Origin of the sequence: Lacrimispora sphenoides JCM 1415 (assembly GCF_900105615.1) — a bacterium.
GTDB classification, from domain to species: Bacteria; Bacillota; Clostridia; order Lachnospirales; family Lachnospiraceae; genus Lacrimispora; species Lacrimispora sphenoides.
On record NZ_LT630003.1, the window covers coordinates 2,652,658 to 2,768,000 of the forward strand.

General features: G+C 42.8%; 112 protein-coding genes and 3 tRNA genes (2 of these 115 only partly in view). 33 read left to right on the forward strand and 82 right to left on the reverse strand.

All coding sequences use genetic code 11. The features are described from left to right. The 6 genes from BMX69_RS12010 to BMX69_RS12035 all read right to left on the reverse strand — a co-directional run. On the reverse strand, window positions 1-1,181 hold the 5' portion of the coding sequence (locus BMX69_RS12010) for an SLC13 family permease (RefSeq protein WP_054791621.1). 100 nt of this gene lie to the left of the window's left edge; the window shows 1,181 of its 1,281 coding nt (coding positions 1-1,181); the start codon lies at window positions 1,179-1,181; its stop codon lies off the left edge, out of view. Window positions 1,182-1,292: 111 nt separating this feature from the next. Beyond that, complete coding sequence (locus BMX69_RS12015; RefSeq protein WP_100043838.1) at window positions 1,293-2,381, reverse strand: PdxA family dehydrogenase; 1,089 nt, start codon at window positions 2,379-2,381, stop codon at window positions 1,293-1,295. Between the two features lie 7 nt (window positions 2,382-2,388). Continuing rightward, window positions 2,389-3,297: a 4-hydroxy-tetrahydrodipicolinate synthase gene (gene dapA, locus BMX69_RS12020; protein ID WP_100042465.1), complete on the reverse strand. Its 909-nt coding sequence runs from the start codon at window positions 3,295-3,297 to the stop codon at window positions 2,389-2,391. 32 nt (window positions 3,298-3,329) lie between these two features. Beyond that, complete coding sequence (locus BMX69_RS12025) at window positions 3,330-4,493, reverse strand: iron-containing alcohol dehydrogenase (protein ID WP_054791622.1); 1,164 nt, start codon at window positions 4,491-4,493, stop codon at window positions 3,330-3,332. A 55-nt stretch (window positions 4,494-4,548) separates the two neighbouring features. Then, window positions 4,549-5,712: a sialidase family protein gene (locus tag BMX69_RS12030; RefSeq protein WP_054791623.1), complete on the reverse strand. Its 1,164-nt coding sequence runs from the start codon at window positions 5,710-5,712 to the stop codon at window positions 4,549-4,551. A gap of 31 nt (window positions 5,713-5,743) precedes the next feature. Beyond that, window positions 5,744-6,985 carry a four-carbon acid sugar kinase family protein gene (locus tag BMX69_RS12035; RefSeq protein WP_054791624.1) on the reverse strand — a complete coding sequence of 414 codons (1,242 nt, stop codon included), beginning with the start codon at window positions 6,983-6,985 and terminating at the stop codon, window positions 5,744-5,746. Window positions 6,986-7,207: 222 nt separating this feature from the next. Here BMX69_RS12035 and BMX69_RS12040 point away from each other — a divergent pair, with 222 nt between their 5' ends. Beyond that, window positions 7,208-9,016, forward strand: a complete 1,809-nt coding sequence (locus tag BMX69_RS12040) for a sigma-54-dependent transcriptional regulator (RefSeq protein WP_242941243.1) — start codon at window positions 7,208-7,210, stop codon at window positions 9,014-9,016. 132 nt (window positions 9,017-9,148) lie between these two features. Here the strand turns inward: BMX69_RS12040 and BMX69_RS12045 are convergent, their stop codons facing one another. The 15 genes from BMX69_RS12045 to BMX69_RS12115 form a co-directional block, all read right to left on the reverse strand. Then, complete coding sequence (locus BMX69_RS12045; protein WP_174715219.1) at window positions 9,149-9,508, reverse strand: DUF2200 domain-containing protein; 360 nt, start codon at window positions 9,506-9,508, stop codon at window positions 9,149-9,151. A 3-nt stretch (window positions 9,509-9,511) separates the two neighbouring features. Beyond that, the gene (locus BMX69_RS12050) at window positions 9,512-9,937 is read right to left on the reverse strand and encodes a VOC family protein (protein WP_054791625.1); all 426 of its coding nucleotides are present in this window, start codon (window positions 9,935-9,937) and stop codon (window positions 9,512-9,514) included. Window positions 9,938-10,058: 121 nt separating this feature from the next. Next, on the reverse strand, window positions 10,059-11,192 hold the full coding sequence (locus BMX69_RS12055; protein WP_054791626.1) for a radical SAM/SPASM domain-containing protein: 1,134 nt from the start codon (window positions 11,190-11,192) through the stop codon (window positions 10,059-10,061). Continuing rightward, window positions 11,167-11,511 carry a GNAT family N-acetyltransferase gene (locus tag BMX69_RS12060; RefSeq protein ID WP_054791627.1) on the reverse strand — a complete coding sequence of 115 codons (345 nt, stop codon included), beginning with the start codon at window positions 11,509-11,511 and terminating at the stop codon, window positions 11,167-11,169. The genes BMX69_RS12055 and BMX69_RS12060 overlap by 26 nt, the downstream gene beginning before the upstream one ends. Window positions 11,512-11,518: 7 nt before the next feature. Continuing rightward, window positions 11,519-12,085, reverse strand: coding sequence for a TetR/AcrR family transcriptional regulator (locus tag BMX69_RS12065; RefSeq protein WP_242941244.1), 567 nt, complete (start codon window positions 12,083-12,085; stop codon window positions 11,519-11,521). 393 nt (window positions 12,086-12,478) lie between these two features. After that, the gene (gene phoU, locus BMX69_RS12070; protein ID WP_100042468.1) at window positions 12,479-13,132 is read right to left on the reverse strand and encodes a phosphate signaling complex protein PhoU; all 654 of its coding nucleotides are present in this window, start codon (window positions 13,130-13,132) and stop codon (window positions 12,479-12,481) included. A gap of 44 nt (window positions 13,133-13,176) precedes the next feature. Further along, window positions 13,177-13,938: a phosphate ABC transporter ATP-binding protein gene (locus BMX69_RS12075; RefSeq protein WP_054791629.1), complete on the reverse strand. Its 762-nt coding sequence runs from the start codon at window positions 13,936-13,938 to the stop codon at window positions 13,177-13,179. Between the two features lie 10 nt (window positions 13,939-13,948). After that, window positions 13,949-14,785 (reverse strand): phosphate ABC transporter permease PstA, encoded by an 837-nt coding sequence (gene pstA / locus BMX69_RS12080; RefSeq protein ID WP_025233986.1) that lies wholly within the window; start codon window positions 14,783-14,785, stop codon window positions 13,949-13,951. A 7-nt stretch (window positions 14,786-14,792) separates the two neighbouring features. Then, the gene (gene pstC / locus BMX69_RS12085) at window positions 14,793-15,638 is read right to left on the reverse strand and encodes a phosphate ABC transporter permease subunit PstC (RefSeq protein WP_054791631.1); all 846 of its coding nucleotides are present in this window, start codon (window positions 15,636-15,638) and stop codon (window positions 14,793-14,795) included. Beyond that, window positions 15,635-16,483, reverse strand: a complete 849-nt coding sequence (locus tag BMX69_RS12090; RefSeq protein WP_054791652.1) for a phosphate ABC transporter substrate-binding protein — start codon at window positions 16,481-16,483, stop codon at window positions 15,635-15,637. The genes pstC and BMX69_RS12090 overlap by 4 nt, the downstream gene beginning before the upstream one ends. Before the next feature lie 113 nt (window positions 16,484-16,596). Further along, complete coding sequence (pstB, locus tag BMX69_RS12095) at window positions 16,597-17,394, reverse strand: phosphate ABC transporter ATP-binding protein PstB (RefSeq protein ID WP_242941245.1); 798 nt, start codon at window positions 17,392-17,394, stop codon at window positions 16,597-16,599. Window positions 17,395-18,010: 616 nt separating this feature from the next. After that, a complete protein-coding gene (locus BMX69_RS12100; protein WP_054791632.1) occupies window positions 18,011-18,436 on the reverse strand; it encodes a VOC family protein in 426 nt (141 codons plus the stop codon). A 108-nt stretch (window positions 18,437-18,544) separates the two neighbouring features. After that, window positions 18,545-20,299, reverse strand: coding sequence for an ATP-binding cassette domain-containing protein (locus tag BMX69_RS12105; RefSeq protein WP_100042469.1), 1,755 nt, complete (start codon window positions 20,297-20,299; stop codon window positions 18,545-18,547). Between the two features lie 447 nt (window positions 20,300-20,746). Next, complete coding sequence (locus BMX69_RS12110; RefSeq protein WP_054791653.1) at window positions 20,747-21,523, reverse strand: SDR family NAD(P)-dependent oxidoreductase; 777 nt, start codon at window positions 21,521-21,523, stop codon at window positions 20,747-20,749. A gap of 62 nt (window positions 21,524-21,585) precedes the next feature. Further along, on the reverse strand, window positions 21,586-24,399 hold the full coding sequence (locus tag BMX69_RS12115) for an oxidoreductase (RefSeq protein ID WP_100042470.1): 2,814 nt from the start codon (window positions 24,397-24,399) through the stop codon (window positions 21,586-21,588). Window positions 24,400-24,503: 104 nt separating this feature from the next. Here BMX69_RS12115 and BMX69_RS12120 point away from each other — a divergent pair, with 104 nt between their 5' ends. Then, a complete protein-coding gene (locus tag BMX69_RS12120) occupies window positions 24,504-26,159 on the forward strand; it encodes a PucR family transcriptional regulator (protein WP_242941246.1) in 1,656 nt (551 codons plus the stop codon). Window positions 26,160-26,585: 426 nt separating this feature from the next. On the opposite strand, the gene BMX69_RS12125 is transcribed toward BMX69_RS12120, so the two are convergent. The 17 genes from BMX69_RS12125 to rlmD all read right to left on the reverse strand — a co-directional run bounded on the left by BMX69_RS12125 (window position 26,586) and on the right by rlmD (window position 45,123). Further along, window positions 26,586-27,698, reverse strand: a complete 1,113-nt coding sequence (locus BMX69_RS12125; protein WP_100042472.1) for an aldo/keto reductase — start codon at window positions 27,696-27,698, stop codon at window positions 26,586-26,588. A 137-nt stretch (window positions 27,699-27,835) separates the two neighbouring features. Then, on the reverse strand, window positions 27,836-28,432 hold the full coding sequence (locus BMX69_RS12130) for a hypothetical protein (RefSeq protein WP_100042473.1): 597 nt from the start codon (window positions 28,430-28,432) through the stop codon (window positions 27,836-27,838). Between the two features lie 171 nt (window positions 28,433-28,603). Then, a complete protein-coding gene (gene yaaA, locus BMX69_RS12135; protein ID WP_100042474.1) occupies window positions 28,604-29,344 on the reverse strand; it encodes a peroxide stress protein YaaA in 741 nt (246 codons plus the stop codon). Window positions 29,345-29,347: 3 nt separating this feature from the next. Next, on the reverse strand, window positions 29,348-29,800 hold the full coding sequence (locus BMX69_RS12140; protein WP_054791635.1) for a peroxiredoxin: 453 nt from the start codon (window positions 29,798-29,800) through the stop codon (window positions 29,348-29,350). A gap of 98 nt (window positions 29,801-29,898) precedes the next feature. After that, window positions 29,899-30,309: a peptide deformylase gene (locus BMX69_RS12145; RefSeq protein WP_054791636.1), complete on the reverse strand. Its 411-nt coding sequence runs from the start codon at window positions 30,307-30,309 to the stop codon at window positions 29,899-29,901. 261 nt (window positions 30,310-30,570) lie between these two features. Continuing rightward, the gene (locus BMX69_RS24570) at window positions 30,571-30,957 is read right to left on the reverse strand and encodes a DUF4357 domain-containing protein (protein WP_197678648.1); all 387 of its coding nucleotides are present in this window, start codon (window positions 30,955-30,957) and stop codon (window positions 30,571-30,573) included. Continuing rightward, on the reverse strand, window positions 30,948-31,409 hold the full coding sequence (locus tag BMX69_RS24575; protein ID WP_197678649.1) for a GIY-YIG nuclease family protein: 462 nt from the start codon (window positions 31,407-31,409) through the stop codon (window positions 30,948-30,950). The genes BMX69_RS24570 and BMX69_RS24575 overlap by 10 nt, the downstream gene beginning before the upstream one ends. Window positions 31,410-31,767: 358 nt before the next feature. After that, entirely contained in the window at window positions 31,768-33,729 is a 1,962-nt protein-coding gene (locus tag BMX69_RS12155) for an ATP-dependent DNA helicase (RefSeq protein WP_100042475.1), read from the reverse strand. 117 nt (window positions 33,730-33,846) lie between these two features. Further along, window positions 33,847-34,008, reverse strand: a complete 162-nt coding sequence (locus BMX69_RS24120; RefSeq protein WP_157724411.1) for a hypothetical protein — start codon at window positions 34,006-34,008, stop codon at window positions 33,847-33,849. Window positions 34,009-34,192: 184 nt separating this feature from the next. After that, on the reverse strand, window positions 34,193-34,603 hold the full coding sequence (locus tag BMX69_RS12160; protein WP_054791654.1) for a VOC family protein: 411 nt from the start codon (window positions 34,601-34,603) through the stop codon (window positions 34,193-34,195). 304 nt (window positions 34,604-34,907) lie between these two features. Further along, the gene (locus BMX69_RS24445) at window positions 34,908-35,138 is read right to left on the reverse strand and encodes a hypothetical protein (protein ID WP_054791638.1); all 231 of its coding nucleotides are present in this window, start codon (window positions 35,136-35,138) and stop codon (window positions 34,908-34,910) included. Further along, window positions 35,120-37,192, reverse strand: coding sequence for a ribosomal protection-like ABC-F family protein (gene abc-f / locus BMX69_RS12170; protein ID WP_100042476.1), 2,073 nt, complete (start codon window positions 37,190-37,192; stop codon window positions 35,120-35,122). Before abc-f ends, BMX69_RS24445 begins: the two co-directional genes overlap by 19 nt. A 519-nt stretch (window positions 37,193-37,711) precedes the next feature. Further along, window positions 37,712-38,572: an alpha/beta hydrolase gene (locus BMX69_RS12175; protein WP_100042477.1), complete on the reverse strand. Its 861-nt coding sequence runs from the start codon at window positions 38,570-38,572 to the stop codon at window positions 37,712-37,714. 263 nt (window positions 38,573-38,835) lie between these two features. After that, window positions 38,836-39,090 (reverse strand): hypothetical protein, encoded by a 255-nt coding sequence (locus BMX69_RS24450; RefSeq protein ID WP_115639892.1) that lies wholly within the window; start codon window positions 39,088-39,090, stop codon window positions 38,836-38,838. Window positions 39,091-39,269: 179 nt separating this feature from the next. Then, window positions 39,270-39,467 carry a VOC family protein gene (locus BMX69_RS12180; RefSeq protein WP_242941248.1) on the reverse strand — a complete coding sequence of 66 codons (198 nt, stop codon included), beginning with the start codon at window positions 39,465-39,467 and terminating at the stop codon, window positions 39,270-39,272. 572 nt (window positions 39,468-40,039) lie between these two features. Then, window positions 40,040-43,033 (reverse strand): DEAD/DEAH box helicase, encoded by a 2,994-nt coding sequence (locus tag BMX69_RS12185; protein ID WP_100042478.1) that lies wholly within the window; start codon window positions 43,031-43,033, stop codon window positions 40,040-40,042. A gap of 473 nt (window positions 43,034-43,506) precedes the next feature. Continuing rightward, a complete protein-coding gene (gene rlmD, locus BMX69_RS12190; protein ID WP_408610342.1) occupies window positions 43,507-45,123 on the reverse strand; it encodes a 23S rRNA (uracil(1939)-C(5))-methyltransferase RlmD in 1,617 nt (538 codons plus the stop codon). An 829-nt stretch (window positions 45,124-45,952) separates the two neighbouring features. Between rlmD and BMX69_RS12200 the strand changes: the two genes are divergently transcribed. Continuing rightward, complete coding sequence (locus tag BMX69_RS12200) at window positions 45,953-46,534, forward strand: prolyl-tRNA synthetase associated domain-containing protein (RefSeq protein WP_054791641.1); 582 nt, start codon at window positions 45,953-45,955, stop codon at window positions 46,532-46,534. Between the two features lie 112 nt (window positions 46,535-46,646). Here BMX69_RS12200 and BMX69_RS12205 read toward each other — a convergent pair whose 3' ends face one another. After that, entirely contained in the window at window positions 46,647-47,531 is an 885-nt protein-coding gene (locus BMX69_RS12205; protein ID WP_100042479.1) for a GGDEF domain-containing protein, read from the reverse strand. A gap of 174 nt (window positions 47,532-47,705) precedes the next feature. Between BMX69_RS12205 and BMX69_RS12210 the strand changes: the two genes are divergently transcribed. Further along, on the forward strand, window positions 47,706-48,044 hold the full coding sequence (locus tag BMX69_RS12210) for a helix-turn-helix domain-containing protein (protein ID WP_025234006.1): 339 nt from the start codon (window positions 47,706-47,708) through the stop codon (window positions 48,042-48,044). Between the two features lie 26 nt (window positions 48,045-48,070). Here BMX69_RS12210 and BMX69_RS12215 read toward each other — a convergent pair whose 3' ends face one another. Genes BMX69_RS12215 through BMX69_RS12225 form a run of 3 tightly spaced genes read right to left on the reverse strand, consistent with a single transcriptional unit; the run spans window position 48,071 to window position 52,082 of the window. Then, entirely contained in the window at window positions 48,071-49,858 is a 1,788-nt protein-coding gene (locus tag BMX69_RS12215) for an aminopeptidase P family protein (protein ID WP_100042480.1), read from the reverse strand. Next, window positions 49,855-51,288, reverse strand: coding sequence for a dihydrolipoyl dehydrogenase (lpdA, locus tag BMX69_RS12220; protein ID WP_100042481.1), 1,434 nt, complete (start codon window positions 51,286-51,288; stop codon window positions 49,855-49,857). The genes BMX69_RS12215 and lpdA overlap by 4 nt, the downstream gene beginning before the upstream one ends. Before the next feature lie 2 nt (window positions 51,289-51,290). Then, a complete protein-coding gene (locus BMX69_RS12225) occupies window positions 51,291-52,082 on the reverse strand; it encodes a Cof-type HAD-IIB family hydrolase (protein ID WP_174715221.1) in 792 nt (263 codons plus the stop codon). 129 nt (window positions 52,083-52,211) lie between these two features. On the opposite strand from BMX69_RS12225, the gene BMX69_RS12230 reads away from it, so the two are divergent. From BMX69_RS12230 to BMX69_RS12240, 3 genes are all read left to right on the forward strand, one after another. Continuing rightward, a tRNA-Pro gene (locus tag BMX69_RS12230) sits at window positions 52,212-52,285 on the forward strand. 143 nt (window positions 52,286-52,428) lie between these two features. Beyond that, window positions 52,429-53,067 carry a CatA-like O-acetyltransferase gene (locus BMX69_RS12235; RefSeq protein WP_100042482.1) on the forward strand — a complete coding sequence of 213 codons (639 nt, stop codon included), beginning with the start codon at window positions 52,429-52,431 and terminating at the stop codon, window positions 53,065-53,067. A 65-nt stretch (window positions 53,068-53,132) separates the two neighbouring features. Continuing rightward, window positions 53,133-53,205: transfer RNA gene (locus BMX69_RS12240), tRNA-Val, on the forward strand. A gap of 241 nt (window positions 53,206-53,446) precedes the next feature. Here BMX69_RS12240 and BMX69_RS12245 read toward each other — a convergent pair. Beyond that, complete coding sequence (locus tag BMX69_RS12245) at window positions 53,447-53,899, reverse strand: GNAT family N-acetyltransferase (RefSeq protein WP_054791644.1); 453 nt, start codon at window positions 53,897-53,899, stop codon at window positions 53,447-53,449. Between the two features lie 393 nt (window positions 53,900-54,292). Here BMX69_RS12245 and BMX69_RS12250 point away from each other — a divergent pair, with 393 nt between their 5' ends. The 6 genes from BMX69_RS12250 (at window position 54,293) to BMX69_RS12275 (ending at window position 58,576) form a co-directional block, all read left to right on the forward strand. Then, complete coding sequence (locus BMX69_RS12250; protein ID WP_100042483.1) at window positions 54,293-55,213, forward strand: AraC family transcriptional regulator; 921 nt, start codon at window positions 54,293-54,295, stop codon at window positions 55,211-55,213. A 16-nt stretch (window positions 55,214-55,229) separates the two neighbouring features. Beyond that, entirely contained in the window at window positions 55,230-55,670 is a 441-nt protein-coding gene (locus BMX69_RS12255; protein ID WP_100042484.1) for a DUF3788 domain-containing protein, read from the forward strand. Window positions 55,671-55,758: 88 nt separating this feature from the next. Beyond that, window positions 55,759-56,277: a methyltransferase family protein gene (locus BMX69_RS12260; RefSeq protein WP_100042485.1), complete on the forward strand. Its 519-nt coding sequence runs from the start codon at window positions 55,759-55,761 to the stop codon at window positions 56,275-56,277. 106 nt (window positions 56,278-56,383) lie between these two features. Beyond that, window positions 56,384-57,160, forward strand: coding sequence for a non-homologous end joining protein Ku (gene ku / locus BMX69_RS12265; RefSeq protein ID WP_100042486.1), 777 nt, complete (start codon window positions 56,384-56,386; stop codon window positions 57,158-57,160). Beyond that, the gene (locus tag BMX69_RS12270) at window positions 57,160-58,083 is read left to right on the forward strand and encodes an ATP-dependent DNA ligase (protein ID WP_100042487.1); all 924 of its coding nucleotides are present in this window, start codon (window positions 57,160-57,162) and stop codon (window positions 58,081-58,083) included. The genes ku and BMX69_RS12270 overlap by 1 nt, the downstream gene beginning before the upstream one ends. A gap of 220 nt (window positions 58,084-58,303) precedes the next feature. Next, on the forward strand, window positions 58,304-58,576 hold the full coding sequence (locus BMX69_RS12275) for a GNAT family N-acetyltransferase (RefSeq protein ID WP_100042488.1): 273 nt from the start codon (window positions 58,304-58,306) through the stop codon (window positions 58,574-58,576). A 794-nt stretch (window positions 58,577-59,370) separates the two neighbouring features. Here the strand turns inward: BMX69_RS12275 and BMX69_RS24460 are convergent. Beyond that, the gene (locus BMX69_RS24460; RefSeq protein ID WP_166433193.1) at window positions 59,371-59,523 is read right to left on the reverse strand and encodes a hypothetical protein; all 153 of its coding nucleotides are present in this window, start codon (window positions 59,521-59,523) and stop codon (window positions 59,371-59,373) included. Between the two features lie 111 nt (window positions 59,524-59,634). On the opposite strand from BMX69_RS24460, the gene BMX69_RS24465 reads away from it, so the two are divergent. Beyond that, a complete protein-coding gene (locus BMX69_RS24465; RefSeq protein ID WP_038279905.1) occupies window positions 59,635-59,781 on the forward strand; it encodes a hypothetical protein in 147 nt (48 codons plus the stop codon). A 129-nt stretch (window positions 59,782-59,910) separates the two neighbouring features. Here the strand turns inward: BMX69_RS24465 and BMX69_RS12285 are convergent, their stop codons facing one another. From BMX69_RS12285 to BMX69_RS12335, 11 genes are all read right to left on the reverse strand, one after another. Then, window positions 59,911-60,309 carry a hypothetical protein gene (locus tag BMX69_RS12285; protein ID WP_054791646.1) on the reverse strand — a complete coding sequence of 133 codons (399 nt, stop codon included), beginning with the start codon at window positions 60,307-60,309 and terminating at the stop codon, window positions 59,911-59,913. Between the two features lie 99 nt (window positions 60,310-60,408). Continuing rightward, on the reverse strand, window positions 60,409-61,293 hold the full coding sequence (locus BMX69_RS12290; RefSeq protein ID WP_054791647.1) for an ROK family protein: 885 nt from the start codon (window positions 61,291-61,293) through the stop codon (window positions 60,409-60,411). Between the two features lie 16 nt (window positions 61,294-61,309). Continuing rightward, window positions 61,310-62,242, reverse strand: coding sequence for a type I phosphomannose isomerase catalytic subunit (locus BMX69_RS12295; RefSeq protein ID WP_100042489.1), 933 nt, complete (start codon window positions 62,240-62,242; stop codon window positions 61,310-61,312). Window positions 62,243-62,458: 216 nt separating this feature from the next. After that, the gene (locus BMX69_RS12300; protein ID WP_100042490.1) at window positions 62,459-63,253 is read right to left on the reverse strand and encodes a DUF7402 domain-containing protein; all 795 of its coding nucleotides are present in this window, start codon (window positions 63,251-63,253) and stop codon (window positions 62,459-62,461) included. A gap of 2 nt (window positions 63,254-63,255) precedes the next feature. Further along, window positions 63,256-63,957 (reverse strand): GntR family transcriptional regulator, encoded by a 702-nt coding sequence (locus BMX69_RS12305; RefSeq protein WP_025234212.1) that lies wholly within the window; start codon window positions 63,955-63,957, stop codon window positions 63,256-63,258. A gap of 140 nt (window positions 63,958-64,097) precedes the next feature. Continuing rightward, window positions 64,098-64,901 carry a gluconate 5-dehydrogenase gene (locus tag BMX69_RS12310; RefSeq protein WP_029701973.1) on the reverse strand — a complete coding sequence of 268 codons (804 nt, stop codon included), beginning with the start codon at window positions 64,899-64,901 and terminating at the stop codon, window positions 64,098-64,100. A gap of 332 nt (window positions 64,902-65,233) precedes the next feature. After that, window positions 65,234-67,306 (reverse strand): ribonucleoside triphosphate reductase, encoded by a 2,073-nt coding sequence (locus BMX69_RS12315; protein ID WP_100042491.1) that lies wholly within the window; start codon window positions 67,304-67,306, stop codon window positions 65,234-65,236. A gap of 22 nt (window positions 67,307-67,328) precedes the next feature. After that, window positions 67,329-69,263, reverse strand: a complete 1,935-nt coding sequence (locus BMX69_RS12320; RefSeq protein WP_100042492.1) for a cell division protein FtsA — start codon at window positions 69,261-69,263, stop codon at window positions 67,329-67,331. Window positions 69,264-69,418: 155 nt separating this feature from the next. After that, window positions 69,419-70,027: a manganese catalase family protein gene (locus BMX69_RS12325; protein ID WP_054791649.1), complete on the reverse strand. Its 609-nt coding sequence runs from the start codon at window positions 70,025-70,027 to the stop codon at window positions 69,419-69,421. Next, complete coding sequence (locus BMX69_RS12330; RefSeq protein WP_054791650.1) at window positions 70,027-70,293, reverse strand: spore coat protein CotJB; 267 nt, start codon at window positions 70,291-70,293, stop codon at window positions 70,027-70,029. Before BMX69_RS12330 ends, BMX69_RS12325 begins: the two co-directional genes overlap by 1 nt. Next, window positions 70,293-70,595, reverse strand: coding sequence for a spore coat associated protein CotJA (locus BMX69_RS12335; RefSeq protein WP_242941249.1), 303 nt, complete (start codon window positions 70,593-70,595; stop codon window positions 70,293-70,295). Before BMX69_RS12335 ends, BMX69_RS12330 begins: the two co-directional genes overlap by 1 nt. Here BMX69_RS12335 and BMX69_RS24470 point away from each other — a divergent pair. Beyond that, window positions 70,594-71,415, forward strand: coding sequence for a hypothetical protein (locus tag BMX69_RS24470; RefSeq protein ID WP_166433155.1), 822 nt, complete (start codon window positions 70,594-70,596; stop codon window positions 71,413-71,415). The genes BMX69_RS12335 and BMX69_RS24470 overlap by 2 nt on opposite strands. Window positions 71,416-71,462: 47 nt before the next feature. Here BMX69_RS24470 and BMX69_RS12340 read toward each other — a convergent pair whose 3' ends face one another. Further along, window positions 71,463-72,797: an FAD-dependent oxidoreductase gene (locus BMX69_RS12340; RefSeq protein ID WP_100042493.1), complete on the reverse strand. Its 1,335-nt coding sequence runs from the start codon at window positions 72,795-72,797 to the stop codon at window positions 71,463-71,465. Between the two features lie 174 nt (window positions 72,798-72,971). Between BMX69_RS12340 and BMX69_RS12345 the strand changes: the two genes are divergently transcribed. Further along, window positions 72,972-74,354 carry a GGDEF domain-containing phosphodiesterase gene (locus tag BMX69_RS12345; RefSeq protein WP_100042494.1) on the forward strand — a complete coding sequence of 461 codons (1,383 nt, stop codon included), beginning with the start codon at window positions 72,972-72,974 and terminating at the stop codon, window positions 74,352-74,354. 72 nt (window positions 74,355-74,426) lie between these two features. Next, window positions 74,427-75,341, forward strand: coding sequence for an AraC family transcriptional regulator (locus BMX69_RS12350; protein ID WP_100042495.1), 915 nt, complete (start codon window positions 74,427-74,429; stop codon window positions 75,339-75,341). Here the strand turns inward: BMX69_RS12350 and BMX69_RS12355 are convergent. From BMX69_RS12355 to BMX69_RS24130, 9 genes are all read right to left on the reverse strand, one after another. Further along, entirely contained in the window at window positions 75,331-76,173 is an 843-nt protein-coding gene (locus tag BMX69_RS12355; RefSeq protein ID WP_054790850.1) for a carbohydrate ABC transporter permease, read from the reverse strand. The two genes, BMX69_RS12350 and BMX69_RS12355, sit on opposite strands and share 11 nt — an antisense overlap. Continuing rightward, window positions 76,166-77,149 carry a carbohydrate ABC transporter permease gene (locus tag BMX69_RS12360; RefSeq protein ID WP_025234241.1) on the reverse strand — a complete coding sequence of 328 codons (984 nt, stop codon included), beginning with the start codon at window positions 77,147-77,149 and terminating at the stop codon, window positions 76,166-76,168. Before BMX69_RS12360 ends, BMX69_RS12355 begins: the two co-directional genes overlap by 8 nt. Before the next feature lie 72 nt (window positions 77,150-77,221). Continuing rightward, window positions 77,222-78,649, reverse strand: coding sequence for an ABC transporter substrate-binding protein (locus tag BMX69_RS12365; protein ID WP_100042496.1), 1,428 nt, complete (start codon window positions 78,647-78,649; stop codon window positions 77,222-77,224). Window positions 78,650-79,031: 382 nt separating this feature from the next. Beyond that, window positions 79,032-79,478 (reverse strand): CBS domain-containing protein, encoded by a 447-nt coding sequence (locus BMX69_RS12370; RefSeq protein WP_025234243.1) that lies wholly within the window; start codon window positions 79,476-79,478, stop codon window positions 79,032-79,034. A gap of 204 nt (window positions 79,479-79,682) precedes the next feature. Continuing rightward, a complete protein-coding gene (locus tag BMX69_RS12375) occupies window positions 79,683-80,438 on the reverse strand; it encodes a M23 family metallopeptidase (RefSeq protein ID WP_025234244.1) in 756 nt (251 codons plus the stop codon). 271 nt (window positions 80,439-80,709) lie between these two features. Beyond that, window positions 80,710-81,630: a SpoIID/LytB domain-containing protein gene (locus tag BMX69_RS12380; RefSeq protein WP_100042497.1), complete on the reverse strand. Its 921-nt coding sequence runs from the start codon at window positions 81,628-81,630 to the stop codon at window positions 80,710-80,712. Between the two features lie 91 nt (window positions 81,631-81,721). After that, window positions 81,722-84,184 carry a glycogen/starch/alpha-glucan phosphorylase gene (locus BMX69_RS12385; RefSeq protein ID WP_054790851.1) on the reverse strand — a complete coding sequence of 821 codons (2,463 nt, stop codon included), beginning with the start codon at window positions 84,182-84,184 and terminating at the stop codon, window positions 81,722-81,724. Window positions 84,185-84,205: 21 nt separating this feature from the next. Next, on the reverse strand, window positions 84,206-87,319 hold the full coding sequence (gene ileS / locus BMX69_RS12390) for an isoleucine--tRNA ligase (protein WP_100042498.1): 3,114 nt from the start codon (window positions 87,317-87,319) through the stop codon (window positions 84,206-84,208). Window positions 87,320-87,386: 67 nt separating this feature from the next. After that, entirely contained in the window at window positions 87,387-87,560 is a 174-nt protein-coding gene (locus tag BMX69_RS24130; protein WP_157724412.1) for a hypothetical protein, read from the reverse strand. Between the two features lie 868 nt (window positions 87,561-88,428). Between BMX69_RS24130 and BMX69_RS12395 the strand changes: the two genes are divergently transcribed. Further along, window positions 88,429-89,889, forward strand: a complete 1,461-nt coding sequence (locus BMX69_RS12395) for a nicotinate phosphoribosyltransferase (RefSeq protein WP_100042499.1) — start codon at window positions 88,429-88,431, stop codon at window positions 89,887-89,889. A 207-nt stretch (window positions 89,890-90,096) separates the two neighbouring features. Here BMX69_RS12395 and BMX69_RS12400 read toward each other — a convergent pair whose 3' ends face one another. Both BMX69_RS12400 and BMX69_RS12405 read right to left on the reverse strand, forming a co-directional pair. Continuing rightward, the gene (locus BMX69_RS12400; RefSeq protein WP_054790852.1) at window positions 90,097-90,279 is read right to left on the reverse strand and encodes a DUF6472 family protein; all 183 of its coding nucleotides are present in this window, start codon (window positions 90,277-90,279) and stop codon (window positions 90,097-90,099) included. Between the two features lies 1 nt (window position 90,280). Then, entirely contained in the window at window positions 90,281-91,351 is a 1,071-nt protein-coding gene (locus tag BMX69_RS12405; RefSeq protein WP_100042500.1) for an acyltransferase, read from the reverse strand. Between the two features lie 150 nt (window positions 91,352-91,501). Between BMX69_RS12405 and BMX69_RS12410 the strand changes: the two genes are divergently transcribed. Beyond that, window positions 91,502-91,573, forward strand: a tRNA-Glu gene (locus BMX69_RS12410). Between the two features lie 64 nt (window positions 91,574-91,637). Here the strand turns inward: BMX69_RS12410 and BMX69_RS12415 are convergent. From BMX69_RS12415 to BMX69_RS12425, 3 genes are all read right to left on the reverse strand, one after another. Further along, window positions 91,638-92,225: a DUF3793 family protein gene (locus BMX69_RS12415; RefSeq protein WP_242941250.1), complete on the reverse strand. Its 588-nt coding sequence runs from the start codon at window positions 92,223-92,225 to the stop codon at window positions 91,638-91,640. Window positions 92,226-92,629: 404 nt separating this feature from the next. Further along, the gene (locus BMX69_RS12420) at window positions 92,630-93,082 is read right to left on the reverse strand and encodes an FMN-binding protein (protein WP_100042501.1); all 453 of its coding nucleotides are present in this window, start codon (window positions 93,080-93,082) and stop codon (window positions 92,630-92,632) included. Beyond that, the gene (locus BMX69_RS12425) at window positions 93,079-95,061 is read right to left on the reverse strand and encodes a methyl-accepting chemotaxis protein (RefSeq protein ID WP_100042502.1); all 1,983 of its coding nucleotides are present in this window, start codon (window positions 95,059-95,061) and stop codon (window positions 93,079-93,081) included. Before BMX69_RS12425 ends, BMX69_RS12420 begins: the two co-directional genes overlap by 4 nt. 304 nt (window positions 95,062-95,365) lie before the next feature. Between BMX69_RS12425 and BMX69_RS12430 the strand changes: the two genes are divergently transcribed. The 14 genes from BMX69_RS12430 to BMX69_RS12495 all read left to right on the forward strand — a co-directional run bounded on the left by BMX69_RS12430 (window position 95,366) and on the right by BMX69_RS12495 (window position 105,738). Then, window positions 95,366-95,650: a hypothetical protein gene (locus tag BMX69_RS12430; protein ID WP_100042503.1), complete on the forward strand. Its 285-nt coding sequence runs from the start codon at window positions 95,366-95,368 to the stop codon at window positions 95,648-95,650. Window positions 95,651-95,813: 163 nt separating this feature from the next. Then, window positions 95,814-96,107, forward strand: a complete 294-nt coding sequence (locus BMX69_RS12435) for a peptidase associated/transthyretin-like domain-containing protein (RefSeq protein ID WP_100042504.1) — start codon at window positions 95,814-95,816, stop codon at window positions 96,105-96,107. Window positions 96,108-96,142: 35 nt separating this feature from the next. After that, complete coding sequence (locus tag BMX69_RS12440) at window positions 96,143-97,873, forward strand: motility associated factor glycosyltransferase family protein (RefSeq protein WP_100042505.1); 1,731 nt, start codon at window positions 96,143-96,145, stop codon at window positions 97,871-97,873. A gap of 20 nt (window positions 97,874-97,893) precedes the next feature. Then, window positions 97,894-98,142: a hypothetical protein gene (locus BMX69_RS12445; protein ID WP_025234258.1), complete on the forward strand. Its 249-nt coding sequence runs from the start codon at window positions 97,894-97,896 to the stop codon at window positions 98,140-98,142. After that, on the forward strand, window positions 98,099-98,401 hold the full coding sequence (locus BMX69_RS12450; RefSeq protein WP_054790858.1) for a carboxypeptidase-like regulatory domain-containing protein: 303 nt from the start codon (window positions 98,099-98,101) through the stop codon (window positions 98,399-98,401). Before BMX69_RS12445 ends, BMX69_RS12450 begins: the two co-directional genes overlap by 44 nt. Window positions 98,402-98,421: 20 nt before the next feature. Beyond that, a complete protein-coding gene (locus tag BMX69_RS12455; protein ID WP_100042506.1) occupies window positions 98,422-98,721 on the forward strand; it encodes a hypothetical protein in 300 nt (99 codons plus the stop codon). Window positions 98,722-98,734: 13 nt separating this feature from the next. After that, the gene (locus BMX69_RS12460) at window positions 98,735-98,998 is read left to right on the forward strand and encodes a hypothetical protein (protein WP_054790859.1); all 264 of its coding nucleotides are present in this window, start codon (window positions 98,735-98,737) and stop codon (window positions 98,996-98,998) included. Between the two features lie 10 nt (window positions 98,999-99,008). Next, window positions 99,009-99,989, forward strand: a complete 981-nt coding sequence (locus tag BMX69_RS12465) for an NAD-dependent 4,6-dehydratase LegB (protein WP_054790860.1) — start codon at window positions 99,009-99,011, stop codon at window positions 99,987-99,989. A 27-nt stretch (window positions 99,990-100,016) separates the two neighbouring features. After that, window positions 100,017-101,165 (forward strand): LegC family aminotransferase, encoded by a 1,149-nt coding sequence (locus BMX69_RS12470; protein ID WP_100042507.1) that lies wholly within the window; start codon window positions 100,017-100,019, stop codon window positions 101,163-101,165. Window positions 101,166-101,186: 21 nt separating this feature from the next. After that, a complete protein-coding gene (locus BMX69_RS12475; protein WP_100042508.1) occupies window positions 101,187-102,233 on the forward strand; it encodes a nucleotidyltransferase family protein in 1,047 nt (348 codons plus the stop codon). Further along, on the forward strand, window positions 102,230-102,877 hold the full coding sequence (locus tag BMX69_RS12480; protein ID WP_100042509.1) for an acetyltransferase: 648 nt from the start codon (window positions 102,230-102,232) through the stop codon (window positions 102,875-102,877). The genes BMX69_RS12475 and BMX69_RS12480 overlap by 4 nt, the downstream gene beginning before the upstream one ends. Continuing rightward, window positions 102,870-103,865: an N-acetylneuraminate synthase gene (gene neuB / locus BMX69_RS12485; RefSeq protein WP_100042510.1), complete on the forward strand. Its 996-nt coding sequence runs from the start codon at window positions 102,870-102,872 to the stop codon at window positions 103,863-103,865. The genes BMX69_RS12480 and neuB overlap by 8 nt, the downstream gene beginning before the upstream one ends. Next, entirely contained in the window at window positions 103,862-105,025 is a 1,164-nt protein-coding gene (gene neuC, locus BMX69_RS12490) for a UDP-N-acetylglucosamine 2-epimerase (protein WP_100042511.1), read from the forward strand. Before neuB ends, neuC begins: the two co-directional genes overlap by 4 nt. Then, entirely contained in the window at window positions 105,025-105,738 is a 714-nt protein-coding gene (locus tag BMX69_RS12495; protein WP_100042512.1) for an acylneuraminate cytidylyltransferase family protein, read from the forward strand. Before neuC ends, BMX69_RS12495 begins: the two co-directional genes overlap by 1 nt. An 11-nt stretch (window positions 105,739-105,749) precedes the next feature. On the opposite strand, the gene BMX69_RS12500 is transcribed toward BMX69_RS12495, so the two are convergent. From BMX69_RS12500 to BMX69_RS12555, 12 genes are all read right to left on the reverse strand, one after another. Next, window positions 105,750-106,892, reverse strand: a complete 1,143-nt coding sequence (locus BMX69_RS12500) for a M20/M25/M40 family metallo-hydrolase (RefSeq protein WP_242941251.1) — start codon at window positions 106,890-106,892, stop codon at window positions 105,750-105,752. Window positions 106,893-106,926: 34 nt separating this feature from the next. After that, window positions 106,927-107,943: a glutathione S-transferase C-terminal domain-containing protein gene (locus BMX69_RS12505; RefSeq protein ID WP_054790863.1), complete on the reverse strand. Its 1,017-nt coding sequence runs from the start codon at window positions 107,941-107,943 to the stop codon at window positions 106,927-106,929. Window positions 107,944-107,955: 12 nt separating this feature from the next. Then, window positions 107,956-108,396 (reverse strand): GNAT family N-acetyltransferase, encoded by a 441-nt coding sequence (locus BMX69_RS12510; RefSeq protein ID WP_100042513.1) that lies wholly within the window; start codon window positions 108,394-108,396, stop codon window positions 107,956-107,958. A gap of 45 nt (window positions 108,397-108,441) precedes the next feature. Then, window positions 108,442-109,407: a glutathione S-transferase family protein gene (locus tag BMX69_RS12515; RefSeq protein WP_100042514.1), complete on the reverse strand. Its 966-nt coding sequence runs from the start codon at window positions 109,405-109,407 to the stop codon at window positions 108,442-108,444. 31 nt (window positions 109,408-109,438) lie between these two features. Beyond that, window positions 109,439-109,927 carry a GNAT family N-acetyltransferase gene (locus BMX69_RS12520; protein ID WP_100042515.1) on the reverse strand — a complete coding sequence of 163 codons (489 nt, stop codon included), beginning with the start codon at window positions 109,925-109,927 and terminating at the stop codon, window positions 109,439-109,441. Then, a complete protein-coding gene (locus BMX69_RS12525; protein ID WP_100042516.1) occupies window positions 109,920-110,942 on the reverse strand; it encodes a glutathione S-transferase C-terminal domain-containing protein in 1,023 nt (340 codons plus the stop codon). The genes BMX69_RS12520 and BMX69_RS12525 overlap by 8 nt, the downstream gene beginning before the upstream one ends. Before the next feature lie 53 nt (window positions 110,943-110,995). Continuing rightward, a complete protein-coding gene (locus tag BMX69_RS12530) occupies window positions 110,996-111,760 on the reverse strand; it encodes an amino acid ABC transporter ATP-binding protein (protein ID WP_100042517.1) in 765 nt (254 codons plus the stop codon). Between the two features lie 2 nt (window positions 111,761-111,762). Further along, window positions 111,763-112,563 (reverse strand): amino acid ABC transporter permease, encoded by an 801-nt coding sequence (locus tag BMX69_RS12535; protein WP_100042518.1) that lies wholly within the window; start codon window positions 112,561-112,563, stop codon window positions 111,763-111,765. 18 nt (window positions 112,564-112,581) lie between these two features. Next, the gene (locus BMX69_RS12540; RefSeq protein WP_054790866.1) at window positions 112,582-113,511 is read right to left on the reverse strand and encodes a transporter substrate-binding domain-containing protein; all 930 of its coding nucleotides are present in this window, start codon (window positions 113,509-113,511) and stop codon (window positions 112,582-112,584) included. 75 nt (window positions 113,512-113,586) lie between these two features. Next, window positions 113,587-114,411 (reverse strand): MetQ/NlpA family ABC transporter substrate-binding protein, encoded by an 825-nt coding sequence (locus BMX69_RS12545; RefSeq protein WP_054790867.1) that lies wholly within the window; start codon window positions 114,409-114,411, stop codon window positions 113,587-113,589. 15 nt (window positions 114,412-114,426) lie between these two features. Next, entirely contained in the window at window positions 114,427-115,095 is a 669-nt protein-coding gene (locus BMX69_RS12550; RefSeq protein ID WP_100042519.1) for a methionine ABC transporter permease, read from the reverse strand. After that, window positions 115,088-115,343, reverse strand: partial view of a methionine ABC transporter ATP-binding protein gene (locus BMX69_RS12555; RefSeq protein WP_054790868.1) — the 3' end only. It continues 794 nt past the right edge of the window; the window shows 256 of its 1,050 coding nt (coding positions 795-1,050); its start codon lies beyond the right edge, outside the window; its stop codon occupies window positions 115,088-115,090. The genes BMX69_RS12550 and BMX69_RS12555 overlap by 8 nt, the downstream gene beginning before the upstream one ends.

Genomic DNA, 115,343 nt, shown 5'->3' on the forward strand with positions numbered 1-115,343 from the left:
CCAATTCCCATTACCATAGCTGGCATACCGTCAATTGGTAAGAAATGGCCATTCCAGCCCGAAACTACAATTGCAGCAGCTGCTGCTGTTGGATTTAGGCCCAAGCTCATGCAGGTAGCAATAGCCATCGGTGCAAATACATACACAGTACCTATAGTGGATCCTGTAAGGGTTGCAAGTACACTTGTTAACATACAGAAAACAAAGATCAGGATGAAAGGATTGATATTAGTGCCAAGCATATTAGCTACAGTTTCGCCAACTAAAGCAGTTAAGCCTGTACTGCCTAGAGCATCAGCAACGCCGATGACGCCGGCAGACATCAAAATAATCGGAGCACCAATGTTGTTACGAATTTCATCGAAATTCAGAACACCGATAGCTAAAACCAGACATGCAGATAAACCTGGTACCATATATCCTGCATCGCCAACTTTACTTTGAAGAATCATACCAACAACAGCTGCAATAAAGGCTGCATATGTTGTATTTTCTTTCCATTTTGGTAAATCGTAAACTGTTTCATTAGACTTATCAGCGTCAAGTTCTGTATCTTCAACATTTTTGTTAGGTAGAACTTTATAACCAATTAAAGCCCATACTACATAAGCTAATGAAAGTATTAAATTTACAATAGAGAATTTTGCTAAGGAAACGCTGGTAATACCTGAACCAGCAGCTCCTAAAACAGCAATAACAATCCCATATTGTAATGTGACATTTACAGGAATTAGCGGATGGTTAGCTGCGAAACCAGCGGCAGCAATAACTTTACCACGTGGTAACTTGTCAGTATACTGTATCGTAGATAATATACCTAAAGTAAGAACATAGAATGCAGTTGAGCCCGTGCCAAAGATACTGCTAGCCAACATAACGATAATAAATAACAGTATATATGCCTTAAATCCACCTTTGTTAGCCATATTCAAAATTGTTTTTCTGAAAGTGCCAATAAGGCTGGTTTTTTGAAGAGCGGCTACGATTGCCATGAAAGAGGCAAGCATAATAATGGTAGCGTTAGAAAAACCGCCGAAAGCAGTCTTGATATCGGTTATTCCAAAAAGAACCATTAGCAGACATGCGAGAATTGGAGGTGCGCCGAACGGAAGTTTTTCTGTCATGATTAAAATAATCATGAATGCAGTGATAGCAATGGCAATAATCATTGGGATAGTCATTTGATTGAACTCCTCTCTGTTATACAGGATTATTTTTTGCATTTGGGACATTATATCAATTCAATCGTTCTGTTTGGTAAAATGCGTGTACAGTGTATATACCATACAATATCAGGCTTCTTTCCTTGCATGAACCATAAGGATGGCATAATCTATGGCATTGACCAGGCTCAGCTCGCTGGAACGTCCGCTGCCTGCAAGGTCGATGCCGGTACCATGGTCCACGCTGGCTCGAATGATAGGCAGACCCAGGGTTACATTCACACCTTCGACAGCCTCCCAGTGCTTTTCCTCACGGTTATAAACAAAGCCTTTCACCTTTAAAGGGATATGACCTTGATCGTGGTACATGGCCACAACGATGTCATACCATCCGCCCAGTGCCTTAGAGAACACGGTATCGGGAGGAGTAGGCTTCTTTTCAGGGATCATGATGCCCTCAGCCATGGCAGCCTCGATGGCAGGCTGTATTTCTTTGACTTCCTCCCAACCAAACATGCCGTTCTCACCACAATGAGGATTCAGCCCTGCAACGCCAATTTTAGGTTCTTTAATTCCCAGTGCTTTACAGCCTTCGTTGGCAATGCGGATGCAATCCAGGACACGATCTTTCTTGACACGGTCACAAGCTTCTCGTAAAGACACATGAGTGGAAACATGGACGACCCGCAGATCGCCGTGAGCCAGCATCATGGTGTACTTAGGGGTGTCCGTGTAATCAGCATAAATCTCGGTATGGCCTGAGTAGTGGTGGCCAGCCATGTTTATGGCTTCCTTGCTCAGAGCATTGGTAACCGTAGCATCGATCTGGCCATCCAGAGCCAGCTGAATAACTTTTACAACGTACTGGAAAGCTGCCTCGCCGCCCAGAGCACAGGCTCCCACGCCAAAAGGCTCAGGTACATCCAGTCTGGAGGTATCCGGAATTTCGTCTTCAGGAATCAGCTTCAAATCCATTAAGTCGATGGTACCATAGGTATACTTGCCTTCGGCGGGTGCGGATACCACATTCAGCTCCAGATGAATGCCGTGAACTTTCCCGGCCACCTTCAGAGCGTAACGCATGGAAGTCTCGTCGCCTACTACTAAGGGTTTACAACGCTGGTAGATATCTTCATCTGCCAGTGCACGAACAGTTATTTCCGGACCATTTCCAAAGGGGTCCCCCATAGAAATGCCTATCACAGGTTTAAATTTCATACTCATATTAACACATCCCTTTGTCGGCGTTTTCCTTCAAAACTTGTTTTAGTGCGGTGGCGCCTTCGTCGCATAAGTAGTTGAATGGACGGCGGCAGTCGCCTACAGGATAACCAAGCAGAGAAACAGCCTTTTTAACAACCGTGTTCGGATTGCCATATTTGAATACGGCACGGAAGGAGGCGATGGAGTCTTGGGCAGCTTTTGCCTCTTCAAGCTTACCAGCCTTGAACAGTTCATAAATAGATGCCAGAACATGAGGGTATACGTTTGCACATCCTGCGATGCCGCCTGCACCTCCTGCCTCCAGGCAAGGCAGAATCAGTGAATCGTTTCCGGACAAAACACGGAAGTCTTTATCTAAGTCCTTTGTAAGGTTGATGTAGGCAAGTAAGTTATCCCAGTCACCGCTGGAATCTTTGGCGCCCATGATGATGTCCACATCTTTAGCCAGTTTTGCAACGGTTTCAGGAAGTAATTTGTTGCCTGTGCGTGCAGGGATGTTGTACAGCACGATTGGAATGTCTACATGCTTGGCAATTTCCACGTAATGGTCGTAAAGCTCTTTTTGTGAAGCAAGCGCAAAGCTGGGGGTGATAATGGATAACACGTCGGCACCAAGCTCCTGCGCTTTCCTGCTGATACGAATGGTGTCAGACGTAGAAATGCAGCCGGTACCTGCGTATACCGGAACGCGATGCTTTACTTGATCGATTGTAGCTTCCAGAACCTCAATTTTTTCATTTTCACTTAGGATGTACCCTTCGCCGTTGGTTCCAAACGGGAACAGGCCATGGACGCCGCCCTCCAACATGCGTTCAATCTGGTTTCCCAGCTCCTTCCGATTGATCGATTCATCGGGATTCATCGGGGTCAGAATCGGCGGGATAATGCCTTTTAAATCAACATTCTTCATAATAACTCTCTCCTTTTTTATTTGCATAATAATTATAGGATTTCTAAGTACAGATTTCTTGCATCTTCTGCAGTTACAAGACGCATATTATTTACCAGCAAGCGCTGCACTTGCATACCAGCCTCTACTAAACCATCCAGATCCTCGGGTGGAACGCCGAATTCCTTTAAGCTGGTTGGAATTTCTAAATGACGTACGATCCGCTCAAGCTGCCCAATCAGCCATTCTGCCTTTTCAGCCGCTGTCTGGCAGATTGTTTCGGTGTCATGGCAGCAGCGTTCATAGGCCTGAGCAAAACGTTCCTGACAGACAGGTGCATTGAAACGCATAACCGGAGCAAGTAAGATTGCATTGGAAACGCCGTGGGCAATGTGATACTTTCCGCCCAATGGATAACTTAGGGCATGTACCGCTGTGGTACCGGAAGCTGTGATTGCAATACCGGCATAGAATGCAGCAATCTGCATCTTGTTCTTCGCTTCCATTGCCTCGGGATCATCACAGGCAGGGATAATATTGTTCAAAATCAGATCAAGCGCTTCCATGGCAAAGGTGTCTGAGAATGGATTAGCCTTTTTGCTGGTGTAGCACTCAATGGCGTGAGCTAAGGCATCCACGCCGGTAGCGGCAGCGATCGGTTTAGGTAAATTTTTAATCATGCGGGCATCTAAAATCACATAATTGGCAATCATATTTTCATTTACTATGCCAACTTTCAGCTCTTTTTCCGGAACTGCGACAATGGCATTTGGAGTTACCTCCGCACCGGTGCCGGCAGTGGTGGGAACCAGAATTGTTGGGACACACCTTTTTGCACGCCCCGGCTCATCCAGTAGTTCCTTTACACCGTATTCATCGGTTACAAGCACGCTGGCCAGCTTGGCAGCATCCAAAACACTGCCGCCGCCGCAGGCTATAATCATATCTGCGCCGCTTGCCTTGAATTGATCAACAATATTCTGCACGGCTATATAGGACGGCTCTGACGGAATCTCGTCCAGTACATAGTAATCTGCTCCCGCAGCCTTTACTGCTGCTTCCGGCAAATCAAACAGTCCGGAGGCATGTATTCCCTTGTCAGTAAACATGGCTACACGTTCAACTTGATGAATCTTTAGGATTGCGGTAATATTGTCTATTGAGTTTTCGCCGCCGTAAACGGCATGGGGCAATTTTACATTGTATACAGTCTGCATCTGACATCACTCCTTCTGGTAACCATTTAGTAAAAGACTTCCTTGTGGCTGTTGCTTATTTTGTGCCCTCGCCGGAGGTAGGGTTGTACACGCCGACGAACTCACGCTTTGCGCCGATGACATCTTCTTCGGTGAAGCTAACGTATTTGATGCACTTACGGGTGTACGCTGCGTATGTCAGATGCAAACTGCCATCGGTGCTCTGCATCAGGTAAGGGTACTCGTACTGCTTGTTGTTTGTTTTATTCTCCTCACCGATGTATCCCTCGCCGCGTTCCATCAAGCGGATTAATGGGAAAGTAAGACCGCCGTCTTCAGACAGTGCCACAGCAACAGGGCAACGCAGCCCCGGCCATGCAGCTTTGCCTGGAACGGGTGCTGGAGTGGCGGTGGGGTTATATGCCACAGCAACACGGCCGCTTTTGGTACGGATAGCACTAATAGAGGAATTATTGTTAGGCAGAGGTGTCGGTTTCGGCTCTGACCAGGTTTCGCCCCAGTCCAGAGATTCGCTGCGGTAGACATTGTCAGCCTCACGGCTTCGCATGAAAGCTGCAAGGTGCCCATCATCAAGCTCCACAACGGTGGGATGAACACGGCCACGGCTGCCCGGCATCTCTACCATACGCCAGGATTTGCCCTGGTCATCAGAAATCTGAAATACGCTGGGGTCACCGGACAGACCTTCCTCAGAGTCGGTGCATAGCCAGTTGCCAAATATCCAGCGGCCATTTTTCAGGATCTGAATCGGCTGGCGGCAGAAGCTGCCCTCTCTTTGGAAGACGGTTTCATAGCCGCCCCAGGTCAGGCCGCCATCAAAGCTCTTCTGGCATCTGATTTGAGAGGTGAACTGCATGTTGTCTTTGCCCTCAATGCGGTCCAGCTGCGCGGTGTACATACACCAAACAGCACCGTCAGGGCCATTGAATAAAGATGGATTCTGCTCGCTGCGCTTTGGGTCACCGGAAACGGAGACCGGCGACCTCCATCGTTCGGCCCCCTTGGGAAGGCGGGCACATACAATATGTACGTCGGCTTCTCCTTCATAAGTTCCAGCAAACCAGCAGCACAGCATGTCGCCGTTTGGCAGTTCCAGCATGGCAGGAGAATGGCATGTGGCAAAAGGGCCGGGAGGAACCATGGATTCCACAGTACCCATTTCTTCGTTGCGGTAGATACGACCGTCTAAAGTCAAACCGGCGAGAGTAGGATAGTTCATAATTTATACCTCCAGTTCATATTTTGATCTTTTAGGAAATCTTTTCTGCTAATTTAATAAGCAGATCCTGATCTCCAAAACCACCTGATTTTGAAATAATGTGATATGTTTTATCATTGTAAATAAATTCTGTTAAAACAACCCCGGTTGCCATTTCGCAAATTGGCGTCAGCTCCGAAATGCCTACCGCCTGCATTAACGCCATCAGCGTATCGCCGCCGGTACACAAAAGAGTAGCGTTCAGACCGTCGTCAAGCATTCGCTTAATCAAAGCTGCCAGATTATCCGAAATTTGCACCCGAAGCTGTTCCATTGTCATGTTATGTTCCCGTGCGTAGATATCGGTATCCTCACACCCTTCCGGGTCATTCACATCAATAATAAAGCATTTTTTAGCATATGCCTGTGCCAGCCATTGACGAACACAACCGACCGCTGCCTTACTATCCGCCCAGCGATCTTCCAGTTTTTGAACAGGGTTCAAATTTACATGCGGAAAGCCGTGTTCCTGTGCCGCCTTCATTTGGCTGATCGTTACTGGATTGACACTGCCACAAGCTATAAACAGGGTATCTTCAAGCTTTGGTATCTTCGGGGCAGGCCCCTTCAAATTCAGCATATCTGCAAGCACTGCTGCAAACCCAGCACATCCTGCACAGAATCGCAGACGATCCAGTCCCAGTTTCCTGCCGATGTGTTTTAAATCTGCATCTGTTTCAGCATCAAATACCTGGATGCCGGGATTTGAAATATTATGCTCTTCCTTTCGCGGGTGTATCAACACCGGCATATTTGTTTGCTGTCCTAGGATATCCGCCACCGCTGAGTCCAAAATCGGTTCAAAAGGATCCTGGCCAAATACGCTCTGGTCCACAGGTACACCGTCGACATAGTGAATCCCCTCCCGGGTGACTCTTCCCAGTTTGGGAAAAGCAGGGAGAAACGGAATGGTGTCGATACCTGTTGCGTCCATCAGTGCCATCAATTCACTGCCAATATTTCCCCGCAGTGCGGAGTCTGTCTTTTTATAAATGTAAGCAATTCCGGCTTTCAATGCTCTATGCACTATGCTGTACACAATCTCATAGGCTTCCTGGGGCTTCACATGCCGGGTTTCTGCAACCATAACTAAAACTTCTACTGTTTTTTCAATTGATCGGAAATCATAGTTTAAATCTGTGACCACAACTGTTGCTGCACCCCTGGCTGCAAACTGCACCCCGGTGTCAAGTGCGCCCGTGAAGTCATCTGCAATGATTAAAAGCTTTACCATACATTCAACTCCTGTTGTTTCATTTTGAAACAGTTTAGAAGGGCCAATTCCTTATTTTGTACATTACAGAAATTGTTAATCCCTTTTTCTTTAAATTTATATTCATTTTATATAAAATCCACTGCTTTCGTCAAGTTATTTTCATCTATAAATCGTTTACTTTTGAAACATTCGAAAAATTTGTTGCTTAATTTTTGTGCATTTGGTATAATACGTTCAAATATGAAACGAATTATTGAGGTGCCTATGAAGAATGATATTCGTGTTTTGGGCATTGCGCCCTATGAGGGAATGAAAATTCAGATGCTCAATCTGGCGAAAGAATATCCCCAGATTGATCTGACAGTCTATGTGGGGGATATGGAGCAGGGTCTTATCATCGCCCGGAATAACTTTCATGGAGATTACGATGTGGTAATATCACGTGGTGCTACGGCGCAGATGCTGCGGCAGCAGCTGACCATTCCGGTAATCGAAATTGAAATTTCTATGTACGATATTCTCTGTGCCATCAAACTGGCGGGCGGGCTGAATAAAAAGACTACCATGATTTCCTTCGCCGATATTCGAAACCATGTACTGCCCTTATGCGAATTGCTGGAATGTGACATTGATATCCATACAGTAGATTCTATTGAGGCGGTGGAGCCGACCCTGCGCAGTCTTCAGGATAAACAGTGCGAGACCATACTCTGCGATGTGATTGTTAACACCGCTGCCCAGCGGCTCGGTATCAATTCCTTCCTGATCACCTCCGGGATAGACAGTATCCGAAATGCCTTTAACCAGGCATTGCTGCTATGTGAAAGCCAACAATACCTGCAGGATGAAAATTTGTTTTTTCGAGAGCTTATTCGCGGACAGATCGGGCATACGATTGTCTTTGACAGTCAGGGAAATTTGTTTCTGTCTACACTGGAAGATATAAAACCTGAATTATTGGAATTGCTGCGTCAGGAACTATCCCAATCCGGACAGGAAGAGGATCAGCGAATCAGCCGTTCACTGAAAGGCATGCGCTACTCCATTCGTGTTCGGCAAATTGCCAGCGGCTCTTTGCGATACACCGCTTTTTTCTTCGATGAAAGAAAATTGCCGGTATCCTCAAACCAGATGGGTATCAGTTTCTCCGGTCGAGCCGAGGCAGAGGCAGCTTACTACAACAGCATTTTCAGCTTTGCGGGAAATCTCCAAGGTTCTCAGCAGGAAATTGATCAAATAAGCCAAAGCACTGCCCCTGTCATCTTCACAGGCGAGGATGGAACAGGTAAGGAATCCATCGTCAGCATGCTTTACATCAGGGGCCCGCTGCACAACAACCCCTTGGTGTCCATCAACTGCAGCCTGCTGAACGACCGTAGCTGGGCATTTCTTATGGAGCATCACAACTCTCCGTTGGCAGACGAAGGCAGCACCCTATACTTTGCAAATGTGGATGTATTATCTTTGGAACGGCAGTACCAGCTTATCGCTGTGCTAAAGGAAATGGATGTGTGCCAGCGAAACAGGGTAATGATTTCCTGTGTTTGCCAGAGCGGCGAATATATATCTAAAGTAGGTGCTCTTTTCCGAGAAAAGCTTTCCTGTCTTTCCTTGTATCTGCCGCCGTTGCGTCAGCTCTCCCATCAGATTCCCACTCTGATGAATCTATGCCTGAGCCATATGAACGTCAATATGCCCCGGCAGATATTAGGTGCTGATCCGGAAGCGCTGTCTCTACTGCAAAGTTACAACTGGCCCCATAATTACACCCAGTTCCGCCGGGTAATTGGGGAACTTGCGATTACGGGCACCAGCCAAATCATCACCGCTGAAAATGTCCGTCAGGTACTGCGCAAGGAGCGGCACGTTGGTGCTTTCTCCTCCTTAAAAGAAAATGCCGCCACTCCTCTGGATTTAAACCGTACGCTTTCAGAGATCAGCCAGGACATCGCTATCCGGGTGGTCAGCGAAACCGAGGGCAACCACACTGCTGCAGCCAAACGCTTGGGTATCAGCCGTACAACCCTATGGCGTCTGTTGCAAAAATAATACGCAAACGAAGCTAGTAAAACAATTGTTTACTAGCTTCAAACTGTAAATAAAGGAGCCAGGGCTCAAGCCCTGGCTCTATTTTTTCCTTCTTTTTGAATAATTCCAGTACAGAAAACAAACAATCTTATTTTATGATTGCATGCTTCTCAACACCTTCTCTATCGGCTTACCTTTAGCCAGTTCATCCACCAACTTGTCTAACCAGCGTACCTTCTGCATAAGCGAATCTTCGATTTCCTCGACGCGAACCCCGCAGATTACACCGGTAATTTTGGAAGCGTTCGGATTGATTTGAGGGGCTTCGGCAAAGAAGGTCTCAAAATCAACATCTTTATCGATTTGAGATTGTAATCCGAGTTCATCGTAGCCTGTCAGCCATTGGATGACGGTATCGACTTCCGCCTTCGTCCGTCCTTTACGCTCAGCTTTTTGAATATACATAGGGTAAACTAAAGAAATTTTCATTTTGTACACACGTTCGTTATTCACTTTTCATCCCTCCATTTGCTTCGGCGCTTCTTCCGCGACGACATTCCAGTTCACGCCGAACTTGTCCGTTACTGCAGCGTGGAACACACTGTAGAAGGTCTCGGTGGGTGGAAGTACCACCTCGCCACCCACGCAAAGCGCGTCAAAGATACTCGCCGCTTCCTTGCCCGTAGGAACCGTTGCGGTTAGTTTGATGTTATTGCCGTTCCTGGGCGGCATAGCTTCATCAGCAAACCAGAAGTTCGTACCGCAGATGGCCATCTCTGCGTGCATAACCCAAGTACGCAGCAGCTCAGGCGGCGTCTTTGACCCCTCCGGCATATAGTCACCGTAAGGCAGGATTTTGGGCTCGTCGCAAGGAAAGACGGTACGGTAAAAATTCAGTGCGTCTTTGCAGTTACCGTTGAATGTGAGGTAAGGTGTAATCATGGTTTCTTCTCCTTTTTTGCTTTTAGGGTTAATCAGGTAGTAATTGCCCTGCACCTGCTTGTTAAATTTAGTATAACATAATATTTATTTAATACGCATCCATGGATTAACATCTATAGCCTTATCTGTCTTGCATAAATGCCAATCCCGGTTCCCCCTCCAACTTGCCAGATTTTTTCACAAACTGAGACACTATTTCTTTTTGATCAAATAAGACACATCCGCCTGTATGTGCAGCAGTAAGGAGGCCTTCCTCCCGCAGGCTGGTAAATAGCGGCGATTTCAATGCTTCACCTAACGATGTATTCCAAAGGTTAACGTCCGAATATGGCGAAAAGGGGCATGGCTCGGCATTACCAGACGCACTGATGTGGAAGAAGCCGCGGCCGGCTGCTAAACAGCCTCCTGATTCCGATTCATCGCCGGGAAAGGAAATGATGATCATACCTTTTTGGCGGGATCGCGCTTCATTGATGCGCGCTGCCAGTTTCCTACGGTCCTCATCATCAAGCGCAAGGTCAGGCCGCTCCACCGGGACATATTCCACATAGAAGACCACTTTACATCCCATTTCTTTAAGGTTGTCAATATAAGCACTATCGGTTACCGCCTCCAGATTATCGGAGGTCACCGTGACGGAAGCTCCGAAAATCAGTCCGAGACGTCTCAGACGGCACATGGTTTCCGTAGTCTGTTTATATACGCCTTGACCGCGCCTTAAATCAGTCGCTCTTTCATCTCCCTCAATACTGACAACAGGAACAAGGTTCCGATGAGAAGACACTAATTCCAAGGCAGCATCATCTAACAAGGTCCCATTTGTGAATACCGGAAACAGCAAATTCTTTCGCTTAGCCGCCGCTTTTAACACATCTTGCCGAAGGAACGGTTCGCCGCCCGCCAGTATAATGACCGAAACACCCAACGTCTCCGCTTCATCAAAAATACGTTCCCACATGGTGACCGGCAGTTCCCGAGATACATTACAGGTGTGATTAGCCTGCGCATAACAACCGGAGCAATGCAGATTGCAATTATCCGTAATACTGGCTATCAGAAATGGCGGGATATGCTCTCCGGCTTGCCCAAACTCAAGTCTGCGCCGGGCGGCTTGTTGGGCGGCAGCGGCATACTGTAAGAAAAATGCGCTTTGCCTCGGGTTCTTTAGCGTGACTCTCAGGGCATCTTTGATAAGCCGTTCCATTCCATTGTTCAAATACTGTTCCAAATTAAGATTCATTATTTTCTCCCCCATTCAGCGTAACCTTTTCATACCGAAAGCCTGTTATGCCGCTTTTTTTATCTTTCCGTTCACCAACCTTGACATATCCCAAAGACTCATAAAACTTATGCAAGCCATAGCTGTCGGCAAGGGTTTCAAGTTTCCATCTCTTAACCTTGGGGTACAATTTTTCAATTGATAGCATAATTTGTTTCCCGTAGCCTTTATGCTGCTCGTTGGGATCAAGGAATATTGCGCCTATTTCGCCTTTCCTTCCTAACACCGCAACAAATGTCCCTCCAATTATCCTATTATCCGCAAGAATAGTTTTACCGAATATAAGAGGCGGCATAAAACTTTTACGCTAAGTTGTCTACCAATACGTCAATGAAATAGTTACGCTGTTCAGAATTGGTTAGGTCAATACCGCTGTACATATGAAATGAAGCCGCGTTGATGGCAGAAGCCTGTATCGGTTGTATGAGTTGCAGGGCGATAATCCGTAATTGCATATCGTCTTTCTGTTCCCCGAATATCTCTTTAAGTAAAGGGATGATGTATAACGGCGCTTGCATACTCCCTTCGGTCATCTCCCGAAGCATCATAAATCGAATCATTTTTTTATCGTTTCCAGCTACATCACATAGCTTTTTCAACATAATCCTCAGCCTAAGGTCCGGCTCCATTGGGGAATAATCATCGCTTTCTGTAATTTCAGAAATGACCCGCACCATAACGTCGCCTATTGCGATGCTGATCAAGTTGTCTTTGCTCTTAAAATGATAATTTACCAAACCTGTAGCAACACCAGCTTTTTCCGCAATTTGCCGAACAGTAATCTTCCCGATATCATCGGCTTCGTCCATCAGGGACTTCGTTGTTTCGATTAATTTCTGCCGCAAATCTTGTTCGTTAGAACTCATCATAATCCTCCCTTCTTCATCATGTTAAATATATACTACATAATTACTGAACATGTTCAGGATAGCGTGAATTCCTCTCAAAGTCAAGTGTCTTAAAAAAATTGTTTTCGCTCCCACCATGCTGATAACTGGTTAATGATCTTTTAAAAAAATACTGAGACAGATCCCTCTTGTTTCTTTTTCATTCAAAGGGAACTGCCTCAGTGACATCGGTTCTTTGCAATATGAAGTTTCGGTATAAACTGAGTTTGGAGGATCTCATTTACTACTTCATCTGACTATTTCATATATAATGCCTTCTCTCCTGCTTTAACTCAGCCCACCACCATAGGCTGCATGCATAATAATACTCCGGACTTTAATATTAAAAAAAGGAAATAAATTAGAGGCATGCCTCTAATTTATCTCCTTTAACTCACCGGTAATCATGTATATCGTTCTTTCACAAATATTAGTAGAATGGTCGGCGATTCTTTCAAGATACCGTCCTAAGAATAGAAGTTTAGTCCCTTGTTTTGTAAGTTCCCTTTTTTCTGCGATGATGTTAAGGAAATCATTTATAACGGTTTCATAGAGCCTGTCAACATCTTCGTCCCTCTCAGCTGCCTTTTGTGCAAGGGCAATATCCTCATTTACAAAGGCATCAAGGCTCATCTTTAACATTTTCTGAGCTATATCTGCCATCCTTGGAATATCTTTTAGGGAATTCAAAATGGGTTCTTCGCCAATCTCAAGTAATACCTCTGCAATGTTTACTGCATTATCTCCCATTCTCTCAAGATCTGTTATGATTTTCAGAACCGATGCAATTGTCCTTAAATCCTTGGCGAGAGGCTGCTGAAGGGCAAGAAGCATCATACAATCCTTTTCAATTTCAAGTTCTAACTGATCTATTTCGTCATCTTTCTTCAAAACATTCCTTGCAAGATTAAGATCTTGTGTCTTCATAGCAGTCACTGACGTGTCAATAATATTCTCAACCAGAGCTCCCATTTTTAATACCTTTTGTTTAACTTCAAGTATCTTCTGAGTAAAACGTTCTCTAACCAATTTGCTCATCTCCTTTTACAAAAAATTATAAAATATACGGAATCTTAACCAAATCTACCGGTGAGATAATCGTTCGTTCGATTATCCTTGGGGAATGAAAAGACCTCTTGGGTATAACCTTGTTCTATTAGATCTCCCATTAACATGAATGCAACCCGGTCAGCGATACGCCCAGCCTGCTGAACGGTATGTGGTGCAATGATAATGGTATATTGCTCTTTAAGCTGTATTAAGGATTCCTCAATTTTGGCCGTTGATATCGGGTCAAGTGCTGAACATGGTCTGTCCAGCAAAATAACTTCCGGCTCAAGAGCCAAAACTCTGGCAATACACAAGCGCTGCTGCTGACCACCGGATAACCTGGCTGCAGGAGTATCCAGCCTATCTTTGACATCATCCCAGAGGGCAGACATACGCAGAGCTTTTTCCACTTCCTCTGCCACATCCGCCTTGGATTTCATTCCACCCATACGGGGGCCCAATGCGACATTGTCAAAGATGGACATAGGCAGAGGCGTTGGTACATCAAAGACCATCCCCACCCTGCGGCGCAGTTCTGTCACATTAACATCCGGATCAAAGATGTTTTTCCCTTCTAAAAGTATCTCACCCTCATGACGGGCTCCCACCGTCAAGTCACTTAGACGGTTTAATGTGCGAAGCAATGTTGTTATTCCACTATTGGCTGGACCAAAAACAGCCATAATCCGATTTTTAGGTATCTCCAGGTTAAGTTCTTTAATAACCTGCTTTTGTTGATAATAGAAGTTTAATCCTTTTATTTCTATTTTTGATTTCTGTGTCATTTTTCACCTCTTAACGGCCTTTAGCTATGAATCTATTGACCAGCATATTGAAACCAACATTAAGCAGAAGAATAAGAATAATCAAGAGCGCTGCTGTTCCATAAGCGTTATCCATGGATATTCCCTCCCTCGCCAGTATATAAAAATGTACTGCCATCGTTCGAGTTGGGGAGAAGATTGATGTAGGCATGCGCAATGCAGAGCCTGCTGTTAAAATAACAGCAGCTGTCTCAGCTACACATCGCCCTATACTCAAAATTACTCCATTAACTATTCCGGGGAGTGCTGATGGGAGTACCGTCCTGGTTATTGCCTGCCACTTTGTAAGTCCCAAAGAGAAGCCTACCTCCCGGTATAGCTGCGGCACAGTACGAATCGCCTCTTCTGATGTACGTATGATAGTAGGCAGAATCATGATAGCCATGGTTAATCCGCCGGACAAAATTGACCATCCCATTTTTAAGTAAATAACAAAGAAGATAAAACCAAAAAGTCCATAAACAATGGAGGGTATCCCTGCCAGAGACTCGGCACTGAAACGGATAATGCGGGTGACTCTGCTCTCACGTGTGTACTCCGTAAGGTAGATAGCTGTTCCAATTCCAAATGGTGTTGCGACAATTACGGCTACTGCAGTCACAATCAAAGTACCGACAATGGAAGAAGAAATACCCCCTGAACGGCCCATATCCCGCGGAATATCTGTTAAAAACTGCCAGCTGAGCATAGGTATGCCCTTGATTAGTATATGGATAATTATAGAAAAAAGAATTGCAATAACAAGAAGAGCAGCTGTCCAAATCAAAAATTTTGCTATCTTTTCGGAAGCTTTCGCGTTAATTCTCATAATGACCTCACCTCTTTCGTGTGATGTATTGGGCAGAAGCATTTAAAATCATGATAATGACAAACAATACAATACCTGTGGCGAAAAGCGCCTGCTGGTGTTCGCCTGATGCATATCCCATCTCAATACCGATATTCGTGGTCAGTGTCCTGACAGGGTCAAGAACTGATTCAGGAAGTGCAACAGCATTACCCAGAACCATAATCACCGCCATAGTCTCACCAATTGCCCTGCCTAAACCTAAAATTACGGCGGCAACGATACCCGACTTGGCCGCAGGTAACAGCAAGGAACGTATCGTTTGCCATTGTGTCAATCCTAATGCAAGTGCTCCATCCTTATAATGGCGCGGCAGCGCAAGGAGAGATACTTCGGTGATACTGATGATCGTTGGCAGGATCATAATACCCAAAATGATGGAACCGGCCAATATGCTTAAGCCCGGCCCTCCCAGATAGTTACGTATCATTGGTACAACGAACAATACTCCCCAGAACCCATATACCACGGAAGGTATGGCAGCCAGCAACTGGATGGCGGGTCTGAATATGTTTCTAAGTTTTGCAGGAGCAAACTCAGCCAGAAAAATGCTGCAGCAAATGGCGATGGGAACTCCCAGGATTGCTGCTCCTAAAGTGACCGATACAGATCCCACTATCATCGGGAAAATGCCATAGGCACCTTGGCTTGGAGCCCATTTCATCCCAAAAACAAAGTTTATTATACCAACCTTGGCAATAATAGGGATACCTTTTATAAATATAAACACAGTGATTAACGCAAGCACTGATAAAGTCGAAAGAGCAATTAGAAGAAACACACGCTCAGATAATTTTTCTTTAAAATTCTTCATTTTCCTGCCCCCTCTTCTGATGGAATAAGTCCCTCATTGGTCAGTAATTTTTGCCCTTCTGAAGAAAGGGTAAAATCTATGAATTCCCTATTTAACCCAGTCGGCTCGCCGTCAGTAACAAATAAAAACTGCCTGGATAGTCTATAGCTGCCATTCATTATATTTTCTCGTGTCGCTTCGATGCCATCTAAATGTAAAGCTTTCACTTCATCTGTAACCAAACCCAAAGAGATAAATCCTATCGCATTGGGGTCATCCGCAACCAATTGCCGTACCGCCCCATTGGAGTCCTGTACGATAGCTTTCGGGGTTATCTCTTCTTCCCCCATCAACAGCTCCGCAAAGGCACTTCTTGTACCTGAACCTTCTTCACGCGCTATGATATTGATCTTTGACTTTGTGCCTCCCAATTGGCTCCAGTCGGTAATTGTAGCAGCGTAAATATCGCGAATCTGATCTGATGTAAGGTCTTGTATCGGATTCCTTGGGTTAACTATTAATACCAATCCATCCTTGGCAATTTCTACATTCCACAGATTTTTCTCCTCATCGGTCAATGCTCGGGAGGACATTCCAATATCAGCACTGTGTGTCTTGGTTGCCGTAATGCCGGCCGAAGATCCTCCACCCTGGATATCAATCACAGCATCTGGATTTAAAGCCATGTACTCTTCTGCCAGAATCTCAGCATAGGGTTGTACGGAAGTTGAGCCTGCAACAATCGTAGCTGAGCCAGGTGCCTGGCTGCATGCAGTCAGCACACCCATAGAAAGGGTCAATATCACTACGCTGACAGAACCTTTTATTCGTCTTAATAATTTGCACGTTACAATCTTTTTCCTCATGTCTCTCACAAAAATCAAACATCAAAATCATCAGCTATGATAAAACTCCAATGCTTGATTTCCTCCATTTCTCAGAATATATTAAAGAACTGCAAGTTCACATTTTAAAATTTTTATCCGAACCGACCTGTAATATAGTCCTCGGTGCGTTTATCCTTTGGATTTGCAAAAATTTCTGCTGTTGGAGCATATTCGACCAATGTCCCCGCTCTATCATGATCCATCATCATAAAAGCAGTCATATGAGATACCCTTGCCGCTTGTTCCATACTATGAGTTACAATAATGATCGTATATTTTTGCGCCAGTTCCTCCATTAACCCCTCAACTTGCATTGTAGATTCCGGATCAAGAGCACTGCAGGATTCATCCATTAATAAAACCTCAGGCTCCACAGCCAATGCACGGGCAATACACAGACGCTGCTGCTGGCCCGGAGAAAGATCAAACGCGGATTCTTTCAGCTTGTCCTTAACTTCGTCCCATAAAGCTACCTGGTTCAAGTTCCTTTCCACAATCTCATCAAGACGGGCTCTTTGCTTTATTCCATGGTGCCTTGGACCAAAAGCCATATTATCATACACAGACATAGGAAAGGGATTAGGTTTTTGAAAAACCATTCCAACTCTTTTTTTCAGTGCAACAACATCCATACTTTTATCATAGATAGAAACACCATCAAGCATAATTTTTCCCTCTACCCTAACTCCTGGTATCGGGTCATTCATACGATTAAAAAGACGCAGAAGAGAAGATTTACCGCATCCCGACGGCCCAATTATGGCTGTAATAGCACATTCCGTAATATCCATTGTGACATTCCTCAGCGCTTGGAAGTTGCCATAAAATAGGTTTACCGCATCTGTTTTTATCTTGGCTTTTTGCCCAGATTTTAACATTTGATCATCCATTCGTCACCCTCGCTAATCGACTCCTTATTAAAACTTTTATAAGAAGCGCTTATCCTTTATAATATTTTAAACTTCTATCTTCCTATTCACAACAAATATTAATTATACAATAATTAATGATAATTAAAGCATTATCTATGTTAATTATAGGTAAAATTTGTGTAAAATTTTCATCCCCAAAAAGAGACCAACAGGTATGGTAATATAAAATCCTGCCTGCGGGGCACATAAGATACCGATATTCTTCAAGTATTTTCCGAAGCATTTTTGTAAATAATTCTTCGAACATAATAGCATTTTTTCCTTTATAACTATCTTGTCCATATTTCGGAATATATTTTCATATTCATACTGTTCAAATTCCCAAATTTTTGTTTTTATACTATTTTTAGGCTAGTTTACAAGGAACTGCACGCGTACCGTTAAACGGGCTGATGACAGCAAAAGGCGGTATGCACCAGATAAAGTGCATACCGCTGTTTTGTTGTGGAGGAATCCAATGGAGGGAGAGTCAAGGACCGAGTAGCCGCTCGTATTATCCTTGACACTCCCTCCATCTCCTGCACCCTTCGCCTTAAACCAATAGGGTACAGGTATTTTTATTGAGTTGTGATTTTTATAACAACGCAAAATGGGGACTTTCTATAACTGATTTCATCTGACATAAGCAAAAAGGGTGTCCGGCAGGGTCAAGCATGACTCTCCAATCATCGGAAAATTGCTCATCTGCGATTGTCGCTCCACAATGAATTGCATATTCAACTGCCTTTTCCAAATCATTAACAGCGAAGTCTAAATGCGCCATTTGCTGTTGTGCTTCAGGCTTATCCGGCCAAACAGGCGGTTTATACTCAGGATTCCTTTGAAACGTTATACCAGGATACATCCCCTGCTCCGTTCCCGGAGCTCCTACACATGCCCAATCTTCATTATAAAATGGTATTTCCCACTTGAGCAGCGCCGCATAAAACTTTGCTAATTCATAAGGGTCTATGCAATCCACCGTAAATGAGTACATTTTGATTTTCAGTTCATTATCCATAGCGCGAATACCTCCAAATAAAGAATTGTTATTTATGGAAAAAAAGTACAACCATCTCCATATGTGCTGGGACAACAGTTCTATACTGCATAATGGAACTTATTGAAATTATGCCATTGACATTTTCATTTTTTTAATAATCTCTTCTAATGACTCCATCAGAACCTTTGCCATTTCAAATTCGTTCGTCCGAAGCAGCTGCTGAATTCTGGTTTCTGTCTCTTTTTTCTTTTGCTCCAGCAGCAGATAGTCTTTGTCAAAATGATTGGCATAAATCATCTGCCGGAATTTGCGGATGCTCATTCTGCGCACCGTGTTGTTTTCTACCAAAAGCACATAGTCCATACAATTGGCCACCGTATAATAATCATGGGATATCATAAGAATTGCACCTTTGTACTCAGAAATCGCCTGTTCTAATGCAATCTGCGCATAAACATCCAAATGCCCCGTCGGTTCATCTAACAGCAGGAAGTTGGCTTTTTCTAATGAGAGCACCGCTAATTGAAACAAATCCTTTTCTCCACCAGACAATTCACTCACTTTCTGACCAAGCGTCTCTCCTTCAAAACCATATTTTTTTAAATAGTTCTCTATATCACTTTTTCTATCAAATCCTTTTTCTTCGAAGATTTCAAGCAACGTTATCGTATCGTCATATAATGAGCCAGTAATCTGGGAAAACATGCTGACCTTTGCACTTTCACTAATCCTGATCGTGTCTTTCTTATTTTCAAAGACTTCGCATAGCATTGTTGTTTTTCCTGTTCCATTACTCCCCACAATTGCTACATGCTCTGCAGGCTTCATTTCAAAATTTACATGCTCTAAAAGCTGCTCATCAAACGCAACGCTGTAATCCGTTAATTCCAGAATATTTTCATCTGCCACTTCGTTTTCCAGATCAAAATATAGTTCCGGCTGTTTGATATCCACGAAAGGAGTCTTTGTTTTTCTTGCTTTCAGCCGGTCCACCAAGGTCTGTCTTGCATGTACGGCTCTTCCAAGGGATGGGTTGTCCATTTCCGACGCTCTCGCTCTGGATTTCTGTAAAATTCTACTTTGACGGTCAATCTCAGCCTGGTCTGCAGCTGCTGCTTCTTCTAAATCAATCTTCGTAGCGAGAAGTTCATAATTATATTCTGTATAGGTTCCATCAAATTCCTGAACATCCATATTTTCCATGTGAAGTATCTTGTTAAAGCAATGGTTTAACAAATACCGGTTATGTGTGATAATAAGAAGCGTTCCTTTGTGGGCATTGATCAGATTTCTTAATGCATTCAGATGATTAAAATCCAAAAATACATCCGGTTCATCCATAATAAGAAGCCTTGGACTCAGCATCATCTCTCTGATTACCTGAACCAGCTTAAATTCTCCGCCACTCAGACTACTGATTTTCTGTTCTTCTAACTTTTGCAGATCAGCTAGTTTTAATTGTTTCTTAATATTGATTTCGTGTGACTCTCCATCAATCGCATTCCATTCATCTAACTCTTTTTGATATTCCTCGAAAATACTTTCCAGGTCTACAGCAGTTTCCATTTCCTTACAAAGGTCAAATATTTTCTGCTCATGCTTTACAAATTCATCGCTGATATACTGAAACACGGTCATATCTTCTTTTGGATCTAATTGCGAAAATTGACTGACATATCCGATTCTGCCTGTATTGTCGATTTCTATTTTCCCATCGTACAGATACTCTTCGGAGTGCATTATTAAATCGAGTAACGTACTTTTTCCTGTACCATTGGTACCAATCAATGCGCAATGTACATTATCTTCTATTGTAAATGAAACTTTTTTATATAAATCCTTTTGCGGATATGAGTAGGACAAGTTTTGAACCTTAATCATGATTACCTCCTATGGTATTTATTTCTGATATAGTTTGACACAAACTTCACAATGTGATGCAACCGTTCTTTTATACTTCGTGTCAAAATCCCACTTTACCCCGCCTACTTTTAATTAAACAAGATTATTAAGTTGTTGCATTGTCATTTTTATCACTTTATTATATCGGCGTTTTGGTGTAACGTCAAGATATGCTGAGATAACCACTATTCAGGCATCTCAAAGTTATAGCTGGTAATTATTATTTTCCTAGTGATATAATAACAGCAAAAACAAAGCATCCCAAAATATGAGTGAACCTTCAAACTGATGAAAAATATATAAAATGCCAAATTAAAAACACGTTCGGTTTTGTCTGTATCCAAAACTATGAACGTGTTTTTAAGATGAGGCCGTCGGAAAATAATTTGCCATATTTTGTACTACTGCCAATTAAAATACTTAATTCTATACAAGGGCTACGCCGCCATCTACGATTATGAACTGGCCCTGAACATAACTGGAACTATCGCTGGAAAGATAGAGAACTGTACCATTTAATTCCCCTTTTCTTCCTGGACGTCCTGCCGGGTTCAATGTATTATATTGGTTCAGAAAATTCTCTGACTTAAATAAAGTATCACTCGTCATTTCACTTTCAAAAAGAGCCGGTCCAATGGCATTCACTGTGATACCATATTTAGCATAGGAAGCTGCCATACCTCTTGTTAAGCCTACCACTGCTGCTTTGGAGGAATTATAGGAATGTCTGATAAATACATCAAACTTATCTGCAACAACTGCATTTACGGATGCAATATTAATAATCTTACCATAACCTCTTTCCTTCATCTGCGGAAGTACATATTTGCTTGCTAAAAAGATTCCCTTCACATTCGTATCAAAGGATTTATCCCAATCCTCCACTGACATGCTGTCTACACCGCCATGAACAGCAACTCCTGCATTATTTAACAAAATATCAATGTGACCGAAGGAATCAAGCACTGTTTGCATTGCTGTTTTTACACTTTCCTCATTTGTAACATCACATCCAACTGCTACTACCTTTCTGCCTATTTTCTCAATTTCTGCTTTTACTTCGTTTAACTTTTCAATACGTCTTGCCAGTAATGCAACATCTGCTCCTGCTTTTGCATAGGCTAGTGCGGCATCTGCACCAAGCCCTGAACTAGCTCCTGTTACTACAGCTACTTTTTCAGTTAAATCAAAAAAATTTTCCATATTTATATACATCCTTTCACTTTTATCAATTGAGATCACAAATAATATTCCCAAAAATCGAATTAAATACGGCCTGTTTCCATAAATGCCGTACGGTCATAGCGTCCGGTTAACAAATATGGAATTACATCATTGGCTTCTAGTTTTTCTACTAAATTAAGTTTATGTACTAACAAACTGTTCTTTGAATAAGCACCGCCTATTATGGTGTTAACAGGAAGTTCTGCCCATGGGTCATCAATACTTGATTTTAAATTGAGCGAAACCAATCCCGGCTCCCATGATTGATAATTATATTCGCATTGATTCATAAGCAATGCTCCGTTCAGGAAATGAGAAACACCGTTTTCATCTGGCATCCGGTCAAAATGGAAATAGAACCCGCCTCCAAATGTCTGCTTACCTGCTGCCGGGAATTGATAGAGAGCCGCGGTCAGAGGATTATTATATTCACCTAATTTCATGGTTGCTTCTACAAGCTGTGTTCCTCTTCTCGTTACTCCTGCTGTTACCGTGTCACCATTTCTTCTAATGACAAATTCTCCTCCCAGTTTCTTTGGAATACTTCCATTATCACGGCCGCATTGTACTGCCATTTCAGCTCCTGATCCGCCAAGTACCAGACCCATCGTATATAAACCAAGTGTCTTACCGTAGGTTGCATAAACCCCCAAAATAGCTTCATAGTAGTCATCTGCAAATGTTGGATTATTCACACGGCAGATGGACAAGGTAACTACCGGCATAGAAAACGGTTTCAACGGCGGCGGAAGTATCCGCGCAATTGCTGCCGGGTCAGTAAGATAACTGATGTAGAGTCCCTCCTGATTATCCATTAGAGATATCTTGCCGAAGTTTGGTATTTCATCTTTGGAAACCCGGAAGCTTGGAGCTTTTTGTTTTTCCATAAATAATTCACTTCCTGCCTCATAACCTGTACGTACTGCAGGTGCGATAGTTCCATCTTTTATGGCACTTCCTATTACCTTCACCTCTGCACCCTTTGCTTCTAATTCAGAAACCAAAGATTGATCCGGTCTGAATCCAAGAGAAAGTACGACTGCATCGGCAGATACAATCACTTCTTCATGATCTTCCAATCTCTCCAGTATAATCCTGTTACATTTTATCTCTTTTAAGGAATGTCCCAGCAAATAATCTGCACCTGATTTAGTAAGTCGTCCACAGACATCAGCTACATTGGTATGGTTCGCATTTGGAGCAGGCTTATCAAGCATATCAATAATGGTAACCTGATTTCCCTCTTCACAAAGATATTCTGCCGTCTCAAGTCCTGTAAGCCCTGCACCGATCACAGCTACTTTTTTCCCTTTTAATGCTGAATTTCCTGACAGCACCGATTCCACCGTAAATACATTGTCACCCATTATTCCGGGGATTTTTCCTGGAATAATGGAGGCAGAGCCTGTGGCAAGAATGACTGCATCTGGCTTATATTCCATAATCATATCTGCGGTTGCTTCCGTATTTAATTTTACTTCTACTCCAAGCCGTTTCAATTCACCGCTATAGTAATCGGCAATCCACTGCATACGTTCCTTTAACGGCGGCTTTTTGGCCAGATTAACGGTTCCTCCAAGTTCACTTTGACGGTCAAGCAAAGTCACTTTGACTCCACGAAGGGCAAGGGTTTGTGCTGCACACATTCCAGCCGGTCCGCCGCCAACAACAATTGCAGTATGTCCTTTTGTATCGTGAACAAGATTCCCATATTTCCGCTCTCTTGCATATCTTGGGTTTAATGCACATTCCGGCGGTAAACCGGCAGCGTTATATTCATTCAGGCTTTCAAAGCAGCGCAGACAGGAGACACATTTGCGTAACTCACTTTCTCTTCCTTCCTGTACTTTTTTTCCCCACTCTTCATCAGCATTCCAGGTACGTCCCATGGAAATAAAATCTACTACCCCTTCTTCCAGGAATTTTTCCGCTACTGCAGGTTCTCTAAATACCGATACACCGATCACAGGAATTTTCACATGACTTTTTACTGCCAAAAGCATGTCGTGTCTCCAACCCTGTGGGAAAGAAATAGGTTCTATGCAGGTCATGCCTGTTTCATATAATCCACAGCTGGTATCAATAAAATCAATACCTGCCTGCTCTAAGGCCATGGCAATCTTTATACCATCTTGAATATGGATATACTCTTCTGTTACACCTGTCTTATCCAGAAATTCTTCTACACTTAACCGGACACCGATCGGGAAATCCGGGCCACATTCTTTCCGTATTCCATTGATAATTTCAATTATCATTCTTAGACGATTTTCAAAGCTTCCGCCGTATTCGTCTTCCCTTTTATTTGTATAAGGAGACAAAAACTGATGCAACAGATATCCATGTGCTGCGTGTAATTCCACGCCGTCACAACCTGCTTTTTGAACTCTGACAGCACCTTCGATAAACTGCAAAATCAATTGTTGTATTTCCTCTATGGTAAGTGCACGTGTCTCCTGTTTTACTAATTTACAAGGAATCGGAGACGGTGCAACTACCGGCTGTCCGCCAATAAGTGCAGACACCGTTTCACGTCCAGGATGATGCAACTGTATCAATATCTTGCTGCCATGCTTATGTACTGCTTCCGCAAGTTCGGCCAGTGGTCCGATATGCCTGTCTTTTGTGACTGACAGCTGTCTCATAAGCCCTGCTCCATGCGTATCATTGATACGGGTAATCTCCGGTATGATGATTCCTGCACCGCCAACCGCTCTTGCTTCGTAAAAAGCAATCATATCTTCAGAAGGCGTTCCATCAAGGTTGGCAAGTCCGCACCCCATTGGAGACATGACCAAACGATTCTTAATCGTTACCTTTCCAATTCTTTCCTCTTCAAATAATTTGTTATACATTTTTCCCCTCCTATTATGTTCCTATATAAGATTATCTGCATGAAACGACAACCTTCATAATGCCATAAGAATACGTTAAAATCAGCAATTTAACAATGTGTACCATGAATGATAAAAATTTGACAATTTGTTCATCGTGCACTATAGTAAAAATATCTTTTAAACAGATCATTTCTAAAATGGGGGAAACTATGAAATTTGCAAAGTTTATAGAAAAAATCTCAGAAGAATATTCAATTGATATCCTATCACAAGGAGAAGATTTAGAAATACAGGATGTTGCTTTGATTGACAACAAGCATGATAATACGATTAGGAATACTCTTTACTTTGGTTATGATAAACAATTAAAACATGCAGTATCTATTCCATCTCAATGCATAATTGCACGCACGGATTCTGCAGCGATTCCCCTTCCCACTGTGAGTAGTAATATCGCTTTGGTAGCAGAAGACTCTTTATTTACCATATTCAACGATGCAAAAGCTTTGATTGAAGCGTCTCAAAAAGGAATTTTTGAGGAACTTACTGCTATCGCTGATAAAACCCATAACATTGAAGCCGTTATTGATGCTGCCTCTGTAAGGCTTGGGAATTCTTTGCTGTTCTGTGATACGAACTTTAAAATCATTGCCTATTCTACATCTATCCCTGTCCTCGATCCTCTTTGGATAGAAAATACAAAGAAGGGATACTGCTGTTATGAATTTATCAATGAAGTAAAAGAATTAAAATCCATACGCAACGCTTCCCAGACTACAGCCGCCATAGAAGTCACCTGCAACAAATCCCCTTTCCGTAAGTTGAGCAGTAAAGTTTTTCATAATCAAACCCAGATTGGATTTTTATTGATGATTGAAGGAGAGAACAACTTTCTTCCTTCCCATTTTGAAATGTTAAGTACAATAAGCCATGTTATCAGCTACACCATTTCATACTATAAATCGGACTTATTTGAAAAAAACAGCATTTATCATGAAGTATTATATGATATGCTGATCGGAACGCCATCAAAGGATATCATGCCAAGACTGACAGAACTTCAATTTCCTGCCAAAATGCTGGTTCTATTCATTCATCCTGCAAAATATCCTGGGCAACCGTACTTAAAAAATTTTATATGCAAGAATCTGAAAATACAGATTCCCGGTACCCATATTACTTATCATAATAACGGGATTGTTGCGGTTATTCCGTTAAAAGAAGATACTGAAATAGATTTAGAGTCACTGGAAATGTTAAAATATTTTTCTAAAAAGGAACACATACGAATGGGAATCAGTAACTCTTTTTCCTGCATTGAAAACTTTGTAAGCCACTATGAACAAGCACATGCAGCATTAGAATTGGGCCATAAATTAAACCCGGAAGAATTGGTATACCTCTATCAAGATTATCAGATTTATGATTTGTTTTCGGAAGTGAAGAATCCAGATAAATTAGGGCGGTACTGTCATCCTGCTCTGGCAGTACTCAATCAGTATGACCATGAAAATGGTTCGCAGCTATATAAGACCTTATATGTCTACATAGAAAAGGGGAATAACATTAAATTAACTTCGGAAAGTCTATATATCCACCGAAATTCCCTTGTCTACCGTTTAAATCGTATCACGGAAATATGCCGGGTTGATCTTACAGACATTAATACGCTTTTCCTGCTTCGGCTTTCTTTTCTTATAGATCGGTATAATGAGCGAAATAATAGCTTCGCAGTTTATCAAAATAATATAATGCCAAACAATTTAAAATACTCGTGAGGGAATGATATCTCTTATCTTCCAAATTAAAATCGCAATAAGAAAGCAAGGTTCCGATTATTATCTTTGCCTTGCTCCCTTAGTGAACTAAATTTTATTTTATCTTTTGAGATACTAGTGTCTTGTACCTATCCGATTACTAATTTCGCTTCTTATCCGGTTCCAGTGCCCCCGTTGGACGTCTTCCGATATTCTCATATTTTTTCCGTAAAATAACCAGCAAACAGATATCCTTCTCTCCTTGGAGTTATTATGTCAGTAGTCTGTTGCTAAGCGGCAGAGCTACGTTAGGCGCCTAATGATGTAATTGCTCAATCAGCCGGTGAGGATGGACCCTCACCAGCTGACTCTCTATCATGCCATCTACATCATGACTCTTGCTTTGGCTACCGCCCTCATACAAAAACCATGAAGGGTTATTAAATGTCAAAAAATATCCTTCTTTGCCAATTTATAATCTGCGATTGCTAACTTACGTCTTACGTCAATGCTGTAAGGACATTCCGGCGTACATTTGCCGCAATCGGTGCAGCTGTCAGCCTTAACCTCCAGTTTGGAATAAAGGTTCATAGCCATATCTCGATTGCCAAACCAAAAACGTAGCCGTTCCTTTAAAGCATAATCGGAAGCATTGGTTACGATACCATCCGCCATTTGCCGGTCAAAATAGCCCTCATACAGGAAGATATCAGTAAGGGGAATGCTCTCTGGACAAATCATACATTTCCCACATTGTCTGCATACATAGGTACCAAGCTCAGGAGAGTTAGTATATATATCCTCCATCTCTTCTTCTGACATTGATTTGAATTCATTCGCATAACGTAAATCCGCCTCTAGTAATTCTCTATTATTGATACCTGCAACGACAATGGATACCGGCTGACTGAAGGCATAACGGAACGCCTGCGGAGCAGAACGCCACAATAGACCGTCTGCTACCGGTTTCATTAAGATAATGGCAGTATTGTTCTTGAGTGCTAATGGTAGCAATACCTCTTGTATCTCGGGGAAGTTGAAATGATCATAATAATTAATGGTCGTCATTACAGCCTCAAAAGGATATTCCTTTAATGCACGGATTAAGACATCGGGTTGCCCATGCATTGAGATTCCTATGTGATGAATGCGGCCTTCCTCTTTCGCTTGCAATGCACCTTCCAATGCCCCGCCGGGAGCAAGGATCGCATCCAACTCCTCCATGGTTCCCACAGCATGCATAATGAGAAGATCTACATAATCCGTATTAAGATTATGTAAGCTACGATCTAAGGAGGCTAACAATCCATCCTTGTAACGTTCTCCCGACTTTGTTGCCAGAATGAATTCCTTTCTTCTTACTGATACACATTGTCCTATCTTTCTTTCTGACTCACCATCCCCATAGCTGGCAGCAGTCTCAATATAATTACCCCCTTCATCCAGATATCGGTTTAATAGATAGTTCGCCTCGCTTACTGGAATTTCCAGCAAATGAAATCCACCAAATCCAAGAATTGAAGTGTGTAAACCTGTGTTACCAAATGGCCGTTTTTGCATAATATCACCATACCTTTCTTGTTTCGTATATAGACATCATATATCCTTGTTTAATTACGTGTCAATATGATAGTATGATAACAGAAAAGATGCCATCCTGCCTCCTTAAAAAATGGTTTGCAAGAACGAAACCTTCATTATATATCGGATTCCCGTTGTTCGGCCAGATACATGCCCCAATCTTCAAACTGTTTCGGAATTGAAAATACATCTTTATCATCAATCGTTACTCGATCAGAAGTACCTGGATGTTTTTCTGAGAAGGTCTCCCAAGCTGAAAGGATATCGTACTTTTTCTTAATATCGTGTGCGCTAAAAAATTCATCGTACTTTTCAATATCCTGGCTGAAAATTGTAAGCACATTATATTTGCCGAACATAATTTCATCGCCACTTTCATGTCCACCATATCCAAACGAAGAAAGACCATCGTTAAATAAAAGAGCTCCAACTCTTGATATGATAACCAGTGCTTCATCCAGAGAGCAGCCATCAATGTAATAAATATCTTTATGGAGTTTTTCCACAATGCCTGGACTTATCTCTGTCTCATCAACAGAAGCCGGAAGCTCAAGAATAAAGAAAAGCGGCTCCTTGTGCATTACAATAAAATGCTGCATCACAGACTCAATACTGTCTATATCGATGTTTGCAATTATTTGATTATCCTTAACCATGTATCCCTCTTCCAACTGCTCTGGAAAAGGCACATTACAACCACTTTTTAGTTTCATCTTGCGTTCCTCTTTAACAGTTTCAAGTATCTTTAATCCAATCCATGTTCGCCACCTCATAATACAATTATAGTGAACGATCTAATGATTTTCCTGTAGTACCGTCTACAACCTAGAAATTAAGGCAATATGCTAATACCTCTTCTCTGGTTTTCATGACAACCTCTCATCTCACATTATAAATACGTATTTTGAATTGCTGGAAAGCTCCTTGGAATAAGCAAACCCTAACCCCTGAAAATCCTTGAGGCCATTCAGATCAGAAATATTATTCTCTGCCATGAACCGCACCATATCACCGCGAGCCATCTTCGATATTGTTCCCTTTTGCTTCACTTTCCCTTCCACTAGCTCACCAAACTCAATCGTAATAAATCGATCCTTCGGTGTGATATATTTCTCGATGCATTGTGAGTATTCCTTCGAAGCCAAGTTAATGATAATTCTGTCATCGTCCACTAGACTATGATACAACCGGTCTCCCCAGAAATCATATAAATCTTTACAATCATTCACGGATAGCTTCGCCTGCATTTCTAGTCGATATGGCGTTACCCCATCAAAGGGCCTAAGTACTCCATAGAAGCCTGACAGAATCCGCAAATGATCTGATAGGTACGTAAGTGCCCTGGTTGTAAGCACTTTCGGAGCCATATGCTGATACTGCAAGCCTTCATATGCTATTACTGCCGGTGTCAGTCTACGCATCAAAGCCATATCTTTGTAGCGCTTATAGTTTAATTCTGCTAATTTATCATTGCATTTCCACAATGCTTTTCCCTCTGATAAGGACAAGGACTGCATTTCATGCATCAATATTATAGCATCATTAATAAATTCGGGCATTCCAGTAACCTCAATGGAATCCGTATCCTCATTCATCTTCTTTGCAGGAGAAACTATTATCTTCATATCCTAAAACAGCGCCAGCATTTGTGCCGGATTCTCCTCTGCCTTCACTTTACCAAAGGCTTTTACAATTACCCCATCTTCATCGATGAGATATGTGGTTCGAACCACTCCCATGCTAACCTTACCATAATTCATTTTTTCCTGCCAGACATCATATGCCTGAATACAGGTAAGTTCCGTATCAGAAAGCAATGTAAATGGTAGTCCATACTTTTCCTCGAACTTTTTATGAGATGCCACACTGTCCTTACTCACCCCAAGAACCACAGCTCCCTTTTCCTGAAACTGCGGATACAACTCTCCAAAGCTGCAAGCCTGCTTGGTGCAGCCCGGAGTATTGTCCTTTGGATAGAAATATAAAATAACCTTCCTACCCTTGTACTCCTCCAACGTGTGCATCAATCCATTCTGATCCAGCAATGAAAATGCTGGTGCTTTTATTCCTGGCTCTAACATGATCTGACCTCCTGGTTCTTATGTTAAGCTTAAAATCTTTCTATTCCGCTTTTTTAGTATTCATTTCACTATTACAACTTCCATCAATGCCTATACTTCTATATCACTATGCCATCGCAGTGGTCGATTTCATGTTGTATAATCTGTGCAATCCATCCGGAAAACTTCTGGCACTGTTTATTGAAATTCAAATCCTGAAACTCCACCTCGATATCCTTATATCTGGTGGTCTTGCGAACTCCAATCAAAGAAAGACAGCCTTCCTCCGTATCGTACGCACCAGACTTCTTTATAATCACTGGATTAATCATAGCAATATTAGCAAAACCCATACTCACTGCTATTATTCTTTTCTTGACACCAATCATGTTAGCCGCCATTCCTACACAGCCTGCTTCATTCGCTTTTAAAGTATCAAGCAAATCCTGAACCACCTGCTTGTCCGCTTCCGTTGCCGGTTCTGACTTCTGATTCAGGAAGACGACATCCTTCATTACTTGTCTAATCATTACAAACCTTCTTTCATTTACTCAAGATAGTTGTATTTCAGAGCATTCTTCTCACAAGACATTAACGCATATTTCCCCTACGGTACAATTACGCTAATGCCTTTCTTTATTTACTGTATTGTTTACTTATCCGTTTTAATATGTCTAATTGGCATAACTTTTCTGTACTTCTTCCTCAGGCTTTCTGCAACAGAGTTTTTACCTCAACATGTGTTGATGCTGTAAAAAGGATTCCCGAAAGACGCAGTTAGTCCTTGATAGTCAAACTTTTGTTTCTGTTTCTTTTAGCGAAATTCCTTTTTTGCTTTTCCAGGCGATTCGTCCGTTAATGCTGTATCCCACCACAATAGCTGCCGCTAAGGATGAACTACTAAATGACCAATCTTGTGTAAACGTAAAATTTTGATCAACAATACTCTTATCTAATAATTGTTGACGCTTATTTAAGATTGATTGCGATAATGATGAAGCTACCGACTGCGCAATGGTGGAACCTTTTAAAACAGCAAATCCATCGGATGTTGGTTTTCCAAAAGCTTTAATACCAGAACGATCTTGTAAAAGAAAAACTGGTTCACTTTTCCATTGTGAGGTTCCTACAGAAGGTTCTAAGACCTTATGGCCTAATACGCTCAAAATCAAACGCATATTATCAATAAACTCCTCCATCTCAGCTTGGTCCATTTCAGATATGGATGATTCAGATGGTTATTTAAATTTAAGATTTCATACCTTTTACTTTTTTTAGCAAGCAAATACAAATGATTTTCCAAATATTTTATATGGGCCTTGTTAAGGTTATTGTCTTTACTAATAAAAACAACGCATTCTGTCCAAAAATCTTTTTCTGCAACATGCTGCTTAATGCGGTTAATAATGTTTTCAGCTTCTCCAATGTAAACTTGTTTACTATCTGTATTATCATCATTTCCAAACAGAAAATAAACTCCTGTATTGCTTAGGTCTTCTCTATCTCCACAAGCATTTACGTATGTACGCGGAATTTTATAAGCCTTTCCTGTCCAATTAGAAAGTTCACTTACCCATCTCCCCTCTGCGACTCCATCTATTAAAAATTGACGAATTGTTTTCCCCCGCATAATCATTTCTCCTTTGCCATCGTTATATACCTTAAAACCATATCTACTTTCAAACCATCTTCTATTATTAGGATCATCAAAAAATATTGCATACACTCTGGTTTGTTTTATATAATGTGTTGAGTTCAGAATTAAAATAATCTCGATTATTCATTCCTACAATAGAATTAGATTTTATATTTGGAAGCTTAATTTCTATTATATCAGCATATCCATCGACACACAAAATAAAAAAGTCAGGTTTAATATTATCTTTCTATTTACTTAGCCATTCAAAAAGAACAACTTCATATACACCAGTTCCCATAAATCCCATGTTCAAAATAATAGTACTATTAAGTTTCTCTTCAATCATATCTCATTCCAGCCCTTCTATCCCCCTAATCACCGCTCCAAAAGGCAGTGCACCCATCACAACTTTTTCCCAAGGTGTTCCTACAACAAAATCTAAGACAACGATTGCTCCTTTATCTTCCTCTGTTCTAATTAACCGTCCACAACCTTGTTTTAATTTAAGTCCCATCTCAGGATAATCAACTGTTATGGCGGGATCTAATCCTTGTTCTCTTGCCTCTTTACGTTGTACTTCAATGAGAGGATCTAGAGCTGGGAAAGGCAGCTGCCAGACGATTAGCAAGGTTAATGCATCACCTGGTACATCGATTCCTTCCCAAAAATTTGCACCAATCAATACCGAGAATTCCTCCTCTTTAAACCTTCGTACAAGGTGCCCTCTCTCCCCTTTATCTTCCCACAGAATATCAAATGGAAATTGATATCCTTCCAATCTCTTTCTGATTTTACGAACTTCCTCCATCGAATTGGTAAGTACGAGAGCTCGTCCCTCATTATTATTTAATAGGGATACTAATTTTTCTATGCCGTGGGTAGACTTTGCTTCTAAACTGTGTGAGGACTGTGGTAAGTAGACAACAACTTGTTTTTCTAAATCAAAAGGACTTTCCACCGTAGATTTGGAAGGTTCCTTTAATCCAAGCGTTCGTATAAAATAATCAAAATCCCCTTCATTACTTAACGTTGCTGAGGTAAATATCACTGGTAATTCCTTCTGAAATAAATGTCGGTTTAACATCTCATTTAAATTCCTAGGAACAACCCAAAAACTACCATCCCCTCTATCAACCCAAGCTATCATATCTGTACTGTTATTTCTACAGAATCTGTCTAGTGCCATTATGGATCTTTCAATTTGCCCTTCATATGCTTGTATTTGGTTTGCGGATAATGACTCTATATATAGTTCTTGCTCAATCTGCATCTCTAGATGAAAGTGATCTAATGTCTTTCGAAATACTTTAGCCGTCTTTTGCAACGTCTCATTCATCCGAATGGATAGTCTTTCTGAGCTTTCTGCTATTATCACAGACCTATTTAATTTTTCAAAAAAGTCATAAGAAGCCTGTTCCATCGCAGCTGTTACTGAAACCAATGAATCTCTTGCTCCCTGTATTTCCCCAAGGGTGAAGATTATATTGTCAATCTCCTCCTTGTTTATTTGTTGTCCTGCTTGCATGGCTGCTGGAAGCAGTATTTTATGCCCTTCATCGAAAATAACTGCAGAATAATTTGGAAGTATCGGCAATTGTCCATTCGCTAATCGTTCTTCCCTTGTCCATAAGTCATTAAAAAATGTTTCATGATCTACAATAATTAAATCTCTCGCAAGTCTATAATATTCTCTTGCCTTAACAAGTTTGCAATATCCACGGTTCATGCAAATATCGCACGACATAGACTCATTCCAACCAATCCTCTTCCAAATACGATCTGGTACGGTAGATATTTCTGAGCGTTCACCTAATTTTGTTTTATTTAACCACTGATTAATCTCATCCGACATCATATCGAATTCTTCTAAATTTTCATTTACTCGAACATCGCATATATACTGACGTGAGTCTTTTGCTATCCTAGCATCTATCTCTAATCCAAGTAACCTAGAAAGGGTTTTAATATCCCCAGTGTCACCAGCAAGTTGTTCTTGAAGTGCTGTATTAGCACACGCAATCACTACAGGTTTTCCGCTAAACCTAGCATAGGGAATTGCTGATAATAAATAAGCAAATGTTTTGCCTGTTCCAAGTCCTGCTTCCGCTAAGTGAACTTTTTTGCTGCAAACAGCATCAGCTATCTGAAAAGCTGTAAATATTTGTTCGTCCCGAACTTCGTATCCATGCTCAGGAAGGATATCATACAAAACGTCACCAATCCATTCAACTAATTTAACTTGAAAATCTTCTCTATTACTATAATCAAAGGGCTCTTTTACCCTTGTGTTAATTGTACACAATGCACACATGTTTCTTTTTCTCCTATAATGCCAAACTTATGCCTTTTTGTATTACTAACAGCTTTAACGAACTTAATCCTCTATCCCCCCTGTTAAAAGGAGATAGAGGATTATTTATTTTAAACACTATCGGGATATTTTCTTAGTTCTTTCTGAATCAGTCCCGATATTCTTATGTCTCTGTTGAACTTTTCCGACACCAATCTTTTTTTCACCATAGAAGAAATTACTTTGAGATTTCTTCTCCTCTAATAATTGTTTCATTTTATCCATATCTTTCATTGACATTTTATATTCCTCCATTTAATTATTATTCAACCGTTTACCCCTGTTTACTATTGGCAAAGCCAATTGCTCAACATTACAAACTGAAATTCTTCAAGCTTATGTTTGAAATCTTGTCATGAATACTAATATTATTTAAATTAGAGTGCGCAAACATAGAGCCTTTGTGATGGAGCGAATTTCCGATCTACATTTCGCTCGTACTGCCTATCTCTAGTAGATTCCCCTCCGGATCGGCAACGTAAAAGTTGCGGTTGCCGAAGGAAAAGGTTATGGGTTCTCCAGTTGGAAATTGCACGCCCAGCTTCAATAGTCGCTCATATTCCGCATCCACATCGGCAAAACAGGGCAACCAAAGGGCAATTTCAAATGTCTGATTGATTCCTTTTGGAGGAACGTAGCTCTCCCCAATTGCCTGCACGAATGCTTTCCTGCTATACATGAACAAGGATAGTTCACCGCTTGCCGTTTCAAACTCTGCGAAATCCCCACCATTCCATTGAGTATGAAAGCCCAATGTATCTCTGTAAAATCGAACCATGCTGTCCATGTTGCCAGCTAATAGACATGCGCCTACTCTTACATCTTTTCCGTTCAATGTCATCCCTCTCCTCTATAATCCCATAATTAATTGTTTAGGATAAATTATTTTACTTTCTACGGAATTCAAACCCTTTGCCAAAACATTCATTTTACTTGTCCCACCACGGTACTCGAAAACATATTTTACTCTGATCCACTACAAAAACACACCTACATATCCTGTCCAAATTTCCGAATCCCTTTGACTTCCTGGGCTATCCACTCCAGCAGAACCACTATTTCGACATGTGTTGATGCTGTAATACAGATTTTAAAAAAACGCATTTTGCCCTTGGCGTAGACATTATATAGATTAATACTTATAGAAAAAAGATACCCGTTGCAGCCTTGAGCTTATCTACTTGCATTTCCTTATTACTCCAATGGGTTACCAACCAATTTAATGACTCCTGCAAAGATGCAACTGTTTTTGTTTCAATCACACACCTGCAATGATTGCGCCTGGCAATTTTAAGCTTTTCAAGTAAATTAATAATTCTTTCACCGAGAATTAGGTGATAATTTTTCTGTATTACTGACAGTTCTCCCATTTATCATAAACGAAATCCAGTTCTTTTTCCATAGTTTCTTTTTTTAAGAATAGTTCCTGTAAATATTCGAAATTGGAATTATTATTATTTATCTCTTGTTCCAATGCTTTTAATGCAGCTTCTATGGCTTCAATCTCATTCTCAAGAATATTTGACTTTTGCGTATTCAACTTCCTGGATTTGTTATCCGTTCTGCTGTATTGATTCACTTCTACCCCAATGGAAGACTTCTTTTCATATGGCTTTTGGGGCTGTTCCTTCTTATAACGCTTATCATCTTCATAAACCTTTAACAGGTTGCTTAGACCCCTGGCCTTTTCGTTTGACTGGTCCTCAAATTTTCCCGCCTTTTGCAATTCTTCCTGATAATACGTATAATCTCCCGGATAAGTAATAAGATGATTATTTTCAAATGACATGATTTTACCTGCAACTTTATTTATAAAATACCGGTCATGGGATACAAATAACAGGGTTCCTTCAAATGCGGTTAAAGCTTCCTCCAGCACTTCCCTGGAATCTATATCCAAGTGATTGGTAGGCTCATCCAGAATCATAAAATTCACTTTTTCAAAGGTTAAAGAACATAACCTTAACCGGCTCTTCTCCCCACCGGATAAGAATCTTATTTTCTTATGGACATCGTCTTTAAAGAATAATACTCTTGCTAGCTGGTTTCTGGCAGCTTCATAAGTAATATTGTGAAGACCAGAAAAGTACTCAAGTATGGTCTGGTCTTCATCTTCAAAAACAACCTGTTGAGGGAGATAACCGATTTTAACCTGAGCACCAATTTTTACCGTACCGTAATCTGGTTTTAATTCTTCTAATATCAGCTTAAGCAGGGTAGATTTGCCGCAGCCGTTTTTCCCGATAATGCAGGCACTATCCTGATAATAAACTTTCATATCAATGTCTTTTAGTAATACCGTATCACCAAAACTTTTACTTAAGTGCTTGGTTTCTAATACCATTTTTCCGGAACGGTTTGTGCTATCCTGATTAAGGCGCACCTTCCTGCCTTCAAGGACCGGTTTATCCAATACTTCAATCTTTTCCAGACGTTTTTCCAATTCCTTTGCCCGTTTAAACATCGTTTCACTGTCTCTCATATTTCCCCAGATACGGTAACGCTCAATCTGTTTTTCCATCTGTTCGATCTTTTTCTGCTGGTTGATATAATTCCTATAGTCAATTAAGAACCGTCTCTCTTTTTCCAGTACATAATAACTATAATTCCCCATGTAAATATTAGCCCGGTTAAACTCTAACTCCACGATTTTCATAGCAACATTATCCAGAAAATATCTGTCATGGGATATAATTAGAACAGAACCTTTATAATCCTTTAAAAAGCTCTCCAGCCATTCTGTGGTTTCTAAGTCCAGATGGTTGGTAGGTTCGTCAAGAAGCAGAATATCTGGCTCCTCAAGAAGTATCTTCGCCAAAATCACTCTGGTTTTTTCTCCGCCGCTTAAACTTTGAAATGGCAGTTGCTTTAAAATATCATTAATTTTAAGTCCCTCTGTAATCTTGTTAATCTTCGTTTCCAGCTCATATCCTCCGGCTATCTCATACTCCTCCGTGAGCCGTCCGTAACTTAACAGTGCTTTTTCAAGCTTCTCACCCGAAGAAGTCTGTAACACCCCTTCAAGCTCTGATAACCGTCTCTTCAAATCAAAGACTTTTTGAAAAGCCATGCGGATTACATCAATCGCTTTGGTATCCTCATTGTAAACAGGTATCTGATTTAAATACCCTACCTTAATCCCTTTACGAAGATTTACCTCTCCTGCCTGATAATCTTCTGAAACCTCCTCCCCATACGAAGCTTCCCCAACCTGCACTTGCCCGGTATCCTCAAACCACCCTTGTAAATTTAAGTTACTTTCCTTAAACCTGCCCATAATTATCTTCATAATTGTAGTCTTCCCACACCCATTCTTACCAATTAATCCAATCCTCTCCCCAGTTTTCACCTCAAAGCATATCGTTTCAAATATCTTGTTGGCTCCATAAAATTTCGTTAAATTATTAATACTTAATTCTATCATGACTCTACCTGACCTTTCTTATAATTAAACTCTGCCTTTACCCTTTACTTAAAAATGAACGCAAAAAACCCAAAGCCAATAAGCTTTGGGTTGCTAATTTTAATTATCACCGTAATAACAAATGATATTAATCTGAATACTCCAAAAACCTTATATGGTTAACTTTGATTCTATTAAATTTGGACGCACTTCTAGCCTTAACTTGAAATATTGCGATCATAATAGATTCCAATTTTACCCATTTAAGTATCGAGTTCATATTTGTCATTACCTTTCCTAGTTTAAAGATACTATATTTCCTTTATAATAAGCGAAAACACATATTCCGTCAAGGTGTTTTTCTGGTTTTTTCTGTTCTATACATGGGGGGCAATATATGGTATTAATAAAACAAATATAAAGCAAAAGTCTATTAAGATACTTCATATTCCCCCACGCTTAATTCTCCAATGACTCACCGTGATACTATTTCTGTTGTTTGAACTAACCATTCCGAGTTTAAAATTAATAAGCGGAATACTATAATCCTTGAAGCCAATTTTCACAAAGTTTTGGCCAGATTGATACCGTAGGTTCATCCTCACCTAATCCTAAACCATGGGGACCTTGGGAGAATATATGTAAATCAAATGGTAGATTTAGCTCATTTAGCGCTTGAGCAAAAAGTAAGTTTTGACGCTGAAAATTCCAGTGATCGGTCGCTGTAATCCATAGAAAAGTCGGTGGTGTCTTCGCTGTAACATATTTATGATTTGAAGTAAAGTCTATAAATTCCTCCACTGTAATATCTTTTGTTAATAGAGAATCTGGCGGCAATTTTTCCTTAGAAAATGGGGATGTCTCAGCATAACATAAAATGATCGCATTAAGTTTAGAACTCGTTTGATCAATCGGATCGTTAAAATCTGGTTCTCCCAAAAGCATCGACATAATTTGCGCATTTCGGCTATCCGGTTCTGTAATTCCATTATCAAAACGAGTTCCTACAAAAGCGGTGAGATAACCGCCCGCTGAAAATCCTATCATGCCGATCCGTTCCGGATCAATATTAAATTCTAGGGCATGATACCGAATATACCTAACAGCTCGTACTGCATCTTTGGTTGACGTAAATGGAGTAAAAGGAGCAACCCGATAATTTAAAACAAAAGCATTTATTTCTATTTGATTTAGCCATTTTGCAATTGGTTTTCCTTCATTAGACGCTCTAATTTGAAATGATCCGCCCGGGCAAACAATAATTGCAGGGCGGGGTTTCTCCCCTTTTAATAAATAAGGGGTTAGGGTAGGTAACCCTTCGTTATTCAAGTCCCCAATAGTAGAAATTAAGTCGGCATCAGGAACATTTTTTTCCCAAAGCTTTATATCTTTTAATCCCATGATATTATCCCCCCATTTTATTCTGCGACTCGGATGACCCCGGCTTTTCGCAATATATCATATAACGTTCTACATTGCCGATGTGACTTAAAGCTGCATAAGGTTTCATGCAGTTCAAGCAAGGTATGGTATTTATTTCCATATTATTCTCCAATCTCCACAACTTTATCTCTAATTGATGTTAATTAATTTATTTTCTATTCCAACGTTTTAAGTAACCTATTTTACCACAGGTATCACTTCCCATATTTTTGATAAGAAAATTATACCACCTGGTAGAAGCAATCAGATACCTCAAAAATCATTGAGAAATAAGAATGTGCTATTAAAAGAGAATGTGCCATTTCGAATTTTCTACACAGTACAAATATAAAAGCATCTTTGATTACTTCAAAGTTCCCCGCTGTTAGATATTTCCTCGGCTGTTTTAATTCCTCTACTGCATTGGGTACGTCAACTTCTGCTTTTTTCTCTATTTTTCCAACAGATATATTCCCATCGTCCTCGCCAAACTCCACAGTTACGTTAATAAGTGTGCACAGAGGTCATACACATATTTTCATAAGATAATGAAAACTAAAAAAACAGACTCCCAGAACATTCTGTAAAAATTCTGGGAGTCAATACTTCTTCAATTAATTTATTGTAGCTACCTTTTATTTTACTATATAGAGGCTATAGCGTACATTATCGTTTGTTATTTCCCAATTGCCTGCACGAATGCTTTCCTGCTATACATGAACAAGGATAGTTCACCGCTTGCCGTTTCAAACTCTGCGAAATCCCCACCATTCCATTGAGTATCAAAGCCCAATGTATCTCTGTAAAATCGAACCATGCTGTCCATGTTGCCAGCTAATAGGCATGCGCCTACTCTTACATCTTTTCCGTTCAATGTCATCCATCTCCTCGATAATCACATAATTAATTGTTTAGGATAATTAATTTTACTTTCTATCCCTAAAGCTAATTCACAAATTCAGATTTATCTCTCAGATACAAAACAAAAGTACTTATTTAACGGAATTCAACCCCTTTGCCAAAACGTTCATTCTCCTTAACCCACCACAGTACCCGGAATCATATTTTACTCTGATCCACTATAAAAACACACCTTATATCTTTAAAAATCTTAGTTTTTTTCATATCAGATCTGTATCAATTTCGTAGACTAAGACAATTTTTTTATTTTATACAGTTTACTTATTTTTCTGAAAGATCTCGAAACACAATTTACATGTCTTGAAATTATAAAAGAAAGATGCCATTTGAGGCTAATACTATCTTTATTACACAAAAATTTTCTTGAATTTTTTAGTGTTCAGATTAATCAATTATCAATAACTTATATATAATTAATAATAAGGATTCATTATCTTTTATTGTATAATTTCAAGCAGAACTGCTATTGTATTGCCTATATCTGCCTTGATAAAATATTTTTTACTGCTTTCTGCACTAAGATTCTTATAAAACAGGTATTTTAACATTCCTTCTTAAAATTCCAGATGGCTTATTGCTACCAGCATCAAATATATTGATATCACCAAACACCAAAAAACTGTCTTTTGCCCGTGATACTGCCACATTCAACATATTAGGCCCATTATCAAAGAAAAAGTTTCTTCCATTTTGGCTTGAGTCATATACCGATGAAAAAATAATTACATTCCTCTCTGCGCCTTGAAGGGAATGAACTGTTCCAACAGTTATGTCCTTTATTTCTAATTGCTTAAGCTCTGATCTTATAAGTCTCCCCTGATATGAAAATGGTGTGACTACACCAATAATAGTTTTAATATCTTGCTTTCTTTTTTTCTTATCCTTTTCTGAATAAAATTGTTCAAGTTTATCTCTATTATCCCTTATCCACATCGCAATTGCCTCAGCTTCTTTCTTGTTTCCCCAGCTGCCTCCAAATTGTGCTGCCTTGCCTTTAATGTCCCTATATCCCATATGTGGCAAAGGCATACCGGACTCATTTTCCCTTTGGGGCTCAAGTCTGCCCTTATATGCAAGCTCATTACAATATGCAATAATATCGCTAAAACACCTTCTATGCTCAGACAGAAACATCCCTCTCTCAGCCGTATACTTTTGATATTTACTTGCTCTCTGGGCAATTTTCATCACACTTCCACAAGAGGCGGCCATACCACTTTTTAAAAATGTATCTATTTCGCTATCGCTGTCAGAGCTGATAATCTGATGTCTTTTCAGGTTACCGATATCTATGCGTTCGTTGATACTCCAGACCGGTTCAATTTGGAGAGCATCTCCCACAACAATAGATTTTTTTGCCAGTGAAAATACAGCCCCAGCAATTTCAGCAGGTACCTGTCCAGCTTCATCGATGATAAGCAGATCTATAAAGTCATACAATGGTTGTTCATTTCCCCTCCATGCTGTGAAAAACTTTGGTATCATATAAAACGTTGAAACAATGCATGGTGTCAGCTTAGCATATCTATACCATTTCCTTTTCAAATTTTCCTTGTTTACAGTTTCTTTGTAATCGTTGTTGATTTGTTCCATCATCTGGATCAGCCACCTGCATTCCCAGTAGTGCGTTGCAATTTTAAAAGCCTTATATCTTAAATTCATATCAATATATCTCAACAAACTATATAAGTCTTCAATTTCCTTTTTTATACCGTTATCTATATTGTTCTCTTTCTTCTCCCACTCCATTTCATTTTTATTTATCCAGGACCAAAAGCTATTCTTCAGATTTTTCAGCTCACTATTATCACTCTCTACATTTTTCAAGTGATCCTCGTAATCCTTTTTCTGAACAAACAATTTATTCTTTTTGTCATCTATAAAGTTTAGTATATCAACCTGGCTTGAAAAATCAGCCACTATCTTAAAATCGGTTGAATTATGGTAACGCCTGTTTCTTAACATAATTCTATTCTTTACAGGAGGTAAAAATGAAAGCAAAGACAATAGCCAGTGCTGCGTATCAAAGTGCTGAAGCCATCCATTCTCGATTACCTTTATATCATCAATTTTACTATTAAGGTTTTTTATCTCAAGTTTTTTCTGTTCTAAGTACGTTTCTATTCCACCGTATCCAGCATAGAAGCTGGAAATCTTTTCTTTATATTCCGTATACTTTGTGAACAAGTGAATTCCTTCCTCAATTTTTAACACAGTATCCTTCAAATCGTCATGTAAAAATTTCAAACAGACAGAGAGATTTGATAGTTCTTTTTGAGCATATTTAGAGCAATTTGATATAAAATACTCTAGATTATCTTTAACATACTTTGAATCTTCAACTTTTTCAGGAAATGGCCCTCTATTTTTCGCTGAACAATCCGCTACCTGAAATTTAGTCTTGGTTTTCTTGATGTTTTCCTGAGAAGGGCAATACAAACCATAGCTATTGATACCATTCAGCCATCTGCCTGCTAAAAGTGAAGCTTCAGGTTCATCAATTTTACCGAAGCTGTCAATGATATTAGTAACCGCTTGATTATTTGCTGAAGCAGCGACAATAACAGGAGGTTCTGTTTCTTGCAATGCTGCGTCTACCCACAACGATGCAACCACACTTTGTAAAAGAGTAGTTTTTCCTGTTCCAGGAGGACCATTTACAGCCAGCATCTGTCCAGCCCCTATTGTAAGAGTGTGATGCATTGATTGTCGTTGGGAAACCGATAGCGAAAAATTATAATTCATCTGACCTAAGTGTTTTTTACAGATTTCCATTTCACCAGCGTAATCCAACAATGGAAACAGTTGCTCGTCAACAATATTTGCATATCGTTTCAGTAATAAAGGAACCTGATTGTCTCTAATAATATTGTCATACAAACTTATTATATTTTTAGTTGCTCCCTGCACTGGTGATTCCACAACTATGTATGCATGGGAATCAATTTCGTAATTCTCAATCGTATACTCATCAAAAGGAGACTTTATCACATGTTCAAACATACTTTTGCTATATTCCCAAACGGCACTCCAGCCATTCTCCTGCTTAAACAACTGTTTGTGTATTGTCAGATATTCATCAACATCTGCGACACACCCCACTGTAATTGTTTTACCAAAGCTTGGTTCAAGCAGATCCCTTGGTATCCAAGGAAAACTGTCTGTTTTAGGTAGAAGTCTTCCACTTTTTGATATAACTGCCGGAATCCAGAGCGGTGTAATTATCTGTTCAAAAGTATCGTTTTCGGAACCATGCTCCACCTTTGCCATGGCTTTTATAGGACAAATTAGTACATTGACAAAATCCTTCGTAGCATCTTCACCATTGCAGTCTTCCTTTTTAATCCTGAAGGCCTCACTAAATAATTTATCCGTTATGCAAGCATCAATGAATCCAGCCTGGACATCATTTTGGGGAATTGTAAAAGCAGCCTCCAGCTTTTTTGCATCTATATTCATCCTTGCGGCATCTGCAAGGCTATTCCTCCAGTACTTAATTAAATTGTATTCATTGCTCATTAGTTCAAAACTCCTGTCTATATGTAATTACAAACTTTACAATTAATAAATAGCTATTAATCCGTTTATTCTTAAATGTCTGCGTATCATCAATACTCTTCTTCCTTTTATCTTTAATCAATTATGAATCTGATAAATCCTCCCTCAAAACTCGGTTCATATACAACGCTTCTCATTTCCACTATATTTTTTATATTTTTAATAGATTCTATAATTTCTCTAGGAATTTCAATTTATAATCTCTTAAAAAATAAACTCCCAGAATTATTTATAATATAATTCCGGGAGTCATATTCTTATTGATGTGCGATATATTCACTTGATTTTACCATTTTATCTTTCAATAAGTTCATTGTTTTACTTTTATTATTCTAATTCTCTATAATCAACCCGAAAAAATCAGACATATGTTAGTAAATTTTTATTATCTACCAAGTTATTACAATTTTACCATATTATAGGAAAAAGGGCTATTATATATATCTAGTTTTTGTTCGACATATTTCGACACAAACTTCACAATGCTCCGTCGCCGGAAACAAATCAACCCCCCAGCCCATTTTCGCCTCATACCCTTTCTTTCTAAAATACTCCAAATCTCTTGCCAGCGTCTCCGGCCCGCAAGACACATAAACAACCCTTTCCGGTTTCATTTTCGCCAGAGAATCAATAAATTCCTCCGTGCTCCCACTCCTAGGCGGATCCATAAACACAACATCAACATGCTCTCCGTCTTCCGCCATACTCACCATAAATTTCCCTGCATCATTACAGAAGAACTTGACATTCTTAATACCGTTGATCTTGGCATTTTCCACTGCATCCCTTACAGCATCCCGGTTTAGCTCAACCCCAATAACTTCCTTTGCATACTTGCTGGCAACAATACCTATGGTACCAATCCCGCAATAAGCATCAACTACCCGCTCTTTGCCAGTAAGTCCTGCGGCCTCAATGGCCTTATTATAGAGAATCTCCGTCTGCACCGGATTTACCTGATAAAAAGATTTAGAAGAAATATGGAAACGGCAGCCACACAGAATGTCCTCGATGTATCCTTTCCCATACAGCACATGTTCTTTATCTCCCAGCACCATGCTTGTTTCCCTGCCGTTAACATTCTGTATAATTGTAGTAATCTCCGGATGCTTCTCTCTCAGCGCTTTCACAAAATTATTCTTAGAAGGAAAAATCGGTGAGGCGGTTACCAGAACAACCATGATATCTCCTGTGGCAAATCCCCTTCGTATCAGTACGTGGCGCAATAATCCATACCCGGTATCCTCATCATAGGTACGTATCTTAAAGGATTTCAACATACCTCTAATAGTCCCGATAATCTCATCCGCCTTCTGGTCCTCGATCATACAGTTCTCTACCGGAACAACTCTATGGGAGTTCACCTCATATACGCCTGAGACTGGATTGCCTTTTTTGTCATGGTCAAATACTGCATGAACCTTATTGCGATAATGATAAGGATTCTCCATACCAATAATCGGTGTAACGTGGCAATATGGCTTCAACAATTTTTCAAGATATTTCTGTTTCTGTTCCAACTGTTTTTCATATGGCATGTCCAAAAGCTGACAACCTCCGCATTTACGTGATACAGAACACTTGGATAATGATTTTTTTTCTCTTCCGCTTGTCCTATTAGGCATATCTTCACTATGCCCTTTCTTACTGCCAAAACTATTGCCATTCCTACTGTTGTTCCTACTGCCGGCACTATTGCCGTTCCTGCCACTGTTCCTGCTATCAGTGCTATAGCCATTCCTACCACTGTCCCTGCTGTCTACGCTATAGCTGTTCCTACCGCTGTTCCTGCTGTCAGTGCTATTGCCATTCCTACCGCTGTTCCTGCTGTCAGTGCTATTGCCATTCCTACCGCCGTTCCTGCTGTCAGTGCTATTGCCATTCTTACCTCTGTTCCTGCTGCCGGAGCTATTGCCATTCCTACCGTTGTTTCTGCTATCGGTCTTACTGCCACTCCTGCCGCCCGCATTGTTGCCGTTCCTGCTGTCGAAGTTGTTGCTGTTCCAACCGCCGTTCCTACTATCGGCCTTTCTGCCGCTTCTGCTGTCAATGCTGTTGCTACTCCTACCACCGTTCCTACTATCGGCCTTACTGTCAATGCTGTTGTTACTCCTACCACCGGCCCCACTATCGGCCTTTCTGCCGCTTCTGCTGCCGATGCTGTTACTGCCCCTACTACCTGCTCTACTATCGGTCTTACTGTAGTTCCTGCTGTCAGTACTATTGTCGTTCCTACCGCTATTCCTATTATCGTTCTTACTACCGTTCCTGCTGCCGATGCTGTCACCATACCTACTAACGTTCCTACTATCAGCCCTACTATCGTTTTTACTGTCGCTCCTGCCACCGATGCTACTACCGCCCCTGCTACCGTTCCTACTATCAGCCCTACTATCGTTTTTACTGTCGCTCCTGCCACCGATGCCACTTCCGCCCTTACTGCCATTCCTACTATCGTTCTTACTACCGCTCCAGCCGCTTTCCTTCCCCTTTTGTCCCTCTATCTTCCTATTATCACTGCCTTTTGCCATTCTATCACTTCTGAATTTCTCTTTCTTCAACCGGTTATCTATCATTTATGCAATCTACCCTTCCTCTTTTTAAACTCACCTATCTTTAACTCTTCCTATTATTAAACTCTTTCAAATCTTTAATCCATTTCTATTTTAATCCTTTTACACAATAAAATCCCGGCCTCCTCCAAAAACATTTCCAATCCTACCTTTCCGCCGGGCCTTTAGCTTCCATTTTTATTCACACCTATTATAATACATCTCCACCGCCAAAACCACTAAATACTTTCACTCATTCAAGAAATACTTGAATTATTTTCCCTCTCATATATAATAAATCATAAAAAGACAAAAGGATGTGCAACTCATGGTTCATACAAACGAAGCCTTTTACCTGGATGAAACCCTTTATAACGGGCGTCCCAATGATCAAACCGGGCGTCTTCCCAAGGAAATCCGCACCTATGACCTACTGGAAAAATTAAATATATCCTATCAACGGGTAGATCACTCCCCACTTCCCACCATAGAAGCCTGCCGGGAGGTTGATGCACTGTTAGAAATGGAAATCTGCAAAAATTTATTTCTCCGCAATGCTCAGAAAACTGATTTCTATCTCCTGCTGCTGCCCGGCGGAAAGAAATTCCGTACTGCTGCCCTTTCTAAGCAAATCGGCTCCGCCAGACTCTCTTTTGCAGAACCGGAATTCATGGAAGAATTCCTGGACATCACCCCCGGCTCTGTTTCGGTCATTGGTCTTATGAACGATAAAAAACGCCGTGTCAGGCTGCTGATCGACAAGGATGTGCTATCTCAAGAATTCTTTGGCTGCCATCCCTGCATCAATACTTCCAGCCTAAAGTTTAAAACTGCGGATCTTCTGGACAAGTTTCTCCCGGCAATCCAATGTGAATACACTCTGGTAGATTTACCCACCGAGCAGGAATAACAAATCAAAAATAAAATGGGACAGGATTAACATCTCCTGCCCCATTTTACCTTTCCATTCTATATAATCCACCACCATAATCCCTAAACCATCAACTATCAACCATTAACCATCAATCATCATAAAAAAAAGCAATCCGGTTTTTTCCAGCCTGTTTTGCTTGATACATGGCCTGGTCTGCTTTGGAAAACAGCTTTTGATAATCCTCTCCGCGCTTTCCGGTGCTGGGAGCAATTCCAATGCTGACAGAAATGGACCACTTTTCTTCCGGTATGATCTTTTCTACTCGATCCAACAGATTGTCCGCCCTTTCCTGGACGTCATCTTTTGTTGTAAAAACTACAAACTCATCTCCGCCTGCCCTGCCCACCAGATCCGGATCCGGATAAATATCACAGAGCATTCCGCCTACCTGCATCAAGATCCGGTCGCCGGCCAGATGGCCGAAGCAGTCATTGATTTCTTTGAAATTATCTATATCGATCATGCAGAGCCAGCCCGATCCACCGGACTTTAATTTCTCTTCTACCCGGTATTTAAAGGCCATTTTATTGTATAAACCGGTGAGTCCATCCTTTAAGGACTGTAGTAACAGCTGCTCTTCCCTCGCCTTCAGTCCGGTAATATCCTGAAGCTTTCCAATAAGCTTGACCGGGCTTTCTGTCTGATCCTCCCATTGGGCAGTCAGCTTGCAACTGCACCAGTGATATGGTTCCCCCGATTTCCCCAGACAAAATTCAAACGAACGGATTTCACCAACCTGGGGGGCATTGCTTCTATGCTTAATAAGAATACGTTCAAAATTTAACAAATCTATCTGTCCTTTTGCGTTTGGTGACAGATATAACCTCTCATCTACATAAGAATACTCAAATAAAACCGTATCTTTAAATAAGTTTATGTTTCTGTACAATTGCTCCGTCTCATCATAACGGAAGAACTCATGCTCGTTCACCGAATTCCACCTTTCGAACCGCCTTCCTGAATTACCTGCCATGATCCTTCCCCCTGTACCTGCCGGAATCCTTCATCCTGCTTCTTTTCCATTCGTATATGGTATATGATAACGCTTTTCATCCGTATATGCAACCTGTTTTTCTGCCATTATTACGCATACAATACGTAGCATCTGCACAGAATATCCTTTATGATTAACCTAGAGGTGATAATGTTGGATGAACAGTTTGTCAGGAATCGAATCACGGAGCTTCGCTTGAAAAAAAATATCTCAGAATATCAAATGAGCCTGGATTTGGGAAAAAATAAGAGCTATATCCAGGGGATTTCTTCAGGACGTTCCATGCCATCTATGAAACAATTTTTTGAAATCTGCGATTATCTTGAAATTACTCCCATAGAATTTTTTAAAACGGAAAGAAAAGAACAGCCTCTTTTAAGGGAAGCCGCTGCGTTGATGAGAAACTTAAGCAAAGAAGATCTGGAAGCGGTTTTTCCCATATTATTGCGGCTTAAAGCAAACGCGGACAATCAAAAACAGGCAGAACCGTAATCTACGGTTCTGCCTAATTATTTTGTTTAAATAGTTCTTGTATTCTCTTTCAGCCACAGTGCTTCCTCTCCTGTAACATACGGGGAAAGAGCTTCATAAACGGCTTTGTGATAATTATTTAACAGCTTCACATCATGTTCGGTCATAATGGATTGATCAATGGCTTCCAGATCAATGGGAACCATGGTCAGGAATTCAAATTCCATAAATTGTCCATACTCATTCTCTTCTGCCTTCTTACTAACAATCAGATTCTCTGTACGGACGCCGTGGCTGCCCTCAATATATACTCCAGGCTCGTCGGAAGTAATCATGCCTTCCTCCAGAACACTATTATCCTGACGCTCCGGTACCATGCGCCACCGGATCCCATTGGGGCGCTCATGGACATTAAGCAGGTATCCTACTCCATGACCGGTCCCATGGTCATAATTAATGCCACGGCTCCAGAACGGCTCCCTTGCTACATAGTCCAGGGTCAGTCCCCGGCAACCGTAAAGGAATTTCACAGCTCCCAGGCGCAGCATGCTGATGACAGTAAGAGTAAAATGCTCTCTCTCTTTCTCTGTCAGCGGCCCTACCGCAATGGTCCTGGTCACATCAGTCGTTCCTTCATAATACTGTCCGCCTGAATCCACCAGATAAAGTCCCCTGGGTTCTATCTTTACATCACTTTCCGCTGTAGCCTTATAATGGCACATCGCTGCATTGGCTCCATAGGCGGAAATCGTATCAAAGCTCAGTCCCAGATTCCCTTCCTGTTCGGAACGCAGATGATCCAGATGCTCCTGGGCGCTTACCTCTGTGATCGTTTCTTTTCCCACATTCTGCTTCAGCCAGTAGATGAATTTTACCATGGCTACGCCATCCTTGATATGAGCTTTTCTCATATTTTCCACTTCCACCGGATTCTTCATGGCTTTTGAAAGGGCGGTGGGGTTCATTTTATCAATGATGCTGTTGGAGCTGTCAAGATTTTTTACTATGGCATAATTGGTCTTACCTGTTTCTACAAGAACCTTCTGATCTCTTAACTGGGAAACTACTGTATAAATGTCATTGTAAGGGCAAATTGTTACGGAAAGATCCTTAAAGTAAGCTTTCACTTCAGCCTTTAACACCTTTTCGTTGATGAAAAGATAAAAACGGTCCAGGGTTATCATTGCATAGGAAAGAACTACCGGATTGCATTCCACATCATTTCCCCGGATATTTAAAAGCCATGCAATGTCATCCAGAGTTGTCAGGATATGAATGGTTGCCTTTTCCTTCTTCATCTGGCTTCTCAATTCTTCTATTTTCAGTGCAGAAGTTTTTCCGCTATACTTTTCCTCAAGGATCCATACCGGTTCCGCAGACTGTTTAGGGCGTTCTTTCCACAAAACATCCACCAGGTCTTCCTGATAGGCCAGGGTCACATGTTTTTCCGCCAGTAGCTTTTCTAAATCCTGCCCCAGCTGGCAGTTTACCACCCGTCCGTCAAATCCCAGACAGCCGCCTTCCGGAAGTACCTGATCCAGATATTCCCCAATCTCAGGAACTCCAGGCTGTCCCATTCTCTCCAGGGTGATTCCGGTCCCCTCAAGCTGCTTGCCTGCCTGTACAAAATAACGGCCATCGGTCCATAAACCTGCTTCATCCTTCGTAATTACAGCCGTACCAGCTGAACCGCTGAATCCGGTTATAAATTCTCTGCATTTAAAATATTCTCCCACATACTCGGATTCATGAAAATCCGAGGTTGGAATCATGTAAGCATCCATATGATGCTCAGCCATCAGTTTTCTTAACTGTTCCAGTCTTTCCTGAATCATCGCTTTATCTCTCCTTTGGTTTCATAATAATTTTCTATAGCAGACCCAATTCCTTCACTGTAGGTAGGATGGGCGCGCATGGCAAGCATAAGCTGTTCTGCTGTCAGGCCGTTCGCAATAGCCGTCGCCATCTCACTGATCATATCGGTTGCCCTGGGGCATACGATCTGGGCTCCCACGAGAGTACCGGAATATTCTTCAAATACCAGATGGATAAACCCATTCTGCTCTCTGGCTATAATGGATTTTCCGTTTCCGCTCATGGAGTAGCGTCCGCATCTCACCTTCATGCTGCAGGCGATAGCCGCCTCCCTGGTAAGCCCTACGGAGGCGATTTCCGGTTCTGTGTAAATGCAGCTCGGTACCACAGGAAGCTTGACAAACATACCGTTTGGTACCACAGAAAGCCGGGTGGTATGTTCAACTCCTGCAATCTTTTCTATTACATAGGTCCCCTGGGCGGCCGCCACATGGGCAAGCTTGATATCAGCTGCCACATCGCCGATGGCATAAATCCCTGGCTCACTGGTTCTGAATTCTGTATCTACTTTCAGACGGTCATTTTCCATCTCAAGATTCACATCCGGTCCCATCAGTCCATCCAGATAAGGAGCCCGACCCGCTGCCATGAGGACCTGTCCGGAACGGATGGTTTGTTCCTCTCCATTTACTTCAAAGATGCAAGTCAGCCCCTGATTGGATTCCTCCCGGATTTCCTTAACATCTGCCCTGCAATGGATCGCGATTCCTTTTCTTTTAAGTTCCTCTTCCAGGGCCTGGGAGACTTCAGAATCCATAGGCCCTAGTAAATGAGCTTTGTTCTCCAATATAGTCACATGGGAACAGAGGGCACTGAAAATAGTAGCAAATTCCACTCCGATCACCCCGCCTCCAATGATCGTGAGACGGTCGTAATTCCATGTATCAGAAGCTAACAGGCGGTCACTGGTCAGAACCCCGGAAAGGTCCGCTCCAGGAATCTTTAACATCACCGGTTTTGCCCCGGTGGCAATGATGATGTGATCCGCTTCATAATAATCCTTGCCTTCCAGGCCGTTCACCTCTATGGTCCGCCCTCGGCGTATGGTTGCTGTCCCGCAGATGATAGCGATTCCTGCTGCTTTAACAAGCTCCTCCACTTCCTTGCGATATGCTTTTACAGAACGTTTTTTATAATTCTGCATCTTTTTAAAATCAAAAGAAATAAAATCTGTGGACACCCCGAATTCATCGCTGTTTTGAAGAGATTCAAATATACTGGAGGCATGAAGCAGGGCCTTTGTAGGAATGCAGCCTTTGTTAATACAGGTTCCTCCCAGTCTTTCCTTCTCCACAATGGCGGTCTTAAGTCCCAGACCGGCGGCTTTTAAAGCAGCTGTATATCCGCCTGGCCCTCCGCCGATCACAAGTATATCGTAATGTTCTGCCATTTTTAGTCCTCCTGCCGGATCATTCCAAAATGTAGGCAGGCATTTTTAATTCCCTCTTGATCAATAGGATCCGTGACGTAATCGGCTGCTTTCTTTAATTCAGTCATGGCATTGCCCATGGCAATTCCCTTGCCTGCTATTTTAATGATATCGTAGTCATTCATGCTGTCTCCAAATGCTATTGTATCCGAAAGAGGTATTTTATAATATTCACAGAGCCTCATCAGGCCCATGGCTTTTGAAGCCTTCCGTTCCACCACATCTGCTCCCCGTTTATCAGCAAACATATGTACATGGATTTCCGGAAATTCCTCCTCCATGGCTTTTGCTCCTGCCTCATCTCCAATATAGGCCATGGTCCTCACTTCAAGCTCCACAAGCTTTCCTGGATCTTCAAATCTTCTTCCGCATTCTCCCCAAAGCGTTGCATCATGCCTTTTTACCACTTCAGGATTAACATAATAGTCCCATTCCCCAACTGTAGTTCCAACGCTGTATGGAGTTTTCTCAGTATAAGCCAGAATATTTCTCAGCAGTACCTTATCAAAGGTATGTTCATAAATGACCTTATCCCCCACAGTTACCTTCGTCCCATTGAGATGAATGATCGCATCCGGTCTTACCTGATCCCGGATGGCAGTGCTGAAAATAGAATCCATGTCTCTGCCTGTTGCCAGTACGATGGTATAATTTTCTCTCAACTTTTCTATGGTTTCCAAGGCACTGGCAGGAATTGTCCAGTCTTTATGGTCCAGCAGTGTCATATCTACATCAAAGCTTACAATTGGCTTCATCTATCTTCACCTGTTTTTCTTCCTAAATAATCGTCTCCTTACCATAATATATTAAATTTGAAAATTTTTCAAGAAATATACTTTACCAATCGGAAACTTTCTGCTATAATACCATATGTGTCAAGAAAACGGAGTATGGCGTAGCTTGGTAGCGCGCTCGGCTGGGGGCCGAGAGGTCGCAGGTTCAAATCCTGTTACTCCGATTGACAATATACTTAAGAATGCCGGTTTTCCTTATTATTATAAGGTTTCCGGTATTTTTTTGTATCATGATTGCGCATAATACCTGCTCCTCTCCCTAAGGCTCTATGCCGCAATTGGTTTATAAAATCAGGAGGTGTATTTTATGAGTTATCAATATCTTGACATGGAACATTATGAGCGAAAAGATCAATTTAACCTTTTCCGCAATTTCGCTTACCCATACGTAGGTATGACTGTAAATTTGGACATTACATATTTCATGAGCGCTATTAAAGAAAAAGAACTGCCCTTCTATTTGACTTTCCTTTATGCGTCCGCTCAGGCAGCCAACTCTATCCCGGAATTCCGCCGCCGCATTCATGGAGACGGAATCATTGAATATGACCATTGTATCCCTTCCTATACTCTGGCCCTAGAAGACGAAAACTATTGTTACTGCACCGCAGACGACCGGCTGCCCTTTGACGCTTATCTTAAGGATGGAAAGCAGCGGCAGGAAATGGCCAGACAGTCCCAGTCTCTTTCGGACGGGAAAGACGAGGATCAGCTCTTCTACTTTTCCAGCATTCCATGGGTGAGCTATACGTCTATCATTCAACCGGTTCCGATTCCTGCTGACAGCAATCCCCGTATTACCTGGGGTAAGTATTTCAAATCAGAGGGAAGCTTAAAGGTACCGGTAACAATCCTGGCCAATCATGCCCTCATGGATGGATTCCATATATCAAAGTTTTTTATGGAGCTTCAAAGCAGGTGTGATCACCTGGATTGGCTGCAGTAAAATCTTTAAATTTATAGAAGAATTTCGCTTGCCTTTTTTCAGGTTTTCAGTTACAATGCTCCTATGGAGACATAGCTCAGCTGGGAGAGCATTTGCTTGACGTGTAAAGGGTCGCAGGTTCGAGCCCTGTTGTCTCCATTATTTATTACCCTGGTAGATGCAAGATTTCATTGTATATACTGGGGTCTTATTTTTTTAATGTTGATCATAAATGCTCCTTCCGGCCTTCCTGGTATTAAAATAAACCATTTCAGGGACTGGTTTAAAAGGTTCATTTCTATATTAAAATTTGTTGTTAGTGATAATTATTTGCCATTTATTAAGGGAACTTATTAAAAAGTTCCCTTAATTTAAAACATACAATAAATTGGAATAATAGTTATCCTAAGATCCATTCAAAGATACACTTTTGTCGCTCTCCACTTTCGTACATCTCATTATATGGTGGTAAATTTACTATTTCTTTAAGTTTAAGACCTGCCTTCTCGCAAGTTTTTCGAGATGGAAAGTTGTCTGGATTGCATGTTATAATAAGCCTATCCATCCCATGGGCAATCGCTACATTTTTGATGATTTTACACGCCTTTGAAGCATAACTGTTTCCTCGATAACCTTCTTTAATCATATAGCCAATATGCCCCCCGTAGTATAAGTTTTCATTGTTCCCGATCCGAATGTCAATAGTACCTATGCTATCGTCTGATTTATGTAATGTAATTTTGTATTTATATGCCGGTACATAACCCTTTTCCTCATTAGATGGAGATTTTTCTTCAATCTTTAAATCAATTTCTCCATCGGTTAAATAATCAAAATCCTTGAACTCAAACATATATATTCCCCCTTAACTGGATACACAAATATATTTCATGTAATTATACATCATCTAGTTTCATAATTCAAATTATTAAAATTCCTTTCTTTGAATGAATAAGCAGTTTATAAGGGATGCGTTACTTTATGTCTGATTAGAGTAATAACATGCGAAAAGAGCTAGCCACTACCATCTATTGACCGCTTAACTTCTCCTATACCTATTTCAAATATGAATCCTAAGGCTAACATCACGATAAGACTTATAACATTGTGGTATGATTGAGTGGTGAAATTTATGACTTTGTTACATGAACCAAATCAAAAAAGAGCATTGGCAAACAAGCGGACAACTTATTTATTATATAGAATGAAAGCATAGTAAATAATAATATATAACGGAGGTTTTATTATGCACGCATGGGAATCAATCCAAAAGGTACTTGATTACATTGAAGACAATTTAGCGCAAAGCCATTCGCCTGAAGAACTTTCAAGGGTTGCCGCTCTTTCGCCGTTCTATTTTCAACGACTATTTACCCGCCTTGTGAAGCGTCCTGTAAATGAGTACATTAAAATGCGAAGACTTGCAAGAGCATGTGAAACGCTCGGTGATAAGAGCAGGCGCATACTGGATATTGCCCTTGAATATGGATTTCATAGCCATGAGCATTTTACAAAAACATTCAAAAGCGCATTTGGAATTACTCCAGAGGAATACCGCAATAATCCTGTTCGGTTGAATCAGATTATAAAGCCTGATTTATTGCTTGGCTATACAATGATTGACGAAAATGTGCCGCTGATTACAGACAGCATCGTTTTGGAAATATCGCGCAAAACAATAGTTGTTCCAGAACGATACATTGGTTTTTCTGCGCCGGTTTCGATATCACAGCAAACCCCGCTGGGAGATACAACCGGCATTGATGTGCCCGGCCTGTTGTGGGATAAATTTCATAAACAAAAAGAGGAAATAAAGGGGCTTGTGCCAAACGGAAAAGAGTTTGCCGCTTCTTCATTCGGTAATAATGAAGATGGTACTTTTACCTATTTTGTGGGGGCTTCTGCAATTCCTGGCACAACTGCATATAATGATTTAGTGACTTGGGAACTTCCGGCCGCCGAATATATCGTGTGTTCTTTTGAAGCGGAGAGTTTTGAAGAATTGATAACTTCAGCATTAGATAAAAGCATGAATTATTTGTTTCGCATTTGGCTTCCAAAGCACAATTTATCAACGCAGCCATTTTCAGCAGAAAAATATATAAGTTTAAATCCCCAAATGTGTAAGATGGAATTATGGGTGATACCCGTACCAATTACAGATTAAAAAAGCAGGTGATACTATGTTGTGGAGTGAATTGTTTAGTAGCGGACATGAACCATTAGATAAAGAAATAAGGGAATTTGTCGATACTCCTTTATGGGATAATCTGGCTGATCATTTACAGCAGACATACAATGCAAAATCGAAATTGTTTTATAGCGGTTGCTCTATGGATCAAGATTTCTGGAAAGGCTGGAATGTAAAATACAAAAAAGGCGGAAAAGCATTGTGTACACTATACCCAAAACAAGGGTATTTCGTAGCCCTCGTGAATGTGGGGGCAAAAGAATCCCCCGAAGCTGACCTGCTAATTCCCCTTTGCGATGAGTACACACAAGATTTATATATTCAGACCAAATCTGGGACTAGCGGTAAATCGTTGGCGATAAACGTAACAAGTGAAAACATATTGTGTGATGTAAAGGAATTGATTGCGCTGCGAGCCGGCCGTGTTCAATAGACCGTTTCTTGCAGCTATGAAATAATTTAGTAAAAAAGGTAAGATCTAAAATGTTACACGATAGCAGCGGTAGAGGGAGTCGCTTAAAATGAATGCATTTCTATTAATAATACCTATCTTTCTCATAAGGTTCGGCTTGTTAAAAATGATAAATAAAGACGCGTTAAGCCGTGCCGCATTCTTTGCCCCATTAGAGGGCTGCGAAAAGGCTGCCTACCTCTTTTACCAGTTTTCAAACGCTTTTATTATCTTATATTCACTTTTTTTGAAAATCCAGACCAAACCGCCATTGTTTTTTACCGCCTTGTTTATCTATCTCTTAGGTATCAGTGTTCTAATAATTGCCACTGTTAACTTTGCAAAACCTGGGCAAAGCGGAATAAATACAAACGGAATATATAAAATTTCCCGTAACCCTATGTATATCGGTTATTTCATATATTTCTCAAGCTGTGTATTGTTAACACATTCTATTCTGCTGCTTATATCCCTGCTTGTTTTTCAAATATCTGCACACTGGATTATACTTTCCGAAGAACGATGGTGCATCAACAAATTTGGGAAAGAGTATGTAAACTACATGAGTAAGGTTAAACGGTATATCTAATCAAACCCTTCCGCCAGCCAACGATCAATAGTACATTGGTTAATTTTAAATAACCATTGCATAATATCCTCGTTTTTTCAAACAATAGCAAAAAGGAGGCGATCTCATGGCCATAGCTCATAAAAGTGCAATAAGCGTAGGTTTACTTTATATACCGGTGGGATTATACAAAACAACAAAAGATATATCAGTAAGTTTCAATCAACTCTGTAAAGATACCCACGAACGAGTAAGACAAAAGAAAATATGCCCTTCATGCAATAAAGAAGTAACAAGCGATGAAATTATAAAGGGTTATGAATACGAAAAGGGTAAGTATGTGACTTTCACGGAAGATGAACTGGAAAAAATAAAAACAAAGAAAGACAAGACAATACACATAGAACATTTTGCAATGTTGTCTGATGTAGATCAAATATTTTATGAAAAAAATTATTATGTTGTCCCAGAACCTGGAGCGGAAAAAGCATTCGAACTATTAAGACAGGCAATGTTAGCCCAGGAAAAAGTGGGAATTGCAAAAACCGTCCTGGGTACAACAGAAAGTCTTATCGTATTATATCCAACAAACGAAGGAATCATTGCAAAAACTCTTTATTATCAGGCCGAAATACAGGCGGTGCCCGTAGCATCAGCAAAAGTAGAGGTCAGCGATCCAGAAGTTGAAATGGCAAAGACAATGATTGACTCTATGACATCTGCTTTTGACCCAGGTTTATATCATGATGAATATCAGGAAAAACTTCGGCAAGCAATTGAATCTAAAATTGCCGGAAAAGAGATAGTAAATGTTGACAAAGAGAGTCCAAACAACATCATCGATTTGATGGAAGCGATGAAGAAGACAGTTGAAATGACAAAGAGTAACAAAGGGCTGGCATAATGGATATTTTTGAAAGCAGGAATGTAAGCCCGATGCTGATTTCGGAAATGGTAGAACCATTTGATTCCCCAAATTTTATCTACGAGATAAAATGGGACGGGATCAGGACTTTGTCTTTTTTGGACACAAATACAGATATGAGAAACAAGAGAAACAAACTCATGATTCCCATATTCCCAGAGCTGGAAAGTCTTTATAGACAGGTTAAAACGAAATGCATTATTGACCACGAGCTGCTTGTACTCAAAAATGGCATCCCTGATTTCTATGAGGTGCAAAAACGAGCGTTGATGAGTAATTCATTTAAAATAAAATTAGCCGCCGATAAATATCCGGCCAGTGTCATCGCTTATGACATCTTATACTATAAAGATAAGGATATTACTATGCTCCCCTTAATGGAGAGAAAAAAATATCTTACTGATGTTGTAATTGAAAATGATCTAATCTCCGTTTCAAGATTTATAGAAAATGATGGAATAAAATTATTTGAACTTGTTAAAGAAAAAGGTCTCGAAGGAACCGTTGCAAAAAGAAAAGACAGTCTTTATTGGCAAGGCAAGCGAACCAAAGACTGGGTAAAATGCAAAATAATGTCCACAGACGATTGTGTGATCTGCGGATACATTCCGAAAGAAAATAATATGACCAGCCTGGTTCTTGGCCAATACGATGATGATTTACTTGTATATAAGGGTCATGTTACACTCGGTGTAAGCTTAAGAATATTAAAAGAGCATAAATATAAAGTGATCGATTACTCCCCTTTCGGTTATGTACCACCAGGAAACGATGATTGTGTTTGGCTGGCCCCGGAACTCGTTTGTATCGTGGAATCAATGCCTACTGAAAAAGAAGGCTTTAGGCAGCCTGTTTTCAAAGGTATACGAGATGATAAGCCAGCCATGGAATGTAAGGTATAAAAGGTGGGCCCGGAAATCCGAAGCCCACCTATTTATTTTACTCTATCACAGCCTCCCCCCTGAATTCCGTAATATCTTTAGGGCTCTCTTTAGGCTTCACCTATATAGTTGCTATAACAATCATATACAGCTTTTCAAAGTTCATAATTCTTTGTTATCCTTGATGTCACATATTGTAAATGATATAATGGCTTTATCACAAAAACAGGAGGTAACGCATATGGAATTCACTTACGATTCAAACCAGATCGCTCTCTATCATTCCGATAACAACTTACTTGCCGAGGTTACTTTTCCAGCAGTTGACCAGAATACCGTAAATATCAATCATACCTATGTAGATGATTCTCTCAGAGGTCAGGGTGTGGCAGGACAACTTATGGAGGCCGTAGCAAAACAATTACGGTCCGAAAATAAAAAAGCCATCCTGACATGCTCCTATGCGATTAAATGGTTCGAAAAACATCCTGAGTATAATGATTTGGTTAAATAGCCCTTCTGCGGCTTTTTCACCTCTTTAAATCCCTGCTTTCCTTTTAGATATAACCAGCTTTTGCCAGGTGTACTGTCTTTGCATTCTCAAAAAATACCAGTGTACTTCATCCAAAAACTGATGTAAGATATTTAAAAATGCTAAAGAGGTACATACGATGCTTAATTCAAATAATAGGGACAAATCCTATCAAGACTGTCTGACGCTGGGACTCAGTCTGGGTCTGATCTTCGCTGCTGTTATAAACAATTTGGGAATAGGGTTAATCATGGGGATATCTTTAAGCTTATTATTTCGCAAAAGCTACTTTCAGAAACATTAAATTACATATAGCAAAATTCAATAATTTTCTCCGTTGTCTCATTTTATGGCTTATAACATCTGCAAACGATCACCAAATTCCGGCTCCGGCTGGTCACAACTTTATAGTAATATACAAAATTCTTTAATTTGCGTCATAAAACAAATTTGTTTCCGTTAGTATATATGTAACAACATGGGGCGGAAGTTCTCCTTTGCTCTGCTTCCGCCCTTCCCTTTTTACGCGTACTTTCAGCTTGTTCACATAATCGGTATAAGTACATATATTAATATTACAGAACGACTTATCAAAGCAGCAGCAGAAAGAGGCAATAACAACTCTCAGCCGCCGCCCTACCAATGACAGATAACTCATTTTGGTTATGTCTTCTTTTCTAATGCTTCTGATGAGAGTCCTGTAAAACTGCCCGATCATAAATATGAAACCTCAAAGGGGAGGAAACCATGGCATCTGGTTTCCACCCCTTTTAAGATTAATCCGACCTTCTTTTTGTATTTGGTCCCATGCCTTCCCGGCGGGAATTATGCGTCTGATTCTGATTTTCCGGCTTGCCCTTTTCTGACATGCCGTGATTCATTTCACTTTTATTTTTCTGGGAAAGCTTTTCCTGGTTATTCTTCTCCATTTCCATCACCTCACCAATAGTATGGTCTGCCGATATAAGATTTATGTAAAAACAGTGTTCTTACGCATAATACAATCCACTGCTGCGCATCATAAAAATGAGGTGATGAATATGTCATATATAGCTCCTGCAGTCCAGGCCAAATTCGAGACTCTTTCCATCGACTTAAAAAATGAAATCCTGGAGCGAAACGTACAAATTAACACCATTTACGATTTGATCCATATTTTGGAGGAAATTGTAAACGAAGGAAGTTGATTATTTTCCAAGAAAAACAGTCACAAGCCGGAATTGGCCTTATGGCTGTTTTTTTAATGCAAAATCCAAAGATTCATAGAAAAGGGGCCGGACACATAGGATCCGACCCATTAAAAAACGTAAAAATAATTATCTCCAATATCCGTAAGATGACTTGCACTGACGGCTATTGTTTGTGGTTGCACCCTTAGTCTTAGAACAAGAGCTGCTGTTCTTGCTGTTGGAACAGTTACCGCCAGAACAGGTAGCTCCCTTTGTGCAAGTGGAACCGTTGGAGCAGTTGGAACCATTGGCGCAGTTGGAACCAGTAGTACAGTCCGTACCGTTGCTGCAGCTATTACCGTTGCCGCTGTTGCAGCCAAGTTTGCTTAAGATGCTGTTAAGATCCCCAGACTGTCCAAAACAGTTTGAAAGGTTAATGCAATTGCTTGTTGACACCGAGCAGGTTGCTGCCTGAGCGGTCATTGGAACACCTGCTACAGTAAGTACGGTTGCTGCTGCTAAAACGAATACTGGTAATTTTCTCATGGTAATATCCTCCTTATTTGTTACGTAATTATTACATTTCTGTTACAAAATGTATCTTAACATACAGGAAATGGAATTTCACTAGGAGAAAATTGGCAATTATCCTCTATTTTCCAGCTGATATTCATTGATAGCCAGCTTTAGGGCTCCCATGATTCCCTGATTATCATTTAAGCTGGGAAGAACGATGTAATGCTCAATGTCCTCAAGCTCTTTTGTCTTGATATATCCGGCTAACTGGCGCTTCACTTCTTCTCTTACCAAAGGCATTATATGTTCCTGATGCATGACTCCTCCGCCCAGAATAATGCGCTGAGGAGAAAGAATCATAATATAATCCACCAGAGCCTGAGCGATGTAATATGCTTCTAATTCCCACACTTCTTTCCGGTCAGCCAGCTCTGCGCCCTTCTTTCCCCACCGGGCTTCTATGGCAGGTCCTGAGGCCAGGCCTTCCATACATGTCTTGTGATAAGGACATTTTCCCTCATAGTCGTCATCCGGATGCTTTGCCAGCAGCAAATGCCCTCCTTCCGGATGCAGCATGCCGTGAAGCAGCATTCCATTGGTGATGATTCCTGCCCCGACACCGGTTCCGATGGTGATATACATACTGTTTTCCAGGCCCTTTGTAATCCCCCAGGTAGCTTCCCCCAAAGCAGAGCCATTCACATCTGTGTCAAATCCAACCGGGACATTTAGGGCTTCTTTTAAGACTCCTACAATGTTATAGTTGGCCCAGGCAAGCTTTGGAGTGGTAGTGATATAGCCATAGGTCTCCGAATTCCTGTTTAAGTCAATTGGGCCGAAACAGCCGATTCCCAGGGCTTCTATTTCCTTATCTTTAAAATACTCAATAAGCTTCGGCACGGTGATCTCCGGTGTCTCAGTAGGTATGGAAACGCGCTCAATAATCTCACCGTTTTCGTTACCTATGGCACAAACCATCTTTGTTCCGCCTGCCTCTAATGCTCCAAGTCTCATATTCATTTGCCTCCTTTTACTCTGGATTGGAACAGATGATAGACATCTTTCCCTCAAATCTGCACTCTCCGCTTTTGGCCGGTACGATGAAATGTTGTCCTGCCTCCAAAGGAATCCCGTTTACCGATCCTTTTCCGCTTATCACGCTTACATTGGTAAAATAATTTCCGAACTCTTTTGTAAAGACTCCGTCAATATCATATTTATCTACGGAGTAAAACTTGCAGGTCACTAAATGCGTATGCACTGCGCCTGGTACTTTCTCTGTTTTCGGAACAGCCTGTTCTTCCTCAAAAGGCGCTCTTATATTAGCAATGCTCTGCTCCACATGAAGCTGCCTTGGTTTCCCATCGGATAAACGGTCATAGTCATATACTCGGTACGTGATATCACTGCTCTGCTGAGTCTCCAATACCAGAGTCCCACCCTTGATGGCATGCAGACAGCCAGGCTCGATCTGGAAAAAGTCTCCTTTTTTGATTGGAACAGTCCGGATAAATTCATTCCACCGGTGCTCCCGTATCATGGCTTCCATCTCTTCCCGGTCCCTGGCATGATGGCCGATCGCAATCTCAGTTCCCGGCTCACAATCCAGAATATACCAGCACTCCGTTTTTCCAAGGGAGCCGTTTTCATGGATTTTCGCATATAAATCATCGGGATGAACCTGGATACTTAAATCTTTTTTCGCATCAATAATCTTAACCAAAAGGGGAAACTTGTCTCCGGGATAATTCCCGAATATCTCCGGTTTCTCCTTCCACAGGCCGCTAAGCCGCCTGCCGTCATAGATACCCCCTGCAATTTTACATTCCCCGTTCTCATGGGCGCTGATCGCCCAGCATTCTCCGGTAGTATCGCTTGGTATCTCGTAGCCAAATACATCCCGAAGTCTGGTACCTCCCCAGATGGCCTCCATAAACACAGGCTCCAGAAACAAAAGTTCCATCTGTTTTCCTCCTTATGAGTGATTAATGAACACTGCCTATATTTTACCTGAATAAATGGAAAAGGAAAAGAGGTATTTCTATTTTTTCTCAAGAATGCCAGAATTAGAAACAAAGAATCTGCAAAGCTATAAGGGAATGTTCGGTTTATGAAAAAAAGTGCCGGAATGACCGTCCTCCGGATTCATTCTGACACTTTTCCTTCCATATTTACATTCTTATTTAGAATCTTTTCCGTATATCTCAATCTGAGTAAGTGCTGGAAATGGGGAAGGATCATCTGCTTTTATCAGATCGCTTAACTTCACCCATGTGATATTCTTTCTTTCCAAAGAAAACAGATGAGGCTTTACGCTCTTTTCCATTTCCACTACCTCTTCCGTTCCATCGGAAAACGTAAGCTTTGCTTTTACCCACCAGTTATCGTGCGGGAAATCTGCGCGTGTATACAATACAATCTTATCAAAATCTACAGGGCGCCCAAAGTCCAGGGTCATTTCCGCATCATCCTGACGGTTGATTCCCCAGGATTCATAAGGCCATGCACCGTGGGATTCGTTGGCGAGAACACCATCAATGGCATTGCGTGCCGCAAACACCGCTTCTCCTCTGGTTTCCACATTGGCAAAAGCATGAGGGAAACAGCCTGTATCTCCGTGCTGGTCCATGACATTCTTTGCCAGGTTCCTGTAAATGTCTGCCTCATAGTCAAAGGCTTCCCGAATGGTCAGATAATGACGCTCCCCTGTAAAGGCTTCCGGGTTATAGGAAATCTTTTTCTCACCAAAGGGTATGGTATAAACTACTTCCTCCTTTGTCAGATAAACAAAGGATTCATCCATGCAGTCATCAATGCGTACCACATAATGTGCACCTGTTTTATCTGTTGTGAATACGATGGCATCTCCTTCTGCGTATTCTCCTTCAAACACGAGGATTGCCTGATCCTCTCCCAATACGGATGCCTTTACTTCACCATTCTGGTTTCTTATAGCTATTGATACATTCGCCATGATCAGTCCTCCTGCTCTTCCTGCTCAAAATAGTCTTTATATTCTACTTCAATCTGATACTTCATTCTCTTCATACTGTAATACAGATGTTCTCTGAGGGACCGCTCCAGGCCATCGATGTCTTTTTTCTCCAGCAGTTCAAAAAGCTCTGTGTGCTCCCTGATGATTCTGGTAAAATCCGTCTCAGTCACAAAGTCAAGCATACGGAATCTTGTATAATGTAACTGTTGGGCCTGTATCATATCCCAAAGTTTTTGTTTGCCGGTAGCCTGATACCAAATGGCATGCATCTGCGCATCCATACGGTAAAATTGCTCCGGTTCAAATCCCTTTTCCTGAATCAGAGCCTGCTGCTTGCGGATCAGATACCGGACTTCTTCCATCCAGAGAGGCGTCGCCATATTCACAAAATCCCGCATGACCATGGTTTCCACCGCAACACGCATGTATATCATCTGCTTAATCGTATCCAGATTCAAAAGCGTTACCTGTGTGCCGGAATACGGCACCGAATTGACAAAGCCCTGTTCCTGAAGCCTTCTTACCGCTTCCCTGACAGGCGTCCGGGATACGCCAAACCGTTCACAGATTTCATTTTCGCTGATGATCTGTCCGGGCTTTAATTCCAGGTCCAGAATCTCCTGCTTTAACGTTTCAAACACCAACTCACCGCGGTTTTTATAGGTTTTGGTCTTTCCTTCCATTGAACCCTCTCCGTCCTCTATATTAGGCCTGTTAAAAAATATGCCATGACCTCCGCCCTGAAAGCAGACATCATGGTCATATTTTTAACACCAGAGCCGGCCGGGAAAAAAGGCCGGATCTGATTACTGAAACCTGACTATTACTGTGGCTGTTTGCCAATGTAAGCTAAGATACCGCCGTCTACGTACAGGATATGTCCGTTGACAAAGTTGGAAGCGTCAGAGGAAAGGAATACTGCAGGACCTGAAAGATCCTCTGCTTCTCCCCAGCGTCCTGCCGGAGTCTTAGAAATAATGAACTGGTCAAATGGATGTCTGGAACCATCCGCCTGAGTCTCGCGCAGCGGTGCTGTCTGAGGAGTTGCGATGTAACCAGGTCCAATGCCGTTACACTGAATGTTGAATTCACCGTACTCAGATGCAATGTTCTTTGTCAGCATCTTAAGTCCGCCCTTTGCAGCTGCATATGCGGATACGGTCTCACGGCCAAGTTCGGACATCATAGAGCAGATGTTGATGATCTTTCCGTGGCCTTTTTTAATCATGGACGGAATAACAGCCTTAGCAACGATAAATGGAGCGTTCAAATCAACGTCAATTACCTGTCTGAACTGTTCGGCGGTCATATCGCACATAGGGATACGCTTGATAATGCCTGCATTGTTTACCAGGATGTCGATCACGCCGACCTCCTTCTCGATCTGAGCTACCATAGCATTTACGCCATTTTCATCGGTAACGTCACATACATAACCATGAGCCTTAATTCCCTCTTCCTTATATGCGGCAATTCCCTTATCAACTAATTCCTGCTTGATATCATTAAAAACAATAGTTGCGCCTGCTGCTGCAAGACCTTTTGCAATGGCAAATCCAATGCCATAGGAAGCACCTGTAACTAATGCAACTTTTCCATCAAGGGAAAACTGGTTTGCTAAATTCATGATTCAATCTCTCCTTTACTTATTATTTGGGGTCAGTTATTTCATCTTATCTGTGTTTCGATATGTATCCAAACTATAAAATTTGTATACAAATCTAACACCTTGTATATATGCTAGCATATCCCTACTCTTTTTTCAATGTACATATTTAACAAACAATGACACTTTTATTTATCTATAATTTTCCAAGCACCACTTTCTTGTCCAGGCACCGGCCTGTCATCCCCTTTAACAACGAAGAAAATCCCGGTTTTCCTAAAGAAAACCGGGATTTTGATCATGAAATCCTTCTCACTATGTAGGTTCGGCTTCTGATTTCAATCTTCCAACTTTCAGTCTTCCAACTTCATCATTTTCCGATTTTTAAACTCCTGGAGTTTTCCTTCATTCCAGTCATGTACGGGACGGTAATATCCGGCGATCCGGCTGTATACGTCTGTCTGTTTCCCGCATTTCGGACAGGTTTCCTCTCTTCCGGAAAGATATCCGCAGGTCTGGCAGATGGAATACACCGGTGTAAAGGTCATATATGGAATATCGTAATTCTCCGCCATCTTCCTCAAAGAGTCCCGAATCTTCTTCCAGTCTTCTGCTTCCTGTTCCATGTAGACGGAAAATACGTTGCCGGCCGTATAAAGAGGCTGGACAGTATTCTGGTTTTCAAGAACTTCTTTAAGTGTTCCTCCAAAATCAGAGGGAAGCTTGGTGCTGTTGGTATAATAAGGAACATCTCCTGCACTTCCGCCTGTCTTAATCTCCGGAAATTCCTTCCTGTCGATCATTGCCAGACGGTACGCTGCCGATTCCGCCGGAGTCGCTTCCAGGCAGTACAAATCTCCATACTCCAGCTGATAACCGATCAGCTTCTTTTTTAAATGCATCAGCACATCTGCCGCGAAATCTCTTGTCCTTTGAGAATGCATTCCGGATTTAAGCCAGGAAGCGTTAAGCCCTGCCTCGTTCATTCCAATCACGCCTATGGAAGAAAAATGGTTTTCTAAGTTTTCCAGATAACAGGCCGTGTAAGGATAAAGCCCATTCTTTAAAAGTCTGCCGATGACATCCCGTTTAATCTTCAAGGATCTGGCCGCAATATCCGCCACCTGATCCAGACGTTTGTAAAAATCCGATTCATCGGTGGCTAAATATCCGATTCGGGAAAGATTTATGGTGACCACACCAATGGACCCGGTATTCTCTCCATAACCGAAGAACCCCCCTGCCTTATTGCGCAGCTTCGTAAGATCCGGAGTCACGCCATGATAGGAGATCCTCACATCCCCCGGTACCTGGCCGCCCCTGATATAGTTGGAAAAGTAAGGTGTTCCATAATGAGATGCTAAAGTAAACAAAAGTCGGTTATTCTCAGTGTCCGACCAGTCAAAATCCTCAGACAGTCCATAAACCGGAATCGGATACTGAAATCCCATACCGCCTGCATCTCCGGCCAGCATGGTTTCTAAAAACGCCCGGTTTATCATATCCATCTCGGTCTGGCAGTCCCCATAGGTAAAGTCCATCCGCCGCCCCCCGACAATGGCCTTTTCCTCTCTCATATCCTCAGGAACCGTTAAATCCAGAGAAATATGGGAAAACGGTGCCTGAGTTCCCCAGCGGCTTGGCGTATTGACTCCAAACACAAAAGCCTCCATGCATTTTTTAACCTTGTCATAGGAAAGACCATCAGCCCTGACAAAGGGCGCCAGGTATGTATCAAAGGATGAAAAGGACTGGGAAGCAGCCCATTCATTTTGCATAATTCCGAGAAAATTAACCATCTGATTGCAAAGAGTAGCCAGATGTTTTGCCGGAGAGGCTGTAATCTTTCCGGTAATCCCACCAAGTCCGTCCAGCAGAAGCTTTTTTAAAGACCAGCCGCAGCTGTATCCTGTTAACATGGAAAGGTCATGGATATGGATATCACCTCTGTGGTATGCTTCAGCGATCTCTTTATCGTAAATTTCAGAAAGCCAGTAGTTTGCCGTCACCGCTCCGGAATTGTTAAGGATCAGGCCTCCCACGGAATAGGTGACCGTGGAATTCTCCTTTACATGCCAATCCTCTACCTTTACGTAGTTATCCACCACATCCTTATAATCAAGAGTGGTTGCTCCCAGGCTCCTGATCTTTTCTCTCTGCTTCCGATACAGGATATAGGCCTTTGCCACATCTGTATATCCAGTCTCTTCCAGCACCTTTTCCACGCTGTCCTGGATATCCTCCACAGCAATCAGCCCCTCCTTCATCTTATCCTTAAAATCAGAGGCAACCCTTAAGGCCAGCAATTCCACAATGCTATCCGTATAATACTTTTCGGTTGCAGTAAATGCCTTTTTCATGGCTTCCTTGACCTTTGATAAATCAAAGTCCGCTTCCGCGCCATCCCTTTTCATAACCATTAACATGTTAGTCCTTCTCCTTTAAATCCTATTTGACCTGATAGATCATGATTTGGTCCCTGCTATGTAATTCCTGCTGAAAATATCCGCTTTCCCCATTTACCTCTAATACCACCTGTCCGGTTACGTTTTTAAAATCCAGTCCGGAATATTCCAGCATGTCCATCAGATAATAGGGCCGATGATCCGGCTTTAAGGGAAGAGTCAGGGGGTTGTTATTCAGAAAGAACGTGATTTTCCCCTTACTCTCACGGCTCTTTTCTCCCTGTTTATTACCTGTCTGACGGTCTTGATCTGTACCGGAGGACGACTTATGTAGGCCGGAATCGGCTTCCTCCGGCTCTTCCTTTATTTCAGCTGCCGTTGTTTCTATTACAATGCTGTCACCGGATTCCAGGGGCACATCTGCCTTCGCCTCTTCGCCGTTTACCAGAACGTTGTTTCCTTTTCCAAGCTCTGCCACGTCGGAGAGCATAGCGGAAGCGTTTTTTCCGCGGGTGGCAGGGATGAATACGATCCAGTCCTCCGTATGTACCGGATCAGAAAGCTGAGTTTTTTCTCCATTGAGTGTTAAGACAGACGGTTCCGCTTTCTCTCCATAAAAGACCGTTCTTTTTCCATTGACACTCACCACCAGATTCTGACCGGAACGCCCGATCATATCCTGATAATTATATCCGTTCATCATCAGCACATCCATAACAGTAAAGCTGCCGTTTCGAAAGAGCTTGGCCGGCCTGTCATTTAATATGACGCGGAAGCTGTCATTGACAATGCTGAAGCCTGCAGAAATAACGATACCGAGAGGAGTTGCAAATTCCGGATTCTCAAGGTCATACTCATCGGAATAGGCATTGATTTTAAAATTGTTTCCTGCAATGGCAACCCGTTTGGGGTCAATCTTTAAATGCTCTACAATCCCCTCTTTTAAACCGGAGAGCCTGCTTCCTCCCCCTGCCAGGAATACGGCCGACGGCATCCCGCCGTTTACCTCCAGGATTTTTGCTGATATTTCCTCGCAAAGCCTGGAAGACGCTTCTTTGATGCACTCAAAGATGGAATCCCGCGTGATTACTTGTTCAAATCCCAGGATATCCGTAAAATGAAGTTCAGCCCCTTCGTCAATCTCTGACTTTATCTTTTCCGCGGTATCAAAATCAACCAGATACTCCTTCATAATGGTTTCTGTGATCTCGTCACCGGCAAGTATGGCCATGGTATAGCCGGTCACACAGCCATCCCTGCAGACTGCAATGTCCGAGGTTCCTGCTCCTATATCCACCATTGCCAGGTTCAGCAGGCGGATATTCTGAGGGATAGCAGCGTTGATGGCGGCAATGGGCTCCAAAGTAAGGCTCGCTACCTCCAGGCCGATTTTATTCATGGCCGCATAAAGGCTTTCCACCACCTCTGTAGGAAGAAAGGTTGCTATAATATCGGCTTTCAGAACTCGTCCATGATGATCGATCAGATTGGATATCATGTAGTTATCCAGGTAATAGCGGCTTACCGTATATCCAACCAGGTAAAACTGCCGGTCCGAATCCTTGTCTTCTCTATTCATAAATAATTTTTCTGCTTCGCTGATTGCACCTGCCTCCAGGCGGCTGACAGATTCTATATCGATCTTCTGAGGTCTGGAAAGCTCCATCTCATAGGTCACGCTTTCAGTCCTCAGCGCTCTTCCGGCGGCAGCTACAGAGACCTTGTCAAGCCTGCACCCAAGCTTTTTCTCCAGCCTGTCCTTGACCTGGCCAGCGATCTTTGCCACCTGGTCGATATCCTCGATCTGGCCGTCAATCATCGCCCGTTTTGTGTGCTCGGCTCTCTCTATGGCAACGATATGAATTCTGTCCCCGTCAGGCATGCCCACCATACCGATGATGCTCCGGGTTCCAATATCCAGAGCGAAAACAGCCTGATCCGGAAGTGTGTCTGTCAAAATACTATGTCTGTTATCCATAAATAATGCCCCATTCTCTTGTATATTTGTCTTTTATTCTACTAGTATAAACAGCCTCCGTCAATCGAATAAAGGAAAATTTTGGAGTAAAAGCATGTAAATTGATACAATAAAACAGACCGCAGCTTAAGGACTTACGCTGCGGCCTGTTTTTATCAGCACTGATCTCTAATATCAAAGCTTGGATTGAATGCATAGAAATTTCTGCTGTCCAGATTATCCTGGGTGATTCTTAAAGCTTCCCCAAACCTCTGGAAATGAACGATTTCCCGTTGTCTCAAGAATCGAATCGGATCACAGATTTCTGGATCAGTAATAACACGAAGAATGTTATCGTAAGTACTCCTTGCTTTCTGCTCTGCTGCCATATCCTCCACAAGATCGGTAATCGGATCTCCCTTAGACTGGAATTGGGTGGCAGTAAACGGGACTCCACCGGCAGACTGAGGCCAGATGCCTGTTGTATGGTCAATGTAGTAAGGACCAAACCCTGATTCTACAACCTGTTCCGGTGTTAAATTTCTTGTCAGCTGGTGAACAATGGTTGCTACGATCTCAAGATGTGCTAACTCCTCCGTTCCGATATCCGTAAGAACTCCTTTACATTCTTTATAAGGCATGGCATAGCGTTGGGAAAGATAACGCATGGAAGCTCCCATTTCTCCATCTGGGCCGCCATACTGGCTGATAATAAAGGAAGCAATCTTGGGGTTGGGAGTCGTAATATTTACCGGATACTGTAATCTCTTTTCATACCTCCACATTAGCCGCACTCTCCTTCCCATGGCCATGGATCATTGATCCAGGTCCAGTAATTCTCATCCATGACTCCATCAACCATCAGAGGGCCGCACTGCTCCTCATAAGCCTGCATTGCCTGCTGCCGCATATCTGCTACATAAAAGTAATAATTTAATGCTTCCTGATCATCTGGATGGGTGTCAAGAAACAAAACCACATCATCCATTGCAAAGCTAGCTTCATATACCTGCTTTAACAGCATGTCGCAATCAACATTATAACCCATCATCACTGGCACCCCCCCATAATAAATGGTTTAAACAGATCCGGGAAGATGGTTCCCATGCTCATGGCAGTATCTAACGGATACAATTCCTGCCAGCACTGCCATGGTACATATGCCATTCCAACTGGAAACTGGTCAATATTTTCGGCTGGGCAAGGAGCCGGTGCGGGCTTGCTGGGACGCATGGCAGGTGCTGTGCATGTCGGCATTTCAGGGCACTTCACAAATGCGGGACTTGTTGCCATATTCGGACATTTCATAGGCGCCATTGCTTCCTTCTCTTTTTCTGGGCATTGAATCGGCATGACACATACCGGCATACAATTCTCTGGCATTGTACGGGCTGGCATTGTACGGGCCGGCATCTCCCAGCATTTCTCTGGCATGCATTTCTCACGGGCCGGCATCTCCCTGCATTTCTCTGGCATGCATTTCTCATGGGCTGGCATCACTCTGCATTTCTCCGGCATGCATTTCTCCGGCATCGGGCAAGCTGGCATCTCCCTGCATTTTTCTGGCATGCATTTTTCTGGCATGCATTTCTCACGGGCTGGCATCTCCCTGCATTTCTCCGGCATGCATTTCTCATGGGCTGGCATCACTCTGCATTTTTCCGGCATGCATTTTTCTGGCATCGGGCAGGTTGGCATCACTCTGCATTTTTCCGGCATACATTTTTCTGGCATCGGGCAAGCTGGCATCTCTCTGCATTTTTCCGGCATGCATTTCTCAGGCATCGGGCAGGCTGGCATTACTCTGCATTTCTCAGGCATGCATTTCTCAGGCATCGTACGGGCTGGCATCTCCCTGCTTTTTTCCGGCATTGGGCATAACAGCATTGGCTGGCAATTCATCGGCATAGGTGCTGCCTCAGATTCACCTCTTGTTTCCGAACATCTTGGTCTTTTTGGCGGCATCCAAGGGCCGGAACCTGAGGCCATATCCTGCTGTTTCATAAGTATGGGATCAGTCCCATTTTCTGCGGACTTTGCCGGACCCGAACCAAGCGGCATGTCAGGGCGAATCACCGTACCAGGACTTACAGACATATCAAGCCCCATGGCATATTCCCAGCCGGCCGAGCCGGTGCCGGTCATATATTCAGGACACCATTGCTTCGTATAAAAATCCATAGGATGTATGACTCCTTTCGCTATTGAAAGTTTCTAATATCAATCTATGAAAGGAATACTCTGTTGTGCAGGGCCTGCTGAAATTTTTCCATTAATTTCAAAGGAAGATCCATGGCATGGACATTCCCAGCGCTTGTCATACCGGTTCCATACCAGACGGCATCCCATATGGGGACAGTTTACGGCTCCCGGCATGGTTCCGGCTGAAAGTCCCTTCACTGATTGCATGCCATGGGAAACCAGTGTGCCCGCGGCCGCCTTCAGATGATGCCTTCTGGGAGAAAATACTTCATCATAGGGTGTTTTCCTTCCTGTTATCTGAGTGCTCAGTATCTTTGCTGCCACCATGGAGGAACTCATGCCCCATTTTCCAAAGCCTGTAGCAACATACCAATCCGGCCTTAGGGCAGAAAACGGCCCGATATAGGGAATTCCGTCTAAAGTCATACAATCCTGGGCCGTCCATCTTCTGATTTCCTTTGCTTCCGGAAACAGATGTTCCCCTGCCCGTTTCATCGTGGTAAAGGGACTTTCCTTTGGCGCCTTTCCGGTCCTGTGGCTTCCATATCCCAATAAAAGCTTATCACCGGCATTCCGAAAGGAATATGCCCTTTCGTCAATTCCAATATACATGCCTTTTAAAGATGTAACAGGCTCAAGCTCCAGAACGTAGCTTTTCTCCTGATACATTTTGGCAAAATAAAATCCAGGGATATTAACAAAAGGATAATGAGAGGCAAATACTACTTTTTCTGCCTTTACCACCCCTTTATCCGTCACGACTTCATGCCCCTGAACCTTGAGAACCTTTGTCCGCTCAAAAATCGTAAGCCCTGCAGATATATCTCTTAGAAATTCCAGAGGATGAAACTGGGCCTGTCCGGTAAAACGAACCGCTCCATGCACAGGAAACGGAAGTCCGGTCTCCCTGACAAAAGAAGCCGGAAGCCCAAGTCTTGCAGCCCACTCCGCCTCTCTTGAAAGCACCTCTGACTCCTGAACCGAATATAGATATGCATCCGTTTGCTCATAATGGCACTGTATGGAATAACGTCTAATGAGTTTTCCGTACTCTTCCACCGCCAGCTGGTTTGCCTTTCCATACAGCCTTGCCGTTTCTACCCCAATCGTTCGTGCCAGCTTTTCATAAATCAGATTATGCTGGGAAGTGATTTTCGCCGTTGTATATCCCGTCTGCCCGCTTCCTATGCGGTCTGCCTCCAGCACCACCACATGAAGACCGTGCCTTTGCAAATAAAAGGCAGTAAGGATTCCTGCCATTCCAGCTCCTATTACTACCACCTCTGTCCGTTTGTTTCCTGTCAATGGATTCCTGCCAGGGATTCTGGTTGATTCTGTCCAGATTGATTTCATTCTTTCCACCTCTTGCCTTTATAGCTAACATTTTTAAAAAAAGTTTTTCTTATCCTTATTATTCTCTCTATTTCCTGTTTAATGCCTGTTTTCTCTCTTCCAATTATTTCTTGATTTCACTATGCTTTTATAATACAATAAAATCAAATGGCCGATAAAAGGGAGGAAATCCATATGAATTGGTTTAGAAAAAAAACAGCTCTGCCCCTTCAAACAGAGACAGAGACCAAAAGCCAGGTAATAGAAGATACTTTATTAGAGAGCAAACCGGAACGAGAAGCCTGTTTAAAGCATCTGAGCCTGGTAATGAGCTCTATGGAACGGGGCGCTGTGCTAAAGCTTCACATAGAGAATTTTAAACGGCTAAACCAGGTATTTGGTTATGAATACTGTGAAAACCTTCTGGAACAGATCCTTACCTATTTAAAAGAAGTGACAGGAAAAGAAGTCTACCATTATATTGGTGTGGAATATATCATCATACTGGAACAATATACCCAGGGACAGGCTTATGAGCTTGCTGAGACGATTGCCGGTAGGTTTGACCATGTCTGGAAAGTCAGCGGTACCGACTGCTTATGTTCCGCACAGATGGGCATCTGCACCTATCCCGGACACGCCGCTTCTCCGGACCAGATGTTAAAGTGTCTGGATCTGGCCGTTATAAAGGCGGAAGACGGAGGTCCAAATCAGGCGGTCGTCTTTGACAGCGTTTTGCAGAAACAGCTGCAGCGGCGCCAGACCATTGCTCTTTATCTAAAGACAGCCCTGAAAAAAAAAGAGGTGGAGGTTCGTTACCGCCCTACTCTTCAAATTGATACGGGGACCTTTACCCGGGCAGAGCTTTATATGCGCATCTTTATTAAAGGCCTTGGGATGATCGGAGCCAGCGAATTTCTTCCTGTTGCAGAGGATTCCGGGCAGATCCGGGCCATTGAATATTATGCGCTGGAAAAAGCAGCCCAGTGCATCCACGGGCTGCTGGAAGCTGGCTGCGAATTTGAATCCATTGCTCTTCCCATTTCTCCCGTTCTTTTTTTACAGGAAGATTTCCTTGACGAAGTGAAGCGCATGATGGATATCTATCACATACCTGAGGGAAAGCTTGCCCTGGAGATCCAGGAAAGTGCCCTGACCATGGCTTATTTAAACATCAACGTGACCCTTCAGCAATTGCAGGAAATGGGCGTGGAGATCATCCTCAATGAATTCGGTTCCGGCCACTCCGGAATCTCCTCAATTCTGGAGCTTCCAGTGGATACCTTAAAGCTTGAGCGCCTGTTCGTATGGCAGCTTGAGACGAATCCAAGGTCCCGGTCCGTCATTGAAGGGCTGGTCCGGATGGCAAGAGATCTTGATATGACCATCATTGCCGAAGGCGTGGAAACGGAAAACCAGAACCAAATACTTTCGGAAGCCGGCTGCAATTATCAGCAGGGGTTTTACTATTCTCCTACCCTGGAAAAAGGCACTTTGTTAAAAATCCTCGGCACTTCCTTAACAAAGTCCCATCAGCTCTTAGCAGAGGAAAAGGAAAAAATGGGGAAACTAAACTAATCTTCCAGTAGAAACTCAGAAAAATTCAGTAATATTACATAAACAGCGGCATACAGGAAGGAGAAACTCCATATGACCAAATCCGCATACTACCAACGGCCCGAAGACCATTCCTTCCAGGGCAGACAAGTGGAAGGCCTGTTAGAAAACGTTGAATATTCCCTTAATTCCAATATCCGTATCTGGCATAACATTCAAATGGAAGGATACGCGCCTCACCAGCATAGTGCACTGGAAATTCTCATACCCGTGGAATGTGACTATACCGTCATCATCAACAAAAAATCCTTCACCTTACATCCGGGCGACATTCTCTTTATCCCCCGCTTTTCCATCCATGAGATCCTTCCGGCTACCAGCGGTTCCCGCTTCATTTATATGTTCAACATGGAACCACTGTCCAGTTTTTACGATTCCTCCTTTTTGGATGTGGTTCTGTTAGAACCTTGCCTTATGAACAAGCAAAACCATAGCCGGATTTATGAACGGATCTATTCCGGTTTCATGGAGATCAACGACATCTATTTTCCAGGCGGGATCTTTTGGGAATATTCTATTTATGCGATCCTGATCAACATCTTAACGACAATCGGCGGAGAGTACTATCATGCCCTCTCCGCCAATTCACAAACCTCTCAAGAAAAACATTATGAGTATTACCAGAAGTTCACAGGCCTTTTGTCCTACATTGACGCCCATTACGGGGAGAACTTAACGTTAGAAAAAATGGCCGCCCACATAGGCTTTTCCAAATACCATTTTTCCCGCCTGTTTAAAGAACATACCAACTCTACTTTTTATGACTATTTAAGCCGCAAACGCATTCAGGCGGCTCAGGAAATGTTATTGACCGGCGAATCGATCACCTCAATCGCCTTCCAAACCGGATTCAACAATCCGGCCTCCTTTAGCCGGTGCTTTAAGAAGTATACAAAATACAATCCCACCGAGTTTCGCAGCCTATTTTCCCTTTCGTCTATCCCTTAACGCCACCTAAAGCAACACCGGAAATTATGTAACGGGAAAGAAGCAGATAAACCACAATCAGGGGCAGCACCGTCAAAGCCAGCCCCATATAAACAGAGCCATATTCTGTCTTATAAATATCCCCGCGAAGCAGGCTTACCATAATGGGCATGGTATACTTCTTCTGATCCGTCAAAAGCACCAGAGGGGTAAACAAGTTGTTCCAGCTGGACACAAAGCAGAAGATCGCCTGTGTTGCAATGGCCGGTTTCATAATCGGCATAGCAATCCGGTTAAAGATATAGAACTCCCCTGCCCCATCAATGCGGGCAGCCTGAATGATTTCCAGTGACAAAGAAGGCAGCATATACTGCCTCATAAAGAACACCATAGCAGGAGAGGCAATAGCCGGTAATATGAGCATGAGGAAATTGTTCGTCATATGAATCCGGTAAACCATCTGGTAGAAACCGATCATCGTAATCTGGGCCGGAACCATCATAATTGCCATGATAAAGCTGAAAAATGGTTTGCGGAATCTCCAGTTGTACACCACCAGCCCGTATGCGGTCATGTTGGAAAAATACACCGCACAAAGAGTTGCTCCTGTGGAAATGATAAGGGAATTCAAAAAACCATTGGCAGGATTAAAACTTTTTCCCAACAAAATAGCTATATTCTTCATCATATAAGTAGAAGGAAGAAGCGAAATTGCGTGTTGCTGTATCTGTACCGTAGAACGGGTGGCATTGATCACCATAATGTAAAACGGGGCAATGCTTAAAATTGCAAGGAAAATGCATACCACGTAAATAATGACTTTCAATATCAATGAGCTGCGCTTTTTATTCATGTGATTTCCTCCGTTCCTTCTGCATTTTCCTATATTCCCGTTCCTGCTGTTTGGTCAGCTTCTCCAATTCTGCTTCGTCCTTATCCCTCATTGCAAAAAACAAAATTGCAGATGCAGCGCAAATGATCACAAACATGATCATACTGGCGGCGGAAGCCCGATTGTATAAGTAACTGCCGCTAAAGGCCTGATTATAGATAAATACGCTGGTGGTTAAAGTGGCATTGTCCGGTCCGCCAAGTAAAAACAGTTTCGGAATATCGAACATCTGTAAGCCACCGATCAAACTGGTCACCAATGTAAACAGCAGAATGGTCCTTAAGTTAGGAATCGTGATATAGAAAAAGGTCTGAATCCGGTTTGCCCCATCTACCTCTGCGGATTCAAAGATTTCAGGACTGATTCCCAGTACGCCGGATATCAAAATAATCATGGTATAGCCATACCACGTCCAGAACTGAATAAATGATACGCTTCCCCTTGCCACGGCTTTGTTGACCTGAAAATTAATTGGCTGGTCCGTAATCCCTAAGGTCATTAAAATATCATTGACCGGTCCCATGGGATAGCCGATAAGGGCGTTGAACAGAATGGCGACGGTAGCTGCAGTGATAATGTTTGGCATATAAAACAATACCTTAAACAGTCCTTTTCCTTTGATGTGATTCCGGTTATCCGTAAACCACGCCGTTAAAAGCAGGGCCAGACCTATCTGAGGGATAAAGTTGCATATCCACATGCCTAAAGTGTTCCGAAATGACTTCTGGAACGAGGGATTTGCCAATATGTTCTTAAAGTTTAAAAATGGATCGTCCGCCAGAAAATGAAACTTTACCGTACCCAATCCTTTACAATCCGTAAATCCAATAACAGTAGTAAAAATAATCGGATATAAAGTGAAAATAAGAAATGCAATGGTAAAGGGCAGACAGAATATGTATCCCCATTTCGCATAACCAGAATGTTTTCGTTTCATGTAAGTTCCTCCATTCAACGCAATCGGGCGGACAAGAAGAAAGAGCCTCCCCTCCTGCCCGCTCAAAATTATTTATTCAACGGTGATATCCAGATTATCTGCTACCTGCTGTTTGAAATCCTTAATCGCCTGTTCTCTGCTCTTGTTTCCTGCGGTGTATTCCCGTACCTGATCTCTCCAATACATGTTAATGGTTTCATCGTACTGTGTCAGGTTCGTACCCTTTGCATACTTATTTGCCGGAACAAATACGTCAAACATATTCTGTCCGTTTAAGAAGTCAATGGAGCCGTCGGATTTGGCCATAACTGTACCGGAAGCTACGGTGTCCTTTGTTCCTGCATCATTCATAGTACCGTTTGCCCACATGTACTGCAAGCCGTTTTCGGAAGTTTCCAGGGTGATCCACTGGATAATATCACCAACCGCTTTTTTCACCTCAGAGTCTTTATTTGCCATTACCCATGTACCGCCCCAGAAAAAGCCGATAGGAGATTCGCATACCGCCCAGTCACCAAAGGTTCCTTCTCCGATTTTTTCGCCGCCTGAGTTAGGAGCCATCACATAGTTGATCAGCCATGCCGGACCAAAGAAGCCTAAAACCGGTTTAGAGCCCTGGCCCTTCATGTCCGCAAACCAGGCATCCTGCCAGTCTCTGGTATCATTGTGAAGTCCTCCATCCATCAGCTTCTTAGACAGATCCAAAAACTCTTCCCGTTTCGGGTCAATATTCAGCTTGCCATCCACGATCCAGCCTGTATCAGAACTGTTTTCCACTGCGTGCCACAGATCACCGTCACCGGATATGATCCCGTAGCCTTTGGCTTTTAAATCATTTGCAGCATTGAAAAATGAATCCCAGCTATTGCTTCCCGCTCCCAATTTAGCGCCGACTTCCTTCGGATCATCGGTTCCCCAAGTATCCTTTGCAATGGAACGGCGATAGATAAATGCGCCGCCAGTCGCCTGGTATCCTAAGGCAACCAGCTTGCTATCCTGATTGGATCCTATGTCCATGGTATACTTGGCGATATCCGCTTCCTTCACTTTTGCGGCAACGTCGATTCCCAGGTCCTCGTAGGGAGCCGCATATCGGCCGGCATCTCCCTGCGTGTATTTAAGTACAAATGCGGCTTCTGCACAATACAGATCCGGTGCATCGGTCCCGCCTGCCGCCAGTGCCTGATCCAGTGCCGGCTGATAAGCACCGTCCGTTGTGGCAATGATCGTAGGATTGATTTCATAATCAAAATCCGGATGCAATTCTTTGTATTTTTCGATCATTTTAGGCACTTCATCCGTAAATGCCCAGACATTGATCACCTTTTTTCCAGGTTCCGACGTTTCTGCCTTTTCCGTGGATTCGCTCTTTGCTGCCGTTTCTGTAGATTCGTTCTTTGCCCCCGTTTCCGCGGATCCGCTTTTTGCACCGCCGCTGCATCCCGATAGCACTCCTGCCAGCACAAACGCACCTGCCAGCATAATAAACCGTTTTTTCATGTTTATTCCTCCTCCTTTTCATAATCTGCAAAAAACTTTCTGTGTTGACTTGTAAATTCAGTGTATCATACAAGATGTCTTTTCGCCTTACAAATCTTGCTTTTCAATGTACAGAAATTGCTTTTTAGCATGAAATTATTGTTTTAGTTTATGGAGGTATTTTTTTATCCAATGTAATTTTTTGTGTATTTATAATTATTAATCTCTATTTTTATTACTTTCTATATTTATTTTGTCCTTAAGGTTCTTATTTTTTACTTTTTTCTTATAGCAAGAAATGCGATGAATTTCAATAGATTTCAAAATTCGAGGATTCGAAAGGTATTTTTAAATTAAAAAAAGCACTTTCTGCCGGAATTTGGCGGAAAATGCTTTTTTGTTTTTATTGAATAGCTGCAGTCTGACAGTTTGTCACCGGCTGCTGCACCTCCAGGGACTTGTTATAAAAATAACGAATGACATCCTTGCGGGTAATGATCCCGATAAAATTCTTTTGGTCATCTACAACAGGCACAAAATTTTGGTTTAATGCCTTATCGATCAAATCTTCCATATTGGAATCCGCATATACGGGACGGTTATCTGACCTTCTGTCAAGGGCCGCCACCGTTACCTGCTCCGCTTCCTTTAAGTTAAGATTGAATTTGTTCTTGATTCCCCAAAGCATGTCCCCTTCCGTGATTGTTCCTACATATTTTCCCCGTCTGTTTATAACGGGCACTGCAGAGTATTTGTGATACTCCATCTTCTCTAGCGCCTGGCGCAGAGAATCATCCTCAAAAATATAAGCCACCTCATTCTTAGGTGTTAAAAAAAATAAAATGTTCATAGCCACACTCCCCGTTGATTCTCGTGAAGGCAACAAGCCAAGGTCAAGCGAACCTGACTTTGGCGGCTGCCCACGGGGTCAAATATTCCACAGTTTGCTGCGGGTATTTGACTGATCGGTTATAGTATAGCAGATGACTCTTAATCACGTATGAACATTTTATTATTTTTTTATAACTTTTTCCTGAGATTTCCTCTTTTCGGCTTACTGCATTTGATCAAGGGGATCAATAGCCTTATCATTATGAGTCAATTCAAAGTATACGTTGGCGCCTTCCACGGAATAATATTTGGTAGGCTCGGCTACATAGCCTAAGACCTGACCTTCTTTGATATATTCATTTTCTACAACTTGCAGCTCTTTTAACTGTCCGCAGATAGCTGTATAATTGTTGCCCATATTTAAGACAACGTAGCTTCCGATTTCTTCATTGGAGCCGACTTTTTCAACTTTTGCATTGGCAGGAGCCACAACAGGAGTACTTACATCTCCCTGGATCACAAGCCCTGGATTGCATTTATACTGGTCCAGAGTCGGAAAATAGATTGTGGTGTCCATGCTGTAGTCTAAAATGACATTTCCGCGTACTGGCCAGGTCATTCTGGTTGCATCATTAAAATTAAGTACCAGAGACGTTGCCGCGCTTTTGTCTGTTCCGGTCTTTACTGCCGGAGCCTGTGTTTCCTGAGCTGCAGAGGCTTTATTGGAATCAGCCACCTGCATTTCCTCTTCCATCGTTGCATTGGAGTCTCCTGCAACTGCCACTTGTGTTTCTTGGGGGACTGATTCTTCAACAATCATATTGCTCTGATCCGGTACTTGCAGATAAGGGCTTTCTCCTCCACCATTTCCTCTTTGAATGGTAATTACTCCTGCTGCAGCTACTATAGTCAGCAGGCCTAGAACCAACAGGACAAGGAATACTTTATCCTTGAACAATTGACTTATTTTCTCCTTCACGTTTATCACCTCGATAATATTCTTACCAAGAGTGAAAGAGTTATTCAGAAATAAAAGAAAAATTTTCAAATATGTTGTAGTGATACTGTACCCCCTGCAACTACAGTGCTCATTACAAATATTATCCAATAAATTTCATAATTCCAACTGCTGCCACAGTGTTGTTATTGTTTCCATGCATCTGGAATATGTTTCCATTCCGCAGCTGGCATAACGATTATTGCAAATGTGAGGAGCCCCCCAGGCACACGAAAGATAGAATACCTATTATTTATTCGGAATTTAAAGCAATATTTTTATAAAAATAAGGAAGAATTTGTTCCGCCGTCCAGCCTTCCTCTGCTTTGCACCTGGCTCCAAACTGGCTCATGCCATATCCGTGCCCAATTCCCTGGCAGACCACCCGGATTCCCTCTTCATATTCTTCAAAACGAAAGGCTGCGGAAGGAAGTCCCAGAACCCGCTGAATTTCCTCTCCCGTATATACCTTGGTACCAATCTGGATCTGCCCCACATATCCCCCCTCATCCCGGAGTACGATCTGGATGCTTCCCGGAATCTGATCTGCCTTCACAGGTACGCCGCCGGAAATCTGATTGATTTTTTCCGCAAAATCTTCTTTTTTATATGCAGCCATAGTGAGAAAACCTTCCGCTTCCACATCCCTGGAACATGCAACCTCCTGCAAATACGGATGGTTTTCATCTCCTGCTCTGGTCTTTCCGGTGCTTGCCCGGTGGAATAAGGGATCGATCAGCTTCCCTTCATACATCATGACCATCGACCTGGTAGACCGGACTGCGTTTTCCACTGCCTGATAGCTGGCAACAAAGGATTCGCTTCCCCACAGCTTTTCCATCTGCTGTTCCTCCAGATACTCCATGTGAAGTTCCGATTCTTTCACTTCATTTTGCCCGTTCATTTTTCCGTAGATGTATGTCCGGGCAATGATCGCCTGGGCCCTTAAAGCCTCCCTGCCATAATCGGCCGGCATCTGCTTAGCCACCACGCCGGGAAGATATTCTTCCACATCCATATAGGATTCTCCGCTTTTCCGGTCCAGAATGATCTTCTTACCGCTGGTGATCATGGGGAACTCCTTCTTCTCCTCGATCTTTCCCGTCCATGCCATGGTAATTATGTATGGAAACAACAGCGCAAGAATACACGCCATAACCGCTTTTTTTATCATTCCGAATCACCACCCTTTCCATCTTCCTGTCCCCTTGTTCAATATATGCAAAAAAACGCCCCGGAATCACTTCCGGAACGTTTTTACAATCTTATGCTTCTTCCAGCTCTACCTTTACCTTCTCTAAGTGCCAGATATCCTTTACATATTCTTCGATGGTTCGGTCTGAGGTAAACTTGCCGCTGTTTGCAACATTTAATATGGCAGCCTTCGCCCACCACGCTTCATCCCGGTACGCCTGGTCGATCCGGCGCTGAGCTTCTGCATAGGATGGGAAATCCTTTAAAATAAAGTACGTGTCCGCACGGTCACTGCTCTGTGTATTTAATAAGGAATTATAAATATCGCGGAACAGTTCCGGGTTCTGGGGAGAATAATAGCCGTTGATCAACTGCATCAGCACCCTGCGTATCTCGTAGTTGTTGTTGAAAATCTCCATGGGATTATATCCGCCCTCGTTCTCATAGCGGATCACCTCGTCGGAGGACATACCGAAGATAAAGGCGTTCTCCGCTCCCACTTCCTCTACGATTTCCACATTGGCGCCATCCATGGTTCCAAGGGTCAGGGCTCCGTTTAACATGAATTTCATATTTCCGGTACCGGAGGCCTCCTTGCTTGCCGTGGATATCTGTTCACTTACATCTGCCGTAGCAAAGATGATTTCTGCATTGGAAACCTTATAGTCCTCAATGAACACAACCTTGATCTTACCGCCGATGCTTCTGTCGTTATTAATCACATCAGCCACCGCGTTGATCAGCTTAATAGTCAGCTTTGCACGCTCATAGCCTGCCGCAGCCTTTGCGCCGAACAAAAAGGTCCTGGGAACCATATCAAGGTTTGGGTTATCCTTTAGCTGATTGTACAAATACATCACGTGCAGGATGTTCATAAGCTGCCGCTTGTATTCGTGGAGGCGCTTTACCTGAACATCAAACATGGATCTGGGATCCACTTCAATGCCGTTATGCTCTTTAATATATTTTGCCAGGCGCACCTTGTTCTGGTATTTGATGTCCATAAACTCCTGCCGGCACCTGGGGTCATCGGCATAGATTGCCAGACGGTGTATATGAGGCAGATTGGTGATCCAGTCGTTTCCGATCTTTCTTGTCACCCATTCGGCCAAAAGGGGATTTCCATGCAGAAGGAACCGCCTCTGGGTGATGCCGTTTGTCTTGTTGTTGAATTTCTCCGGCATCATCTGATAGAAGTCTTTCAGCTCCTGGTTCTTTAAAATTTCTGTATGAAGTCTGGCAACACCATTTACCGAGAAGCCTCCCACAATGGCCAGATTGGCCATGCGGACCTGACCATCGTAAACGATGGACATTTTCCGAAGCTTTTCCTGGCTGCCCGGATACATCTCCATGATTTTCTGCTGGAATCTCCGGTTTATCTCTTCTACGATCTGATAGATTCTGGGAAGCAGTCTGGAAAACAGCTCAATGGGCCATTTTTCCAAAGCTTCCGACATAATGGTATGGTTGGTATAGGCGCAGGTCTTTGTCGTGATTTCCCATGCTTCATCCCAGCTTAAGCTGTAATCATCAAGAAGGATTCTCATAAGCTCCGGGACTGCCACGGTGGGATGGGTATCATTCAGCTGGAAAACTGTCTTTTCGAAGAACTTATGTATATCTTCATGTTTTTCCATGTACTTCATAACCGCCCTCTGTACACTGGCGGAAATAAAGAAGTACTGCTGTTTCAAACGGAGTTCTTTTCCTGCATAATGGTTGTCATTGGGATAAAGGACCTCTACGATGGTCTTCGCCAGATTTTCCTGTTCCACCGCCTTCTGGTAATCGCCCCTGTCAAAGGAATCCAGACTGAAGGTATTGATGGCCTGGGCGTCCCAGATCCTTAAGGTGTTCACTACATTGTTTCCATATCCTACAATGGGCATATCATAGGGAACTGCCAGGACAGACTGATATCCCTCCTGGATAAAGCGTTCCCTTCCATTTTCCCTTATGGTATTGACATAGCCTCCGAACTTTACCTCAGTGGCATATTCGGCGCGGCGCAGCTCAAACGGATAGCCGTTTTTCAGCCAGTCGTCAGGAACTTCTACCTGAAATCCGCCTTCTATTTTCTGTTTGAACATGCCGTACCGGTATCGGATGCCGCAGCCATAAGCCGGATACCCGAGGGTTGCCAGGGAATCCAGGAAGCAGGCTGCAAGACGGCCCAGCCCCCCGTTTCCAAGAGCCGGATCCGGCTCCTGGTCCTCTATGGTGTTTAAATCAAAGCCCAGTTCTTCAAGAACTTCCTTTACTTCCGGCTGAGCCATAATGCTTATGATGTTATTGCCCAGAGCGCGGCCCATAAGGAATTCCATTGACAGATAATAAAGGGTTTTTACATCCTGATCTTCATATGCCTTATGGGTTGCGATCCATTCATCTATGATAACATCTTTTACTGCATAGGCCACTGCCTGGTACATCTGCTCCGGAGTAGCCTCATCAACCGTCTTGCGGAATACATTCTTCATGTTAAACAGAACACTTTTCTTAAAGATCTCCTTATCAAATCCCATACTCATTCTACAAGGCCTCCTAACCGTTTACTGAACCTTTTCCACACCCAGGGTTACATTTTCACCGTTAATGCTCCATTCTTTCACATAACCGGCCGGCGTTTCAAGGATGATGTCTTTTGCAAGCACTTCGCTCTTTACTTCTTCCTCATGGTCTTTTAATATACCGGCAATTTTTTCATTGCCCTTGCTGTATACCAGAATGTGATCCATCACCTCAAAACCGGCTTCCTTACGCATGGTCTGGATCTTACTGATCAGCTCACGGACAAATCCCTCTGCCAAAAGCTCAGGTGTTAAATTGGTATCCAGTACAACGGTGATGGTGTTATCGCCTTCGGATACGTAGCCTTCTGTCTGAGCGGTATCAATAAGAAGGTCTTCCTTGGTGAGCACAACTTCTGTTCCGTCAAAAGTAAAGGTGAGAGCGCCTGTTTCATTCAGGGTATCCATAGCCTCATTGCCGTTGACCTCTAAAAGGGCCTTTTTAATGGCTCCAAGCTGCTTGCCGTATTTCGGTCCAACGGTCTTTAACTGGGGTTTAAAGCTGTAGGATGTGAAATCCCTTACATCATCGGTGAATGCCACTTTTTTTACGTTCAGCTCTTCCTCAATGATTTCCTGGTAAAATACAGGAAGTACATGAGGTGCTTTTACAAACATCTGGCCAATCGGCTGGCGGTTCTTTAAATTGGCAGTATTTCTGGCAGCCCGGCCCATGACTACGATTTTTAATACTTCATCCATGTCAGTTTCCAGCTGCTTATCGATATAGGCTTTATTTGCCGCAGGATAATCGCACAAATGGATGCTCTCCGGTGCAGACTTATCCACGCTGCAAACCATGTTCTGATAGATCTCTTCGGTCATGAACGGGATGAGCGGAGCCGCCGCCTTGCTTACGGTGACAAGGGCTGTGTAAAGTGTCATATAAGCGTTGATCTTATCCTGCTCCATTCCCTTGGCCCAGAAGCGCTCCCTGCTCCGGCGTACATACCAGTTGCTCATATCGTCAACAAAATCCTGAAGCGCTCTTGCTGCTTCCGGAATCTGATAGCCGGCAAGGAATGCATCCACATCTCCCACCAGCGTGTTCAGCTTGGAGAGAAGCCATTTATCCATGACGGGAAGCTTTTCGTATTCCAGGCTGTATTTTGTGGGGTCAAATTCATCAATATTCGCATAAAGCACAAAGAATGCATAGGTATTCCACAGGGTACCCATAAATTTGCGCTGGCCTTCCATAACCGCTTTTCCGTGGAAACGGTTCGGCAGCCATGGTGCACTGTTCACATAGAAATACCAGCGGATGGCGTCTGCCCCGTAGGTATCCAGAGCATCAAATGGGTCTACCGCATTTCCCTTGGATTTGCTCATCTTCTGCCCGTTCTCATCCTGGACATGCCCCAGAACGATTACATTTTTATATGGCGCCTTGTTGAAAATCAAAGTGGAGATGGCAAGGAGGGAGTAGAACCAGCCTCTTGTCTGATCCACGGCCTCAGAAATAAAGTCAGCCGGGAACTGTTTCTCAAACAGATCTTGGTTTTCAAAAGGATAATGATGCTGTGCAAAGGGCATGGATCCGGAGTCAAACCAGCAGTCGATTACTTCCGGCACCCTCTTCATCTGTTTTCCGCACTCTGGACAGGTAATGGTCACTGCGTCGATATAAGGACGGTGAAGCTCAATGTCTTCCGGACAATTAGGGGACATGGACTTTAATTCTTCAATGCTTCCGATGGAATGCTGATGTCCGCACTCACATTCCCAAACGTTAAGAGGAGTTCCCCAGTAACGGTTTCTGCTGATTCCCCAGTCCTGGACATTTTCCAGCCAGTCGCCGAAACGTCCTTTTCCGATGCTCTCCGGAATCCAGTTGATCGTATTGTTATTGCGGATCAAATCTTCCTTTACATCCGTCATCTTAATGAACCAGGATTCTCTTGCATAGTAGATTAACGGGGTGTCACATCTCCAGCAGTGAGGATAGCTGTGTTCGAATACAGGCGCGGAGAATAAAAGGCCTCTTTCTTCCAAGTCCTTTAATATCATTGGATCCGCCTTCTTACAGAAGGTGCCTGCCCACTTGGTTTCCTCTGTCATCTCGCCTGCCGCATTGACCAGCTGTACAAAAGGAAGGTCATATTTTCTGCCCACCTTGGAGTCATCCTCACCAAAGGCCGGAGCGATATGAACAACACCGGTACCGTCAGTCAGGGTAACGTAAGTGTCACAGGTTACATAATATGCTTTTTTATTTGGTGTTACGAAGTCAAATAAAGGCTCGTATTCTTTATATTCCAAGTCCTTTCCGGTGTACTTCTCTAAAACCGTGTATTCCTCTCCAAGAACCTTTTCACACAGAGCCTCTGCCATATAATAGGTATAGTCTCCTGTCTGCACCTTTACATAGGTCTCTTCAGGATTTACGCATAAGCCTACGTTGGAAGGAAGGGTCCACGGAGTTGTGGTCCATGCCAGAATATAGGCGTCTTCTCCCTTTACCTTAAACCGGACGATGGCGGAGCGTTCCTTTACATCCTTATATCCCTGAGCTACCTCATGGCTGGATAAGGGAGTTCCGCACCGCGGACAATAGGGAACGATCTTAAATCCTTTATACAAAAGACCTTTCTCCCAGATTTTCTTTAATGCCCACCACTCAGATTCAATAAAATTATTCTCATATGTTACATAAGGGTCATCCATATCGGCCCAAAAGCCTACGGTCTTTGAGAAATCCTCCCACATGCCCTTGTATTTCCAAACGCTTTCCTTGCAATACTTGATAAATGGCTCCAGGCCATACTCCTCGATCTGTTCCTTACCGTCAAGGCCCAGCATCTTTTCCACTTCCAGCTCAACCGGCAGTCCGTGGGTATCCCAACCTGCCTTACGGGGAACGTCATACCCTTTCATAGTCCGGTATCTTGGAATCATATCCTTGATAACTCTGGTCAATACGTGCCCGATGTGGGGTTTACCATTGGCAGTAGGGGGACCGTCATAGAACGGATATGTCTCCCCTCCCTTACGGTTTTCCATGCTCTTTCTGAAAATATCATGGTCTTCCCAGAATTTTTCTACCTCTTTTTCTCTTGCTACAAAATTCAAGTCTGTAGGGACTTTCTTGTACATCTTTAGCAACCTCCATTTCTCCATATATAAAAAAAGCTCCCATCCCGTAATCAGGACGAAAGCCTCACTATATCTCCGTTGTACCACCTATTACCGCATACCAGCATATGCTTTCCCTTAACGCAGAAAATACGTCCTGACCTACCGCCGATGCCTTCAGCCGGAAACTCCGGAGTGATATTCGAACCCATGCTACTTTCGCCAGGCTTCCACCCTCCCCGGCTCTCTTTGGATTTCCCATGGTCCTACTGTCTCCATCAAAGTTTTTCTTTCTATTATGATGTGATAATACTAATATTACCGTATTTTTTAATTATAGGGAGTAAAAAAAGAAATGTCAAGGCTATTTTGATTTTCAGCCGGCGTCCGGAAGGTATAAAGGGGAACGGGTACCGACTCATTTTCATGAAATTCGATACCCGTTCTACATGCTTTCATCCATTGGTTCCTAATTACCTCTCACGTTTTGTTTTTTGCATTGCGTTCTCTGGATGCTCTATATGAATTTTTTCCCGTTCCTTTCGCACAAAACCATCTACAATCTAAATTTTCGGCATTGCTATTTTCATTCTTCTATATTGTTATCCAGCTACCGAATAAAAATTCAATCGGGACGAACAAAATTACCGATCGGATGAATATTTCTCTGCAGTTATAACGAATTATAGGCATATAAAGAGATTGGTAGATTTTCATTCCGGCTTCAGCCACGGTTCTCTGCTAAGGTTTAACGGTTTTTCCTTTTGCCTGAAATAGCCCTTTGCCGATTCAGGCGAAACTTATGTTTTCGGGGGAATCAACCTCCTTTTCTCTGTCATTCTCCGAAATAAATTAGAACGTCGGATTTGAAATTATTTTCTTTTGTTTATGGCTTTATTATATCCTATCTCTCTGTATTTTGCAAGACTTTTTTGATTAAAATAATAAGTTAATTATTAATTTTCAAATTGTATTGTTTTATTTAGATTATTTAATCATTCACGAATACTTGCGTGATATTTGCGGCGTTAATTTCATTGTTAAATTTTTGTCAATTCCATTGTTTTTTTGTAAACTTATGGTATAATGTGCGAAAAGGTTTAGTAAAAGGAAAAAAAAGGAGAACAGCTATGAGCCAGCGCAATTTAACTTTATTAACAGACCTTTATGAATTGACCATGATGCAGGGATATTTTAAAGAGAAAGATGCCAACGAGACCGTTATATTCGATGTATTCTACCGCAGCAATCCGGGAGGCAACGGGTACGCGATCTGCGCAGGCTTGGAACAGGTCATTGAATATGTAAACGAGCTACATTTTGATCAGGAGGATGTGGATTATTTAAGATCCACCGGACTGTTTGAAGAAGATTTTCTGGAATATCTCCATCATTTTAAATTTTCCGGCGACATCTACGCCATTCCAGAGGGCACTGTCATATTCCCTCGCGAACCATTAGTTAAAGTCATTGCCCCCATTATGGAGGCCCAGCTGATTGAAACCGCTTTGCTTAACATCATTAACCACCAGAGCTTAATTGCCACAAAAGCGGCCCGTGTCGTATTCGCTGCCGCCGGAGACGGGGTCATGGAATTCGGACTGCGCCGCGCACAAGGTCCTGATGCCGGAATTTACGGTGCCAGAGCTGCCATGATCGCAGGCTGCATCGGTACCTCTAATGTACTTGCAGGAAAAATGTTTCACGTTCCGGTGAGAGGAACCCATGCCCACAGCTGGATCATGAGCTTTCCTGATGAACTGACCGCATTCCGCAACTATGCAAAGCTTTATCCTACTGCATGCATTCTTCTGGTGGACACCTATGATACGTTAAAATCCGGTGTTCCCAATGCCATCAAAGTATTTAAGGAAATGCGGGAAGCCGGAATTCCTTTTACTACCTATGGAATCCGTTTAGACAGCGGAGACTTGGCATACCTTTCCAAAAAGGCCAAGAAGATGCTTGATGAGGCCGGATTTACAGATGCAGTGATCTCCGCCTCCAATGACCTTGACGAGACTCTGATCAACAGCTTAAAGATCCAGGGAGCTACCATAAACTCCTGGGGTGTTGGAACCAATTTGATCACCTCCAAGGACAGCCCTTCCTTTGGCGGCGTGTACAAGCTGGCGGCGATTATGGATAAAAAGACCGGCCAGTTTATCCCCAAGATCAAGCTTTCCGAAAATGCGGAAAAGATCACCAATCCCGGAAACAAGGCCATCAAACGTATTTACAGCCGGGAGACCGGTAAGATCATTGCGGACTTAATCTGCCTGGAAGGGGAAATCTTTAAAGAAAACCACTCCCTGCTCCTCTTCGACCCCATTGAAACATGGAAGAAAACACACCTGGCTCCCAACAGCTATACCATCAGGGATCTTCTGGTCCAGATATTTAAAGACGGGAAATGCATTTATGAAACTCCTGCCGTTATGGACATCCAATCCTACTGTAAAAAGGAACTGGATACCCTTTGGGATGAATCCCGCCGTCTGGTAAATCCTCACGAGGTTCATGTAGACTTATCCAATGAGCTTTGGCATATGAAGAATCAGCTGTTAGAAAGCTATCATTTCAGAGACTGATCTGATCGGGTCTGTCCATTGTTCACAGTCTGGTCATAATCTTTTTACAGCCTGGTCAAATTTTCTTCATATTTAATCGATATACTGAAAACATCAGAAAAAGATGTTGCCAACATACTTTGAGATAAAAATTTTTTTCATAATTGCCGGTATTCCTCCATGGGATACCGGCTCCTCCCTTTTTAAGGCTTCTTTTTACATATCTTCTTACATCTGTTTCCTCACAACCGAATATTCATCCCCGAATTTAAAATGAGGACAGCGTTGAAAAGAATTGCTTAGAAATTGTATCATCTCATCCTCATCCAGATTGATCTCACACTCATAGCATTCGTATTCTTCATTATAATCATAGTGTACACAATATTCACAACCCGTTTTCTGGTCCATCTTAATCTCTCCTCATACCTTTTTTCCTACTATCATAAACCGCACCCACTGCTTTTTTCAGCAGCCTTCCAACGGTCCCGTCAATGATCCAGGCAGCTGCCAGGGAGATCAAAAACGTAAGGATCGTCTCACAAACGATTCTGGGTACGTAATAATGTCTTAAGAACGTCTTTTCCACCAGCCCTCTGGCTGCCTGTCCCAGAACCAGATAATGAATTAAATAGATGGAATAGCTGTACCTGCTTATGCAGCCAACAATCTTTGCAAAGGCAGGCGACTTGATGTCCCCGAAACGTTCAAATAGCAGAAAAATAGCTGCAGCCATTGCTATCATCGTAGGGGCTAAGTCGTGTATTCCCGGTGTAAAGGATGGCGTAATACATTTTTGAACCATGGTGATGCAAAAGCCGGCGATTCCCATAACCGCAAAGGGAAGGTAGCTGCCGCCGCCGTACAGGCGCTTTAATGCATATCCCAGGACAAAATAGATGAGCCAGCCTTTAAATATCATATATTGAAAGCCCTCTCCCACATCCAGGCCCAAAGCCGGAAGATAGGTGCAGATTCCCTGGATAACCACCATAAGTGCAAGAAACAGTTTTAATTCCCTGTCGCTCATGGCCTTCATCATACGGGCCAAAAAAGGCGCGCAAAGATACAGCGCCATAATTACATACATAAACCACAGATGGGGCGTCATGGGAATGGTTCCTGTAAAAAGTCCCTTTCCAAAAGCTGCCAGATGTTCCTGCCACCGAAGGGGCTCAACTCCCAGATAAATATCAAAATACCAGTAATAAATCCCGCTGTAACATACAAAGGGAAGAACAATTGTCTGAAACCGGCTCCAGTAAAATCCCGGAATATCTTCTGTTCCGGATTTTAAAAGGAAAAGGCCGCTAAGCATAAAATAAATCCCTACAAACGCCAAAAGCACCGGCGAAAGAGCTGCTGAAAACAGCCACTGCTTAAAATTCAGCGTCTCTGCCGGAACCGCATGAACCATAATGATGGCAAAGACCGCAAGAGTCCTTAAATAATCGTATTTCACTTCCCGCTTTGTAAGCCCCATATCTCTTCCTCCCTGCTTTCTCTGGGTTTAGAAAAGTATAGCATAGAAAATCCGATTTTGACAAATTTTTTATTTTATTAAAAAAAGAGTAGACAAACAGAAATTCCTATGGTATCATAATGAAGTTGTCAGAGATGACATACATAAAACGGCCTATTGGTCAAGCGGTCAAGACGCCGCCCTCTCACGGCGGAAACCCGAGTTCGATTCTCGGATAGGTCATAAAAAAATCGGGTAAGGGACTAATCATTCATTGATTAGCCTCTTGCCCGATTTTCTTTTCTCTCTATTTTCCGGAAGATGCTACTGTGAGCTGCCAGATGGACCTGCCATTCTGCCACTGGTTCACATACATTCTCCTGCACTTTTTGTATCTGGCAAATAATTTCACCGCCTCACACTCATCGGAATACACTTTCCAGCATCCGGTGCATTTGCAGTTCTTTCCTCCGTTTTGGATAAATCCCACCACATCCCCCAGGGGATAGCCGAGAAAGACCCCGATCTCATGAGGAAATTCCCCTTCCTGATTCAGCCTTTCCTTAAGCCTTTTTAAAGCTGCCTCCACTTCCATATGCTCATAGCCGTAGGCCTGCAGAAACTTCCCCACTTCCGGCCGGCTTAAATCAGCCTTCAAATGGGCTTTCCGGTAGACATAGATTAGTGCCTTATTCCCGCGCCTGCATAACAAAAGCAAGGATATTCCCTTCTCTCCCAGTTGGCCGTTTAAGAGGGAGAGCTGGCTTTCCAAGTCCATCTCCGAGGAAAAGGGATGGCTGAATAAGTTTGCCGTCTTAATGGAGGCCAGTGTGGGGGAACAATATTCAATTAGATTCCTTTCCAGCAGCATATCCATACCTCCGCCTGTTTTCATGCTTTACGGAACATCCCATAACAGGGATTTCTCTGTTATGAATAGTATAAGCAGCATCGGCTTGGATACATTTCCAATTTTTGTCAGAATTTCTTCATTTCTTTCATACTTTCTTTAGAACCTGGTCAAATTTCCTTCACAATTCTCCTGTATGATAATACTATAAACATAAAAGCAAAAGAAAGCGGTCAGAGCGCTTACATATATGTTTTTACTAAGTCGGCAGAGTCGCTCTGAAAGGCCTCTTTGCCGGCTCAACCTAATAATAAGAGCCGGAATCGCTGCCATCTATTTCCGATGCTTTTATATCACATACAGTAAAAGGACCGCTGCCACATCGATGAGTAATCATCTATGGGCGGCGGTCCTTTTTATTTGAAAATAATGCCGGTCTCTCCGTTCATCTATTGATTAGTTTCTACGATACCGAGAGAGTCGTCTCCCTTTCTTGCCTTTTCCATCAAAAGAGAGGCCATTTTTTGGAAATTACCTCCCGAAACAGAGGCACCGCTTACAGCATCGATACCCTTGTTGCTTTGTGCTGCCAGGAAATCAGCTGCATATGTGCGAGTATAGCGGTTTGGGTATGTCCCTTTTTTATCGAGCATATTGCGCATATAGGGAATGTCCCAGGATTTGATGAATCCGCTTGAATTTTTAGCATTGTACTCAACCGTAACGATTTTACTGCCGCTGACCCGGATGGTAACAAATTCCTTCCAGCCATTGATGTAATCCGACATTTCTACCGTGTAAAAGCCATCCTCAAGCCTGCTTTCCTCTTTTTTACAGCCGCTTATGGAAAGCATAGTCATAAGAACAAGGAAGACCATGATAAAGCGTTTTCTTTGAATCATTGTCCATCCCTCCTTTCGGAACCGGAACGAAGACGGAAACGCCCGGACATTTCTTCAAGACTTTGAGCCTGTTGTGCCAGATCCCCGCTTAAAGAAGCCACAGCGCTGCTTGATTCAAGGTTTTGGCGGGCGTGCCGGGATATCTGGGAGATGTCAAGAGACGCATTCTCAAGGCTTAATTTCTCATTTCCCACAAGTTTTGCCAGGTCTTCTGTTATCTCATAGGTCTGCTTGGAGATATCCGTCAGCTCATTTAAAAAATGAGCGGTAAGATCGGCATACCTGACCCCCTCTTCAATCGCCTGTTGGGAATGTACGATCATCTCGGCAGTACGCTTTGAAGATTCCGCACTTTTTTCAGCAAGATCACGGATTTCATTTGCCACTACGGCAAACCCTTTTCCTGCTTCACCTGCATGGGCGGCTTCAACGCTTGCATTCAGGGCCAGAAGGTTTGTCTGGAATGCTATTTCTTCCAGGAATTTTGTGATTTTTGTTATTTCGGCCGCATTATGGCTGATATTCTCCATTGCCTGAAGGGTATTCTCCATATGTTCATCGCCCATTGACAGCTTTTCCATGGACTGCTCCATAAGTTCACGGGCGGTTCTTGCATGCTCATCCACAATGACAATGTCTTTTGAGATGGAGTCTGTCTCCTCCACGAGCCGGTCAATGGACATGGACTGATGGCCGGAAGATTCATTCATAAGGAGGGCGCTTTGGGATACCTCCTGGGCAGCATGGTTCAGGGTTTCAGCCGACCGCTGAAGATCATTGATCAACAGGTTTAAGAAATCCGTAATATTATGAATGGAATCTTTCATAACCACAAAATCTCCTGCAAACTGATCGCTGACGCTGACGTCTAAATTGCCGGCGGAAAGCCGTTCCAGGGCATTTTGAAGCTGGGAAATGTATCCGCTCACCTGTTCTATGGTTTCTTTCAGCGAATTGGAAAGGGTCTGGGCCTCATCGTTTGTCATCATCACTTCCACAGGGCTTGTCAAATCTCCTTGAGCCAGCTTCTGTATCCGCTCTGTTACACTTCTCAAAGACTTTGAGATTTTTCCTGCAAACCGGGCTATAAATAAAATTGCAAGCAGGGTAAGGGTTATGGTAATGCCTATATTGATCATAACGGCAGTGTTTACGATATTCGTAAAGTCTGATTTTGGCGTTATGATGGCTAAATACCAGTTAGCTCCTCGTACAGGTGCATAGACCACAAGAGTATCCTTCCCATCTAAGGACACAGAAGCGGATCCGATCCTTCCTGATTTCATTGCATCAAATACTTCCAGGAGCTTTCCATTATCCTTATAAAGAGAATATACATTCTCTCCGCTCTTAATTAAATCTGTATCAGGGTAAGCGACCACCTGGCCGCTTTCGTTCATAACAAAAGCGTGGCCGCTGTAGCCAATATGTATACTGCTGATCACATCATCAAGCATGTCATACTTATAACTTCCAACCAGATAAAAGGTGTTATTCTTTTCTGTGGTTATGGGCATTCCCACAGATACTTCAAGTCCATTTTCCCCGACAGAAGTATCCCCGATCACAAGATTTTGAGTTTCCTGCATCTTTTTGAATAAATCTCCTCCTGAAATATCAGAAGGGCTGTTTCCGTTGCCCGTATACAGTCTGCCTTCCCGGGTGTATAGAGCCAGCCATACAAATTCTATTCCAGATGTGGCCTTGTCAAGAACCTGGTGTTTTTCCTCAAGTGTCGCTTCCTCTGATGTCAGTTCATGATTTTCCCCAATCATAAATATACGGTCTGCCATGATATGCAGACTGCTTTCAATGCTTTTTGAAGCAGTTTTAGCAAAAGGCATGAGGGTTTCCATCAATGTGAGATTGGTCAGAGACATGGCGGATACGGACAATACAATGGTTGTAACCACAGAAATAATGATGGTGACAATCAATGTATTTAAGATGATCTTCCGCCGAATTCCTTTTAAATTCATAAATCCTCCTTTGTATCGTTACAAAATTAATTTATAACATATAAAGTAATATAACCGATTTAAAATAAAAGACAATAGTTTTTAGGAAATAAAAACCTTTGTTGGGAAAAATTGTCTCATTAGTAATAAAAAAATCTTAAATTAGATGTGAAAACTGGTAATTGTTTCTCTTATGTTTTATTGCTTTCTAAAGTCCTGATCTTCCTTTTCCCCTGCTCCCCCCTGACAGTCACTTCCTGCAGCTGGGGACATACTATATATAAGAAATACGTATTTCTACAATTTGTTAAAAGGGGGCAACCTTATGGCCAACTATAAACCAATCGCGAAAACAATCTCAGCTGCTTCTGCTATTTCAGGAGTACTGGTTCCTGCTAATCTTTCTACAACAAGCTGGGGTTTACTTTTAGTAAGAGGTTCTGCATTATTCAGTAATACAATCCTAAGAAGCGGTGCTGTAGCGGTATGGGAAAGTACAAATCCTACCACTGCTGCTCCAAGCCGGGAAACATTTACTGATGCAAATGCCATCTACGGCATTACCTGCAGAGCCGGGGTAAGGCTGATATTTAAGTTCTATGCTCACTAACATTTAAAAAAGGCGCTTCAAAGGTTAAAATCCAACATCACGCTCACCAAATACGAACGAATTCAAGCTAATATCAGAATATCTGGCATGTATGGGATGGAAAGGAACCTTTGAGGCGCCTTTCTTTAAAGTAGCATTATTTTATAACAAAGGAGGGGGAAAATTGCAGCAAAAAATAACTTTCACAGGCTGTCAGATCATTTGTTCCGGAATCGTGACAGCAGATATTACCTTATCAAATAACGCGTTTATATTAATCACGGGAACCGTATACAGTCCAACTGGAAAGCCGCTGCCAAACGCTGCGGTTGAAATACTTCTCGTGGATGATTCCCATATCCCTTCTGAGGAAAAAACCTTAGGTGTAACCTTTACACTTCAAGATGGTACTTATGGAATATCACTTCCAAGGATTAGTGAAAAGCAATACAAATTAATTGCTTATTCACCCGTTTAAACGGGAATAAAAAGCCAGTCAACACGGAGATTATCATGAAAAAATATAAAACAATGGATGGATATCACGTATATCGGATAAAGAAAAATAAGAAGTTCTATTTTCTGGCAGACCAGTTGGAATACAGAAAAGAAATCAATCAGTTATTATATACATTAGAGGATTTAAAATTTGATTCCCTGATCTTTTTATTCGGAATTGATACGGGAGAATATCTTCAAGATCTAAAAAAATTGCTGTGTGCCAAAAACAGGGTGATCATTTTTGAACCAAACCCTGTGATCTGCAAAAAATTCGATTCCAAATTAGCAGACAATATTAGCCTTGTTCCGTTTGAGGAAAATCAGGTAAGACAAATTTTTGACAATACCATTCATTTTAAAAATATCAATAATATTTACTTTCACGCATTCGGCAACTATTCCGGTGTTTATAAGGAAGAATACGACCGTTTGATTGAACATCTGGATTGGACCATCATCAACGCGGCTTCCCAGGTGGAGCTTGCAAAACGGTTTAAAAAAATTTTCATACAAAACATGACTGCAAATATGAAGGTTTTAAATCAGAGCACTCCCATTCACCACTACCGGTCCACCAATCTCAATGTTCCCGCACTTGTGGTCTCCGGAGGCCCTTCCCTGGATTCAAACATCAGGGATATGCTCAATCATAAGGATCAGTTAGACCAGTATTTTATCATTACCGGAAGCAGGACTGCTGAGGCTTTAACGAAAAATGGGATCCTTCCGGATATGATCGTATCCGTAGATCCGGTTGATGCAAACTTTGATATGATGAAGAACTGCCTGGACTTAGAAGTTCCCCTTGCTTTTTATGAATACAGCAACCGATATCTGGTGGGAAATTATAAGGGAGATAAAATCTTTATTTCGCTCCTGCTTTCTCAAACAGTGAAGGGCTTTGAACAATACCAGGGTGTGTACTGCGGAGGTTCGGTCGCCCACGCCTGTATTGATATTGCAAACATGATGGGCTGCTCTCCCATCATATTTTTGGGCCAGGATCTCGCTTATACTTATAATAAACATCATGCAGACAGCGCAGTCTTTGATTATGATAAGAGCCTCCTCTATGGGGCCACAACCATTGTAAAGGATGTATACGGCAATCCGGTCGGGACGACCATCACCCTGGATCATTACAGAAGAAGGCTGGAACATTATATTGCTATTTATAAAGACCAGAAACGAATACGGTTTATCAATTGTTCTTATGGAGCGGATATAAAAGGCGCACCCCATAAGGAGCTGTCGGAAGTATTTAAGGAAGAAACTTCCGGAAGGCAAAAAAAGAATTGCCTCCCAAACCAGGAGATCCAGCTAGACAGCAGGAAGACCATAGACTCCCTTCTTTGCTTCATCGAAGAATACCGGATAAAGGCAAGCCAGGGCCTGGAGTTATGTGAAATCATATGCTCTGAAGACCAGACAAAATCTCTGCTCAATATGGAAGAAACGGATATTGACCTGCAGCGGATCTTATATATTCTAAAGATTGTAAGTGATTTTGAAAATGCTGCTGACACCGGATATTTAGGAGGATATTTCAGCGAATTCGTTTATGAAATGAAGGAAAGAACGTTTAACATGTCTGCTATGGATTATGAGAAGCTGACATCTGATCTGCAGCATCAGGCAAGAGCTTTTAAGATATATTTTGAAAAAATGAAAGAAATGCTTGAAGAAGTAAAGGGAACCATTTTGGAAACGGTAACAGAATTCTATGAACCGCATATAGTTTAATAAAAAAAGGGGATAAGGCTATGGAAATGGAAGGCAGGAGTAAAGAAATCAATGATATAAAATACAAAGAGGTGGAAGTAAATAAGATGATCGTCAATGGGAAGGAACAGGCGGGAAACATTATTAATGCTGAGGATACGAAGGATAGGCAGGAATTAAATGTAACCGTATATACCCGCAGCATTACGGAACCCCCGGAAAGCGAAGGGAGGCATAAGAGGTTATATGAACTGCTTCAAAAAGTCTTCTTTAAAAATAAACGGAGCTAAACTCCAATCCCACCCGGAATATCATTTTGACATCCACTTAGAAAAACAGAAATTCCAGGTCATCAATGGGACCGTATACAGTGAGAACCAGAAGCCTTGTGCAGGAGCTGCGGTCCGGATCACCCAGATCGACTGCAGGGATAACACCAGTAGCCTGCTGGGTTATACCTTGACGGATGAGAATGGGTATTATTTATTCTCGATGAAAGCAAAGACCAATATGAAGTATGAATTAGCGGTCTATGCTCCCCTTCTCTGATGCAGAAAGGAGGAAGCCCATTGAGCGGTTATACAGAGATCATCTTATCACCAAAGCATTTTAAGAACCGTGACATTTTAAAAACAACCATTACCATTGAAAAATCAGATAAGGTTTTGTTAACAGGCACTATTTATAATTCACGCCATGAGGCCTTAGAAGGCGCGGTCATCCGGGTCAGCAAAATTACCGGGGATGACCAGAGGGTGAGCGAAGGCTATGTGATCACCAACGAGTCTGGAGAGTTTGCCATAGCCGTGGAAAAAGACAAATTTGCCTGTTACCAGCTGGATATTTTCGAACCACTTTTAACCACTTAGGCGGGGTTGCATTATGGAACAGATTAATCATGAATATCATATGGAAGGTATATTAATAAAAGGGAGGGTCCGTTATAAAGATTCCTGTCCGGTTAAAGGTGCCATTGTTATCTTAGAAAAGCTTGTCCCCGTATACAACGAAGAAGTACAGGAACAAAAATATGAAGGAACCTATCTTGAGCATGGTCTGACCAACAATCAGGGAGAATTCTGCTTTTCTATTTCAGATAAAATGAGCAGTTATAAAATAAAGGTTTTCGATAACCATCACAGGTAAGGGAGGAGACATGAAAAAGGTTCTGGTTACTGGAGCGGATGGATTTATAGGCAGTCATTTAACAGAAACACTTGTTGAACGGGGATACGATGTAAGAGCGTTTACCTTTTATAATTCCTTCAATACCTGGGGATGGCTGGATTCTCTTCCTGATGAAATAAAGAAGGAAATCGAGATACACCCCGGGGATATCCGGGATCCAAACGGCGTAAGGAACGCCATGACAGGGATAGAATCGGTCTTTCATCTGGCCGCTTTAATCGCAATCCCCTTTAGCTATCACTCTCCTGATTCCTATGTGGATACCAATATAAAGGGAACGTTAAATGTTCTCCAGGCCGCAAGAAGCCTTGGTACGGATAAGGTACTCATCACCTCTACTTCTGAGGTCTATGGCAGCGCCAAATATGTTCCGATTGACGAATCCCATCCCTTTCAGGGACAATCGCCCTATTCCGCTACAAAAATCGGAGCCGACCGTCTGGCAGAAGCCTTTTACAGAAGCTTTTCTCTTCCGGTATCCATTGTCAGGCCATTTAACACTTATGGCCCCAGGCAGTCTGCAAGGGCTGTAATACCGTCCATCATCAGCCAGCTGCTGACTGGGACCAAAGAGATACGCCTTGGCAGTCTGACTCCCACCAGGGATTTTAATTATGTAAAAGATACTGTAAACGGTTTTATTGAAATAGAAGAATCAGAAAAAACCATTGGCGAAGAAATCAACATTGCAAGCCAAACGGAAATCTCCATCGGCGAACTTGCTTCGGAACTGATCCGCCAGATCAATCCCCAGGCCAGGATCGTCTGCGAACCGGAACGGATGCGCCCTGAAAAAAGTGAGGTAAACAGGCTTCTTGGATCAAATAAAAAATTAAAAGAGCTTACAGCCTGGAACCAGGAATACTCTCTTTCCCTTGGCCTAAAAAAAACCATTGACTGGATGGAGAAAAACAAGGATAAGTATAAGACCGGCATCTATAACCTTTAGAACCAGATCAGGAGCGGAGGAACAAATATGATACCTTTATCGGTTCCCAATCTAACGGGGAACGAAAAAAAATATATATTAGATGCCCTTGACAGCGGCTGGATATCAACAGCAGGCAGCTATGTGGCAAGATTGGAACTGGGCATGGCTTCTTATTTAAATGTCTCCGGCGCGGCGGCCGTTCAAAGCGGAACTGCCGCGATCCATTTAGCCATGCTCTTATCCGGTGTGAAACCGGGACAGGAAGTGATCGTCCCAACCCTTACCTTTATTGCCTCAGTCAATCCAGCTGCCTACATAGGTGCTGTCCCTGTTTTTATGGATTGTGATGACTCTCTGAATATAGATTGTGACAAGCTTGAGGATTTTTTGAAAAAGGAATGCGTCATAACCTCTTCCGGGCTGATCAATAAGAGTTCAAACCGGATCATCACGGCGGTCGTCGTTGTCCATGTTTTTGGAAACATGGCGGATATGGAACGGCTGAAAGCATTGACCGGACAATATGGGCTTAAGCTGATCGAAGATGCTGCGGAAGCATTGGGGACCTGCTACAATCAGGGAACGTACCATGGACATTTTGCAGGAACCATAGGCGATTTCGGAGCCTATTCCTTTAACGGCAATAAGATCATCACCACAGGCGGAGGAGGGCTGCTGACCGCAAAGGATGGCAGGTCCCTGGAAAAAGCCAAGTATCTTGCTGCCCAGGCAAAAGATGATCCCTTCCATTATACTCACAATGAAGTGGGCTATAACTACCGCATGACCAACTTACAGGCAGCCCTTGGAGTCGGCCAGCTGGAATGCCTGGAGGACTTTATCCGGATCAAGGAAAACAATTATGAGTACTACGACAATGCCATAACATCAATGGAAAACTTTGAGCTGCTTAAGTTTAACCAGAAGGCGAGAAACAACCGGTGGTTTTATTCCCTGTTCATAAAAAACGACAGAATGGACCGGAATGGAGTCATAAAGCAGCTAAAGGAAAAGGATATTGAAACAAGGCCTATCTGGCAGCTCGCCCATACCCAGAAGATGTATGAAAACTGTCAGGCGTATTATATCGAAAAGGCTCCGTTTTACTGGAACCGGGTCATCAATATTCCCTGCAGCACCAGTCTTTTAAAAAAGGATATGGATTATGTTATTCAAGCATTGAGCTATATTTAGCAGTCTGAAAGAGGGATAGGCATGGAAGTTCGTAAATTTATTATTGCACCGGATGTTTCTATTCGGGAGGCAATCAGACAATTGGACCAGACAGCAAGAAAAATCCTTGTTGTTGAAGAAAATAATAAGCTGGCCGGTGTTCTCACAGACGGGGATATCAGGCGGTGGATATTAAAGAATAAGGATATTTCCATGCCGGTACGCCTGATCATGAATACTGCCCCTGTTGTTATAAAAAAAGAGAAAAGCCATCTGGCGCTGGAGATCATGAAAGAAAAGCAAATCGAAGGGCTGCCCCTGGTAAATGATAACAATGAGGTCACCGATATCCTGTTTTGGAATGAGCTGAACGATCATAATCCGGGCTGCCAAAAGAAAACCCAGACACCGGCAGTCATCATGGCAGGAGGCAGGGGTTCCCGGCTATATCCCTATACAAAGATCATTCCAAAGCCTCTGATTCCAATCGGCGATACCCCCATTGTAGAACGGATTATGAATCAGATGATGGAATATGGGTTTTATGAATTCTATCTTACCATAAACTATAAAAAAGAGCTTATAAAAGCCTATTTTAACGATGACCATCGCTATCATCTCCACCTGATTGAAGAGGCTGATCCCTTAGGAACAGCCGGGTCCTTAAACCTGGTCAAAAAGAATATAAAGGGAAGTTTTCTTGTAAGCAACTGCGACATTTTAGTTGATGTCAATTACACCAAGCTTCTTATTTATCACAATACCCATAAAAACAAGATCACAGTTGTTACAGCCATGAAGAGCTATGAGATTCCCTATGGGGTGGTTACCTTAGGCGAAAACGGATCCGTTGATGCCTTAAACGAAAAGCCCAGATATGAGCTGTTAGTGAGTACCGGTCTTTATGTATTAGAGGAGGAAATCTTAAAATACATCCCTCAGGACCAGTATTTTGATATGACAGATTTGATCCGCAAATGCTTAAAAAACGGGGAGCAGGTAGGCGCCTATCCGGTCATGGACAGCGCCTGGCTGGATATGGGGGAATTCAGCGAAATGAAAAAAATGGCCGAGAGAATGAAATTATGAAAGAGGAACTGATTCTGATCGGCGGAGGCGGTCATGCGGAAAGCATCATCGATACCATCAGAGGACTGGAAAAATATAAGATCACCGGCATTCTGGACCGCAGCAAAAAAGCGGGTACAGAGGTCCTGGGCATAAAGATCATAGGAAGTGATGAGGATTTAGCCGGCTGGTTTAACCGGGGAATTAAGAATGCGGTGATCTCCGTAGGAAGCATTGGAAATCCGGGACCAAGGCGGACGCTATACGAGCAGTGCAAGAAAATAGGCTATGAATTACCCAATATCCTGGATAAAAGCTCCATCCTTTCCGAAACTCTTAAAATCGGGGAAGGGAACTTTATCGGTAAGGGGGTCCTTATTAATTCCAATGTTACCGTAGGAAATGGAACGATCATTAATACGGGAGCCATCGTTGAACATGGCTGCAGGATTGATGACTTTGTCCATATCGCACCCGGAAGCGTCTTATGCGGAAATGTCCTGGTCAGGGCCAATTCCCATATCGGATCCCATTCCACCATCATACAAGGCGTTACCATAGGGAATGACACCATAATCGGCGCCGGGAGTCTTGTATTAAAAAATATATCATCAAATATGCTGGCTTATGGAAGTCCGGCAAAGGAGGTAGCTTACCATGAGTAACGTTATGATCATCGCCGAAGCAGGAGTAAACCATAACGGCGACTTAAAGATTGCCAAACAACTGGTGGATGCCGCAAGTGTCATAGGAGCAGACGCCATCAAATTCCAGACCTTTCGGGCTGAGCATCTTGCGGTTCCGGATGCGAGGAAAGCGGACTACCAGATTGAAAATACCGGTCAGACCATGTCACAATACGAAATGTTAAAAAACCTGGAACTATCCTGGCAGGAGTTTGAAGAGCTGTTTCAGTACTGTTCTTTCCGGAACATTCGGTTCCTGTCCTCTCCTTTTGATGAGGAAAGCCTTCTTTTTCTTGACCGGCTTGGGGTTGATCTCATAAAGATTCCCTCCGGAGAGATCACAAATTATGGCTATCTGAAAAAAATAGCTGCATTAAAGAAGCCAGTCATTCTGTCCACGGGTATGTCCACAGAGGAAGAGGTAGGGGAAGCCCTGGAAATCCTGGAGGAAGGCGGACAGGAAATTATACTGCTCCACTGCTCCAGCTCCTATCCTACTCTGATGGAGGATGTGAATTTAAATGCCATGAATTCGTTAAAGCACAAGTTCCAGAAGCGGGTGGGGTATTCCGACCATACGCCGGGAATCGAAGTCGCCATTGCCGCAGCAGCCCTTGGCGCCTGTGTCATTGAAAAGCATATGACCCTGGATAAAACCATGCCCGGTCCGGATCATAAGGCAAGCCTGGAGCCAGATGAATTCCAACAAATGGTGGACAGTATCAGAAATATTGAAGCCGCCCTGGGTGATGGGGTCAAAAAGCCTACCAAGGCGGAACAAAAGAACAGGGATTATGTGAGAAAATACCTGGTGGCTTCCAGGGAAATCAAAAAGGGAGAAGCCTTTACCCTTCAAAACCTGTGCGCAAAACGCTGCGCATATGGGGTATCTCCCATGAAGATCCCCAGCCTGTTGGGAACAGCCGCTCAAAGAGATTATCGGAAAGATGAAAGGATTGACCAATGATCAAATTATGCGTAGTGACCGGAAACCGGGCGGAATTCGGCTTATTAAAGCCGGTGTTAGACCGTGTCAGACAAGACCCGGATTTTAAACTGCAGATCATTGCCACCGGAAGCCATCTGGATACCAGATATGGGCATGGCTGCGAAGACATGGAAAACTGCGGCATAACGATCGATGAAAAAATAGAGATGAACTTAGCCTCAGATTCCTCCCTTGGAATTTGCAAATCCATGGGGCTGGAAATGATCAGCTTATCCGAAGCTTACCATCGGTTAAAACCGGATATGGTTCTGCTTCTTGGGGACCGGTATGAAATCTTTGCTGCAGCAAGCGCTGCCGTCATCTGCAACATTCCCATTGCCCATATACACGGCGGGGAAATAACAAGGGGTGCATACGACGACTCCATGAGGCATGCCATCAGTAAGATGAGCTATCTTCATTTCACCAGCACAATGGAATACCGGAAAAGGGTCATACAACTAGGGGAAGCTCCTGACAGGGTCCATTGGGTCGGAGCTCTTGGTATTGAGAACATAAAGACCATGAAGCTATTAACCAGACAGGAATTGGAGGAAAAGTTAAGGATCTCACTGGCCCCGCCCATTGCTCTTGTCACCTTACACCCTGCCACGTTGGATCAGGAGAGCCCTTCGGCTCAATTTAAACCCCTGGAAGATGCGCTTTTGCATTTTCCGGACTTATTTGTTGTCTTTACAAAAAGCAATTCCGACACCGGTGGGAACCGGATCAACGAATTAATCGATGCTTACGCAAGCAGGAATCCTGACACGTCGGCAGTGTTTCCATCCCTTGGCAGCCAGAATTACTTAAGCCTGATGAACTGCTGCCAGGCTGTGATCGGAAATTCTTCCAGCGGAATCCTGGAAGCGCCTTTTTTTAAGGTACCCTCCGTGAATATCGGAAACAGGCAGGCTGGAAGGATAGCACCTGCCTCTGTCATAAGCTGCGGCTCTTCCGTAAACGAAATCGTGGCTGCGGTCCGAAAAGCCCTGGCCTTTGACCGGTATAAAGAAAAAGTGCCAAACCCTTACGAAGGCCAGGACACCAGCAGACAGATCGTCTCGATCATTAAGCAGACGCTTAAAAAGGGAATTCATCTGGAAAAACATTTTTATGATGTGGAATGGAGGCTGTAATGTATAGAAATAAGACTTTTTTGGCGATCATACCTGCCAGGAGCGGCTCAAAAGGGATCATTGATAAAAACATCCGGGAAATCAACCACAAACCCCTGATGGCATATACGGTGGAAGCCTGTAAACGTTCCGGAATTTTCGATGATATCGTGGTATCGACTGACTCTGTAAAATATGCGGAAATCGCAGAGCGGTTCGGGGCCAGCGTACCCTTTCTACGCCCAAAGGAACTGGCTGCGGATCAGGCTTCCTCCAACGATGTCATACTGCATGTCATCAATGGGCTGAGGCAGCTTGGAAAAGCGTTTGATTGCTTTATGCTTTTACAGCCCACCTCTCCTTTAAGAAACGAAATACATATAATGAAAAGCGCTGATATCCTCCTAGAGAATGATGCCGATTCTGTCGTCAGTATCCGCAAGTCAGACTCCCACTCCTATTTAACTGTTGAGCTTACGGAGGAAGGAAGAGTGAAAGCCTTATTTTCGGATAAAAAACAGGTCAGAAGGCAGGATGTGCCGCCGGAATACAGAATTAACGGGGCTATTTACCTGGCTCTGACCAGTTATTTTATGAAGCATAGAAGCTTTTATGAGGGCAAAACCCTGCCCTATTTGATGAACGCCTTTGATTCCATTGACATCGATGATGATTTCCAGCTGAAAATAGCAGAATTGCTTCTCATTGACAAAAACTTATCAAACCCGTTCTGACAGGAATCCCGTCAATTGCCTTCCGCAATCAGCCCCAGGGCCAGGAGGGCACTTTTTTCAAGCGCATCTTCCGTTGTAAATTCATCAGGCGTATGGACCTCATTCATTCCGCAGGCCACTACGATCCCCCGAATCCCGCCCCTGACAAAGTGGTTATTATCACTGCCGCCCAGAGTATACTGAATGGTGCCTTTTAAGCCAAGGGACCGGCAGACGCGCTTGAACCGTTCTACCACTTCTTCACTGTCACTTATTTCATAGGCTTCGATCTGCTTTTCCACAGTGATCTCCAGGCTTCCGCCATATCCTGCCGCATTCCCTTCAAAGATCTCCTTCAGCCTGTTCCATTCAGCCAGAGCCTTATGATCCTTTAAACTCCGGATCTCCCCTGATACAATGCATTCGTCAGAAACAATGTTGGTTTGCTTTCCACCGCTTATTTTTCCAATGTTTACAGTTGTTTCATCGTCTACCCAGCCCTGCTTTAACTGGGAAATGGCATGAGCTGCGATTTCAATGGCATTGATCCCAAGCTGTGGACAAAAGCCTGCATGGGCATTTTTGCCCTTCACCTTGATTGCAAAGGAAAGTAGGGTGGGTGCAGCGGTTGCGGCCAGGCCAATCTCTCCGCTTAAATCAAATACATAAGCCTGTTTTGACTTTATTTTGGAATAATCAATCAGCTGGCTTCCTTTTCCGTAGTTCTCTTCTGCTACCGGAAACAGGACCTCAATATCTCCATGTGGGAGGTTGTTTTCCTTAACCACCCGGACTGCCTCCAATATGGCGGCGATTCCGGAAAGGTCGTCGGCACCAAGCACCGTATCCCCTTCCGAGGTAATCTTCCCCTTCTCATCCTGGACTGCGCGTTTCCCCTTCCCAGGCTTTACCGTATCCATATGGGCCGACAGCAAAATGGGGGCAGAATCTGTGGTTCCCTTTAAATATCCGTAAAGATTTCCTGTGGGAGCAGCGGTTCCATATTCCGGCAGCTTCTCTTTCAGCCGGTGACCGGCATCATCTTCCCGTACCTCAAATCCAAGCTGTTTTAATTCGCCTGTTAAATAGTCCGCAATTTCCCTTTCCTGATAAGTTTCGGAATCGAATTCCACCATTTTTTTAAATTGGCTGACCAGCCTGCTTCTTTGAATCATATCGCCACCTGCTCTTTTCCTATGGGTTCATATATTAATTATCATATCTTTTAAACTTTTCTTCCGGTGTTTTGCTTAATTCCTTCCGGTTCTGTGGTGCAGACCAGATACCCTCGTAATCAATCTGGTTCACGAAACGGGAATTAAAATCCTGGAAAAAGGACTTGTTTTCTGACTGGGGCGCCGCAATATCCCGAAAGTACGTATTGTTTCTGAATGCAGGAATTTCATATAAGTCCCTGCAATATCCCCAGATGTTCTCGTAATCAACGATTCTGTGCTTTATGGGGCCCAGATTCCTGTAATAATGGGTATCAAACCTTGCCAGGGTCACAAAAAGTCTCACATCGCTGTCAGTCACATAATCTCCAAATAAGAAACGGGTTTTGGAAAGACGCTCTTCGATGAGGTCCAGTGCATGATAAAAGTCTTCAAATGCCTCTTCATAAGCTGTGATGGACTGCGCAAACATCATCCGGTAGGTCCCGTTATTTACATTGGGAAAAAGCCAGTCATTGTAATCATCGATCTCTTTTCTCAGTTCCTCCGGGTACAGATCCGGGGCATCCGGGCTTTGAAATGGACGGAACGCTGTTTCGAAGTAGTTGGTCAGCCTGTGGTAATCATTATTTACTACCTTTTCTGCAGTAACATCGACCAGGGCCGGCACAGTGCAGCGTCCTTCATAATCCGGGTCCGCATGATAGTATAGCTCACTTAAATACTGAACGCCGAGGACCGGGTCTTTTCTGTCCTCATTATACACGAATTCCCAGCCATATGCACGATTTTCTTTGCTGTGGCCAACTAAATTGATACCGATTGCCTCCTCAAGTCCTAATAGTTCCCGTACAATGGAAGCCCGGTTGGACCAATGACAGCCTTTTGCCCAAAACAGCCGGTACCGGCCGCTTTCTGCCTTTAAATCATTTTCACCATCACCAAATGGAGTTGTAAAATGGTTGGGCTGACGAATAAATGCTCCTCTTTCATCGATTTCCTTCTCTATTTCCTTTGGGCGTATCTTTTGCCCGATGCTGCAGCTTGACATATGAATCTCCTCCTATTGGCTCAATATTTTTTCTGTATAAATAATCTTAAAAATACCTGTGTCCATCTGCCTGCTGTAATCCGCTTTATAACCCAGGGCTTCATAAAAGCCTACCGCTTCATCCCGGCTGGTGATGCAGACTTTTTTAAACCCGGATTCCTGGATCCAGCGTTCGGCCTCTTCGATTAACAGCCGCCCTACTCCCTTTTTCCGGTATTCCTTAAGGACGCTGACCCGCTCAATTTTAGCCGCTCCTTCTCCCTCGGGAAAACGGATCCTGCAGGCTGCAATCGGATTGATATCATCCAGTACCAGCACATAGAGAGATTTTTCGGAATCTCTTTCATCAAATTCTTCATATATCGGAACATGGAACCCTTTTACCATGGTTTCTGTCCTTACATAATGAACGCCTGCTAACTGCCAGAGTTCCTTTACCCTTACCGCCTTCATAACCGCCACTCCTTTATGTCAATCGGATATTCGCAATCCGTGATCCTACTTGATGAGGTTAAAATTTATTTTATCCCTGCCATGAGGTGTTTTCCAGATGGAAAGATCCGGTCCCTTAGGTACGATACCATATGGATTCGTGGAAACAGCACATAAATGATAGTGTTTTTTGATAGCCTCTAAATCCGTGGTATCGCCAAATCCCGGCTGTTCATATAGATCCCTTGCATATCCCCAGAGATTAGGGAAATCGGAAATCAGGCTGCGGTTTAATAAAAAGCCATTATAGTAGGCCACATCAAAGCGGGCCAGGGTCACATACAATCGAATATCGGATTCCGTGATGTTATCCCCAAACAGGTAACGGCTGTGACTTAAGCGTTCTTCCAGCCAGTCAAGACGGTGAAAGACAAGTTCATATGCCTCCTCATAAGCTTCCTGACTTCTGGCAAAACCTGCTTTGTAGACTCCGTTGTTAATTTCATGGAAAAGAATATCATTTAATGCATCAATCTCTTCTCTTAATGCAACCGGGTATAAATCCGGTGCTCCCGGCTTATGATACTTCTTCCACTCCACCTCCCAGTATCTGGTCAGGTTAAAGTAATCGTTATTTACGACCTTTCCTGTCGTTAAATCCACGACTGCAGGTACGGTAAACCTTCCCTTATATCCGGGATCTGCTTTTAAATAGGCTTCACTTAAATACCGGATCTTTAATACCGGATCTTCCTCATTCTCATCCAGAGTAAATGCCCAATCGGTCCGCTCCACATCAGGTCTTAGAGGATCCAGCGTACCCAGACTGATTACATCCTGAAGCCCAAGCAGGCTCCTTACAATGACAGAGCGGTGGGCCCATGGGCAGGCAGGGGACCAGAACAGGCGGTATCTTCCTGCTTCTACAGGCAGCTGCCCTTCTTCTGTTCCAAATGCCGTTGTAAACTGGTTTTTCTGCCGGTTGAATTTCCCGTCTTTTTCGATTTCATCCTTTATAAATTTCTTTGACATAGTAATTACCTCATCCTTTTTTTAAACCTGCCTAATGTTTCATATCGTCTCTGCCGTATTCATCGACAAAGCGGTATTTTTCCGGAAGCAGGAATCCTTCTTTTTTCATCCAGTTTAAAGAATCTTCTGATCCCCGGAATATGCTCATGGCTGTCTTATTCCTGCGAAATCCCATTTTTTCGTATAGAGCGACCGTCCTGGGATGGGTGTATAGGATGACATTCTGGCCCTTAACCTGATCAAGCAGCAATTCAATCAGTTTTCTGCCGATTCCGTATCCCTGATATTCTTCATCAAGAGCAATATTATAGATCGCTGCCTGGCAGACGCCATCGGATAAGGCCCTTCCAACCCCCACGATCCTCTCTTTGTCATAGACAAACACTACAGCATAACTGTTGTTAAAGATGGTCTCCTGATCTTTTGCAGACCGGTCCGACAGCCCGGAACGCCGAAGCACATCGGCGACTTCCTGCCAGTGAATCCCTTCCTTTGTTATCTTGTAGGTGATATCATTCATGGAAGACCTCCTGAAGTTTCAATTTTTTATCCGGGTCCCTGCTTAAGTTTTCCCGCCCTGACGGCAGCTCCCAGCCACTGACATCAGGTCCCTTGGCAACTATGGAATATACATTTCCCCATAGAGGTTTTAGATGGGGCGATAATTGATAATGCTTTTTGTATACATCAAAATAGGTGCTTTCTTTTATTTCCGGAACCTGATATAAATCTCTGGCATAGGGCCACAAATTCTTATACTCCACCAGTCTCTTTTTGTTTGCATGAAAAACCTGATGGTATACCACATCAAATCTAGCCAGAGTCGGATACAGCCTGATATCAGAGTCCGTAATATAATCTCCGAATAAAAAACGCCTTGATTCCAGTCTTTGATCCAGGAGATCCATTGCCTTAAAAAAGGCTTCAAAAGCCTTCTCGTATGCTTCCTGAGATCTGGCAAAGCCAACGTCATATACGCCATTGTTGATTCTTTCGAATATGAAATGGTTGAGCTCATTGATTTCTGTCCGAAGATCAGCCGGATAAAGCTCCGGTGCACCGTCCTTATGATATGGCTTCCATGCAGTTTCAAAATAGACCGGGATCCAGAAGTGATCATTATTCACACCTTTTCCTGAGGTTGTATCTGCCAGAATGGGAACGGTAGGCCGTTCCTTGTAATCTCCGTCAGGAGTATCCCTGTCATAAATTTCTTTTAAATAGTGGATTCCCAAAACAGGATCCTTCTCACCCGGATCCTCTGTAAATACCCAGCCTTTGGGATCACGGAAAATTCCCGTTGTTCCAAGGCTGATAACCTTATCCAGTCCCAAAAGCCTTCTGGCTATTATGACCTTGTGCGCATGGGGACAGGCCGGCATCCAAAGCAGTCGGTACCGGCCGGCTTCCACCGGCCACTCCCCTTCTTCCCTGCCAAATTTCTTTTTAAATAAATTATCCTGGACCTTGATTTCCCCGCCCGCCTGAATTTGATGACGAAATGTGTTCTCAAAGACTTCGATTCCTTCTGCCATATCATTCTCCCTGTCAAGCGGATATTTGCAATCCGCGGCCTTTCTTGATTCGGTTATATCGTATAATCAGCGCTTTCCAACATGTGAATCTTTACTAAAAACTCCTTTAACCGTTGGTTTTTCGGATTATCAAAGATCTCTTTCGGTGTTCCGTCAGCTACAATTTTTCCGTTTTCCAGGAAAATGATCCGATTGGCCACGTTTCTCACAAAATTCATCTCATGGGTTACAAGGAGTATGGTATTGCCCTCCTGGGCTGCCTTTTTTATAGTAATCAGAACTTCGCTCACCAGCTCCGGGTCCAGAGCCGATGTCGGTTCATCCATGAGAAGCAGTTTCGGATTCATAGCCAGCGCCCTTGCGATGGCCACCCTTTGCTGCTGCCCTCCGGATAAATGCCTGGGATAATGGGACAAACGGTCCCCCATCCCTACCTTCTGCAAGTGCTTTTCCGCAATGCTTCTGGCCTCGTTTTTCTTTAGCTTTTTTACTACCAACAGCCCTTCCATTACATTTTCCAGGGCGGTCCGGTTCTTGAAAAGATTAAACTGCTGGAATACCATTTCCGTATTCTTCCGCAACTCCAGTTTTTCCCTGGCTGATCTTGTAGTAAGGTCGATTTCCTGATCGTTTATCTTGATGGTTCCCTTTTCCGGTTTTTCAAGCAGATTGATGGAACGGAGCAGGGTGGACTTACCGGTTCCTGATGGTCCGATGATGGCGACCACATCACCTTCGTGTATGACCAGATCAATGTTATCCAGCACCACGTTCTTGCCAAATTTTTTACTTAATCCACGAATTTCAATGACACTCACACTTATTCCTCCTTTCCCTGTTCCTGTCCATGCTTTTTGGACAGGACCCGCCCCGTTTTACCGGGTGTAAAGATATGTCCGCAGGACTCTTCTGCCGAAACCGTTTCCGGAACGCTCATCTTTTTTTCTAAATATACAAACAGCCGCTCAATAAAAATCGTCATTACCCAGTAGATGATAGCCAGAGAACAATATGCTTCAAAATACCGGTAGCTGTTTCCAGCAAGAATCTTACCCTGAGCCGTTATCTCAACGACCGAGCAGGTAAATGCAAGTGAGGTCCCCTTTACCAGGCTTATGAGGGAGTTTCCCAGGGATGGGAGGGCTACAGTCACCGCCTGGGGGAACAAAACCCTGCGGAATATCTGGAACCCGTTCATTCCAAGAGCCTTGGCTGCCTCAACCTGCCCTTTTTCCACGGACTGTATGGCTGCCCGTATGGTTTCTGAATCAAAGGCAGATTGATTAAGCCCCAGGGCCACGATCGCAAAAATAATTGACGGGATTCCATTTACGTTATAAGAAGTTCCATTGTAAAAGTTATAGTATTTCAATGCGATAGGAATTCCAAAATACGTAAGATAAAGCTGGACGATAATCGGAGTTCCCCGTACGACCGAAACAAATAAAGTACATAATTGCCGCAGGACCGGGACATTGTGGATCTTCACTACGGCGATCAAAAGCCCTATCACCCAACCGATTATCAGGGCAACTCCTGTCAGCTGCAGTGTTACAGGCAAGTATTTCAGCAATGCAGGAATTTCCGTGAACACCAGCTGCCAGTCAAATATTTTGCTCATCTTGTTCCTCCGGTTTTATTAATAAGATGGGGAGTAATCGGATCCAAACCATTTTAAGTTAATTTCCTTAGAAGTTCCGTCCTCAATCACTTCTTTTAACGCCTTGTCGATATCCTCTACCAGTTTCTCATTTCCCTTGCTGACAATCAGATAACTGAAGGGTTCTTCCATTAAGTCCTTTGAAAGGGTGTTGCTGATGGAAGCTCCTTCCACATTAAAACTAAATTCTTTCTGATAATACTCGAACATCGGTTTATCCATTAATACAAAATCATATTTCCCTGCTTCCACATCCTGAATCTGCAGCACAAGGTCTTCATCACTGTATTCGATTGCAATGGGATTCTGGCTATGGGCGGCGTTATAGTTTTCCAGGGCTGTGGTGATATTAATTCCCGCAGATGAAATAGTCTTTAAGCCAGCAAGATCATCCCATGTCTCTATGCCTGCTGCCTTTTCATTGTTCTTTGCAAAGATGGCAACGTACTCATTGGCAAAGATCGGATCGGTAAATAAATACTTTTCTTTTCTGCTCTCATTCTTCGCAAAATTATTTACACCGATCTGGTACCGGTCGGAATCCAGGCCTGCGAAAATGGAGGTAAAATCGGTCACTTCGATTTCAAGCTTATATTGGGGGAGCCGGTCAAAAACAGCTTTGATCAGTTCAATATTGTGACCGGTAAGCTGATTGCTGCTGTCCACAAAGGTGAACGGCTTTGGAGAACCGCCTGTTGCCGCATGAATGACCACCGGTTCTGCTGTGCCTGCAGCCTCACTGCTCTCCTCCTGTGTCGCCGGTTCTTCTGAACTTTCTGTTTTTGTTGTTTCCTCAGCTGCTTTGGTTGCCGCCGGATTAGTACTGCTCTTGCATCCGGTCAGGGCTCCTAATACGGCCACTGCCGTAAGCACCCCCAGGATTGATTTGCCTGCAATATTTTTCTTCATAATTTTCTCTCCTCTTTTATAAAATGATTTTCTTTGTTTGGGTTATCTCCTTCCTGTTACCGGATGGAGTCTATGCTATTGCAATTCCTGGGGAACGAACCACAAGCCTGAGTTGTTCTTTTTCATATACTCTTTCAATTCGTCCGAGTGATAAGCAGCTGCGATGTCCTTTGCCCATTTTGTATCTTTGTTCTCTTCTTTTACAACCACCTGTAAAATCAGATGATCCAAAATATCTTCTTGTAATATGGCGGTAGATGGATCAATGCCTGCATTATAAACAATGCTTCCTGTGATCACTGCAAAGTCAAAATCATCCAGAGCAGGAGGGATGTTTAACGAATCCATTTCCACAAAATTGATGTTGTACGTGTTTTCAATGATGTCGGATTGTTTCACCGTTTCAAGGGGAACATCCGGGTTAAGCTTGATCCAGCCGGCCTTTTGAAGAAGTGCATAAGCACGTGCCGTATTGGATGCGTCATTTGGCACTGCGACAATCGCGCCATCCGCTATGGCGTCCAAAGAGGTGTGCTTTGCAGAAAACAGTCCGGCGGGAACGGTGGGTATGGGGGAGATGGGAACAAGGTTTCCATTTTGCTTATTGTTGAAATTTTCTGCATAAGCAGTATGCTGTTCCACGTTAAAGTCAATTTCACCTTCATTCAACGCGGTATCATTCTGCAAAAGGTCTGAAAAATCAACCACTTCCAGCTGATACCCCTGCTTCTCTAAGATGGGTTTCACTGCATCTTCAAATAATACCGTATAGGGTCCTGCAGCCTTGCCGTATTTCAATGTTTTTTTGTCCTGGCCCAGCTTGCTTTCGCTATTGGCTGAGCAGCCGGCGACAGTGACGGCAAGTAAGGCAGCGATGATAATCAATCCAATTTTTTTCATAAACAGGTTCCTCCTTTATTCACGTGCTCTGACACGTTTTGATAAATAATTTCCAAGCCCTTGAATCAGCTGCACAAACACGATCAATACGATTACGGTCGCAACCATTAAGGGTGTGTTAAATTGCTGATACCCATAGGTTAATGCCAGGTTACCAACACCGCCTCCGCCTATGGCTCCCGCCATGGCGGTTGCACCAAGGAGACCGATGGTGCCTGTGGTCAGGGACAAGATCAGCGAACCCAATGCTTCCGGCAGCAAAAAGTACCAAATAACCTGCAAAGGAGTCGCCCCCATGGCTTCCGCCGCTTCGATGATGCCCTTATCAACCTCAAGCAGCGAGCTTTCTACCAGGCGCGAAAGAAATGGAGTAATGTAAAACACCAGCGAAACCAAAGCGGCCTGGGTGCCGATCCGGGTACCCACAATGATTTTTGTTAAGGGCATAATTGCCACCAGCAAAATAATATATGGCACGGAGCGCACAATGTTAATTGTGTAATTGATCAGGGTATAGACAGCTTTGTTTTGCAGGATACCGCCCTTACGTGTAATGGTAAGTAATATGCCGAGGGGAATCCCAAGTAGTGATCCCAGCACCAGCCCCCAGAACAGCATATAAACGGTCTGGCCGGCAGCAATTATCATCTGTTCGCTTGTAATGCCTAAATATTGCTCAATCATTGCGATCCTCCTCTCCCCCGGTCAAACGTAAGACTTCCACATAGACTCCGGAATCTTCAATAAATTGCTGCACCTCGTCAAGCCTTTGAGCGGAACCAAATACCTGCACAATCATAACGCTGAACACAACTCCCTGAAGTTCACAAACGGTGGCAAACAAAATGCTGTTTTCCAAGTGGTATTCCGCGCTTATGCGGTACAGCAGGGGTTTTCCGGCAATATTTCCTTGAAAACGCAGACGGAAAATC

Bases quoted from the DNA above. Each gene is read 5' to 3' on its own strand.
- BMX69_RS12040 (WP_242941243.1), top strand. From the start codon at position 7,208: ATGAAACGAATTATTGAGGTGCCTATGAAGAATGATATTCGTGTTTTG.
- BMX69_RS12200 (WP_054791641.1), top strand. From the start codon at position 45,953: ATGGTTCATACAAACGAAGCCTTTTACCTGGATGAAACCCTTTATAAC.
- dapA (WP_100042465.1), bottom strand. From the start codon at position 3,297: ATGAAGAATGTTGATTTAAAAGGCATTATCCCGCCGATTCTGACCCCG.
- BMX69_RS12250 (WP_100042483.1), top strand. From the start codon at position 54,293: ATGCACGCATGGGAATCAATCCAAAAGGTACTTGATTACATTGAAGAC.
- BMX69_RS24575 (WP_197678649.1), bottom strand. From the start codon at position 31,409: ATGCGGGGGAAAACAATTCGTCAATTTTTAATAGATGGAGTCGCAGAG.
- BMX69_RS12290 (WP_054791647.1), bottom strand. From the start codon at position 61,293: ATGAGACTTGGAGCATTAGAGGCAGGCGGAACAAAGATGGTTTGTGCC.
- BMX69_RS12245 (WP_054791644.1), bottom strand. From the start codon at position 53,899: ATGTTTGAGTTCAAGGATTTTGATTATTTAACCGATGGAGAAATTGAT.
- BMX69_RS12325 (WP_054791649.1), bottom strand. From the start codon at position 70,027: ATGTGGAGGTATGAAAAGAGATTACAGTATCCGGTAAATATTACGACT.
- BMX69_RS12035 (WP_054791624.1), bottom strand. From the start codon at position 6,985: ATGGTAAAGCTTTTAATCATTGCAGATGACTTCACGGGCGCACTTGAC.
- BMX69_RS12130 (WP_100042473.1), bottom strand. From the start codon at position 28,432: ATGAAACTAAAAAGTGGTTGTAATGTGCCTTTTCCAGAGCAGTTGGAA.
- BMX69_RS12460 (WP_054790859.1), top strand. From the start codon at position 98,735: ATGGAACAGATTAATCATGAATATCATATGGAAGGTATATTAATAAAA.
- BMX69_RS12110 (WP_054791653.1), bottom strand. From the start codon at position 21,523: ATGGAAAATTTTTTTGATTTAACTGAAAAAGTAGCTGTAGTAACAGGA.
- BMX69_RS12215 (WP_100042480.1), bottom strand. From the start codon at position 49,858: ATGATTCAGGAAAGACTGGAACAGTTAAGAAAACTGATGGCTGAGCAT.
- BMX69_RS24460 (WP_166433193.1), bottom strand. From the start codon at position 59,523: ATGGAGAAGAATAACCAGGAAAAGCTTTCCCAGAAAAATAAAAGTGAA.
- BMX69_RS12395 (WP_100042499.1), top strand. From the start codon at position 88,429: ATGAGCCAGCGCAATTTAACTTTATTAACAGACCTTTATGAATTGACC.
- BMX69_RS12470 (WP_100042507.1), top strand. From the start codon at position 100,017: ATGATACCTTTATCGGTTCCCAATCTAACGGGGAACGAAAAAAAATAT.
- BMX69_RS12400 (WP_054790852.1), bottom strand. From the start codon at position 90,279: ATGGACCAGAAAACGGGTTGTGAATATTGTGTACACTATGATTATAAT.
- BMX69_RS12365 (WP_100042496.1), bottom strand. From the start codon at position 78,649: ATGAAAAAACGGTTTATTATGCTGGCAGGTGCGTTTGTGCTGGCAGGA.
- BMX69_RS12090 (WP_054791652.1), bottom strand. From the start codon at position 16,483: ATGAGGAAAAAGATTGTAACGTGCAAATTATTAAGACGAATAAAAGGT.
- BMX69_RS12025 (WP_054791622.1), bottom strand. From the start codon at position 4,493: ATGCAGACTGTATACAATGTAAAATTGCCCCATGCCGTTTACGGCGGC.
- BMX69_RS12450 (WP_054790858.1), top strand. From the start codon at position 98,099: ATGAACTGCTTCAAAAAGTCTTCTTTAAAAATAAACGGAGCTAAACTC.
- ileS (WP_100042498.1), bottom strand. From the start codon at position 87,319: ATGTACAAGAAAGTCCCTACAGACTTGAATTTTGTAGCAAGAGAAAAA.
- BMX69_RS12175 (WP_100042477.1), bottom strand. From the start codon at position 38,572: ATGGGATTAAAAGATATAAAGCTTTGGGAAAAAAATGTTCCTGATGCC.
- BMX69_RS12515 (WP_100042514.1), bottom strand. From the start codon at position 109,407: ATGTCAAAGAAATTTATAAAGGATGAAATCGAAAAAGACGGGAAATTC.
- BMX69_RS12065 (WP_242941244.1), bottom strand. From the start codon at position 12,085: ATGATGAGTTCTAACGAACAAGATTTGCGGCAGAAATTAATCGAAACA.
- BMX69_RS12060 (WP_054791627.1), bottom strand. From the start codon at position 11,511: ATGCCGCCTCTTATATTCGGTAAAACTATTCTTGCGGATAATAGGATA.
- BMX69_RS12420 (WP_100042501.1), bottom strand. From the start codon at position 93,082: ATGATTCAAAGAAAACGCTTTATCATGGTCTTCCTTGTTCTTATGACT.
- BMX69_RS24445 (WP_054791638.1), bottom strand. From the start codon at position 35,138: ATGGGAGAACTGTCAGTAATACAGAAAAATTATCACCTAATTCTCGGT.
- BMX69_RS12255 (WP_100042484.1), top strand. From the start codon at position 55,230: ATGTTGTGGAGTGAATTGTTTAGTAGCGGACATGAACCATTAGATAAA.
- BMX69_RS12545 (WP_054790867.1), bottom strand. From the start codon at position 114,411: ATGAAAAAAATTGGATTGATTATCATCGCTGCCTTACTTGCCGTCACT.
- BMX69_RS12535 (WP_100042518.1), bottom strand. From the start codon at position 112,563: ATGAGCAAAATATTTGACTGGCAGCTGGTGTTCACGGAAATTCCTGCA.
- BMX69_RS12440 (WP_100042505.1), top strand. From the start codon at position 96,143: ATGAAAAAATATAAAACAATGGATGGATATCACGTATATCGGATAAAG.
- BMX69_RS12430 (WP_100042503.1), top strand. From the start codon at position 95,366: ATGGCCAACTATAAACCAATCGCGAAAACAATCTCAGCTGCTTCTGCT.
- BMX69_RS12125 (WP_100042472.1), bottom strand. From the start codon at position 27,698: ATGCAAAAACGGCCATTTGGTAACACAGGTTTACACACTTCAATTCTT.
- ku (WP_100042486.1), top strand. From the start codon at position 56,384: ATGGCCATAGCTCATAAAAGTGCAATAAGCGTAGGTTTACTTTATATA.
- abc-f (WP_100042476.1), bottom strand. From the start codon at position 37,192: ATGATAGAATTAAGTATTAATAATTTAACGAAATTTTATGGAGCCAAC.
- BMX69_RS12100 (WP_054791632.1), bottom strand. From the start codon at position 18,436: ATGGATAATGAACTGAAAATCAAAATGTACTCATTTACGGTGGATTGC.
- BMX69_RS12120 (WP_242941246.1), top strand. From the start codon at position 24,504: ATGAATGATAAAAATTTGACAATTTGTTCATCGTGCACTATAGTAAAA.
- BMX69_RS12140 (WP_054791635.1), bottom strand. From the start codon at position 29,800: ATGTTAGAGCCAGGAATAAAAGCACCAGCATTTTCATTGCTGGATCAG.
- BMX69_RS12505 (WP_054790863.1), bottom strand. From the start codon at position 107,943: ATGTCAAGCTGCAGCATCGGGCAAAAGATACGCCCAAAGGAAATAGAG.
- BMX69_RS12310 (WP_029701973.1), bottom strand. From the start codon at position 64,901: ATGAATTTAGCAAACCAGTTTTCCCTTGATGGAAAAGTTGCATTAGTT.
- BMX69_RS12295 (WP_100042489.1), bottom strand. From the start codon at position 62,242: ATGGAACTTTTGTTTCTGGAGCCTGTGTTTATGGAGGCCATCTGGGGA.
- BMX69_RS12360 (WP_025234241.1), bottom strand. From the start codon at position 77,149: ATGAAACGAAAACATTCTGGTTATGCGAAATGGGGATACATATTCTGT.
- BMX69_RS24470 (WP_166433155.1), top strand. From the start codon at position 70,594: ATGACACATACCGGCATACAATTCTCTGGCATTGTACGGGCTGGCATT.
- BMX69_RS12335 (WP_242941249.1), bottom strand. From the start codon at position 70,595: ATGCCGATTCAATGCCCAGAAAAAGAGAAGGAAGCAATGGCGCCTATG.
- BMX69_RS12275 (WP_100042488.1), top strand. From the start codon at position 58,304: ATGGAATTCACTTACGATTCAAACCAGATCGCTCTCTATCATTCCGAT.
- BMX69_RS12205 (WP_100042479.1), bottom strand. From the start codon at position 47,531: ATGGCAGGTAATTCAGGAAGGCGGTTCGAAAGGTGGAATTCGGTGAAC.
- BMX69_RS12030 (WP_054791623.1), bottom strand. From the start codon at position 5,712: ATGAACTATCCTACTCTCGCCGGTTTGACTTTAGACGGTCGTATCTAC.
- BMX69_RS12465 (WP_054790860.1), top strand. From the start codon at position 99,009: ATGAAAAAGGTTCTGGTTACTGGAGCGGATGGATTTATAGGCAGTCAT.
- BMX69_RS12540 (WP_054790866.1), bottom strand. From the start codon at position 113,511: ATGAAGAAAAATATTGCAGGCAAATCAATCCTGGGGGTGCTTACGGCA.
- BMX69_RS12425 (WP_100042502.1), bottom strand. From the start codon at position 95,061: ATGAATTTAAAAGGAATTCGGCGGAAGATCATCTTAAATACATTGATT.
- BMX69_RS12155 (WP_100042475.1), bottom strand. From the start codon at position 33,729: ATGTGTGCATTGTGTACAATTAACACAAGGGTAAAAGAGCCCTTTGAT.
- neuB (WP_100042510.1), top strand. From the start codon at position 102,870: ATGAGTAACGTTATGATCATCGCCGAAGCAGGAGTAAACCATAACGGC.
- BMX69_RS12340 (WP_100042493.1), bottom strand. From the start codon at position 72,797: ATGAAATCAATCTGGACAGAATCAACCAGAATCCCTGGCAGGAATCCA.
- BMX69_RS12445 (WP_025234258.1), top strand. From the start codon at position 97,894: ATGGAAATGGAAGGCAGGAGTAAAGAAATCAATGATATAAAATACAAA.
- BMX69_RS12385 (WP_054790851.1), bottom strand. From the start codon at position 84,184: ATGAGTATGGGATTTGATAAGGAGATCTTTAAGAAAAGTGTTCTGTTT.
- BMX69_RS12145 (WP_054791636.1), bottom strand. From the start codon at position 30,309: ATGATTAGACAAGTAATGAAGGATGTCGTCTTCCTGAATCAGAAGTCA.
- BMX69_RS12225 (WP_174715221.1), bottom strand. From the start codon at position 52,082: ATGAAGCCAATTGTAAGCTTTGATGTAGATATGACACTGCTGGACCAT.
- BMX69_RS12305 (WP_025234212.1), bottom strand. From the start codon at position 63,957: ATGGAAGGAAAGACCAAAACCTATAAAAACCGCGGTGAGTTGGTGTTT.
- yaaA (WP_100042474.1), bottom strand. From the start codon at position 29,344: ATGAAGATAATAGTTTCTCCTGCAAAGAAGATGAATGAGGATACGGAT.
- pstB (WP_242941245.1), bottom strand. From the start codon at position 17,394: ATGGATGATCAAATGTTAAAATCTGGGCAAAAAGCCAAGATAAAAACA.
- BMX69_RS12300 (WP_100042490.1), bottom strand. From the start codon at position 63,253: ATGGCGAATGTATCAATAGCTATAAGAAACCAGAATGGTGAAGTAAAG.
- BMX69_RS12525 (WP_100042516.1), bottom strand. From the start codon at position 110,942: ATGGCAGAAGGAATCGAAGTCTTTGAGAACACATTTCGTCATCAAATT.
- BMX69_RS12315 (WP_100042491.1), bottom strand. From the start codon at position 67,306: ATGTTAATGGTTATGAAAAGGGATGGCGCGGAAGCGGACTTTGATTTA.
- BMX69_RS12415 (WP_242941250.1), bottom strand. From the start codon at position 92,225: ATGAAAACAGGCGGAGGTATGGATATGCTGCTGGAAAGGAATCTAATT.
- lpdA (WP_100042481.1), bottom strand. From the start codon at position 51,288: ATGGCAGAACATTACGATATACTTGTGATCGGCGGAGGGCCAGGCGGA.
- BMX69_RS12285 (WP_054791646.1), bottom strand. From the start codon at position 60,309: ATGAGAAAATTACCAGTATTCGTTTTAGCAGCAGCAACCGTACTTACT.
- BMX69_RS12185 (WP_100042478.1), bottom strand. From the start codon at position 43,033: ATGAGCAATGAATACAATTTAATTAAGTACTGGAGGAATAGCCTTGCA.
- BMX69_RS12510 (WP_100042513.1), bottom strand. From the start codon at position 108,396: ATGAAGGCGGTAAGGGTAAAGGAACTCTGGCAGTTAGCAGGCGTTCAT.
- BMX69_RS12370 (WP_025234243.1), bottom strand. From the start codon at position 79,478: ATGAACATTTTATTTTTTTTAACACCTAAGAATGAGGTGGCTTATATT.
- BMX69_RS12105 (WP_100042469.1), bottom strand. From the start codon at position 20,299: ATGATTAAGGTTCAAAACTTGTCCTACTCATATCCGCAAAAGGATTTA.
- neuC (WP_100042511.1), top strand. From the start codon at position 103,862: ATGATCAAATTATGCGTAGTGACCGGAAACCGGGCGGAATTCGGCTTA.
- pstA (WP_025233986.1), bottom strand. From the start codon at position 14,785: ATGAGAATTAACGCGAAAGCTTCCGAAAAGATAGCAAAATTTTTGATT.
- BMX69_RS12550 (WP_100042519.1), bottom strand. From the start codon at position 115,095: ATGATTGAGCAATATTTAGGCATTACAAGCGAACAGATGATAATTGCT.
- BMX69_RS12480 (WP_100042509.1), top strand. From the start codon at position 102,230: ATGAAAGAGGAACTGATTCTGATCGGCGGAGGCGGTCATGCGGAAAGC.
- BMX69_RS12520 (WP_100042515.1), bottom strand. From the start codon at position 109,927: ATGAATGATATCACCTACAAGATAACAAAGGAAGGGATTCACTGGCAG.
- BMX69_RS12330 (WP_054791650.1), bottom strand. From the start codon at position 70,293: ATGATGGGTTATAATGTTGATTGCGACATGCTGTTAAAGCAGGTATAT.
- BMX69_RS24130 (WP_157724412.1), bottom strand. From the start codon at position 87,560: ATGGGAAATCCAAAGAGAGCCGGGGAGGGTGGAAGCCTGGCGAAAGTA.
- BMX69_RS12235 (WP_100042482.1), top strand. From the start codon at position 52,429: ATGAGTTATCAATATCTTGACATGGAACATTATGAGCGAAAAGATCAA.
- BMX69_RS12350 (WP_100042495.1), top strand. From the start codon at position 74,427: ATGACCAAATCCGCATACTACCAACGGCCCGAAGACCATTCCTTCCAG.
- BMX69_RS12495 (WP_100042512.1), top strand. From the start codon at position 105,025: ATGTATAGAAATAAGACTTTTTTGGCGATCATACCTGCCAGGAGCGGC.
- BMX69_RS12380 (WP_100042497.1), bottom strand. From the start codon at position 81,630: ATGATAAAAAAAGCGGTTATGGCGTGTATTCTTGCGCTGTTGTTTCCA.
- BMX69_RS12055 (WP_054791626.1), bottom strand. From the start codon at position 11,192: ATGGGGGAGAAAATAATGAATCTTAATTTGGAACAGTATTTGAACAAT.
- BMX69_RS24570 (WP_197678648.1), bottom strand. From the start codon at position 30,957: ATGCGTTTGATTTTGAGCGTATTAGGCCATAAGGTCTTAGAACCTTCT.
- BMX69_RS12320 (WP_100042492.1), bottom strand. From the start codon at position 69,263: ATGGATAACAGACATAGTATTTTGACAGACACACTTCCGGATCAGGCT.
- BMX69_RS12270 (WP_100042487.1), top strand. From the start codon at position 57,160: ATGGATATTTTTGAAAGCAGGAATGTAAGCCCGATGCTGATTTCGGAA.
- BMX69_RS12015 (WP_100043838.1), bottom strand. From the start codon at position 2,381: ATGAAATTTAAACCTGTGATAGGCATTTCTATGGGGGACCCCTTTGGA.
- BMX69_RS12500 (WP_242941251.1), bottom strand. From the start codon at position 106,892: ATGATTCAAAGAAGCAGGCTGGTCAGCCAATTTAAAAAAATGGTGGAA.
- BMX69_RS24465 (WP_038279905.1), top strand. From the start codon at position 59,635: ATGTCATATATAGCTCCTGCAGTCCAGGCCAAATTCGAGACTCTTTCC.
- BMX69_RS12345 (WP_100042494.1), top strand. From the start codon at position 72,972: ATGAATTGGTTTAGAAAAAAAACAGCTCTGCCCCTTCAAACAGAGACA.
- BMX69_RS12405 (WP_100042500.1), bottom strand. From the start codon at position 91,351: ATGGGGCTTACAAAGCGGGAAGTGAAATACGATTATTTAAGGACTCTT.
- BMX69_RS12355 (WP_054790850.1), bottom strand. From the start codon at position 76,173: ATGAATAAAAAGCGCAGCTCATTGATATTGAAAGTCATTATTTACGTG.
- BMX69_RS12475 (WP_100042508.1), top strand. From the start codon at position 101,187: ATGGAAGTTCGTAAATTTATTATTGCACCGGATGTTTCTATTCGGGAG.
- BMX69_RS12050 (WP_054791625.1), bottom strand. From the start codon at position 9,937: ATGATTACACCTTACCTCACATTCAACGGTAACTGCAAAGACGCACTG.
- pstC (WP_054791631.1), bottom strand. From the start codon at position 15,638: ATGAAGAATTTTAAAGAAAAATTATCTGAGCGTGTGTTTCTTCTAATT.
- BMX69_RS12115 (WP_100042470.1), bottom strand. From the start codon at position 24,399: ATGTATAACAAATTATTTGAAGAGGAAAGAATTGGAAAGGTAACGATT.
- BMX69_RS12260 (WP_100042485.1), top strand. From the start codon at position 55,759: ATGAATGCATTTCTATTAATAATACCTATCTTTCTCATAAGGTTCGGC.
- BMX69_RS12075 (WP_054791629.1), bottom strand. From the start codon at position 13,938: ATGACACAGAAATCAAAAATAGAAATAAAAGGATTAAACTTCTATTAT.
- BMX69_RS24120 (WP_157724411.1), bottom strand. From the start codon at position 34,008: ATGTCAATGAAAGATATGGATAAAATGAAACAATTATTAGAGGAGAAG.